Origin of the sequence: Duganella sp. Root1480D1, assembly GCF_001427305.1 — a bacterium.
GTDB lineage: Bacteria > Pseudomonadota > Gammaproteobacteria > Burkholderiales > Burkholderiaceae_D > Rugamonas.
In genome coordinates this window covers 56,514-171,471 of sequence record NZ_LMFZ01000023.1, presented here as the reverse complement: position 1 = coordinate 171,471, position 114,958 = coordinate 56,514, and the positions used below count along the sequence as shown (strand labels likewise).

The 114,958-nt window shown below is 61.1% G+C and carries 102 protein-coding genes, 2 tRNA genes and 2 riboswitches (2 of these 106 only partly in view); of the genes, 71 read left to right on the top strand and 33 right to left on the bottom strand.

Going from position 1 to position 114,958, the window contains the following annotated elements:
- Positions 1-402, top strand: partial view of a lipocalin-like domain-containing protein gene (locus ASD58_RS18890; RefSeq protein WP_057262761.1) — the 3' portion only. Its footprint begins 78 nt before the window's first position; the window shows 402 of its 480 coding nt (coding positions 79-480); the start codon falls outside the window, past its left edge; it ends in the stop codon at positions 400-402.
- Here the strand turns inward: ASD58_RS18890 and pepA are convergent.
- Both pepA and ASD58_RS18880 read right to left on the bottom strand, forming a co-directional pair.
- Positions 379-1,233 carry a flocculation-associated PEP-CTERM protein PepA gene (gene pepA, locus ASD58_RS18885; RefSeq protein ID WP_156401362.1) on the bottom strand — a complete coding sequence of 285 codons (855 nt, stop codon included), beginning with the start codon at positions 1,231-1,233 and terminating at the stop codon, positions 379-381. The two genes, ASD58_RS18890 and pepA, sit on opposite strands and share 24 nt — an antisense overlap.
- Before the next feature lie 118 nt (positions 1,234-1,351).
- Positions 1,352-2,260: a cation diffusion facilitator family transporter gene (locus ASD58_RS18880; protein WP_057262759.1), complete on the bottom strand. Its 909-nt coding sequence runs from the start codon at positions 2,258-2,260 to the stop codon at positions 1,352-1,354.
- 79 nt (positions 2,261-2,339) lie between these two features.
- On the opposite strand from ASD58_RS18880, the gene ASD58_RS18875 reads away from it, so the two are divergent.
- The 12 genes from ASD58_RS18875 to ASD58_RS18820 all read left to right on the top strand — a co-directional run bounded on the left by ASD58_RS18875 (position 2,340) and on the right by ASD58_RS18820 (position 12,915).
- Positions 2,340-2,416 (top strand) — tRNA-Val (locus ASD58_RS18875).
- A 34-nt stretch (positions 2,417-2,450) separates the two neighbouring features.
- Positions 2,451-2,527, top strand: a tRNA-Val gene (locus ASD58_RS18870).
- A gap of 181 nt (positions 2,528-2,708) precedes the next feature.
- A complete protein-coding gene (gene thrS, locus ASD58_RS18865; protein WP_057262758.1) occupies positions 2,709-4,616 on the top strand; it encodes a threonine--tRNA ligase in 1,908 nt (635 codons plus the stop codon).
- A gap of 36 nt (positions 4,617-4,652) precedes the next feature.
- Positions 4,653-5,192 (top strand): translation initiation factor IF-3, encoded by a 540-nt coding sequence (infC, locus tag ASD58_RS18860; RefSeq protein ID WP_082565524.1) that lies wholly within the window; start codon positions 4,653-4,655, stop codon positions 5,190-5,192.
- Between the two features lie 231 nt (positions 5,193-5,423).
- Positions 5,424-5,621 carry a 50S ribosomal protein L35 gene (gene rpmI, locus ASD58_RS18855; protein WP_057262756.1) on the top strand — a complete coding sequence of 66 codons (198 nt, stop codon included), beginning with the start codon at positions 5,424-5,426 and terminating at the stop codon, positions 5,619-5,621.
- A 28-nt stretch (positions 5,622-5,649) separates the two neighbouring features.
- The gene (rplT, locus tag ASD58_RS18850; RefSeq protein WP_028101213.1) at positions 5,650-6,009 is read left to right on the top strand and encodes a 50S ribosomal protein L20; all 360 of its coding nucleotides are present in this window, start codon (positions 5,650-5,652) and stop codon (positions 6,007-6,009) included.
- A gap of 99 nt (positions 6,010-6,108) precedes the next feature.
- Positions 6,109-7,125 carry a phenylalanine--tRNA ligase subunit alpha gene (gene pheS, locus ASD58_RS18845; RefSeq protein WP_028101214.1) on the top strand — a complete coding sequence of 339 codons (1,017 nt, stop codon included), beginning with the start codon at positions 6,109-6,111 and terminating at the stop codon, positions 7,123-7,125.
- 56 nt (positions 7,126-7,181) lie between these two features.
- Positions 7,182-9,608: a phenylalanine--tRNA ligase subunit beta gene (gene pheT / locus ASD58_RS18840; protein WP_057262755.1), complete on the top strand. Its 2,427-nt coding sequence runs from the start codon at positions 7,182-7,184 to the stop codon at positions 9,606-9,608.
- A gap of 137 nt (positions 9,609-9,745) precedes the next feature.
- Entirely contained in the window at positions 9,746-10,093 is a 348-nt protein-coding gene (locus ASD58_RS18835; protein ID WP_055925271.1) for an integration host factor subunit alpha, read from the top strand.
- Between the two features lie 17 nt (positions 10,094-10,110).
- Entirely contained in the window at positions 10,111-10,509 is a 399-nt protein-coding gene (locus ASD58_RS18830; RefSeq protein ID WP_057262754.1) for a MerR family transcriptional regulator, read from the top strand.
- A gap of 154 nt (positions 10,510-10,663) precedes the next feature.
- On the top strand, positions 10,664-11,296 hold the full coding sequence (locus tag ASD58_RS18825; RefSeq protein WP_028101218.1) for a response regulator transcription factor: 633 nt from the start codon (positions 10,664-10,666) through the stop codon (positions 11,294-11,296).
- A gap of 86 nt (positions 11,297-11,382) precedes the next feature.
- The gene (locus ASD58_RS18820; protein WP_057262753.1) at positions 11,383-12,915 is read left to right on the top strand and encodes a CHASE3 domain-containing protein; all 1,533 of its coding nucleotides are present in this window, start codon (positions 11,383-11,385) and stop codon (positions 12,913-12,915) included.
- Here the strand turns inward: ASD58_RS18820 and ASD58_RS18815 are convergent.
- A complete protein-coding gene (locus ASD58_RS18815; protein ID WP_057262752.1) occupies positions 12,818-13,627 on the bottom strand; it encodes a Crp/Fnr family transcriptional regulator in 810 nt (269 codons plus the stop codon). The genes ASD58_RS18820 and ASD58_RS18815 overlap by 98 nt on opposite strands.
- A gap of 368 nt (positions 13,628-13,995) precedes the next feature.
- Here ASD58_RS18815 and ASD58_RS18810 point away from each other — a divergent pair, with 368 nt between their 5' ends.
- The 10 genes from ASD58_RS18810 (at position 13,996) to ASD58_RS18765 (ending at position 25,230) form a co-directional block, all read left to right on the top strand.
- On the top strand, positions 13,996-14,667 hold the full coding sequence (locus ASD58_RS18810; protein WP_057262751.1) for a response regulator transcription factor: 672 nt from the start codon (positions 13,996-13,998) through the stop codon (positions 14,665-14,667).
- A gap of 5 nt (positions 14,668-14,672) precedes the next feature.
- The gene (locus ASD58_RS18805; protein ID WP_057262750.1) at positions 14,673-16,013 is read left to right on the top strand and encodes a sensor histidine kinase; all 1,341 of its coding nucleotides are present in this window, start codon (positions 14,673-14,675) and stop codon (positions 16,011-16,013) included.
- A 97-nt stretch (positions 16,014-16,110) separates the two neighbouring features.
- Positions 16,111-16,569 carry a type IV pilin protein gene (locus ASD58_RS18800; RefSeq protein ID WP_057262749.1) on the top strand — a complete coding sequence of 153 codons (459 nt, stop codon included), beginning with the start codon at positions 16,111-16,113 and terminating at the stop codon, positions 16,567-16,569.
- Complete coding sequence (locus tag ASD58_RS18795) at positions 16,563-17,159, top strand: GspH/FimT family pseudopilin (RefSeq protein ID WP_057262748.1); 597 nt, start codon at positions 16,563-16,565, stop codon at positions 17,157-17,159. Before ASD58_RS18800 ends, ASD58_RS18795 begins: the two co-directional genes overlap by 7 nt.
- An 11-nt stretch (positions 17,160-17,170) precedes the next feature.
- A complete protein-coding gene (locus tag ASD58_RS18790) occupies positions 17,171-17,560 on the top strand; it encodes a hypothetical protein (RefSeq protein WP_156401361.1) in 390 nt (129 codons plus the stop codon).
- Positions 17,561-17,576: 16 nt separating this feature from the next.
- A complete protein-coding gene (locus ASD58_RS18785) occupies positions 17,577-18,683 on the top strand; it encodes a PilW family protein (protein WP_057262746.1) in 1,107 nt (368 codons plus the stop codon).
- 4 nt (positions 18,684-18,687) lie between these two features.
- On the top strand, positions 18,688-19,323 hold the full coding sequence (locus ASD58_RS18780; protein ID WP_057262745.1) for a hypothetical protein: 636 nt from the start codon (positions 18,688-18,690) through the stop codon (positions 19,321-19,323).
- A 15-nt stretch (positions 19,324-19,338) separates the two neighbouring features.
- On the top strand, positions 19,339-22,971 hold the full coding sequence (locus ASD58_RS18775; RefSeq protein ID WP_057262744.1) for a pilus assembly protein: 3,633 nt from the start codon (positions 19,339-19,341) through the stop codon (positions 22,969-22,971).
- 10 nt (positions 22,972-22,981) lie between these two features.
- On the top strand, positions 22,982-23,542 hold the full coding sequence (locus ASD58_RS18770; protein ID WP_057262743.1) for a hypothetical protein: 561 nt from the start codon (positions 22,982-22,984) through the stop codon (positions 23,540-23,542).
- Between the two features lie 56 nt (positions 23,543-23,598).
- On the top strand, positions 23,599-25,230 hold the full coding sequence (locus tag ASD58_RS18765) for a peptide chain release factor 3 (RefSeq protein WP_057262742.1): 1,632 nt from the start codon (positions 23,599-23,601) through the stop codon (positions 25,228-25,230).
- 48 nt (positions 25,231-25,278) lie between these two features.
- Here ASD58_RS18765 and ASD58_RS18760 read toward each other — a convergent pair whose 3' ends face one another.
- From ASD58_RS18760 to ASD58_RS18745, 4 genes are all read right to left on the bottom strand, one after another.
- The gene (locus tag ASD58_RS18760) at positions 25,279-27,168 is read right to left on the bottom strand and encodes a bifunctional diguanylate cyclase/phosphodiesterase (RefSeq protein WP_057262741.1); all 1,890 of its coding nucleotides are present in this window, start codon (positions 27,166-27,168) and stop codon (positions 25,279-25,281) included.
- A complete protein-coding gene (locus ASD58_RS18755; protein ID WP_057262740.1) occupies positions 27,165-27,704 on the bottom strand; it encodes a YfiR family protein in 540 nt (179 codons plus the stop codon). Before ASD58_RS18755 ends, ASD58_RS18760 begins: the two co-directional genes overlap by 4 nt.
- Positions 27,704-29,668: a TonB-dependent siderophore receptor gene (locus ASD58_RS18750; protein ID WP_082565523.1), complete on the bottom strand. Its 1,965-nt coding sequence runs from the start codon at positions 29,666-29,668 to the stop codon at positions 27,704-27,706. The genes ASD58_RS18755 and ASD58_RS18750 overlap by 1 nt, the downstream gene beginning before the upstream one ends.
- A 97-nt stretch (positions 29,669-29,765) precedes the next feature.
- Positions 29,766-30,785: a GlxA family transcriptional regulator gene (locus ASD58_RS18745; RefSeq protein WP_057262739.1), complete on the bottom strand. Its 1,020-nt coding sequence runs from the start codon at positions 30,783-30,785 to the stop codon at positions 29,766-29,768.
- Between ASD58_RS18745 and ASD58_RS18740 the strand changes: the two genes are divergently transcribed.
- Complete coding sequence (locus ASD58_RS18740) at positions 30,786-31,724, top strand: fatty acid desaturase family protein (RefSeq protein WP_057262738.1); 939 nt, start codon at positions 30,786-30,788, stop codon at positions 31,722-31,724. It begins immediately after the preceding gene.
- Positions 31,725-31,781: 57 nt separating this feature from the next.
- On the opposite strand, the gene ASD58_RS18735 is transcribed toward ASD58_RS18740, so the two are convergent.
- Complete coding sequence (locus ASD58_RS18735; protein WP_057262737.1) at positions 31,782-32,228, bottom strand: hypothetical protein; 447 nt, start codon at positions 32,226-32,228, stop codon at positions 31,782-31,784.
- The gene (locus ASD58_RS18730) at positions 32,225-35,479 is read right to left on the bottom strand and encodes a winged helix-turn-helix domain-containing protein (protein WP_057262736.1); all 3,255 of its coding nucleotides are present in this window, start codon (positions 35,477-35,479) and stop codon (positions 32,225-32,227) included. Before ASD58_RS18730 ends, ASD58_RS18735 begins: the two co-directional genes overlap by 4 nt.
- A gap of 187 nt (positions 35,480-35,666) precedes the next feature.
- Here ASD58_RS18730 and ASD58_RS18725 point away from each other — a divergent pair, with 187 nt between their 5' ends.
- The gene (locus ASD58_RS18725) at positions 35,667-37,007 is read left to right on the top strand and encodes a hypothetical protein (protein ID WP_057262735.1); all 1,341 of its coding nucleotides are present in this window, start codon (positions 35,667-35,669) and stop codon (positions 37,005-37,007) included.
- Positions 37,008-37,010: 3 nt separating this feature from the next.
- A complete protein-coding gene (locus ASD58_RS18720) occupies positions 37,011-38,534 on the top strand; it encodes a hypothetical protein (protein ID WP_156401360.1) in 1,524 nt (507 codons plus the stop codon).
- Here the strand turns inward: ASD58_RS18720 and ASD58_RS18715 are convergent.
- The 4 genes from ASD58_RS18715 to gcvT all read right to left on the bottom strand — a co-directional run bounded on the left by ASD58_RS18715 (position 38,531) and on the right by gcvT (position 43,420).
- A complete protein-coding gene (locus ASD58_RS18715) occupies positions 38,531-38,860 on the bottom strand; it encodes a hypothetical protein (protein ID WP_057262733.1) in 330 nt (109 codons plus the stop codon). The genes ASD58_RS18720 and ASD58_RS18715 overlap by 4 nt on opposite strands.
- Positions 38,861-38,928: 68 nt before the next feature.
- Positions 38,929-41,808 carry an aminomethyl-transferring glycine dehydrogenase gene (gene gcvP, locus ASD58_RS18710; RefSeq protein WP_057262732.1) on the bottom strand — a complete coding sequence of 960 codons (2,880 nt, stop codon included), beginning with the start codon at positions 41,806-41,808 and terminating at the stop codon, positions 38,929-38,931.
- A gap of 65 nt (positions 41,809-41,873) precedes the next feature.
- The gene (gcvH, locus tag ASD58_RS18705) at positions 41,874-42,254 is read right to left on the bottom strand and encodes a glycine cleavage system protein GcvH (protein WP_057262731.1); all 381 of its coding nucleotides are present in this window, start codon (positions 42,252-42,254) and stop codon (positions 41,874-41,876) included.
- A 47-nt stretch (positions 42,255-42,301) separates the two neighbouring features.
- On the bottom strand, positions 42,302-43,420 hold the full coding sequence (gene gcvT, locus ASD58_RS18700; RefSeq protein WP_057262730.1) for a glycine cleavage system aminomethyltransferase GcvT: 1,119 nt from the start codon (positions 43,418-43,420) through the stop codon (positions 42,302-42,304).
- A 49-nt stretch (positions 43,421-43,469) separates the two neighbouring features.
- A riboswitch (glycine riboswitch) is annotated at positions 43,470-43,574 on the bottom strand.
- A 6-nt stretch (positions 43,575-43,580) separates the two neighbouring features.
- Positions 43,581-43,666, bottom strand: a riboswitch (glycine riboswitch).
- A 99-nt stretch (positions 43,667-43,765) separates the two neighbouring features.
- Here gcvT and ASD58_RS18695 point away from each other — a divergent pair.
- A complete protein-coding gene (locus ASD58_RS18695) occupies positions 43,766-44,326 on the top strand; it encodes an ATP-dependent Clp protease proteolytic subunit (RefSeq protein ID WP_057262729.1) in 561 nt (186 codons plus the stop codon).
- A 460-nt stretch (positions 44,327-44,786) separates the two neighbouring features.
- Positions 44,787-47,633: a DUF1631 family protein gene (locus tag ASD58_RS18690; RefSeq protein WP_057262728.1), complete on the top strand. Its 2,847-nt coding sequence runs from the start codon at positions 44,787-44,789 to the stop codon at positions 47,631-47,633.
- Here ASD58_RS18690 and ASD58_RS18685 read toward each other — a convergent pair.
- Positions 47,630-48,100: a low molecular weight protein-tyrosine-phosphatase gene (locus ASD58_RS18685; protein WP_057262727.1), complete on the bottom strand. Its 471-nt coding sequence runs from the start codon at positions 48,098-48,100 to the stop codon at positions 47,630-47,632. The genes ASD58_RS18690 and ASD58_RS18685 overlap by 4 nt on opposite strands.
- A gap of 79 nt (positions 48,101-48,179) precedes the next feature.
- Between ASD58_RS18685 and smc the strand changes: the two genes are divergently transcribed.
- The 6 genes from smc to ASD58_RS18655 all read left to right on the top strand — a co-directional run bounded on the left by smc (position 48,180) and on the right by ASD58_RS18655 (position 58,669).
- Positions 48,180-51,710 (top strand): chromosome segregation protein SMC, encoded by a 3,531-nt coding sequence (smc, locus tag ASD58_RS18680; protein WP_082565521.1) that lies wholly within the window; start codon positions 48,180-48,182, stop codon positions 51,708-51,710.
- A 14-nt stretch (positions 51,711-51,724) separates the two neighbouring features.
- Complete coding sequence (locus ASD58_RS18675) at positions 51,725-52,849, top strand: cell division protein ZipA C-terminal FtsZ-binding domain-containing protein (RefSeq protein WP_082565520.1); 1,125 nt, start codon at positions 51,725-51,727, stop codon at positions 52,847-52,849.
- An 8-nt stretch (positions 52,850-52,857) separates the two neighbouring features.
- Positions 52,858-55,221 carry an NAD-dependent DNA ligase LigA gene (gene ligA, locus ASD58_RS18670; protein ID WP_057262726.1) on the top strand — a complete coding sequence of 788 codons (2,364 nt, stop codon included), beginning with the start codon at positions 52,858-52,860 and terminating at the stop codon, positions 55,219-55,221.
- Positions 55,222-55,223: 2 nt separating this feature from the next.
- Positions 55,224-55,760, top strand: a complete 537-nt coding sequence (gene def, locus ASD58_RS18665) for a peptide deformylase (protein WP_057262725.1) — start codon at positions 55,224-55,226, stop codon at positions 55,758-55,760.
- A gap of 78 nt (positions 55,761-55,838) precedes the next feature.
- A complete protein-coding gene (locus ASD58_RS18660) occupies positions 55,839-57,824 on the top strand; it encodes an OPT family oligopeptide transporter (RefSeq protein ID WP_057262724.1) in 1,986 nt (661 codons plus the stop codon).
- Between the two features lie 23 nt (positions 57,825-57,847).
- A complete protein-coding gene (locus ASD58_RS18655) occupies positions 57,848-58,669 on the top strand; it encodes an aldo/keto reductase (RefSeq protein WP_057262723.1) in 822 nt (273 codons plus the stop codon).
- 102 nt (positions 58,670-58,771) lie between these two features.
- On the opposite strand, the gene ASD58_RS18650 is transcribed toward ASD58_RS18655, so the two are convergent.
- From ASD58_RS18650 to map, 4 genes are all read right to left on the bottom strand, one after another.
- Entirely contained in the window at positions 58,772-59,527 is a 756-nt protein-coding gene (locus tag ASD58_RS18650; protein WP_307177783.1) for a flagellar brake protein, read from the bottom strand.
- Between the two features lie 122 nt (positions 59,528-59,649).
- The gene (locus ASD58_RS18645) at positions 59,650-60,399 is read right to left on the bottom strand and encodes a pseudouridine synthase (RefSeq protein WP_200951627.1); all 750 of its coding nucleotides are present in this window, start codon (positions 60,397-60,399) and stop codon (positions 59,650-59,652) included.
- Positions 60,399-62,966, bottom strand: coding sequence for a [protein-PII] uridylyltransferase (locus tag ASD58_RS18640; protein ID WP_156401359.1), 2,568 nt, complete (start codon positions 62,964-62,966; stop codon positions 60,399-60,401). Before ASD58_RS18640 ends, ASD58_RS18645 begins: the two co-directional genes overlap by 1 nt.
- Positions 62,967-62,986: 20 nt before the next feature.
- Complete coding sequence (gene map / locus ASD58_RS18635) at positions 62,987-63,805, bottom strand: type I methionyl aminopeptidase (protein ID WP_057262721.1); 819 nt, start codon at positions 63,803-63,805, stop codon at positions 62,987-62,989.
- Positions 63,806-64,027: 222 nt separating this feature from the next.
- Here map and ASD58_RS18630 point away from each other — a divergent pair, with 222 nt between their 5' ends.
- Complete coding sequence (locus tag ASD58_RS18630; RefSeq protein WP_057262720.1) at positions 64,028-66,445, top strand: phosphocholine-specific phospholipase C; 2,418 nt, start codon at positions 64,028-64,030, stop codon at positions 66,443-66,445.
- A gap of 115 nt (positions 66,446-66,560) precedes the next feature.
- On the top strand, positions 66,561-68,453 hold the full coding sequence (locus ASD58_RS18625) for a M6 family metalloprotease domain-containing protein (protein WP_057262719.1): 1,893 nt from the start codon (positions 66,561-66,563) through the stop codon (positions 68,451-68,453).
- Between the two features lie 5 nt (positions 68,454-68,458).
- Here the strand turns inward: ASD58_RS18625 and ASD58_RS18620 are convergent, their stop codons facing one another.
- The 5 genes from ASD58_RS18620 to ASD58_RS18600 all read right to left on the bottom strand — a co-directional run bounded on the left by ASD58_RS18620 (position 68,459) and on the right by ASD58_RS18600 (position 71,853).
- The gene (locus tag ASD58_RS18620; RefSeq protein WP_057262718.1) at positions 68,459-69,190 is read right to left on the bottom strand and encodes a hypothetical protein; all 732 of its coding nucleotides are present in this window, start codon (positions 69,188-69,190) and stop codon (positions 68,459-68,461) included.
- 62 nt (positions 69,191-69,252) lie between these two features.
- Positions 69,253-69,453 (bottom strand): DUF4287 domain-containing protein, encoded by a 201-nt coding sequence (locus ASD58_RS18615; protein ID WP_057262717.1) that lies wholly within the window; start codon positions 69,451-69,453, stop codon positions 69,253-69,255.
- A gap of 10 nt (positions 69,454-69,463) precedes the next feature.
- Entirely contained in the window at positions 69,464-69,898 is a 435-nt protein-coding gene (locus ASD58_RS18610; RefSeq protein ID WP_057262716.1) for an SRPBCC family protein, read from the bottom strand.
- Between the two features lie 82 nt (positions 69,899-69,980).
- Positions 69,981-70,694 carry a hypothetical protein gene (locus ASD58_RS18605; protein WP_057262715.1) on the bottom strand — a complete coding sequence of 238 codons (714 nt, stop codon included), beginning with the start codon at positions 70,692-70,694 and terminating at the stop codon, positions 69,981-69,983.
- A 106-nt stretch (positions 70,695-70,800) separates the two neighbouring features.
- Positions 70,801-71,853 (bottom strand): DUF2235 domain-containing protein, encoded by a 1,053-nt coding sequence (locus tag ASD58_RS18600; RefSeq protein WP_057262714.1) that lies wholly within the window; start codon positions 71,851-71,853, stop codon positions 70,801-70,803.
- 268 nt (positions 71,854-72,121) lie between these two features.
- Between ASD58_RS18600 and rpsB the strand changes: the two genes are divergently transcribed.
- The 17 genes from rpsB (at position 72,122) to ASD58_RS18515 (ending at position 88,711) form a co-directional block, all read left to right on the top strand.
- The gene (gene rpsB, locus ASD58_RS18595) at positions 72,122-72,874 is read left to right on the top strand and encodes a 30S ribosomal protein S2 (RefSeq protein WP_057262713.1); all 753 of its coding nucleotides are present in this window, start codon (positions 72,122-72,124) and stop codon (positions 72,872-72,874) included.
- A gap of 145 nt (positions 72,875-73,019) precedes the next feature.
- A complete protein-coding gene (tsf, locus tag ASD58_RS18590; RefSeq protein ID WP_057262712.1) occupies positions 73,020-73,934 on the top strand; it encodes a translation elongation factor Ts in 915 nt (304 codons plus the stop codon).
- A gap of 164 nt (positions 73,935-74,098) precedes the next feature.
- Positions 74,099-74,815: a UMP kinase gene (gene pyrH, locus ASD58_RS18585; protein WP_057262711.1), complete on the top strand. Its 717-nt coding sequence runs from the start codon at positions 74,099-74,101 to the stop codon at positions 74,813-74,815.
- 33 nt (positions 74,816-74,848) lie between these two features.
- Complete coding sequence (gene frr / locus ASD58_RS18580; protein WP_057262710.1) at positions 74,849-75,409, top strand: ribosome recycling factor; 561 nt, start codon at positions 74,849-74,851, stop codon at positions 75,407-75,409.
- A 65-nt stretch (positions 75,410-75,474) separates the two neighbouring features.
- Entirely contained in the window at positions 75,475-76,224 is a 750-nt protein-coding gene (gene uppS / locus ASD58_RS18575) for a polyprenyl diphosphate synthase (protein WP_057262709.1), read from the top strand.
- Positions 76,225-76,239: 15 nt separating this feature from the next.
- The gene (locus ASD58_RS18570; RefSeq protein WP_057262708.1) at positions 76,240-77,076 is read left to right on the top strand and encodes a phosphatidate cytidylyltransferase; all 837 of its coding nucleotides are present in this window, start codon (positions 76,240-76,242) and stop codon (positions 77,074-77,076) included.
- Positions 77,077-77,084: 8 nt separating this feature from the next.
- Positions 77,085-78,257, top strand: coding sequence for a 1-deoxy-D-xylulose-5-phosphate reductoisomerase (gene ispC, locus ASD58_RS18565; protein ID WP_057262707.1), 1,173 nt, complete (start codon positions 77,085-77,087; stop codon positions 78,255-78,257).
- A 16-nt stretch (positions 78,258-78,273) separates the two neighbouring features.
- The gene (rseP, locus tag ASD58_RS18560; protein ID WP_057262706.1) at positions 78,274-79,641 is read left to right on the top strand and encodes an RIP metalloprotease RseP; all 1,368 of its coding nucleotides are present in this window, start codon (positions 78,274-78,276) and stop codon (positions 79,639-79,641) included.
- A 17-nt stretch (positions 79,642-79,658) separates the two neighbouring features.
- Positions 79,659-81,992, top strand: coding sequence for an outer membrane protein assembly factor BamA (gene bamA, locus ASD58_RS18555; RefSeq protein ID WP_057262705.1), 2,334 nt, complete (start codon positions 79,659-79,661; stop codon positions 81,990-81,992).
- 44 nt (positions 81,993-82,036) lie between these two features.
- Positions 82,037-82,549, top strand: coding sequence for an OmpH family outer membrane protein (locus tag ASD58_RS18550; protein ID WP_229210022.1), 513 nt, complete (start codon positions 82,037-82,039; stop codon positions 82,547-82,549).
- Between the two features lie 19 nt (positions 82,550-82,568).
- The gene (gene lpxD / locus ASD58_RS18545; RefSeq protein WP_057262704.1) at positions 82,569-83,624 is read left to right on the top strand and encodes a UDP-3-O-(3-hydroxymyristoyl)glucosamine N-acyltransferase; all 1,056 of its coding nucleotides are present in this window, start codon (positions 82,569-82,571) and stop codon (positions 83,622-83,624) included.
- On the top strand, positions 83,621-84,082 hold the full coding sequence (fabZ, locus tag ASD58_RS18540; protein ID WP_055924214.1) for a 3-hydroxyacyl-ACP dehydratase FabZ: 462 nt from the start codon (positions 83,621-83,623) through the stop codon (positions 84,080-84,082). The genes lpxD and fabZ overlap by 4 nt, the downstream gene beginning before the upstream one ends.
- A 4-nt stretch (positions 84,083-84,086) precedes the next feature.
- On the top strand, positions 84,087-84,878 hold the full coding sequence (gene lpxA, locus ASD58_RS18535; RefSeq protein WP_057262703.1) for an acyl-ACP--UDP-N-acetylglucosamine O-acyltransferase: 792 nt from the start codon (positions 84,087-84,089) through the stop codon (positions 84,876-84,878).
- Positions 84,862-86,016 carry a lipid-A-disaccharide synthase gene (gene lpxB / locus ASD58_RS18530; protein ID WP_057262702.1) on the top strand — a complete coding sequence of 385 codons (1,155 nt, stop codon included), beginning with the start codon at positions 84,862-84,864 and terminating at the stop codon, positions 86,014-86,016. Before lpxA ends, lpxB begins: the two co-directional genes overlap by 17 nt.
- 67 nt (positions 86,017-86,083) lie before the next feature.
- Positions 86,084-86,701, top strand: coding sequence for a ribonuclease HII (gene rnhB / locus ASD58_RS18525; RefSeq protein ID WP_057262701.1), 618 nt, complete (start codon positions 86,084-86,086; stop codon positions 86,699-86,701).
- The gene (locus ASD58_RS18520; RefSeq protein ID WP_057262700.1) at positions 86,698-87,483 is read left to right on the top strand and encodes an RNA methyltransferase; all 786 of its coding nucleotides are present in this window, start codon (positions 86,698-86,700) and stop codon (positions 87,481-87,483) included. The genes rnhB and ASD58_RS18520 overlap by 4 nt, the downstream gene beginning before the upstream one ends.
- 28 nt (positions 87,484-87,511) lie before the next feature.
- Positions 87,512-88,711 (top strand): EAL domain-containing protein, encoded by a 1,200-nt coding sequence (locus ASD58_RS18515; protein ID WP_057262699.1) that lies wholly within the window; start codon positions 87,512-87,514, stop codon positions 88,709-88,711.
- Between the two features lie 3 nt (positions 88,712-88,714).
- Here the strand turns inward: ASD58_RS18515 and ASD58_RS18510 are convergent, their stop codons facing one another.
- Positions 88,715-89,560 carry a pyruvate, water dikinase regulatory protein gene (locus ASD58_RS18510; RefSeq protein WP_057262698.1) on the bottom strand — a complete coding sequence of 282 codons (846 nt, stop codon included), beginning with the start codon at positions 89,558-89,560 and terminating at the stop codon, positions 88,715-88,717.
- Positions 89,561-89,713: 153 nt separating this feature from the next.
- Between ASD58_RS18510 and ppsA the strand changes: the two genes are divergently transcribed.
- The 7 genes from ppsA to ASD58_RS18475 all read left to right on the top strand — a co-directional run bounded on the left by ppsA (position 89,714) and on the right by ASD58_RS18475 (position 96,245).
- Complete coding sequence (gene ppsA, locus ASD58_RS18505; RefSeq protein WP_057262697.1) at positions 89,714-92,140, top strand: phosphoenolpyruvate synthase; 2,427 nt, start codon at positions 89,714-89,716, stop codon at positions 92,138-92,140.
- Between the two features lie 70 nt (positions 92,141-92,210).
- Positions 92,211-92,630: an NfeD family protein gene (locus ASD58_RS18500; RefSeq protein ID WP_057262696.1), complete on the top strand. Its 420-nt coding sequence runs from the start codon at positions 92,211-92,213 to the stop codon at positions 92,628-92,630.
- A 13-nt stretch (positions 92,631-92,643) separates the two neighbouring features.
- Positions 92,644-93,564, top strand: a complete 921-nt coding sequence (locus tag ASD58_RS18495) for an SPFH domain-containing protein (protein WP_057262695.1) — start codon at positions 92,644-92,646, stop codon at positions 93,562-93,564.
- 104 nt (positions 93,565-93,668) lie between these two features.
- Positions 93,669-94,091, top strand: coding sequence for a DUF4259 domain-containing protein (locus tag ASD58_RS18490; protein ID WP_057263026.1), 423 nt, complete (start codon positions 93,669-93,671; stop codon positions 94,089-94,091).
- On the top strand, positions 94,088-95,161 hold the full coding sequence (locus ASD58_RS18485; protein ID WP_057262694.1) for a hypothetical protein: 1,074 nt from the start codon (positions 94,088-94,090) through the stop codon (positions 95,159-95,161). Before ASD58_RS18490 ends, ASD58_RS18485 begins: the two co-directional genes overlap by 4 nt.
- A gap of 12 nt (positions 95,162-95,173) precedes the next feature.
- The gene (locus ASD58_RS18480) at positions 95,174-95,422 is read left to right on the top strand and encodes a DUF1272 domain-containing protein (protein WP_057262693.1); all 249 of its coding nucleotides are present in this window, start codon (positions 95,174-95,176) and stop codon (positions 95,420-95,422) included.
- Positions 95,400-96,245 (top strand): NAD-dependent protein deacetylase, encoded by an 846-nt coding sequence (locus ASD58_RS18475; protein WP_057262692.1) that lies wholly within the window; start codon positions 95,400-95,402, stop codon positions 96,243-96,245. The genes ASD58_RS18480 and ASD58_RS18475 overlap by 23 nt, the downstream gene beginning before the upstream one ends.
- Here the strand turns inward: ASD58_RS18475 and ASD58_RS18470 are convergent.
- The 3 genes from ASD58_RS18470 to smpB form a co-directional block, all read right to left on the bottom strand.
- Complete coding sequence (locus ASD58_RS18470; protein WP_057262691.1) at positions 96,226-96,768, bottom strand: FlgO family outer membrane protein; 543 nt, start codon at positions 96,766-96,768, stop codon at positions 96,226-96,228. The two genes, ASD58_RS18475 and ASD58_RS18470, sit on opposite strands and share 20 nt — an antisense overlap.
- A complete protein-coding gene (locus tag ASD58_RS18465) occupies positions 96,768-97,472 on the bottom strand; it encodes a hypothetical protein (protein WP_057262690.1) in 705 nt (234 codons plus the stop codon). Before ASD58_RS18465 ends, ASD58_RS18470 begins: the two co-directional genes overlap by 1 nt.
- A 75-nt stretch (positions 97,473-97,547) precedes the next feature.
- The gene (gene smpB, locus ASD58_RS18460; protein WP_057262689.1) at positions 97,548-97,997 is read right to left on the bottom strand and encodes an SsrA-binding protein SmpB; all 450 of its coding nucleotides are present in this window, start codon (positions 97,995-97,997) and stop codon (positions 97,548-97,550) included.
- Between the two features lie 67 nt (positions 97,998-98,064).
- On the opposite strand from smpB, the gene ASD58_RS18455 reads away from it, so the two are divergent.
- A complete protein-coding gene (locus ASD58_RS18455; protein ID WP_057262688.1) occupies positions 98,065-98,496 on the top strand; it encodes a type II toxin-antitoxin system RatA family toxin in 432 nt (143 codons plus the stop codon).
- A complete protein-coding gene (locus tag ASD58_RS18450; protein WP_057262687.1) occupies positions 98,489-98,770 on the top strand; it encodes an RnfH family protein in 282 nt (93 codons plus the stop codon). Before ASD58_RS18455 ends, ASD58_RS18450 begins: the two co-directional genes overlap by 8 nt.
- Before the next feature lie 10 nt (positions 98,771-98,780).
- Here the strand turns inward: ASD58_RS18450 and ASD58_RS18445 are convergent, their stop codons facing one another.
- The 4 genes from ASD58_RS18445 to ASD58_RS18430 form a co-directional block, all read right to left on the bottom strand.
- Positions 98,781-99,305 (bottom strand): DUF4124 domain-containing protein, encoded by a 525-nt coding sequence (locus ASD58_RS18445; protein ID WP_057262686.1) that lies wholly within the window; start codon positions 99,303-99,305, stop codon positions 98,781-98,783.
- Positions 99,306-99,399: 94 nt separating this feature from the next.
- Complete coding sequence (locus tag ASD58_RS18440) at positions 99,400-100,467, bottom strand: porin (protein ID WP_057262685.1); 1,068 nt, start codon at positions 100,465-100,467, stop codon at positions 99,400-99,402.
- Positions 100,468-100,500: 33 nt separating this feature from the next.
- Positions 100,501-101,814: an MFS transporter gene (locus ASD58_RS18435; protein WP_057262684.1), complete on the bottom strand. Its 1,314-nt coding sequence runs from the start codon at positions 101,812-101,814 to the stop codon at positions 100,501-100,503.
- Positions 101,815-101,845: 31 nt separating this feature from the next.
- On the bottom strand, positions 101,846-102,352 hold the full coding sequence (locus tag ASD58_RS18430) for a gluconokinase (RefSeq protein WP_229210021.1): 507 nt from the start codon (positions 102,350-102,352) through the stop codon (positions 101,846-101,848).
- 217 nt (positions 102,353-102,569) lie between these two features.
- Here ASD58_RS18430 and guaB point away from each other — a divergent pair, with 217 nt between their 5' ends.
- From guaB to ASD58_RS32830, 8 genes are all read left to right on the top strand, one after another.
- Positions 102,570-104,030 (top strand): IMP dehydrogenase, encoded by a 1,461-nt coding sequence (gene guaB, locus ASD58_RS18425; protein WP_057262683.1) that lies wholly within the window; start codon positions 102,570-102,572, stop codon positions 104,028-104,030.
- 54 nt (positions 104,031-104,084) lie between these two features.
- Complete coding sequence (guaA, locus tag ASD58_RS18420) at positions 104,085-105,686, top strand: glutamine-hydrolyzing GMP synthase (protein ID WP_057262682.1); 1,602 nt, start codon at positions 104,085-104,087, stop codon at positions 105,684-105,686.
- Positions 105,687-106,081: 395 nt separating this feature from the next.
- A complete protein-coding gene (locus tag ASD58_RS18415) occupies positions 106,082-107,275 on the top strand; it encodes a tyrosine-type recombinase/integrase (RefSeq protein WP_057262681.1) in 1,194 nt (397 codons plus the stop codon).
- Positions 107,272-108,849: an urease subunit alpha gene (ureC, locus tag ASD58_RS18410; protein ID WP_255357342.1), complete on the top strand. Its 1,578-nt coding sequence runs from the start codon at positions 107,272-107,274 to the stop codon at positions 108,847-108,849. Before ASD58_RS18415 ends, ureC begins: the two co-directional genes overlap by 4 nt.
- 9 nt (positions 108,850-108,858) lie before the next feature.
- Positions 108,859-109,350, top strand: coding sequence for an urease accessory protein UreE (gene ureE, locus ASD58_RS18405; protein ID WP_057263024.1), 492 nt, complete (start codon positions 108,859-108,861; stop codon positions 109,348-109,350).
- 2 nt (positions 109,351-109,352) lie between these two features.
- Positions 109,353-110,012: an urease accessory protein UreF gene (locus ASD58_RS18400; protein WP_057262680.1), complete on the top strand. Its 660-nt coding sequence runs from the start codon at positions 109,353-109,355 to the stop codon at positions 110,010-110,012.
- 10 nt (positions 110,013-110,022) lie between these two features.
- Entirely contained in the window at positions 110,023-110,658 is a 636-nt protein-coding gene (gene ureG / locus ASD58_RS18395) for an urease accessory protein UreG (RefSeq protein WP_057262679.1), read from the top strand.
- A gap of 1,072 nt (positions 110,659-111,730) precedes the next feature.
- Positions 111,731-112,048, top strand: a complete 318-nt coding sequence (locus ASD58_RS32830; RefSeq protein ID WP_082565517.1) for a GNAT family N-acetyltransferase — start codon at positions 111,731-111,733, stop codon at positions 112,046-112,048.
- 502 nt (positions 112,049-112,550) lie between these two features.
- On the opposite strand, the gene ASD58_RS18390 is transcribed toward ASD58_RS32830, so the two are convergent.
- Positions 112,551-113,435, bottom strand: coding sequence for a glutathione S-transferase family protein (locus tag ASD58_RS18390; protein ID WP_082565516.1), 885 nt, complete (start codon positions 113,433-113,435; stop codon positions 112,551-112,553).
- Positions 113,436-113,452: 17 nt separating this feature from the next.
- Between ASD58_RS18390 and ASD58_RS18385 the strand changes: the two genes are divergently transcribed.
- Positions 113,453-114,310, top strand: coding sequence for a helix-turn-helix domain-containing protein (locus ASD58_RS18385; protein ID WP_082565515.1), 858 nt, complete (start codon positions 113,453-113,455; stop codon positions 114,308-114,310).
- 224 nt (positions 114,311-114,534) lie between these two features.
- On the opposite strand, the gene ASD58_RS18380 is transcribed toward ASD58_RS18385, so the two are convergent.
- A protein-coding gene (locus ASD58_RS18380; protein ID WP_057262676.1) for a hypothetical protein crosses the window boundary here: on the bottom strand, positions 114,535-114,958 show its 3' portion. Its footprint extends 140 nt past the window's final position; only the last 424 of its 564 coding nucleotides appear in the window; the start codon falls outside the window, past its right edge; the stop codon is at positions 114,535-114,537.

Here is a 114,958-nt window from a genome sequence, read left to right as displayed (position 1 = left end):
CTGGCAGGCTCGTGGGAGCTGATCGGTGCCTATAGAGAACATCGCGATGGCAGTCGAAGTGACGATTACGGCGCAAAACCGCGCGGCATGCTGAATGTGGCAAGCGACGGGCGATATGCGTTGCAGATCTACCATGCCGAAAGGCCGCCTGTCGAAGGCGACTTTCACGCGGCCGGGGCGCAAGAGTACAAGCGACTATTGCTCGCCATGAGCGCCCATTTCGGCAGCATCTCCGTGGAGCAGGACAAGCTGGTGTTCCGCATCACCGCTGCCTCGAATCCCCAATGGGACGGATCGGTGCAGCGGCGCGGATACCAGTTACGGGGTGACGTCCTCGAATGGCGGGTGCCGCCACGACCTGATGGCGATGTGCCGATCTCAGTTTGGCGACGTTTGCCGTGACAAGCCTTTGCGCAATGTAAGGCGCGGCGACGCCCGCAAGGCCATCAGCCCGAGCCCGAACAAACATAAGGAGCCAGGTTCGGGAATTCCATTGAAATCCTGGATTCCGCTGATGGACGAAATAGCGACAATGCGTGCGTCGGCACAGTTGGCGGTATCGCACAAGATGCCCAGGCTGGTGTTATTGGATGCACTGAAGGCGGCAGAGTAGAACGGAACCGGGTCGATAAAGAATGCTTTGCCTTCGTCGGTGAGTGTCCAGCCGAAATTCAGGTTGACGAAGGCGCCACCCAGCTCGTTCAGGCCGCCAACGCCGCGCCGGACCGCATTGCTGGAGTGGGCCAGCTTGTATTGCTGGCCGAACGTATCGACCCAACCATCCGCTGCCAGGGTGGCGGCGTGATAGGTGTTGTCAGCGCCCGGATCCGCAAACATATCGAAATCGAAATTGGTGATCTGGCAGCCGACACCATGGCCAAGCAGGGAATTGCAATGGAATGTAGTCTGGAATGTGCCATACAGGCCATAGTCAAGGTTGGCTCGGCTTCTTCCTGCAGAGACTGGCATACCGTTGTCGGAAAAGCTGTCAAAGGTCACGTAGCCTTTCGAGACGTAAGTGGCGCCTGCGCCGGCAGCGAGCAAGGGATTGCCGGAATAGGTGATGCGGTGTGATGAAATGCCGTTGATTGCCGTGGCGCGGAACGTCTGGCCACCGTTGGTCAGGACGCCGCCATTCGAATTCGGATTGATCAGAAAGGCTGGTGAGGCATTGGCATTGGCGAGAGCCAGTGCCAGGGCCATGGCTGCCCCGAGTTTTGGAAGATTATGCATTGTGACCTCCGGGAATAATGATGAATTAGCCGTTCGGCTAATATCCTGATGAGCATCATTTGTGCCCGGAGTGTCCTGCCTGTTACGTCGGCGCGTGCGTCAATTGCGCCGACGTTTTTCAATTGAGCTGCGGTTCGGCTTGAAGCGTGATGTGATCGATTCCGTGCTTTGCCAGCAGCATGGCTTTGACGTTGTGCAGGATTTGCGGCCATTCCTGCAAGTCGCTGATTTCAAGGTGGCCGATCAAGGCCGGCTGGCCGGGCGACATTTCCCATACGTGCAGGTCGTGCACGGAAAGGACGCCCGGCACTTCGGCCAGGTCGGCGCCGATCTGGGCGTAGTCGGCGCTATCGGGCACGCCTTCCATCAAATGGTGGAAGGATTCGCGCAGCACGCCGATGGTCGACTTGAGGATCAGCAGCGACACCAGCAGCGAGAGGATCGGGTCGATCTGCATCCAGCCGGTTGCCATGATCACGCCGCCGGCGATCAGGGCCGCGACGGAGCCAAGCAGGTCGCCCAGAACGTGGACCAGTGCGGCGCGGGTGTTCATGCTTTCCTTGTCGCGCGACAGGCTCCACGCGACGAGCACGTTAACCGCTAGGCCGATGGCGGCAACCACCAGCACCGTGCCCCCTTGCACCGGCACTGGCGAAGCGAAGCGCTGTACTGCTTCAAACACAATCCATCCGACGACAACCAACATTGCCAGGCCGTTGACGAAAGCTGCCAGCGCCTCGGCTCGGCCAAAGCCAAAGGAGTAGCGTGCGGAAGGGCGCCGCTTGGCAATCAGTTGCGCCAGCAGTGCGAGGCCGAGTGCCGCGGCATCAGTCACCATATGGCCCGCATCGGAAATCAGGGCCAGCGAATTGGCCATGAAGCCGGCCACCACTTCGACTACGGCAAAGCCTAAAGTCAGTGCCAGTGCGGCTGCCAGCGCTGCCTGGCTGCGGTGTTCGTTGAAGTGGGCGTGTTGGGCGTCGCCGTCCAAATGGGCGTGGAGGTGCGTGGAATCGTGGTTTTGCATAGACCCTGAATATAGCAGCAATGTTTTCTTCGGAAAACACTTGTCACAGAGGGAAGTGCTCTCTATAATGCTGGCTCTCGGGCGGTTAGTTCAGCTGGTTAGAATACTTGGTCGACATCCAAGGGGTCGGGGATTCGAATTCCTCACCGCCCACCAGAACATTTTTATGTAGTACCATTGCAAAAGATACGGGCGGTTAGTTCAGCTGGTTAGAATACTTGGTCGACATCCAAGGGGTCGGGGATTCGAATTCCTCACCGCCCACCAGACATTTTGTAAGAGCGAGAAAGGCACACCGGTTATGACACCGCGAACTACCATCAAGGTTGGTGAGTGACGCTAGTCGATCGGCTTTCTTTTGCTTGTTCAATTGAAGAAAAACGCGGCTAGCCCGCGTTTTTTTTCGTCCATTTTTTCCAGTATTACCTTTTTCTTCCGGAGATCCATGATGGTTTCAGTCCGATTGCCCGACGGTTCCGTCCGTCAATTCGATGCCCCGCTGACCGTAGCTCAAGTTGCGTCCAATATCAGCACCAGCCTGGGCAAAGCCGCCCTGGCCGGCAAGGTTGATGGGAAGGTCGTCGATACTTCCTTCCTGATTGAGAAGGACTCCGACGTCGCTATCGTGACCGACAGGGATCCGGAAGGCCTGGACGTCATTCGCCACTCGACCGCCCACTTGCTGGCTTACGCGGTCAAGGAGCTGTTCCCTGATGCGCAAGTAACCATCGGCCCGGTGATCGAAAACGGCTTCTACTACGACTTCTCGTACAAGCGCCCGTTCACCCCGGACGACCTGGTGGCGATCGAGAAGAAGATGTCCGAACTGGCGAAGAAAGACGAGCAGGTAAGCCGCAAAGTACTGCCGCGCGATGAAGCCGTGGCTTACTTCAAGTCGATCAACGAGCACTACAAGGCCGAGATCATCGCTTCGATCCCGTCCAATGAAGACGTGTCGCTGTACACCGAAGGCAATTTCACCGACTTGTGCCGCGGCCCGCACGTGCCTTCGACCGGCAAGCTGAAGGTCTTCAAGCTGATGAAGCTGGCCGGTGCTTACTGGCGCGGCGACAGCAAGAATGAAATGCTGCAGCGTGTGTACGGCACCGCATGGACCAAGAAGGAAGACCAGGAACAGTATCTGTTCCAACTGGAGGAGGCGGAAAAGCGCGATCACCGCAAGCTGGGCAAGCAACTGGACTTCTTCCATTTCCAGGACGAGGCGCCTGGCCTGGTGTTCTGGCACCCGAAAGGCTGGACCATCTGGCAGCAAGTGGAGCAATACATGCGCCGCAAGTACCAGGAAAACGGCTACCAGGAAGTGAAGGCGCCGCAGATCCTGGACGCCTCGCTGTGGGGCAAGACCGGCCACTGGGAAAACTACCGCGAGAACATGTTCGTGACCGAGTCCGAAAACCGTTCCTACGCGCTGAAGCCAATGAACTGCCCGGGCCACGTACAGATCTTCAACAGCGATCTGCGTTCCTACCGCGACCTGCCGCTGCGCTACGGTGAGTTTGGCCAGTGCCACCGCAACGAGCCTTCCGGCGCGCTGCACGGCATCATGCGCGTGCGCGGCTTCACCCAGGATGATGGCCACATTTTCTGCACCAACGAGCAGATCGAACCGGAAGTGGTGGCATTCCACCAGCAGGCGATGGAAGTTTATAAAGATTTCCATTTCGAGAACATCGACGTCAAGCTGGCGCTGCGTCCTGACAACCGTATCGGCGACGACGAGGTATGGGATAAGGCCGAAGAGGCGCTGCGCTCCGGCCTGCGCGCTTGCGGCGTCACCTGGACCGAACTGCCGGGCGAGGGCGCTTTCTACGGTCCGAAGATCGAGTATCACCTGAAGGATTCGCTGGGCCGCCCATGGCAGGTCGGCACCATGCAGGTCGACTTCTTCATGCCGGGCCGCCTCGGTGCAGAATATGTCGCGGATGACAACACCCGCAAGACCCCGGTCATGCTGCACCGTGCAATCGTGGGTTCGCTGGAGCGCTTCATCGGCATCCTGATCGAGAACTACGCCGGCGCACTGCCGATGTGGCTTGCTCCTCAGCAAGTATCGATTCTGAACATCAGTGATGCGCAGGCGGATTACTGCAAAGCGCTTGAATCCAGGCTGCGCAAGCTGGGCTTCCGCGTTGCTGCTGATTTGCGCAACGAGAAGATTACGTATAAAATCCGCGAACATTCCGTCCAAAAAGTGCCTTTCATCCTCGTGGTGGGCGACAAAGAACGGGATGCCAATACCGTGGCCGTGCGTGCGCGGGGCAATGTCGATCTGGGCGTCATGTCGATCGAAGCCCTGGTGGAGCGACTTCAGAACGACGTCGATACCAAAGCCTAATGCGGGGAGCCCCGCAACCGGCCCACTAAATTAACATTGAAGGAAACTACAATAGCTACTGACAAGTCTGCCCATCGCATCAATGGCGAGATCACCCATCCCGAAATGCGTCTGTCGGGCGTGGACAACGAACCGCTGGGCATCGTAAGCCTGGCCGAAGCCTTCCGCCTGGCGGAAGAGGCCGATGTCGACCTGGTCGAGATCGCGCCGAACGCGAATCCACCTGTCTGCCGACTGATGGATTACGGCAAGTTCAAGTATTCGGAACAGAAGAAGGCGCACGAAGCCAAGTTGAAGCAGAAGGTGATCTCGGTGAAGGAAGTCAAATTCCGTCCGGGTACCGATGATGGCGACTACAACATCAAGCTGCGCAACCTGATCAAGTTCCTGGAAGAGGGTGATAAAACCAAGATCACCCTGCGTTTCCGCGGCCGTGAAATGGCCCACCAGGACATCGGCATGCGCATGCTGGAGCGTCTGAAAGCTGACCTGGAGGCCGTAGGCCAGGTCGAGCAGTTCCCGAAAATGGAAGGCCGCCAGATGATCATGATCCTGGCGCCGAAGAAGAAGAAGTAAAACCGGTGAACCGGTGTCTGACCCGCAGGGTCAGGCACCGTCATAACGAACGCCGCTGGCTTCCCTTGAGGCCCGCGGCGTTTGCTTTTTTGGTGTCAGACCCTGCGGGTCTGACACCGGTTTACCGGTTCAATGAAAACCTGTGCTATACTCCCGGGTTCCCGTGAGAGTAGGCACCAAAAGTGCAGTAAAGTGCTGCCACCTACAATCCGGCATATTTGGAGCATTCACATGCCAAAAATGAAAACCAAGAGCAGCGCGAAGAAGCGTTTCCGCGTTCGCCCAGGTGGTACCGTTAAATCCGGTATGGCTTTCAAGCGTCACATCCTGACCAAGAAGACCACCAAAAACAAGCGTCAACTGCGCGGCACCCGTAACATCAATGCGTCGGACGTGACCAGCGTTCTGCGTATGATGCCATCCGCTTAATCTCACACTCATTATTTAAGGAGCTACTATGCCTCGAGTAAAACGTGGGGTTACTGCACGTGCCCGTCATAAAAAAGTACTGAACCTGGCCAAGGGTTACCGCGGTCGTCGCAGCAAAGTATTCCGTATTGCCAAGCAAGCAGTGATGCGCGCTGGCCAGTACGCATACCGCGACCGTCGTAACAAGAAGCGCGTCTTCCGCGCCCTGTGGATCACCCGTATCAACGCGGCTGCCCGCGAACACGGCGTGACCTACAGCGTGTTCATGAACGGTCTGAAGAAGGCCGCTATTGAACTGGACCGTAAGGTCCTGGCTGATATGGCTGTGATGGACAAGCCTGCATTTGCAGCGATTGTCAACGTCGTCAAAGCCAAGATCGCTGCTTAATTGCCAGTGATGTGTGCCACCTTCGGGTGGCGCTCATAAGAAGCGGGACATGGCTTAGCTATGTCCCGTTTTTAATTTCCAAAACAGGAAAAAAGTCGGATGAACTCGCTCGAACAACTCGTCGTCTCCGCGCAGGCTGACTTCCTCGCCGCCGTAGACGCTGCAGCACTTGAAAACGCCAAAGCCAAGTACCTTGGCAAGACTGGCCAGATCACCGAAATGATGAAGGGCCTGGGCAAGCTGGACCCTGAAGAGAAAAAGGCGCAAGGCGCCCTGATCAACGCCGCCAAGGTGCAGATCGAGACCGCGCTGACCGCGCGCCGTGACGCGCTGGCGGAAGCGCAGCTGCAACTGCGCCTGAATGCTGAAGCGATCGACGTGTCGCTGCCAGGCCGTGGCCGTTCGAAAGGCGGCATCCATCCTGTGATGCGCACCTGGGAGCGCGTGGAAGAGATCTTCCGCTCGATCGGCTTCGACGTCGCTGCCGGCCCTGAGATTGAAACCGACTGGACCAACTTTACCGCACTGAATTCGCCAGAGAACCACCCGGCGCGTTCGATGCAGGATACCTTCTACGTTGAAGGCAACGACAGCACCGGCAAGCCGCTGCTGCTGCGTACCCACACCTCGCCGATGCAGGTGCGCTACGCCCGCAACAACAAGCCGCCGATCAAGGTGATTGCGCCGGGCCGCACTTACCGCGTCGACTCCGATGCGACCCACTCGCCGATGTTCCACCAGGTTGAAGGCCTGTGGATCGCGGAGGATATTTCCTTCGCTGACCTGAAAGGCGTGTACCTGAATTTCGTTAAGGCTTTCTTTGAGACGGACGACCTGCAAGTGCGTTTCCGTCCTTCGTATTTCCCGTTCACCGAACCGTCGGCGGAAATTGATATTGCGTTCGGCAGCGGTCCGCTGAAGGGGCGCTGGCTGGAGGTTTCCGGCTCGGGGCAGGTGCATCCTAACGTGGTGCGTAACTTCGGGCTGGACCCTGAAAAGTACATCGGCTTCGCGTTCGGCTCCGGCCTTGAGCGCCTGACCATGCTGCGCTATGGCGTTAATGACCTGCGCCTGTTCTATGAAGGCGATTTGCGCTTCCTGAAGCAGTTCAACTAAAACCGGTACCCCGGTGTCTGACCCGCAGGGTCAGACACCAGATAAGAAAGCTGACTATGCAATTCTCTGAAAACTGGCTGCGCACGATGGTCGATCCGAAGATGACTTCGGATGAACTGGCACACATGCTGACCATGTCCGGCCTCGAAGTGGAAGACATCGATCCAGTAGCGCCGCCATTCACCAACGTCGTGGTGGGCCATGTGCGTGAAACCGCCAAGCACCCGAATGCGGACCGCCTGAACGTCTGCCAGGTCGACGTGGGCACCGGCACGCTGCTGAACATCGTCTGCGGCGCGCCAAACGTGCGCCCAGGGCTGAAGGTCGCGTGTGCGATGGCCGGCGCCGTGCTGCCGCCAGGCGCCGATGGCAAGCCGTTCGAAATCAAGGTAGGCCAGCTGCGCGGCGTCGAGTCGCAAGGCATGCTGTGCTCCGCGCGCGAACTGAAGCTGTCTGAAGACCACGGCGGCCTGATCGAGCTGCCGGACGACGCGCCGATCGGCCAGAACATCCGCGACTACTTCGCGCTGAACGACCTGAAATTCACCATCAAGCTGACCCCGAACAAGGCGGACTGCCTGTCGGTGCTGGGCGTGGCGCGTGAAGTGGCGGCCCTGACCGGCTCGCAACTGAGCCTGCCGCAGAACCGCATCGTGCCGGTCTCGCTGGACGAGAAGCTGACGGTGAAAGTATCCGCACCAGACCTGTGCGGCCGTTTCGCCGGCCGCGTGATCCGCGGCCTGAACGCGAAAGCCGAAACCCCGGCCTGGATGAAGCAGCGCCTGGAACGCAGCGGCCAGCGTCCCGTGTCGGCGCTGGTGGATATTTCCAACTACGTGATGCTGGAAATGGGCCGTCCTTCGCACGTGTTCGACCTGGACAAGATCCACGGTTCGCTGGACGTCCGTTGGGGCAAGAAGGGCGAGCAGATCAAGCTCCTGAACGGCAACACCATCGAAGTCGATGAGTGGGTTGGCGTGATCGCCGACGACAAGGAACTGGAATCGCTGGCCGGCATCATGGGCGGCGACGCCACCGCCGTGTCGGACGACACCACCAATATCTACCTGGAGGCAGCATTCTGGTGGCCGAACGCCATCCAGGGCCGCGCCCGCAAGTATAACTTCTCGACTGACGCTGCGCACCGCTTTGAGCGCGGCGTGGACTTCGCTTCGATCCCGGAACACCTGGAGCGCATCACCGCGCTGCTGATGGAGATCTGCGGCACGCCTGACACCAAAGTCGGCGCCATCGACGACCAGATCGTCAACTTGCCACAGCGCGCGCCGGTCAAGATGCGCACCGCCCGGGCGGCAAAAGTCATTGGCGTTGCGCTCAACGACGAGATGGTGGCCGACATCTTCCAGCGCCTCGGCCTCGAGTTCACGCTGGCAGAAGGCGTATTCAGCGTCACCGCGCCGTCCTACCGCTTCGACATCGAAATCGAAGAAGACCTGATCGAAGAAGTGGCCCGCGTGTACGGTTTCGAAAACATCCCGACCCTGCCGCCGGTGGCTGCCGCCGAGATGCTGATCGCGCCGGAAAACACCCGCTCGATTTTCGCCGTGCGCCACCAGCTGGCCGACCTGGGCTTCCAGGAAGTGGTCAATATGAGTTTCGTGGAAGCGCAGTGGGAGCTGGACTTCAGCGGCAACGACAGCCCGATCAAGCTGCAGAACCCGATTGCGTCGCAGATGTCCGTCATGCGTTCGTCGCTGATCGGCAGCCTGGTGGCGAATGTGCGCTACAACCTGAACCGCAAGCAGCCGCGCGTGCGCCTGTTTGAAGTCGGCGCCATCTTCAAGCGCGACGCCTCGGTGCAGGATGGTCCGCTGACCGTGGCCGGCTACGACCAGCCGCAGCGCGTGGCCGCCATGGCCTACGGCCCGGTAGCCGACGAGCAGTGGGGCCAGAAAGCCCGCGACGTCGACTTCTTCGACGTCAAGGCCGACCTGGAAGCCCTGTTTGCACCGCGCCAACTGCGTTTTGCCAAGCTGTCGCACCCGGCCCTGCACCCGGGCCGCGCCGCTTCGGTGGAACTGGACGGCAAGGTGATCGGCTTCATCGGCGAACTGCACCCGCGCTGGCTGCAAAAGTACGACCTGCCGAAGGCGCCAGTGCTGTTCGAGGTCGATGCCGTTGCGTTGCAGCAACGCGACGTGCCAGAATATGAAGAGATTTCAAAGTTCCCCGGCACCACGCGCGACGTTGCGCTGGTAGTGAGGCAAGCCGTTCCCGTGCAGGACCTGCTCGACGCCTTCCATGGCGCCGTGACGGCCCATGCTCAAGGGCGCATTGTGCAAGCCATTGTTTTGTTTGATGAATATCGCGGCCAAGGCCTGGAAAGCGACGAAAAATCGCTTGCTTTCCGCTTTAGCTTGCAAGATACTCAAAACACCCTGCAGGATGACGTAGTGGACGAGTTGATGAAGACGCTGACTGCTCACGTCGTCCTGGCACACGGTGCAAAACTGCGGGCTTGATTTAACAATTCGGTATGACCAGCGAGTCCGGCACTGCCGGACTCATGTACTTTAAAAGGCAGGGCAGCAAAATTAACAACAACGACGTCGATTCCGCCGTACTTGAATCCGCATTGGACGCCGAGTTGCACAGCGCGATGCAGAACGCCAAGGTACGCCAGGAAGCTGAAAAAGATTTGCCTACGCTGACCAAGGCAGAACTGGCCGAACTTCTGTTCGAACAGGTGGGCCTGAACAAGCGCGAGGCCAAGGACATGGTCGAAACCTTCTTCGACGAGATCCGCAACGCGCTGGAACGCGGCGAAGCGGTGAAGCTGTCCGGCTTCGGCAACTTCCAGTTGCGCGACAAGCCGCAGCGCCCAGGCCGCAATCCGAAAACCGGCGAAGAAATCCCGATCACGGCGCGCCGTGTGGTGACTTTCCACGCCAGCCAAAAGCTGAAAGGCATGGTCGAAGACAGCGCCGGCACGGCGCGCGCATCCTGAACTGCGCAGGTGCGTGAATGACCGACCGACCTGGCAAGGCAGACCTGGTAGTGTTGCCGCCGATCCCGGCGAAACGCTATTTCACTATTGGCGAGGTCAGCGAACTATGCGGCGTCAAGCCGCATGTGCTGCGCTATTGGGAACAGGAATTCACCCAGCTGAAACCGGTCAAACGGCGCGGCAACCGCCGCTACTACCAGCATCATGAAGTGCTGCTGATCCGCCGCATCCGCGAGCTGCTGTACGAGCAGGGTTTCACCATCAGCGGTGCCCGCAACAAGCTCGATAGCCGCGCTGCCGATTCGGCGCAAGGCGAGTATGATGAAGCTCATGGCATGGCACACGAAGCGCCGCCGCTGGACCGGGAGATGCTGCGCAGCGAGCTGCAAAGCATCCTCGAGCTACTAAAGTTGTAAGCAGCTGTAGCAAGGGCGCTTAGGCGTCCTTTTTTTCGGTTAGACTCGGCTAAACTGTTAAACCATTGGTGCTACAATATTAACGTTATGATTTTGCTAGTGATACTGCAGACGCTGGCTCCGTTCCCAAGCTAGGAATTCAAGAGGGAAGACAATGATTCGCGTAGCCATCTGTGATGACCACCAGATTGTACGGGCGGGTTTCAAGCAAATCTTTTCGTCGTCGGACGAATTCAGCGTAGTCGCCGAAGGGAGTACCGGGCGCGAGGCGCTCGACATCGCACGCAAGGAAGTGTGCGATGTGCTGTTGCTTGACATCGCCATGCCGGACCAGAGCGGTATCGATACTCTGCGTACCATTCGCCAGGGCCAGCCGGACTTGCCGGTGCTGATCCTGTCCGGCTATCCAGCCCAGCAATATGCGCTCAACCTGTTCAAGATGGGCGCCAACGGATACCTGAACAAGGAGTGCGAGGCCGAGGAACTGATCAATGCCGTGCGCACCGTGCACCAGGGCCGCCGCTATGTCAGCTCGCAGGTGGGCGAGCTGCTGGCGCAAAGCTTCGACCGCGACCCGAATACGGCCCTGCATACGGAGCTGTCGGACCGCGAGTTCCAGGTGTTCCTGCGCCTGGCGCGCGGCGCCACCGTGTCCGACATCGGCACGGCACTTTCGCTGAGCATCAAGACCGTTAGTACGTATCGCACGCGCATTATGGAGAAGATGGGCTTGCAGTCGAATAGTGACTTGACGTACTACGCAATGAAGAACAACTTGCTCGATTAAGAGCGAAACGTCTGGTTACATTTTGCGGTGCCGCACAATTAGCTTTCCGTGCGGCAGCATCTTGCTGCGGGTCTATAATGGGGAAAATGTACTTCACCATCGAACCAGCCCCGCGGCACCGGCTGCCGCTCTACAAAACGCTCCTGTGCGTGACCTGCGCGCTGATCCTGATCGTCAACGGTTTCAGCCTATTCCATAACCTGCAATCGTTGAAGGGTGCCAATGAGCAATTGGCACTCAGCTCGCGCGTGGCCGAGCGCCTGCAGTACCTGAACGTGCTGGTGCTCGACGCCGACAGTAGCGCGCGCGGCTATTTCATTTCCGGCAAAGAGACTTACCTGGGCCCGACGCGTTCGGTGGTCACTGAGTCCGAGCACCAGTTCCGCGAGTTGGAGAAACTGCTCGCCAATAACCCGATTCAGTTGAAAAACCTGCAGCAATTGCAGGTGCTGGTGCGCAAGCGCGTGGCCATCCTGACCCAGGCCATTGAAGTCTACAAGCACGGCGGGCTGGACGATATCGTCAATATTGCCAAGGTCAGCGACGAGCGCAGCGGCATGGACGAAATCCGCCTGCAAGTGGTGATCATGGTGCGCGAGCAGGGCGAAGCCATGTCGGCGCGCGCCACCAGTTTCTACCAGGAATACCAGAAGGCAGTCGTGATGGGCGCCGGCATCAATGCCATCGCCATCGTGGTGCTGGTGATGTTCTACCAGCTGGTGCGACGCAGCTTTGTGCACCGGGCGGCGGTGGAGCATGCGCTGCAGCTCTCGAACGAGAGCCTGGAATCGATGGTGCAGCAGCGTACCGAGCAGCTGTCCGTGCTGTCGCGCCACCTGATTTCGATCAGCGAAGAAGAAAAAATGCGGCTGTCGCGTGAACTGCACGATGAGATGGGCGCCAACCTGACCTCGATCAGCATGGATATCGCGGCGGTCGCGCACCAGCTGCAGAAGACCAATCCGGAACTGGCTGCCCAGTTGCGCCGTGCGCGCGGCACCCTGGTCGATACGGTGGAGCTGAAGCGCCGCATCATCGAAGACTTGCGCCCAAGCCTGCTGGACAACCTGGGCCTGTGCGCCGCCATCGACAGCTATTGTGAAGATTTCACGCGCATGACGAATATCCCATGCGAGACAGAAATCGGCCCCGACATCGATGCCGTGTCCAAGGCCGGCGACAGCAGCCTGTCGATCGCCTTGTTCCGCATCGTGCAGGAATCGCTGACCAATATCCGCAAATACGCCAAGGCCGGCCACGTCAGCGTCTCGCTCAAACTGCAACGCGACGACATGCTGGTACTGCGCATTATCGACGACGGGATCGGGATTGCCGCTCCTACGCTGGCCAAGCCAATGTCGCATGGCTTGCTGGGGATGCGGGAGCGGGCTTTGTTGTTGGGCGGGATCTTGAACATCCGCCGTGGGCGGGGCGACCGGGGAACCTGTATCGAGGTTTATATTCCCCTGAGGGACCGGGGCAGGCGCCCGGCAGGCGCCGTGCCCCCGGCGATGCTGCAGCCTAGCAGCACGCTACATCAGCGAGCAGGCGATCATATTCAATCTTCGCCACCTTATAGCACTCGCCCGCATAACGTTCCAGACCTTCACGATCAATGACGGTGATGTTGCCGCGGCGGTAGGTGATCATGCCGTCTTCCTGCAGCTTGCCGGCGGCGGCGGTGATCGATTCGCGGCGCACGCCCAGCATGATCGAGATCATTTCCTGGGTCACCTTCAATTCATTGCTCGGGGAGCGGTCCAGGCGGTCCAGCAGCCAGCGGCACAGCTTCTGCTCGATCGAGCTGTGGCGGCCGCCGACGGCGTTCTGGGCCATCTGGGCGAACAGGGCTGCGTTGTAGCGCATCAGTAGCTGGGGCAGGGCGCCGCCCTGGTTGAAGGCATCGCGCAGGGCTTGCGCCTTCAGGCGGTAGCCATAACCGGCGCTTTGCACGACGGCAGTGCTCATGGCGCGCTCACCGGCAAACATCGACACGCCCACCACGCCTTCGTGGCCGACCACGGCAATCTCGGTGGTCGCGCCATCTTCCATCACATACAGCAGGGACAGGATGGCGGTGGTTGGGAAGTAGACGTATTCCAGCTTGCTGCCGAATTCAAACAATTCCTTGCCAAATGGCAGTTGCACCAGCTCCAGGTGCTCAAACAGGGACTCCAGTGCTTCACGAGGGAGGGCTGCCAGCAATTCATTTTGCTGGGCGCCGCTGTAGCTGACAACAGGCCGGGACGCAACTTTGAACTCCGTCGAACCAATAGGCATTGCTTGCGACAGCGAGTTCCTGGCAGAGACGCTAAGTTGAGTGTTGTTCATTTTATCCTCACAGAACTAAAGTACACGGTATTGCAGTCGGCATTCTTAGGGATGCTGCTTGCCGATCGCGTTGGTAATACTTTAATTTTCTATGTGAGAGATGAACATAAGACCTGTTACCTCCGTCATGTAGGCTGGCAACATGGCAGTTTGTCAGGCTAGTCCTACAACATTGTAATTTTGGCTGGCGCACGTTTAAAAATGGGGTACGTCCCCATTTTTTAAACGGAACTGTCCAAGAGCCGGCCGGCTCGGCGGCAGACTGGGCAGTGAGGCGGTTTTTTTGTGGCGCGATAATGATGCTAGGCAATTGTTGCCTCGTGATGAATCGGGGCATAATGCGCGGTAATCAACTTATTCCAAGCCCCATGCACGTAATCCTGGTAGAAGACGACGCAGTATTGGCCGATGGCGTGGTGCGGGTGCTGTCCGGCCATGGCATGAAAGTGGAGCTGCTGCAAAACGGCAGCGAAGCCGATGCCATGCTGCAGCGCCCCGGCCCGGTCGACGTGCTGGTGCTCGATATCGGCTTGCCGGGCCTGGACGGCTTTGAAGTGGTGCGCCGGCTGCGCGCGCGCGGCAGCCAGCTTCCGGTGCTGTTGTTGACCGCGCGCGATGCGGTGGAAGACCGCGTGCGCGGCCTGGAACTGGGCGCCGACGACTACCTGGTCAAGCCGTTTGCCACGCCGGAACTGGTGGCGCGCTTGCGCGCGCTGGCGCGGCGCCATGCGCCCAAGCCGAGCGTGCTGCAAATGGGCTCCCTGGTGCTGGACCTGGGGGCCAAGCGCGCCCGCGTGCGCGACGTGGTCATCGACTTGTCGGTGCGTGAATGGGCGGTGCTGGAGTACCTGCTGCAGCATAGTGCGCGCGTGGTCAGCAAGCAGCAGATCATCGATGCCATCCTGCCGTGGGGCGAGGATGTGACGCCGAACGCGGTGGAAGTCTATATTTCGCGCATCCGCCAGAAAACCGCCGACGCCGGCATCAGCATCCGGACCATTCGTGGCTTTGGTTATATGCTGGAACCGGCCAATGGGTAAGATCCTTGGATAGCATCCGCCTGCGCCTGCTCAAGTGGCTGATCGGCCCGGTTCTCCTGTTGAACCTGGCCGGAGTGGCGCTGAGTTATGCGCTGGCCTGGATCCCGGCCCAGATTGCCTTCGACCAGTCGCTGAGCGACGCCGCCGCCATGCTGGGCGCCCACGTCAGCGAACGTGAAGGTCGGCTGGTGCTTGATTTGCCACCGGCCGCCGAGCGCGCCTTGCGTGAAGACGAACTCGACAAGGTGTATTTTTCCGTGCGCGACAGCCAGGGCCGCCTGGTGGGCGGCGACGCGGTGTTGCCGGTGCAGCCGGCACGCGCCGGTGCTCCGGCCGTCGACAGCGTGTTGGAAAAGAACCCGGTGCGCCTGGTGGCGCTGCCGGTGCTGACCGGCCAGCAGCAGGGCATTGTGGTGGTGGCCAAGACCTTGCGCAAGCGCGGCCAGGCCCGCACCGCCATCGTGCGCGCCATGCTGCCGCTGGCGGCCGTGTTCACGCTGGCCTCGGTCGGGCTGGTTTGGTTGTCGGTGACGAATGGCTTGTCGCCGTTGCACCGGGTACGGGCCGGCATCCAGGCGCGCAGTGCCGAGGACCTGTCGCCGATCCCTGCGGGCGAGGTGCCGCTCGAAGTGAGGCCGATGGTGCAATCGTTCAACGGCTTGCTGGAGCGCGTGCGCGAAGGAGCCCAGGCGCAGCAAGACTTCCTGGCCAATGTGGCGCACCAGTTGCGTACCCCGCTGGCCGGCATGCGGACCCAGATCGAACTGCTGGCGGCGCAGGAATGCACGCCGGCCGCGGCATCGTCGCTGGCGATGATGCAGGCCTCGACCGAGCGCATGATCCGCCAGGTCAACCAGTTGCTGGCGCTGGCGCGCGCCGAGCCCGGCCCGCTGCGCAAGACGCGCATGGAGCGCATGGCGCTCGACCAGTTGCTGGAAGAATCGATCCAGCATTTCGTCGAGCAGGCGCTGCGCAAGGATATCGACCTGGGCTTCGACTTGCAGCCGACCATGGTGACCGGCGACCGTTTCCTGCTGCGCGACCTGGTCGACAACCTGGTCGACAATGCCATCCGTTACACGCCGCCCAATGGTTCGGTTACGGTAAGCTGCTTTCCGCACCTGGGCGGCGGCATGCTGACGGTGGAAGATTCCGGCCCCGGCATCCCGCCAGCCAAGCGGGAGGCCGTGTTCCAGCGCTTCCAGCGGCTGGATCAGAAGACCAACGGCAGCGGCATCGGCCTGGCCATCGTGCGCGATATCGCCACCGCCCATGGCGCCAGCGTCGCCATCGACACCCCCGCCAGCGGGCAGGGTGCACTATTTTCTGTGTATTTCCCCACCTAAAACTGCTGCTGTCAGGTATTTGTCAGGTTTTCCTCAGGGTAATGCAAGCTTGCTTGTCTAGACTTGCCATATCAATTACCAGCTTTGGAGCAAATATATGGACCAGCAAAAGGCCGTCGCAACCCGCCAGGCGGGCGTGACGCTGATTGAACTGATGGTGGCACTGGCAATTGTTGCCGTCCTTGCATCTGTGGCGATTCCTGCTTACAGCGATTACGTCAAGACTGGCCGCCTGCCGCAGGCCACCAACAACCTGGGCGCCATGCGCGCCAAGCTGGAGCAGTATTTCCAGGACAACCGTACCTACATCGGCGCCTGCGCCGCCGGCACCATCGCCGCGCTGCCGCCAGCGGATGACTTTACCTATACCTGCCCGACCCTGACAGCCACCACCTATACCGTCAAGGCGGAAGGCAAGGGACCCGCAGCCGGCTTCGTCTTCACTATTGATGAGTCGAACAACAAAAAGACCACGGGCCTGCCAAGCGGCTGGGGCACGGCATCGGAAGGTGCGCCGATTACCTGCTGGGTACGCAAAAGGGGCGGTTCATGCTAAGCCGCCGCCAGCAGGGCATGACCCTGATCGAGCTGTTGATCGGCATTGCCATCCTGGCCGGCTTGCTGGGCATGGGCGTGCCCGCCTTCAGCAGCTGGATCCAGGACACGCAAGTGCGCACGGCGGCCGAATCGATCCTGAACGGCTTGCAGACTGCGCGCGCTGAAGCGGTGCGGCGCAACACCGTGGTGCGCTTCACGCTGACCGATAAGGACGGCAAGGTGAGCTGGACTGTCGGTTGCCCGACCGTGACCGCGACTTGCCCTGCGAGCATCCAGACCCGCGAGGCCGCGGAATCCGGCACCATGGCCAAGGTAACCGTCAGTGCCGACGCGATTCCGGTGCCGGCGCCGCCCGGCTATTTCAGCGCGCTGATCAGCGCCGAGAGCGAACTGCCTGCCGAGGTCAACTTCGACGCGCTGGGCCGTGTGTTCACCCCGCCTGTCGGCGCTGTGTTCACGCGCGCCGACGTCACCAGCACGGCCAGCAGTACCGCGCGCCGTTATGTCGTCATGGTTGGCACCGGCGGCCAGATCCGCATGTGCGATCCGAAAATGGCGTACTCCACCGACCCGCGTGGCTGCAGCTAAGGAGAACAGCAATGAAAACTCAACGTACATTGCGCCAGCAGGGCGGCATCGTGCTGGTGGAAGCCCTGGTTGCGATCGTGATCTTTGCCTTCGGCGTGCTGGCCATCGTCGGCATGCAGTCGGCCTCGGTGCGCCAGGTGACTGACGCCAAGTACCGCATCGACGCCGCCAACCTGGTCAGCCAGTCGCTCGGTGAATTGTGGGCCGACCGCTCCAACATCCAGGCCCACGCCGTCAAGGACCGGCCGGTCGACACCCTGCCGAATGGCAAGCTCACCATCCAGGTGCCAGGGCCGTGGAGCGTTGCTGCCGGCGTCACCGTCACCGTCAAGGTGACCTGGCAACTGCCGGGCGAAAGCAAGGTTCACTCACAGACCAGCGTGCAGTTCATCGCCGGCTAGAAAAAGGAAGAATGCAATGCGCGATAAGCAAAACGGTTTCGGCCTGGTCGAGATCATGGTGGGCCTGGGCGTCGGCATGCTGGCCATGATGGTCGTGATGCAGGTGTTCAGCCAGATGGAAGGACAGAAGCGTACTGCCACCGGCGGCGCCGATGCCCAGAGCACTGGGGCGATTGCCCTGTCGCTGATCGAGCGCGATACCAAGATGGCTGGCTGGGGCATGGCCAACTCGATGTTCTCCGGTTGCAATACCACGTATTCCTATTGCGACGGCGATTTGAGCTGCGGCGGCAAGGAGGGCGCGATCGATGGCTTCTCGCTGGCCTCGGCCGTCATCACCGATGGCGGCGACAAGCCCGACAGCATCCTGGTGCAGTATTTTGCCAATCCGACCGAAGGTTCCTTCCGCTATCCGTCCAACACGGAACTGCGCAGCAATATGCCGCAGCCATCGTCCGAGCTGAACGTCGGCAATACCTCTGGCTGCCGCGAAGGCGACCTGGTGCTGGTGCAGCAAGCCGGCAAGTGCACGCTGATGCAAGCCACCCAGATCCAGGACCAGGCCTTGAAAATCCAGCACAACCCGGGCGCCAGCGGCCACTTCAACCCCCCGGCCAACTACCAGAACGCCAACAACTGGCCGGCCTACACCAAGCCTGCCCAGTTGTCCTGTTTCTCGGCCCCGCCGGCTGGCGCCTTGTACCAGCGCGGCTACAGCGTCAATGACCTGCACCAGCTGCTGCGTTCGGACAATTCGGCCAATCCGGCCATCGTCAATGAAGTGGTGGCGCCGGAAATCATCGATATGCAACTGGAGTACGGCGTGTCGCTGGCCGGCCAGCCATCGGTCAACTCCTGGCAGCCGGCGACCGGCAGCTGGGCCCACCCGACAGCCGCCGACTTCCTGCTGGTGAAGGCGGTGCGGGTGGCCCTGGTCGCGCGCAGCGTGCAGTACGAGAAGCCTGCGGCCAACCAGGAATGCGCGACCACCACCGATGCCATGGCGGGCAAGTGGTCGAGCTGGGCGAAGTTCAAGACCAGCAGCTACCCGGCCGACTGGAAGTGCTACCGCTACAAGGTATTCGAGACGATCGTGCCATTGCGCAATGTCATTTGGGGATAAGACCATGAATCACAGCAAACGAGCCGGCGCAGTCCGGCATGCATGGGAGCAGGGCGTGATCCTGCCCGTCACCCTGATCGTGCTGGTGGCGATGACGCTGGCAGGCATTGCGCTGCTGCGCTCTGTCGACACCTCGTCCGTCATTGCCGGCAACCTGGCCTTCAAGCAGAGCGCCACCGCCAGCGGCGACGCCGGCGTGGAAGCGGCAATCGCCTGGCTGATCCAGACGGCGCCGACCGGCTCGCTGGACCAGGATATGCCCGGCAGTGGCTACTACGCCACGCGCCAGGATGCACTCGACCTGACCGGCAACAAGCGCGTGCCGGAGGCAACCCCGGACGACGACCTGGACTGGAGCGACGCCGGTGCCGTGACCCGGCTGAAGGCGGATGCGGCCGGCAACGAAGTGGCCTATGTCATCCACCGCATGTGCGACGGCGCCGGCCCGCTGGATGCCCGCACCTGCTCCACCCAGCAAGTGTTCAAGAAGGGCCAGGACGAAGGGGCGCAGGGCGCAATGGAAGGCTACCGGCCACCGAGCTTCGATAGCTCGGCAACACGCGCTTTCTACCGAATTACGGCACGGGTGACCGGGCCGAGGAACACCACCAGCTACGTTCAGGCTGTGGTCTCAATCTAACGCAGGAGAATTCAGATGGACTGGACCAATGTCCCACAGCCGGGCCTGCGTGCCTTGCTGGCTTCGCTCGGGCTGAGCCTGGTGATGGCTGTGCAGCCGGCAGCCGCCGCTCCGACCGAACTGGCCGATATTCCGCTGGCCAACGCGTCGACCGCCCCGATTCTGCCCAACATCATGTTGGACCTCGACAATTCCGGCAGTATGGCGTGGAGCTATATGCCGGACTACGTGCGCTACACCTCGCTCGGCAATTTCGGCACCATGTGCCGCGGCCCGAACAGCAACAATACCCTGGTGGTGTGCGAACCGGGCGATGCGCCGTTCTTTGCCAGCGCCTTTAACGGGCTGTACTACAACCCGGCGATCCGCTACATGTGGCCGACCAAGGCCGACGGTACGCCGCTGCCCGACCATAAAGGCCGGACCTCGTATGTGGCGCCGTGGAGCAGCGTGCCCAGCGATGGCTACGGCGTGCAGGCGATCGACGACACCAGCGCCGAACAGCCGAGCGCAAATCCCTGCAAGGGCGTGGTATCGGGCGGTAACTGCCCGCGACTGTCGAAGACTGCGGTCGTCAACCTGGTGACTGGCTATCCTGAGCGCGTGTGGTGCAAGAGCTCCAACGACGTGCCGCCTAGCGCCAATTGCAAGTCGGCAGTGGTGAATGGCAATTATTCCTATCCGGACGGCACTTACAAGAACCTGTATTCGGTGGATGGCGCGCCGTATTACTACAACGTGAGCGTCGAGTGGTGCAAGACAGCGGACAACGCGCCAAACCAGAATTTCGGCAAGGCTGGCACCTGCCAGGCCAAGAAAACCAGCACCTATAAGTACGTGCGCTACTTCAACTGGTCGCGCGTCGACATCACGCCAACCACGACGTTCCCGGCAAAAGCACCTGGCCGCACCGATTGCGCCGGCACCAGCTGCACCTATGCCGAGGAGATGTCGAATTTTGCGAACTGGTTCGCCTGGTACCGTACCCGTACCCAGATGACCAAGAGCGCCATCGGGCAGGCTTTCAAGGACGTGCGCGGCACGCCGGTCTCCAGCGATCCGGATGACTCGGCCTACCTGCATGCGCGCATTGGCCTGACCACGATTAACAACCCGATCGCGCTCAACATCGACAACTTCGACGCGACCCAGAAAGGTTCGTTCTACACCGACTTGTACAGCTTCGATCCGCTGGGCGGCACCCCGCTGCGCAATTCGCTGGATTCGATCGGCAAGATGTACCAGGGCACCAGCGGCACCTACAACGATCCAGTGCAGTATTCCTGCCAAAAGAACTTCACCATCCTGGCAACCGATGGCTATTGGAACGACGGCTATAACGGGGTGGGCGACGCCGACGGCGCCAGTGGCGTGACCTTGCCGTCGCGCGATTCGCTGAAGACGTCCAACACCCTGGCCGACGTGGCGTATTACTACTACCACACCGACCTGCGCGCTTCGTGCTCGTCGAAAGACGTCTGTACCGATAACGTTGCGGCATCCGGTGCGAATCCGGACGTGGACGACGTGGCACAGCACCAGCACATGACTACGTTCACCATCGGCCTCGGCGTTGACGGCACGCTGACTTACGACCCGAACTACAAGACCAGTACTTCCGGCGACTACTTCAATATCAAGCAGGGCGTCACCAAGTGGCCGGCGCCAAGCAGCAATGCACCAGAGACCATCGACGACTTGTGGCACGCTGCCGTCAACGGCCGCGGCACCTACTTCAGCACCCGCGATCCGGCAGCGCTGGAAGGCGGCTTGCGCCGCGCACTGCGCAGCATCGACAGCGTGACCGGCAACGGTGCGGCGGCGGCAACCAGCGCGCTGCAACCTACCGCAGGCGATAACTTCATTTACGTGGCGACTTACCGCACCGTGAAGTGGGACGGCGATGTGAGCGGCTATACCATCAACCTGTCGACCGGCGAAGTGTCGAAGACGCCTTTGTGGCAGGCCGAGCCGCTGCTGCGCAACAAAATCGCTGCAACGGGCGATAGCGACACGCGTGTGATCTACACCGCCGACGGTACCAACCGCACCCTGTTCAGCACGGGCAAAGGCGGCCTGACCGCTACCCAGCTGGCGCTGTTCGATACCAATAAACTGAGCCAGGCAAGCACCTGGTCCAGCACCCAGAAGACTGCCGCTACCGCAGCCTCGCTGGTGAATTACCTGCGCGGCCAGGACCGCAATGAAGACCAGGAACGCGACCTGAAATACGGCGCCTACGAGCGCCTGTACCGCGATCGCGAAAAAGCACTGGGCGACATCGTCCATGCGCAGCCGATCTATGTGAAGGCGCCGCCGTTCAATTTCGACGACGACGGCTACCTCGACTTCAAGGCCAGGAATGCCGATCGCGAGCCAACGCTGTACGCCTCGTCCAACGATGGCATGCTGCACGCTTTCGAAGGCGAGACTGGCCAGGAGCGTTGGGCCTACGTGCCGCCAATGGTGCTGCCGAACATGTGGCGCCTGGCTGACGGCAACTACTCGAGCCAGCACCGCTACTACCTGGACGGTCCGCTGGCCATGAGTGATGCGAAGATCAACGGTAGCTGGAAGACCGTGCTGATCGGCGCCATGGGCAAGGGGGGGCGCGGCTACTTTGCACTGGACGTGACCGATCCTGCCGATCCGCGCCCGCTGTGGAACTACACGGCAGACGACAATCCGAAAATGGGCTACAGCTTCGGCACCGCCTTCATTACCAAGATGGCCGATGGCCGTTGGGTAGCAGTTCTGCCATCGGGCTACAACAACGTGCCGGAAGGTACCAAGTATGCCGGCGGCGATGGCGGTGGTTATGTGTTCATCCTCGACCTGGCCAGCGGCACGCTGCTGAAAACCATCGCCACCGGCGTTGGCTCGACCGCAAATCCAAGCGGCCTGGCGCGCATCAACGTTCGTTCGCCTGACTTCACCACCAATAACACCGCAGTCGGCGCCTATGGCGGCGACCTGACCGGCGTGATGTGGCGCTTCGACCTGGAGAAGGGTACGGCCAGCAAGCTGGTGAACTTCCCTGGCAAGCCGATCATGGTTGCTCCGGCCATCGGCCAGATCCAGGACAAGCTGGCGGTGTTCTTCGGCACCGGCCGTTACCTGGGCCAGGGCGACCTGGACGACGTGGATACCCAATCGATCTACGGCATCAAGGACGACGGCAGCACCACCGTGACCGACAACAGCCAACTGGTGAAGCAAACGGTGACCACCTCCGGCACCTCGCGCAATATCAGCAGCAATGCAGTCGAGTGGTCGAGCAAGATGGGCTGGTACCTGGACTTGCCGGATTCCGGCGAGCGCATCACGCTGTCGCCGCAACTGTTCCTGGGTACGCTGATTTATGCGTCCACGGTGCCTTCGGTGTCGGCTTGCCAGCCGGGCGGCTATAGCTGGCTGTACCAGCTCGATTACAGGACCGGCGGCAACGTGCAAGTGAATGTGCCTGGCGCCGTCAAGTATTCGTCGCCGATCGTCGGTAACAGCGTGGTCAAGCTGCCTAACGGTACCCCGATGATCTATCCGGTAGGTGCGTCGAACGGCATGGGCGTGCCGCAAGTGCTGCGTGTCGGCCCGGACGATCCTAACTCGGCCAAGATCCGCGTGCTGTGGCGCGAGATCTCGGACTGACAGGCCTGTCATGCAGAACCGTCTCCGGCCCTGGCTCGCGCTGCTGGTCTCCGGCCTGGTGCACGTGGGCCTGGCCCTGGTCCTGATTGGCCAGGCCAGCCGCGTGCCCAGCGATGGCGGCAGCGCGGCGCGGCCGGGGGCAGCCCTGACGGTGCGCCTGGTCAGTGCCGTGCGTCCGGCAGCAGCGCCCGGCAGTACATCGCTGGCCGCCAGCATTCCGGCCGTGGCGACTGCGGCACCAAGACAGGAGGCGGTGCAGCCGGAGCCGGAGCGTCATTATTTCGGCGCCGATGCGATGACCCAGCAACCGGAAGTGGCTGAGGGCCTGGTGGCCGGCAGGCTGCTGGTCGTGCCGGGCATCACCCCGCAAACCGTGGGGCTGCAAGTCTGGATCAGCGATGAAGGGGCGGTGGAACGTGTTGCCCTCGATTCGCCCATGTCGGAAGAAGAGGAGCAATTGCTGCTGGCCGCTTTCGCCAGCGTCAGGTTCCAGCCGGGACGGATCGGCCGCATTGCCGTGCGCGGCCACCTGGCGATGCAAGTGATGCTGGACGACACCCTCCGGATGTGAGGGGAGTGGTGGTAAAATAGCGGGTTTTCCGTCTGCGCCAACCGCTGGCTGCCATCATGTCTGACGATATCCAAATTCAAACTTCGAGCAAGACCCCCGCGCTGATCGCGCGCGAGGTGGCTCGCCGCCGTACTTTCGGCATTATTTCCCACCCGGATGCGGGTAAAACCACGCTGACCGAGAAGCTGCTGCTGTTCTCGGGCGCGATCCAGATGGCCGGTACCGTCAAGGCCCGCAAGAGCGGCCGCCACGCCACCTCCGACTGGATGGAAATCGAGAAGCAGCGCGGCATTTCCGTGGCTTCCTCGGTGATGCAGTTTGAATTCCGCGACCACATCATCAACCTGCTGGATACCCCTGGCCACCAGGACTTCTCGGAAGACACCTACCGCGTGCTGACCGCGGTCGACTCGGGCCTGATGGTGATCGACGCAGCCAAGGGCGTGGAAGCGCAGACCATCAAGCTGTTGGATGTCTGCCGCATGCGCAATACCCCGATCGTGACCTTCATGAACAAGCTGGACCGCGAGTGCCGCGATCCGCTGGAGCTGCTCGATGAAGTGGAATCGGTGCTGAAGATCCAGTGCGCACCGGTGACCTGGCCGATCGGCATGGGCAAGAATTTCCGCGGCGTGTACCACCTGATCAACGACGAGATCCTGCTGTTCCGCGCGGGCGAAGAAAGCGTGCAAAGCTTCGAAGTCATCAAAGGCATCGACAACCCGCGCCTGCAGGAGATGTTCCCGCTGGAGATGGACCAGTTGCGCATGGAAGTGGAACTGGTGCACGGCGCCTCGCATCCATTCAGCCTGGAAGACTTCCTGGCTGGTAAGCAGACGCCGGTATTCTTCGGCTCCGCGATCAACAACTTCGGCGTGCGCGAGATCCTGTCTGCACTGGTGGATTGGGCGCCTGCGCCTGAATCGCGCGATGCGTCGGTGCGCACCGTGCAGCCGACCGAGGAGAAGTTCTCCGGCTTCGTGTTCAAGATCCAGGCCAATATGGACCCGGCGCACCGCGACCGTATCGCCTTCCTGCGCGTTTGCTCGGGCCGTTTCGAGCGCGGCATGAAGGTCAAGCACCTGCGCCTGAACCGCGAGGTGAAGGTGTCTTCCGTGGTGACGTTCATGGCGTCTTCGCGCGAGCAGGTGGAAGAGGCTTACGCAGGCGACATCATCGGCCTGCCAAACCACGGCAATATGCAGATCGGCGATTCCTTCTCGGAAGGCGAGATGCTGCAGTTCACCGGCATTCCTTACTTCGCGCCGGACTTCTTCCGCCAGGTGCGCATCCGTAACCCGCTGAAGATCAAGCAGCTGCAGAAGGGCTTGCAGCAGTTGGGCGAAGAGGGCGCTGTGCAGGTGTTCAAGCCGGTGCAGGGTGGTGAAGTGGTACTGGGCGCAGTCGGCGTGCTGCAGTTCGAAGTCGTGGCTTCGCGCCTGATGAATGAATACGGCGTGGATGCGGTGTTCGAAAGCACTTCGATCAGCACTGCGCGCTGGGTCTCCAGCGACGACAAGAAGGCGCTGGCGGACTTCGAGGCGGCGCTGGGCCATAACGTGGCATACGATGCGGCGGGCAACCTGGCTTACCTGGCAACCTCCGGCGTCAACCTGCGCCTGACCCAGGAACGTTGGCCTAAGCTGACTTTCCACGCAACGCGCGAGCACGCGACCAAGCTGGATTAAGCCCGGCAACCCGGGTCAGACCCAAGCGTCCGACCCGGGTTTACCGGTCTAGGCAGCCCAAAGCCGCCGCTCCCGCAACAAAGCCTCCAGCTGTTCCGCCGGCATCGGCCGCGCAAAGTAATACCCCTGCATCACGTCACATCCCGCATCCGACAGGAACGCCACCTGTTCCTCTGTCTCCACGCCCTCGGCAACCACCGTCATATTCAGCGAATGCGCCATCGCAATGATCGCCTTCGCAATTGCCGCGCCATCGCCCGGCACCGCATTGACGAAGCTGCGGTCAATCTTGAGCTGGTCGATCGGGAAGCGTTTCAGGTAAGCCATTGAAGAATAGCCCGTCCCGAAATCGTCGATCGAAAGATGGATGCCGGCTGCCTGTATCTTGTGCAGCAAGGCGATATTGGCGTTCACGTTTTCCATCAACACCCCTTCGGTGATCTCCAGCTCCAGCAAGCGCGGCGGCAAGCCAGTCTCCATCAGCAAGGCCTGCACCTCGTACATAAGTTGCGCATCCTTGGTCTGGCATGCGGACACATTCACTGCCACGTGCTCAATATCCTCCATCAGGCCGGCCTTGCGCCAGGCCGCCGCCTGACGGATCGCCATTTGCAGCACCCAACGGCCAAGGGGGACAATTACGCCGCTTTCCTCCGCCACCGGGATGAACTCCGCCGGGCTCACCATGCCGCCCAAGGCTTCGCAATGCCAGCGCACCAGCACCTCCATGCCGCGCATGCGCCCGGTGCGCACATCGATCTGCGGCTGGTAATGCAAGGACAATTCATTGTTTTGCAGGGCTTTGCGCAAATTCGCTTCCAGCGCCAGGCGCTTGCTGGCGCGCTGCGCCATCTCCGCATGGAAGACCTCATAGGCGTTCTTGCCCTTGTTCTTGGCGTGGTACATCGCGATATCGGCGCAGCGCACCACAGCCGCCGCATCAGGCGCATCCTTTGGGTAGACACTGACGCCGATGCTGGCGCTGACGAAGAGCTGATGCGTCTGGACCATGAATGGATCGGCCAGCGCACGCAGGATCTTGCGGGCCACCTGATCCGGCTCCAATTCATCGTCGGCCGGTTCGACAATGACCACGAACTCATCGCCGCCGATACGGCAGATCACGTCGGTGGTGCGCAGCGACTGTCCCAGGCGCTCGGCAACCTGGCGCAACAGCATGTCGCCAATGTCATGACCCAGCGTGTCGTTGACGACCTTAAAATTATCGAGGTCCAGCAACAGCAGGCTGACACTGGTCTCCTGGCGGTCGGCGCGTTTCAGGGCATGGGCCAGCCTGTCGTTGAAGGCATTGCGATTTGGCAGGCATGTGACCGGATCGATATGCGCCAGCACGTGCAGGCTGTGCTCCGCCTGCGCCACGGCGGCACGCATGCGCCGCACCAGCAGCCAGGCCAGCGCGAAGGAACCCAGGGTCGCAAAGGCAGTGAAAGTGGCAAAGGCCAGCGAACGGCGGTAGAGCGGCAGCAAGGTGGCGCGGATCGAGACGCTGCCGATTAGCTTGTGGTCGACGGTGATCGGCTCCTGCACCTCGATATAATCCATGCCGTATTCGTGCAATGACTCGCCGGTCTCGCTGATCGCAAGCTCCGGCACAGGTGCCGCATTGCGGCGGAATTGGGCCAGCGGCGTGCTGCCCACGATAATGTTCGCGCTTTGCACACTGGGCGAAGCCGACAGGCCGCTGAGGATTTCTTCCGCTGCGCGAGCATCGCTGAAAAGCAGGGCGGCCGTGCTGTTGTTGCCAACGATGCGGGCCTGGACCTGTAAATCGCGCAGCAAAGTGCTGCGCAGGGCCATGAACTGGAACACCACCATCAGCATGCCGGCCAGGCACAGGGCTGCACCTGCAGCCAGCATGGTTGAACGGACTACCTTGCTGCCGATCGGCAGCAGCGCGGTTTTGGCGCGCGACTTCATTGCACACTCCTAGCCAGCCGCAAAAGCTTGGAACTCAGGGTCAGGCGCGCTTGGCGCACCGGCACCAGGTCCACGTCGAAGCCCACGCGGCGATTGTCGATACCAAAAGAAATCATGGCGCCGTTGGCGCCAATGATCCTGTCATCTGCGACCGTCAGCACACTGCTGGTCGCAAGGTCATGTTTGAGCAAGGCCCAGCGCTCGCGATCCTGCGCGTCCAGGACTAGCAGGTGGCAGGCCGCCAGTTGCGCTCCGGCCGGCGCGGCCGGCAGCGTGCGCACCGAAATCCGATGCCCGTTGACTTGCTTCTCCTGCAGCCCCGTCAAGGCTGTCAGCAGGCCATTGCCCTGGAACACGCACAGGCGCAGCGGCGCGCTGGCCGGCAGCGTGTCCGCAGGCCATTCCGTGAACAAGGCGAAGTTGAACAGGATAGCCGCCTTCAATTCCGACTCGTCCGCGCCCGCTGGAAGCTGGGCGCGCGCCTGCCCCGCGGCTATCAGCAGCAGTAGCAGGAGGGCGAGCAGGGGGCGCAACATCAGTAGGCCGCCTTCAGTCTGAAGTAGACGCGACGTCCATCCTGTTCAATCGATCGCTGCAGGTAGCCCAGCGAAACCGGATCGGCGTAGTGGCGGTCGAAAATGTTCTGCACGCCGAGCGATGCGTCGAGGTGGCGCGTCAGGCCGACGGAAAAGAGGTTCAGGTTGGCCAGCACAAAGCCGCCGGCTTCGCCGCCGCCAATCAGGCTGCGGGCGCTGACGTACTGTCCTTCGACACCTGCGTGCCAGACGCCGAAAAGGTGTCCGGCGGCATTCAGTTTTGCCAGCCAGCGCGGCGAATTGACTTCGCCTGCGGCACTGGTAACCCACTGCCGCGCAAGGCTGGCCCTCAGCTTTGCACCGTTGTTCCAGGAGCGCTCATATTCCATTTCCAGCCCGCGTGCACGGTTGCGGCCAACGTTGCGGAAGATCGGCAAGCCCAATTCTTCGTCGTCGACCTCGGTGATCAAGCCCGATGCTTCGTTTGCATAGCCGGTGAGCGTAAAACGCGCGTTCGGTCCAAGCTGGCGCACCAGCGACAGCTCGCGGCTGCGGATCTTTTCGCGGCCGAGGTCTGGATTGGCCAACTGGCCGCCTTGCCCGTCGATGCCGTAGAACAGCTCATAGTTGTTCGGTGCGCGGAAGGCGCTGCCATAGATGGCCTTGAGCGTCGTCTCGCGCGCCACCTCTGCGATCAGTGCCAGCCGTGGACTGAACACGCCGCCCGTGCTGGACTCTCGGTCATAACGCAATCCAGCGTTCAGCAGCAGTCCTTCCGACAGGGTGATTTCGTCTTGCGCGTAGACGCCAAGGCGCTTGCCGTAGGCCACATCGTCAAGGTAGACGACGCGCGGCTCAATATCGTAGTTCTGCAGCGTCAGTTTGCTGTTGTACTGGTACTCGGCACCCACGACCAGCTTGTGCGCCGGCGTCAATTGCAGGAACAGGCTGACATCCGCGCCCCACCAGCGCGCGCGGGTCTGGTCCAGGTTGATCGAGCCGAAAGGCTCATTGTTGACGAAGAGTCCTTCGTAATGGTAGTCGCCGTGGTACAAGCGGCCCGTCAGTTCGCCATGCATCGGCAATAGTTGGTTGCGGTAGCCTACCTCCGCCAGGCGCAGGCGATCCAGCGTCTGGCCGCCGGGGACGTTGAACGGTTGTCCATACGAAGCGGTCGCCATGCCCTTGGTGCGAGCGCCATCCAACAGTGTCAGCGACCAGGCGCCGATCTGTCCGCGCGCGTACAGGCGGGTAATGCGCTCCCAATCCAGTCCTTGCGCTGTGTCCTGGAATTCGGGGAAGTACAGGTCGCGACCATCGCTCAAAGTGCGGCTGGCTGATAGCAGCAGTTCAGCATCGCCGTCGCGCCAGCCATAAGTGGTGCTGCCGTTGCGTGTGCCAGCCTGGCCCGCCTCCAGTGTGCCGCGCGTTCCCTCGAGATCCGAGGCGCGGCGCGTGATGACGTTAATGACGCCGAAGAATGCATTGGCGCCATAGATCGACGATCCCGGTCCCGGAACGAATTCGATGCGGTCCACCAGGTCCAGGTCGAGCGGGAATTCGCCCCCTAGCTGCGCCTGGTCGAACACCGGATCGTTGATGCGCGTGCCGTCGATCTGCAGCAGGAAGCGCGTATTCAAGTCGCCTGAGCGCAGGAAGCCGCGCGCGCCAAGATAGCTGTAGCTGCGGTCGTTGCTGGTGTACAGGCCGCGAATGCTGCGCAAGGCATCAGCCAGCGTGCGCCATCCGTAGGCACGGATATCGGCCGAGGTAAGGACGGTTACATTCGAAGGAGCTTGTGTCGCCTTTTGGTTAAAACGGGAGGCGCTATACACCTCCATCGACATCAATTGCTCAAGCGGCAAAGTGGTCAAGTCGGCATCTTGCGCGCAAGCGTTCGCCGCCGCGAGCAGCAAGACTGCCAGCGGCCTGTAGTGAAGGCCTTGCAGTGCTGTGGTTCTCATCCCGATGGTTTGTTTTTATCGTGTCTTCACATGGTGGCATTGCCCTGCGGGAATGTACAGCCCGGCAGGGCCGGCCAGCACCGTTAAACAACAACTGTTAGCTGTCGATCAATGCGCGCCAGGCACTTGGCGCCTGGCCTGCCACCTGCTTGAATGCGCGCCGGAATACGGCCTCGTCGCTGAAACCGGTTTCAATGGCAATACGCCGCAAACTCACGTTCGGTTTTGCCAACATGCGTTTGGCCTGCTCGATGCGGCATTGCAGAATGTACTGCACCGGCGTGACGCCGAGCGCCGCGCTGAAACGCCGCGCCAGGTTGCGCTGGCTCATGGCAATGTGCCGCGCGACGTCGTCAGGCGTGATGCCGGCGCAGCTATGTTGTTCGATATAGCGTTGCGCGGCTTGAATGCGCACGTCGAGGTGTTCGTGACGGCCGTTTGCGACGCCCACGTCAGCCAACTGGCGCGCCGAATTTGCGTAGCGGGCGAATTTGAGCGCCGCCTTCTCGCCGTGGAATCGGCTCACCAGATGGGCGCAGGCATCGATGGTCGGTGTGATGCTGGCCGCTGTAATCAACCTGCCATCGACCACGAGTGGCGACTGCGGCGAAAGGCGCACTGCCGGCCGCGTTGCCGCGATGGCGCGCCGATCGGCCAGGTTGCAGGTGGCGTCGCGACCATCTAGCAGGCCGGTTTCCGCCAGTATCCGCACGCCGCTCGCCGAGGCGAGGATGCAGCCGCCGGCATCGTAATGCCTGACGACCCAGCGCAACAGGGCAGGGCTGGCCGGCACGTCGCCGTAGAAAGATGGCAGCACCAGTAAGTCGGCCTGGCGCGAGGTACGCAGGCTGCGTTCCGGTAGCAGCGCGGGGCCTGTAAAGGAGCGCACAGGCTGCAGGGTTGGCCCCACCAAGGCCACATCGAACATTGCCGCGGCGTGCAAGTCAGGCTCGCGAGCGTTCAAGGTGCCGGCGACCGCCAGCAATTCGCGGATCAGCATGACCCCGCCCGCCCAGCAGTTATGGTCGATATAAATGCTGGTCGGGATGGCGGAAAAAGTATGCTGCATGGCGAATAATGTATCACGCCGCTTGGCGTGCGGCGATAGGATGATCATATGAATATCCTCACCTACATCGACAAGCAAGAGCTCCGTGCCTTTACGACCGCAGATAATTGGCGCGCGGCTGGCGTGGTGATCGCAAACGTTTTGATGGTCGCGGCAGGTTTTGCATTGCCCGCGCTCTGGCATCACCCAGTGGCGTGGATTCTCGCCAGCGTGTTGCTGGCCGGCCGCGCTCTAGGCTTCGCGATTTTGACCCATGATGCCGCGCACCAGAATTTCTTCACCTCGCGCAGCGTAAACCAGTGGATGGGGAAGTGGGTCTTCGGTGCCTTGCCCAACGTGCCTTACGCCGCATACCGTCGCGGCCATCTCGACCATCACCGCGCGGCAGGAACCGGCGCTGATCCGGACCTGGTTTTCGTCACCGGCTATCCGGCGACCCGCGCAAGCCTTTTGCGCAAACTGCTGCGCGACATCTCTGGCTTGAATGGCGTGAAAGGGATCATCTACCAGTTCCAGCCGACTGATCGTGGCGCCTTGTATCCGGTATTCGTCATGCACGGGCTGATCTTCGCCGTTCTGTGGGTGCTGGGCGTGCCTGAAGTTTACGCCTGCTGGTGGCTGGGGCAGTTGTTCGTCTTCCCGCTGCTACTGCGCCTGCGTGTGATGGGCGAGCATGGCGGCGTTTCGGACCACATGGACCGCGACCCGCGCCGCAACACCGCCACCACTTTGGCCGGTCCGCTCGCACGCTTGCTGGTCGCTCCCAACTTCGTCAATTACCATGTTGAGCACCACCTGGCCGCAACTGTTCCCGGTTACAAGCTGCCAGCGCTGCATAAGCTGCTCCGTGAGCGTGGTTTCTTCGAAGGTAGCGCATGTCTGGCCACGCCGTATTGGGCGGTGATCCGTCGCTGCACAGCCACAAATGGAAACGCCGCGATGCGCCGTACTAACGGCGCCCGCGGTGCGTTGGACCGTATGCGGTGAGATCTGTTTGCTGACGGAGGTGGCTCTATCGATTTCCTCTCTCTCGCTGACGAGCTATTAACCTGGTGGATTATTCACTGGATCACTGTCAATCGCCATGGCAAGCATAGGCTCAAAGCCTGGAGGATTGTTAACTACCTCAGGGTAATCGACAGCGTTGTCGCCCGACTTCTTTACCTGAAGGTTTTCATTGTGCTTATTGCGATAGCTGAAGGTTAAATTAAAAGTCTGGCTTGCGGTATTGAGATCGCTCAGCGTCACTGATTTGCCGTTTTTGCTGATTGAAGGCGTGCTGAGTTGATCCTGCGCTTCTGGTGAAATCGAAACTGAACGGATAACAATGTCGTCAGGAGTTGGTGTAACGAGTTTAAAGTGGAGGATGGTGTCGAGATCATTAACGTCAATGATCTTCGGATCGTAGGTTGCCTGATAGACGTCGCCATTCTTTTGGACCGTCACTTTTACATGGATAACAGGACTTTCATTCTGCGTTGACTTACTCATAGCTTTCCTTTCGTTAGAGGGTGGTTGGAGATGTATTGGGTGAATCTGGCCTCGTGGAAGCCCATATCCTGCAGTCTTGCAATTTTTGCTTTTACGGTAGTGACTGTGCCTTGGCATAACTCAGCACGTACTTGGAATGACAACAACGAGAAGTTGTTCTCTACGTTTGGAGCATTGGCTAAAAGTTCCGAAACCCTTCTACAGTAGGGAAGAGCGGCGGCATCACTTTCAACTTTCCTTGCCAAATCCGCTCGGGCGAGCAGCCCTTCAGTAAGAAAAGCCAATAAGATGCTGTCGCGCTGCGCCTTTTCGTAAAGTGATTCCAGTTTCGTTTGCACCGTCTCAGCGTTCTGCAAAGCCTCTTTGTCTCGCCCTAGCAATTGCAAGATGTAGGTGCGACCGAGTTGAAATTTAACTGTTTGATATGCAAGGAAGGTGTTCTTGGAATCCTTTTCCGAAAGATCCCTCATTTTTTCGAGAACCGTTAGCAAGCGCTGATGCATTACGCTGGCATTCTCGTTGGACAGTTGTGCCTCGACTAGACGGCCTTGTGCTTGGAGCAGCCACGATGCCCACAGCTTATTGGATGGGTCCTTGTCGACGAGCGACGCAAGAATTCGCTCAGCATCCTGCAGCACGCGTGTGGCGGCAACTCTATCCCCGAACGCAGTATGTAGCAAAGCCTGCCGCATCAATGACACGGCGAGCAGGCTAGCCCAATTTGCATTATCGAGATACACGGAGCGCAACAATGCTTCTTCGTCACGGTAGAGGTCCATTGCGGCTTTTGGTGTTCCCAGCTTAAGGAGGCTTTCGGCTCGCCAGGACGTGGTTCCCGCCAGTTCAGCAATTACTTTTTTATCTCCTGGTCTCTTTTGGAGTGCGCGCTTTTTTAGGTCCAAAGACTGATTAAATTCGTCTGCAGCTGCGCTGTAATCGGAACGAGCCATTGCTAACGAACCCAATGCGGCCCTTGCGTAGGACACCTCAAGCCAACCCTCGATCGGATCATTCAAGGTTTTTTCTAACAGTAGACCGTATTTCAAGTAAGCTTTGAAATATCTTTCAGCCTTCTCAGGTTCATTATTAGTCGAATGCATCTGTCCTATGGCAGATGAGATCTTGGCAGCCTCTCTGAGGAAATCCTCATTATTGACAAAGGATGGCGGAGCACCGGCAACTAGATCGGTACCGGTAGCAAGCGCTTTGAATGCCTCGGCAACTCGGCCTCGTTTGGAGTTCACCTCTCCGATGATTCGAAGAGCTTTGATTCGATTAACGAGTGAACTAGTGCTGTTGTCTGATGATTCAACTCTCTCAAGATAGCCTAGTGCCCTTGTGCCGACGTCGTCGAGCAAGTCCAGCCGTCCGATTGGTCGAAGTTTCTCAACGAAGTCTCCAAGCATGAACGTCATTAGGCCTTCAGCTTCGCCGCGGGTGCGCTCTGATTCTTGGCGGGCAGATTGGGCTCGAAATGCGAAAACTGCAGTAAGTAGGGCTAATAAACCAATTAGGACGGTTACAGCAAGTTTGATGCGTTCCGATAGACGAGCTCGATGCATTGATGTCCGCACGAACTCTTTGTCTAACGGAGCAAGCGAAAAGTCCTGAAGAGTCAACAGGTCAGCCGCTTGACTAACTTGGCTTCCATGTGGGAGCAATAGATCCTTGCTCTTTCTAGCCTCAAACCAGCGCGATGCTTGAGCGCTGATGCGGGTCCGGAGTTGAAGAGCGTTTCGGTGGTGCCCAATCCACTCTGCAACCCGAGGCCATTGGCGCAATAAAGCTTCATGTGCGACGCCAAAACTCGGAACATCCCCTGCCAGTTCGCTGACAAAGAGGCGCGCTTCGACCATCACCCGGACGAGCTCGCGCTCGTCTGCATTTCGGAGCATGCTTAACGGACTTCTACGCGAAGTCACTGCACTTTGATCTTCGCCAACGTTTACCAATAGCGAGAGCACATGGGGAAGCGCTGCAATTTCAGGTGGGCTAAGAGATGACACCACTTCTTCCGCACGGACACCAACTGCGCCCTCGATGCCACCCAATTGCCGATAAACCTCGAATTTAAGCGTGCCCGCTTCGTCGCGCTGTCGATAAAGTTCGTTTAACGTGTATTGAAGTAAGGGGAGCATGTCCGAATTCCCGCGCGCGGCATCACATAGCACGTCGTCAAGGCTCGCTCCAGTCAACTCGTGTTTTTCAAAACCCAATCCGGCGGCCAAAGCCGGTTGGCGAACGATCTGGGCAATGTCGGCACCATCGGGTGGTAGCACGTCGAAGTGACCGCCGCGTATTTTCAATGCTAGTAAAACTGGCTGTGCCATCACTTCCGGATAGAAGTCGTTACGGCACGCCATCAGCATGAGCAGGCAATTCGACTTCGCCAGGATATCGATTACTTCTACAAAGTGGTCGGCTTCGCCCGGTTGTGCACGGAAGACTGCCTCGAGCCGGTCCACGAATACACCTACCGAAGCACGTGGGCAGGCGCGTTCGCGCAGTTCGGCGGCTACGGATTCTGGATCGGACGCCAACCGCTGGCCCAGGCTGTCGGCACTGGCGCCCGGGAATAACGGTTCGCTGTTGATCTCGGCATCGATCAGGGCGCCGGCCAAGGCCTGGAACAGGGTGCCGCTACCGAGGTCGGCGCAGTCAAGGTAGACCGTGCTGGACAGCCCTACCGGCTCGTCCGAGCGAATGGCACCTGCCATTAATTGAGGCAACAGGCCGGCGCGGACCAGAGAAGTCTTGCCGGAGCCGGAGGGTCCGAGCACCAGGGCCATGGGGCAGCCATGGGCGGCCTGGGTCAGCACCAGCTCACGCAGCTGGGCGGTGGCTTGCACGCGGCCAAAGAAGATGGCGGCGTGATTTTCCTGGAATGCCTCCAGGCCTCGGAACGGGGAGCCGCCTTCCCAAGTGGTCGCGGGCGGGGCGGCCAAAGTGATGACCGGGGCAATCGCGCGGTAACCGCGTTTGCGGATCGTCTCGATATAGCGAGGTTCGGTGCTCGAATCGCCGAAGGCACGGCGCAATTGGGTGATCGCTTTGTGGACCGGGTTATCGCCCAGTTCGTTGCTTCCCCAGCAAGCTTGCAGGATCTCTTCCGCTGGAATTACCGCCCCGGGATGGCGGCAAAGATAGCGCAGCACCGCCATTACGCGCGGCTCCAGCTGCGTCTTCGCATCCCCATTGCTGACGAGATTGGCTTCTGGACTGACTAACCAGTCGCCGAATTGGAACTCCATGGCTTGCCTAACCTTTTTTATTCTGTCTCTTATAAATCAATGACTTAGAAACCTTCCGGAGCATTTCTTCCGGTCCGGAAGGTTTCCTTCCGGCCTTCGGAAGATTTCCGGAAGGCGAGGGAAGGCTTTTTTTCTTACATTGCAGTCATTGCCAAACGGCCAAATCTTAACATTCTTAAAAGCAAAAATGGTCACAACTAAAGCGGTATTTTTTGAAATCGGCTCCAACACCACGACTTCGGTGCAACAGCTTTCCGCGAGCTGGTTCACCTCCGGAAAGTTGCTCGAGAGCACGATTGACGCCATGCGCGCCGCCGGAGAGTTTCCTAATGACATCCGTTACGGGAGCATGGAAGTCGGCAGCCTGGCCCTCGGTGGGGAAGGCGAGGATCGGGCTGAGCTGCGTCCGGTTGAGATTCGTTATGACTCCTCGGCACCGAATACTGCACATCTGACACTGACCCTTGCATCCGGAAATTTGCGCTTTTACAACGCCTACGGCCGGCGTGAGATCCTGCGCCAGGCGGTTGCCGGCTGGCGCCTCGAGTTCACCACCGCTGTTAACGAATATGGCGGCCTGGTCCTGCAAGGCGCCTTGTGCGACGTCGATAAGTCGCACTTGCCGTGCGACAACGGCCCTCTGAAAGAGTTCTTTATCACGGCGGTCGGCAACTGGCTGCGCAGCCTGTCACCGGCGGTGCTCAACAAAACGGCAATGCGCCGTGCAGTGATCGGTCGCGAAAGCTTCCTGCGCCAGTACATCTACCCGATGGTGGTGGAGAAGCTGCAGCGCCGTCTGGATTCGCTGCCTGACTACGTGACGTCGCGCGAAGGCGTGGCACAAGTGAATCCCCAGGCCTGCCAGAACGAGAAATCGGGTGTCGAGGCGAATATGAGCAACGGCGAGCGCGCCCGCTTCGTCCGCAACAGCAACGGCTGGACCTATCGCGACCACGTGCTGTTGAACTGGCAGGAAGCCAACCGTACCTTGCATGACCGCGAGTCGGAGCAGGACCTGCAATGCATGGTGACCATGGGCCGCCAGGCCGGCCCGGACGGTGTGCCACGGCCGACGCTTGATATCAGCAGTGTGCTGGGCCGCTACGAGTGGGACAGCGTGAAGCAGGAGCTGCCGCTGTCGCGCCAGCGCAGCTATATGGGCAAGGCCTGGGCGCGCGCCACGCTGCAATGGTCGCTGCGCCTGCAATGGCAAGCCGAAAACGGCCGGGTGGGCGTGGCCGCGCTGGCACGCAAGGGCGCGCCAGCCACCGATGCCGGAACCACGGGCATTTACGTGGTGTCCGACGCGCTGCCGCATCTGCTGAATGTACAGCGCATCAATCTGTGGTGGGAGGGCAATGCTGCCAGCCTGGCATCGGTTCAACAGGATATTGCCGGTTTCCTGGCAACGGCTACCGGCGACATGTTCGCTGCCGTTGCCGAGGGACTGGCCCCAGGACGCAAGCTGGGGTGCCGCGACTTGCGTATCAACGAGTCTGGTGACATAGAAATTGAATTGGGGGAGTAAAGCATGTCTGTGCTAATGACATCTGTGCCGGTGGTGCAGGTACGGAAGTGGGGCGGCGCCAGTGCATCGGGCGCCTTGAGTTTTGCTGCTGCGCGTATTGCGCGCATTGTGCTGCAACGCGAGCCGATGGCGAGCGAAGCACTGTCGTGGACCACTCTATATAGCTGCCAGGGGGAGGCTGTACGCGGCCGCGCCGAGCTGGCGCTGCATTTGCTGGCGCGTCCGGAACTGGCGGAGCTGGATGTGAAAGAACGCCTGCTACGCGCCTATAACGCGGTGTTCGACCGTTATGACCCGTCGCAGCCGGCGGACATGGCTTACTGGCGTAGCCAGGTGACTGCCGGCCGCGACCTGCCTGCACTGGTGCGCCAGGAACTGGTGCCATTGTATGAATCCGGCTATCGTTCAAGTCCTTGCGCGGCGCCGGCGCTGGCGCGCTCGCCGCTGTTCGTGGTGCGCGACGCTGCTGGCTTGCCGCTGGTGTTTACCGTTGGCGCCAATCGTTCCCTCTATATGTTCCGGCGCACGCCTTTCGGGCGCTGGTCGCAGACGGATTTGAGCGGCATGCTGCCTTTGAACCAGCCCGGCAAGGTGCAGGCGCTCGATGTACAGCAGGCGCCGGACGGCACGATTGCGCTGGCGCTGGCAGTCGCCCCCTGGGCTAGCGGTGGCGGGCCGACTTTGCACGTGGCAGTCGGCATTCCGAACCATCTTGACGAGGCAGCCTGGGTCGAGACCATGCGTGGCATGGCGCCGCGCCATGTGCCGGACGTGCAGGATAACGTCACCCGGCTCTCGTTCGGCTTGTTGCAGTCGGGCGCGGTTCCGATGGTGCTGGTGACAGCGGCCAATACCTGGTATTTCAATGCGGCGATGGAAGGACCATTGACGGCGTGGGAAGAGCAGCACGGTGCGGATTCATTGGCAACGGCAATTGGCAGCTACCGCGTTCCGGGCGCCTGGCGCTTGAGCGATACGCCGTGTGGCCGCACGCTGCGCTTCAATAGTTTTGCGCGTGCTGCGGCCTGGGGCATCGCCATCGATTACCAAGGGCTGCCGCGTCGGGCGACCAACCTGCACCTGGCGCCATCGAATGTTCCGAATGTGCCGGACGTGTTTGTGGCAGGCGAAAGCATCGTGGTATATCGTGGCGGGCAGTCGGTCCCACAGCCGGTCGCCAATATCGGCGGGGCTTGCGTGGTGTGGAGCGAAGCCAGCACTGCCGGGGAGTACCTGGCTTACGGCGACGGTGCCGGCGGCCTCTGGCTGGTGTGCCGCAAGCAGGGCGGTCATTGGGGCATGCCGGTGCCGATTGCCACCACGCTGGTGATGGCAGCCTTGATGGCTGCGCCGAACCATGGCGGCGTGCACGCAATCGGCGTGACGCCCGGCGGTGCGCTGGCCTGGCTGCGTTTTAACGCCGATGGTGCCCAGGTGGGGGCGGAAGAAATCACCCAGGCTGCAGTCTGGGATGACGAGGCGCAGGAAGTGCAACGTGCTGCACGGGTGGTGCGCAGCGTCGCTTAAGCCTGGTCGCGTGTCAGCAGCGCGTCGACGATGCTGGCGATCCAGCACGCGAACAGAATCCAGCCTGCCGCGGAAGCGCCGGGCATGATGCTGGCTTTGGTCAGGCGCTGCGCGATCAGGATCGGGTCGGGCGGCAGGGCGCCGCTCAGGGCTTCGTCCATCAGGACGGAGGTCGCCTTCCAGAGGCCGTACATCAGCCAGATGAACACCGACAATGCCGGCACCATGAACACCAGGCCGCGAGTGCGACGTTTGAGTACAAGCATTTGGCCAAGGCCGGGGAAGCCAAGTCCGGAAAACAGGGCTGCTTTGCTAGATAGCTTCATTCAGGTTCCATTAAAAAAACGCCGGCACCTTACGGTACCGGCGTTTGTCGTTTCAGGCAAGCGTTCGCTTATGCGTAGTCGCTGACTGGAATGCAGGCGCAGAACAGGTTGCGGTCGCCGTACACGTTGTCGGCGCGGCCGACTGGCGGCCAGTACTTCTGTTTGCGCAGCGATGGCACTGGGTAGGCTGCCTCTTCGCGGCTGTACTTGCGCTCCCACTTGTCGGCCAGCAGCACTTCAGCAGTGTGCGGGGCAAACTTCAGCGGGTTGTCCAGCTTGTCGAATTCGCCCGACTCCACTTTGGCGATTTCGGCGCGGATGGCGATCATGGCGTCGATGAAGCGGTCCAGTTCAACCTTGGACTCGGATTCGGTCGGCTCGATCATCAGCGTGCCTGGAACAGGGAAGCTCATGGTCGGTGCGTGGAAGCCGAAGTCCATCAGGCGCTTGGCTACGTCTTCGTTGCTGATGCCGGTGGCGTCGGTCAGGGGACGCAGGTCCAGGATGCACTCGTGTGCTACCAGGCCGTCGTGGCCCGAGTACAGGACCGGGAAGTGCGGCGCCAGGCGGCGTGCCACGTAGTTGGCGTTCAGGATCGCGGTTTCGGTTGCCGCGGTCAGGCCTTCGCCGCCCATCATGGCGATGTACATCCAGGAGATAGGCAGGATCGAGGCGGAGCCGAACGGGGCGGCCGAGATCGAGCCGATGCCGTCTTCGCCGCGCACGTAGCCGTTGGAGCGCTGGTTCGGCAGGAACTTGGCCAGGTGTGCGCCAACGCCGATCGGGCCGACGCCTGGGCCGCCACCGCCGTGCGGGATGCAGAAGGTCTTGTGCAGGTTCAAGTGCGATACGTCGCCGCCGAACGAGCCTGGGCCAGCCACGCCAACCAGTGCGTTCATGTTGGCGCCGTCCACATACACCTGGCCGCCGTGGCCGTGGATGATTTCGCACAGTTCGGTGATGCCGTCTTCGAACACGCCGTGGGTCGATGGGTAGGTCACCATCACGCAGGCCAGGTTCTTGGAGTGCTGTTCGGCCTTGGCTTTCAGGTCGGCCAGGTCAACGTTGCCTTTGTCGTCGCAGGCAGTCACCACAACCTGCATGCCCACCATGGCGGCGGATGCCGGGTTGGTTCCGTGTGCCGACGATGGGATCAGGCAGATGTTGCGGTGGCCCTCGCCGCGCGACTCGTGGTACTTCTTGATCACCAGCAGGCCGGCGTATTCGCCTTGCGAACCGGCGTTAGGTTGCAGGGAAACGGCTGCGTAGCCGGTTACTGCGCACAGCATTTCTTCCAATTGGGCGATCATTTCGCGGTAGCCGACGGTCTGGTCGTTAGGCGCGAACGGGTGGATCGACGAGAACTCCGGCCAGGTCACCGGGATCATTTCGCTGGTGGCGTTCAGCTTCATGGTGCAGGAGCCCAGCGGGATCATGGTGCGGTCCAGCGCCAGGTCCTTGTCGGCCAGGGAGCGCAGGTAGCGCAGCATTTCAGTTTCGCTGTGGTAGCGGTTGAAGGTTGGGTGCTCCAGGTATGCGGAGGTACGTACCAGCGCTTCCGGGAAGCTGGCGCCGACGGATGCTTCAACTGCGTCGAAGTCAGGGGCAGCCTTGCCGCCGCTGAATACGTTCCACAGCGCTGCCAGGGTGTCGCGGTCGCAGGTTTCGTCCAGCGACACGCCAACGTGCTTGGCGTCGATCTTGCGCAGGTTGATGCCGGCGGCAACAGCGGCTGCGTGCAGGGCGTCGGCCTTGTCGGTGGCGACGGTCAGGGTGTCGAAGAAGGACTCGTTGACCGAATAGCCCAGGGACTTCAGGTTGGCAGCCAGGATGCCGGTGTAGCGGTGGGTGCGCTCAGCGATCTGCTTCAGGCCTTTAGGACCGTGGTATACGGCGTACATGGATGCCATGACTGCCAGCAGCACCTGTGCGGTACAGATGTTGGAGGTCGCTTTTTCGCGGCGGATGTGCTGTTCGCGGGTCTGCAGGGCCAGGCGGTAAGCCTTGTTGCCGTTCTGGTCGATGGTCACGCCGACCAGGCGGCCAGGCATGGAGCGCTTGTATTCGTCGCGGGTAGCCATGTAGCCGGCGTGCGGGCCGCCAAAGCCCAGCGGTACGCCGAAGCGCTGCGAGTTACCGACAACAACGTCGGCACCCCATTCGCCTGGAGGGGTCAGCATGGTCAGGGCCAGCAGGTCGGCGGCAACGATCACCATGGCGCCGCTGGACTTCACGGTTTCAACGGCGGCGCGGTAGTCGCGCACAACGCCGTTCACGCCCGGGTATTGCAGCAGCACGCCGAAAGCGTCGGTCACGCCGGCCAGTTCGGACGGGTCGAAAGTCTTGACGGTGATGCCCAGCGGCTCGGCGCGGGTCTGCACCACTTCCAGGGTCTGCGGCAGCACGTCGTTGGCAACATAGAAGGTGTTCGACTTGGACTTGCCGACGCGCTGGATCAGGGTCATGGCTTCGGCAGCGGCGGTGCCTTCGTCCAGCATGGACGAGTTGGCGATGGCCATGCCGGTCAGGTCGATCAGCACTTGCTGGAAGTTCAGGATCGCTTCCAGGCGGCCCTGGGAGATCTCTGGCTGGTACGGGGTGTAAGCGGTGTACCAGGCTGGATTTTCGAAGATGTTACGCAGTACCACGCCCGGGGTGTGGGCATTGTAGTAGCCCTGGCCGATCAGCGATTTCAGTACCTTGTTCTTGGACGCGATGCCTTTCAGCTTGGCCAGTGCTTCGTTCTCCGGCAGCGGCTGGAAGAATTGGCCCAGGGGCAGGGCGCTCTTGTTGCGGATGCCTGGAGGGACGATGGCGTCGATCAGGGCGGCGCGGCTTGCGTAGCCGAGCACGTCCAGCATTTGCTGCTGTTCTGCGGCTTCCGGGCCGATGTGGCGGGCGATGAAGGCATCGCGGGCTTCAAGTTGGGTCAGGCTGGTGCGGGTCATGGTGGGAAATCTCTTGGCCAGAATGTGAAAAGGGCCGGCATGCAGCCGGCCCGGTAAAGCGGTACTTAGTGCGCGACGTTGCCGTAAGCGGTGGCGTCCAGCAGGCCGTTGATGGCGTTGGCGTCGCTTGGCTTGATCTTGAACAGCCAGTTCGCGTAAGCGTCGGCGTTGATCGATTCAGGTGCGCCGACCACGGCGTCGTTCACGGCAACCACTTCGCCCGAAACCGGCGCGTAGATGTCGGAAGCGGCTTTCACCGATTCCACCACGGCAGCGTCGTCGCCGGCGGTGAAGGATGCGCCGACTTTTGGCAGCTCGACGAACACGATGTCGCCCAGGGCGTCTTGCGCGAATTCGGTGATGCCGACGGTCACGGTGCCGTCTGCTTCAGCGCGTACCCACTCGTGGGACTCGGTGTACTTCAGGTCTGCTGGAATGTTGCTCATGTTGGCTCCAAGGCTAAGGTTATTGTTTGTTTCTGCTGAATTCTGGCTCAAGCAACCAGGATTTTACCGTTACGGACGAAAGGCAGCTTCACGACGGTGGCGGCCAGCTTCTTGTCGCGGATCTCGACGTGCACGGTGTCGCCCACGTTCACGCCCATCGGCACGCGCGCCAGCGCGATGGCCTGCTGCATGGTCGGGGAGAAGGTGCCGGAAGTGATTTCGCCTGCTTCGCCGTTGGCGGCGATGACTTTCTGGTGGGCGCGCAGCACGCCGCCTTTTTCACGCAGGATCAGGCCGACGAATTGTGCGTTCTGGCCTTTGGCTTGCAGGGCTGCCTTGCCGATGAAGTCGCGCTCGGAGACCAGGTCGATGGTCCACGCCAGGCCGGCGTCCAGCGGGTTCACGGTTTCGTCCATGTCCTGGCCGTACAGGTTCATGCCGGCTTCCAGGCGCAGAGTGTCGCGCGCGCCCAGGCCAGCTGGTTTAACGCCGGCGGCGTTCAGGGCGTTCCACAGGTTTTCCGCCTGTTCGGCTGCCACGCCGATTTCGAAACCGTCTTCACCGGTGTAGCCGGTGCGGGCCACCATGGCTTCGCCGAAGGCGGTGCCTGGTACCAGGGCCACGTTGAATGGCTTCATTTCGGCGGTAGCTTCCTTGGCTTGCGGGATCACTTCCCATACCTTGGCGCGGGCGTTCGGGCCTTGCACGGCGATCAGGGCCATGGCGTTGGCGCCGTCACGGCGCTGGGTGATGGTCAGGCCGGCGTTGGTGGCTGCGTTCTGCTTTTCCATCCAGGCGACGTCTTTTTCCGCGGTACCGGCGTTGACCACCAGGCGGAACCACTCTTCGTTGATGAAGTAGATGATCAGGTCGTCGATGACGGTGCCTTCCGGGGTCAGCATGCAGGAGTACAGGGCCTTGCCCGATACTTGCAGCTTGTCGACGTTGTTGGCGACCAGGCCGCGCAGGAAGGAACGTACATTGGCACCCTTGATGTCGACGACGCACATATGGGCCACGTCGAACATGCCGACGTCGGTGCGCACAGCGTGGTGTTCTTCGATCTGGGAGCCGTAGTTGACCGGCATGTCCCAACCGCCGAAATCGACCATGCGGGCGCCGAGTGCACGATGAGCGTTGTTGAGTGGGGTTGCTTTGAGCGTCATTGATACCTCAGGGCAGAGAATAGGGGTTAATAAACGTAAACATGAATACGCCTACCCCTCTGTCCTTGGTACCTGAGAGATAACGGGAAGGTATTCCCGCACGCCCCTTCGGTGGGCCCTGCGCCTTGGCGGGCCGCTCTCCAGAGTTTTAGCCCTTGCGGGCCCTTGTTCGGTCCTTTTGCCTGAGAGTTTCTGGGTAATGCCCCTTCGGCGCCAGCGTGCGCTGGTCTCTCCCGATCAAGACTTGAGACTATATGATAGGAGGGCAATAAAGTCAATCTTGACGCCCCTTTGGCGCGGCCTGCGCTAGAATGGCCGGACATCCATTTGCATAGTGGAGCGACCATGAGCGAAGAAAAGCAAAAGCGCGAAACGGAGGCCTGGTTCACCCTGTCCGGCGACGTGAACAGCGATATGGTGCATCGTATGTTTGACGCGGTGGCGGACATGACGGAAGACGGCATCGAAACTGCCCACATCCTGATCCAGTCCAACGGCGGCTACGTCAGCGACGGGCTGTGCCTGCACAATTACCTGCGCAACTTGCCAATCAAGATCATCACCTATAACGGCGGTGCCGTGGCATCGATTGCGGTGATCCTGTTCCTGTCCGGCGAGGAGCGCTATGCCAGCGAGACGGCACGCTTCATGGTGCACAAATCGCATGCCAGTGCGCCGCATGGCGCGCGGCCGGATGCCTTGCGCATCATTGTCGAAGGTTTGCAGGCCGACGATGCCCGTACCGAATCGATCCTGCGCAAGCACGTGCAGCTGACCGACGAGCATTGGAATATCCACGCCTATTCCGACCTGCACCTGACCGCCCCGGATGCCGCCAAAGTGGGTCTGGTCAATGCGGTGGCCGACTTCAAGCCGCCCAAGGGCAAGCGTGTAACGAACATCTGATGCGCCAATCCTGAAACGACAAGGGCCTGGAAGCGCACTTCCAGGCCCTTCATGCGCCGCCGGTCATTTAGCGATTGCCGCTACGGCTGGCTGGGGTCTTTTTGTCGGTCTTGCTCTGACGGCCGGTATCGGACTGCTGGCTGGCAGGTTGCGCGCCCGAACGTGAGCCCTGGTCGGCACTTTGGTGCGTGCCCGAACTCGAACTTTGCTTACTGGATTTTTGCCTGGATTTCATGACAGTTCCTTTCTGAAGGATCGGAACTTCATCATGCTTTGTGCAATAGTAAAGGTGAATCGGAATGCAACGGCCAGGCTTGTAGGACTTGTCCTGCACTATCGTGGTGCAATCTCAACAATTTCTCCACATCCCCCTAAATATTTCGACATTCTCTTCGTTTACCTATTGCCACTTGGCAATAATCTGCGACAATGTGAATAACCACCAAAGCCAGGCCAGACCATGCTTCCAGAAAACCCAACATCTTCGGCGCCCAAAAAAGCGGTCACGCCGCGGCATGCCTTGCTGGAAAACCTGATCAGCCTGGTCAACAAGCACATCAGCGAACAGTTCAACGAGCTGTCGATCAAATGGGCCGGCAGCCTGGTCGATGCGGATGAGGCGGTCGACGTCAAGACCTTGCAAGCGCGCTTGCGCGCCGGTAATCGCCTGCGTACCGATCATTACGCCTTCCTCGGCATTCTCGCCAAGCAACTCGAAAACGACCTGCGGCTGGAAATCGCGCAACTGGCACCTGGCCAGAAGGCGCCGGTGCGCAAGATGGCTGATTCGCTTTCCCTGGTCTCCATGGAAGAAATGGATACCAAGGTGACCTTGGGCAGCTTCAGCAAGGCCTTCGAGGTGAAGTACGCCGATGGGCTGGCCACGCTCAATGTGCGGCTGGCCTTCCTGCTGGACCGCGACATCCTCCGTATCAACCAGAATCCTTTTCGGCCGGAGGTGTTCCTTGGCGCCTTCCAGCAGGCCTGGATCGATTTCATCAAGGACGAAGAGGCGAATGAGCTGATCAAGCCGTTCCTGCGTCCGGAGGAATTCTTCCAGCTCGACACAATGCTGGAGGAATTGAGCTCGGCGCTTGAGCGCAAGGGCGTGGGCCCTGGCTCGGTCGAAAAACACAAGGCGCGCCGAGCCGATTCGCACGATGCCTCGCAAGCCCCTTCGCGCAAGAAAAACCAGCAGGCAGCGCTGGCCGAGCAATTGCGCCAGTTCTTCTCGGGTGCGGGCGACGCGCCTGGCGGTGGCGGTGCAGCGCCGACCGGCTTTGAACAATTAGGCGACCTTGACTTGTCGCTGCCGACTTTGAGCGTGACGCCGGGCCTGTATGGCGTTCCTGCGCATACCACCGATGCAATGTCCGCTGCTGCTCCGGCAGGCGCGGTGCCGGCGATGGGCACGGCGCCAGTTGCGGCGCCTGGCCAGGCAATGCCGGCACCGGGGTTTGCAGTGGGTGCTGCGCCGGGCATGGTGATGCCGGCAGGCGTCGGGATGGTGCCCGGTGCGGTTGCCGGCGGCGCTGCGCCGATGGGCGGGATGGTTATTCCGGCGGGCGGTGTGGTCTCTGGTGGCGGTATGCCATTGATGCCTGGTGCAGGTGTCGGCGTGCCGGGCGGCATGCCGATGGCCGGCGGCACCGCGATGGCGGGCATGCCGTTGGGAAGCGGTGGCGCCATGGCGGGCGGCGGCGTCCCGGGTGGAATGTTGAGTGGAGTGGCGGTGCCGGGCGTGCAGGGTGGCGTGGCGGTGCCGGCTGGCGGCTGGGTGCAAGGGCCGGCGCAGGGCTTCCACGGCGGCGCCAATAATGAAGCTGCCCAGCGCGCATCGCTGATCAACGCCAAAGAACCATTGATGAATTTCCTGGCGCAGTTGCAGCGCGGCGTGCCATCGGGCCCCATGTTTGCCAGCGCCGACAGCGGCGCGATGGCGGCACCAGGCATGGGAATTGACCTCGCCCCCGGTTTCTCGGGCGGTCCTGTGCAGGCCGGCGGCGGCGCGATGCCGGCTCCGGGCTTTGTTGCGGGCGGCGCGCCGATGGGCAATGTTTTCCTCCTGCCGCAAATTAAGGAGCAAGCGCCTGCTGGCAGCCTGACCCGCGCGGACGAAGGCACCATCGACTTGTTGTCGGCCGTGTTCGACACAGTGTTCCGTGATACGAGCATTTCGCCGGAAATCCGCAACCTGATCCGCTTCCTGCAGATTCCGGTGCTGAAGGCTGCGCTGGTCGACAAGAATTTCTTCTTCCAGGAAGCGCACCCTGCGCGCCGCATGATCGACCTGCTGTCGCGCATGGGCTGGGAGCAGCACAAGGATCCGGATGATCCGCTGTATAAAGCCATGCAGCGCAGCGTGGAAATGGTCAGCAAGGATCACGAGGAAGAGCTGACCGTCTTCACCGAAGCGGTGAATGAGCTGGAAGCGTCCATCAAGGCGGAGGAGGCCGCAGCGGCAGCCGCCATGGCGGAGCCGATCGCCCAGGCGCTCAAGCAGGAAAAGATCTCGGTGGCGGCCAAGTCGGCCAAGGATGCGGTGGCCCTGCGCATCGGTACCGGCGAAGTGGTGGCGATCGTTGAAGCCTTCCTCGAGAACAAGTGGGTGTCGGTGCTGACCATCGCCTACAGCGTTGAGGGTGAAAAGCCGGGAGCTGTCAACAACGCCACCCAGACCATGGATGACCTGATCTGGAGCGTGCGTCCGAAGATTACCCAGGACGAGCGCAAGAAACTGATTTCCAAGCTGCCTACCTTGCTGTCCACGCTGAACAAGTGGCTGGACGTGATCAAGTGGCAGGATGCCGATCGCCTGCAGTTCTTTGCCGAACTGGCCGAGTGCCACGCTTCTATCGTGCGCGCGCCAATTGAAATGTCGCCTGAGCGCCAGGTCGAACTGGCGATGGAAGTGGCGAAGAAAGATGCCGAGCGCCGCATGCAGTTGCAGGCGGTAGCCGAAGTGAAGGCGGAAGAAGCGCCGCCGCCGGACGATGATGCCGCAATCGAGGTGGACAGCCTGGCGCGCGGCATGTGGCTCGAATTCGACCAGGAGGATGGCAGTCAGCGCAAGGTCAAGCTGGCCTGGATCAGCCCCCTCAAGACGCTGTACATCTTCTCCACCACGGGGCGCCAGGAAGCGTTCTCGATCACCGGTGAAGCAATGGTAGAACAGTTCCGCAAGGGGACTGTGCGCCTGATCCGCACCGAGGGTGTGGTGGCGGCCGCGCTGTCGGTGGCCATGGGCGGCGTCGCCGCCGTCAACGACGATCACCACGACCTGCCGGCCAACGGCACTTCCGCTTAAGTCTTGCGCAGGGCGGCCAGCAGGCCGTCCGACGCGTCCTCGATGTAGTCCAATACCGTGTCGAAGCCGTTCGCACCGCCGTAATAGGGGTCGGGCACCACGTCCGAGCCGGAGCGTGACGCAAATTCCATGAACAGCCTGAGCTTGTGGCGGTATGGCGCAGGGCAGGCGCGCTGCAGCATTTCCAGGTTGTCGTGGTCCATGGCCAGCACGTAATCGAAGCGCTCAAAGTCTTCGGCGGCCACCTTGCGGGCGCGCTGGGTGCTCAGGTCGTAGCCGCGGGCGGCGGCATGGCTGGCCGAGCGCGGGTCTGGCGGGTTGCCAATATGGTATGCGTGGGTGCCTGCCGAATCGATGTGCAAATCGAGTCCGGCAGCCTGGGCGCGAGCCCGGAATACACCCTCCGCGGTCGGCGAGCGACAAATGTTACCCATGCATACAAACAGGATGGCGGTTCTGGTCTTCATTTTGTTCTTGCTATACAGGGAAAATGGTATGATTAGCCACTTTTTTAACACGTCCCAGCGGGCGAAGTACAGATAAAACGTGCGTCTATCTTCCATTAAATTGTCGGGATTTAAGTCGTTCGTCGATCCCACCAATTTCCAGGTACCCGGGCAGCTGGTCGGCGTGGTTGGTCCTAACGGTTGCGGCAAGTCCAATATTATCGACGCTGTGCGCTGGGTGCTGGGCGAATCGAAGGCATCCGAGCTGCGCGGCGAGTCGATGCAGGACGTGATTTTCAACGGTTCCACCCATCGCAAGCCAGCCGGCCGCGCTTCCGTGGAGCTGGTGTTCGACAACAACGAGGGCAAGGCGTCCGGCCAATGGGGCCAGTACGCCGAAATCGCGGTCAAGCGCACGCTGACGCGCGACGGCACCTCCACCTACTACATCAACGGCCAGCCGGTGCGCCGGCGCGATATCCAGGACATCTTCCTGGGTACCGGCCTGGGTCCGCGCGCTTACGCGATCATTGGCCAGGGCATGATCTCGCGCATCATCGAGTCGCGCCCTGAAGAGCTGCGCGTGTTCCTGGAAGAGGCGGCGGGCGTTTCGAAGTACAAGGAACGCCGCCGCGAAACGGAAAACCGCCTGCACGACACGCGCGAAAACCTGCTGCGCGTGGACGACATCCTGCGCGAGCTGAATAACAACCTGGAAAAGCTGGAAGGCCAGGCCGCGGTGGCGACCAAGTTCCACCAGCTCCAGTCCGACCAGGAAGAAAAACAGAAGCTGCTTTGGCTGCTGCGCAAAAACGAGGCGCAGGCCGAGCAGGCGAAGTACTTCCGCGAGATGGAGCAGGCGCAGAACGACCTGGAAGAGCAGACCGCGAAGCTGCGCAATGTGGAACTGACGCTGGAGCAGATGCGCCAGGCGCACTTCGCCGTGGGCGACCGCCTGCACCAGGCGCAGGGCCACCTGTACCAGACCAATGCCGAAATTGGCAGCCTGGAAGCGCAGATCAAGTTCGTGATCGAGTCGCGCAGCCGCCTGCAACAGCAGCTTGCCACCCTGACCGCGCAGCGCGACCAGTGGGCGCAACAGGCCGAGGAATACGGCGGCCAGGTCGCGGAAGCGGAAATCAACTTGGAAGAGCTGTCGGCGCGCGTGGAAGAGGCGCGCATGCTGGCCGAACAGAAGGGCGAACTGCTGCCGGTGCTGGAGCAGGAGTGGCGCGAAGCACAGACCAAAAGCACCGAGTCGCGTGCCCGCATCATGCAGGCGCAGCAGCAACTGGAGCTGGAATCGGCGCACCAGCGCAATGCTTCCAACATCCTGGCTGGTCTGGCAACGCGCAAGGAACGCTTGCAGCAGGAGAAGGGCGGGTTGGCGATGCCGGATTCCTCGCACCTGTCCAACCTGAAGATGCAGCTGGAAGAAAAGCAGCAGTCGCTGGAAGAGCAGAACATGATGCTCGAGGAAGCGCTGGAGCAGCAGCCTAAGCTCGAGGAAGAGCGCCAGGCTGCGCAGGCTGCCGTGCAGTCCGAGTCCGCCGCGACCCACCAGCTGGAAGCGCGCCTGAACGCGCTGCGCCAGCTCCAGGAGCGTGTGCAGACCGAGGGCAAGATCACGCCATGGCTGCAAAAGCATGAACTGAACGAGCTGCCGCGCCTGTGGCAGAAGCTGGATATCGAACAGGGCTGGGAAACCGCCCTGGAAGCCGTGCTGCGCGAACGTACTTCCGCGCTGCAGGTCTCCAATATCGAATGGGCCAAGCATTTCTTCAACGACGCGCCGCCGGCCAAGCTGGCCTTGTTTGCCCCTGCCGTTGCGGGCGCCGCGCCTGCCGCCCCTGGCGACGCGAGCCTGCGTCCATTCATCGACCTGCTGAAGCTGAACGACCCGGGCTTGCGTGGCGTGTTGCAGGACTGGCTGCACAACGTCTTCCTGGCGGACGACAACGCGAGCGCATTCGCTGCGCGCGCCACGCTGCCGGCAGGCGGCTGCTTCGTCACGAAACAAGGCCACATCATCACCCAGTCGTCGGTGCGCTTCTACGCTGCCGATGACGAGCAGGCCGGCATGCTGGGCCGCCAGCACGAAATCGAGAACATCACCAAGCAGCTGCGTGCCCAATCGATGCTGGCCGAAGAAGCTCGCAGCCGCGCCGTGCGCGCCGATGCCGCGCTTGGTAACCACAGCCGGTTGCTGACCGAGCTGCGCGCCAAGGTGCAAAGCCTGACTGCCAGCGTGCACACCCTGCAGCTCGAAGTGGTCAAGCTGTCCGAAATCGAGGCCCGCTTCAACCAGCGCAGCAACCAGATCGAGAGCGACCTGGCAGAAATCTCAGCGCAGGAAGAGGAACAGATGCAGGTCAAGCTCGAATCTGAAGAGAAGTTCGAGCAGCTCGATATGGAGTTGGGCAACCTGCAAGGCGAGCACGAAGATGGCCAGACCGCCTTCATGGCCAAAGAGCAGCGCCTGGCCGACGCCCGCGAAGCGCTGCGGGAACTGGAACGCAAGGCGCAGGAAGCCGAATTCGCCGAAAAATCGGGGCGCAATCGCATCGATGAACTGCGCCGCAGCATTGCCACGGCCACCGCGCAAGTTGCCCAGGTAACGGAGAGCCTGCAAGCCGGCAAGCTGGAACTGGAGGGGCTGGAGGCCGGCAGCGCCAACGAAGGCTTGCAGGACTTGCTGGACCGCCGCACGCAGCAGGAACGCGCGCTGGCCGACGCCCGCCATGAGCTCGACCAGATTACGCAGCAACTGCGCCAGTTTGAAGACTCGCGCATGCAGTCCGAGCGCAGCCTGCAGCCGCAGCGCGACAAGATCACCGAGATGCAGCTGAAGGAACAGGCCGCGCGCCTGAACCAGGAGCAGTTCGCACAGCAACTGGCCGAAGTGCAGGCCGACGAAACCCTTCTGGCCGAAAAGCTGCACCCGGACATGAAGGCATCCTACCTGCAGGGCGAAGTGACGCGCCTGACCAACGCCATCACCGCGCTGGGCGCCGTCAACCTGGCCGCGCTGGACGAACTGGCTACGGCGTCGGAACGCAAGAACTTCCTGGATGCGCAAAACCGCGACCTGAACGAAGCGATTGCGACCCTGGAAGATGCGATCACCAAGATCGACAAGGAAACGCGCGACCTGCTGCAGGATACCTTCGATCGCGTCAACCAGAGCTTCTCGGAGCTGTTCCCGATCCTGTTCGGCGGCGGTCAGGCGAAGCTGATCATGACCGGCGAGGAAATCCTCGACTCCGGCGTGCAGGTCATGGCGCAACCGCCAGGCAAGAAGAACGCCACCATCCACCTGCTGTCCGGCGGCGAAAAAGCGCTGACCGCTACGGCCCTGGTGTTCTCGATGTTCCGTTTGAATCCCGCGCCATTCTGCCTGCTGGACGAGGTGGACGCGCCGTTGGACGACGCCAATACCGAGCGCTTCTGCCGCATGGTCAAGCGCATGTCCGACCAGACCCAATTCCTCTTCATTTCGCACAACAAGATTGCGATGGAGATGGCCAATCAACTGATCGGTGTGACGATGCAGGAACAAGGCGTGTCGCGCATCGTGGCGGTGGACATGGAATCCGCCGCATCATTTGCTACAGAGGCTCAAGCCGCATGATTACAGATTTTCAAATGAGTTTGATTGCCGCCGGCGGCGTATTCGTCGTTGGCGTCATTAGCTACAACAAGTGGCAGGAGTACAAGCTGAAAAAACGCGTCGAGCGGGCTTTTGACGGCCAGCACGACGATGTCCTGATGCGCACCGACGACAGCGTGCGCGCTGAACCGCGCTTCCATCTCGACGACGTGCCGATGCCGGACGCAGGCTCAGGCGCCTACGGCGTGCCGGAACACGTCGGCGGCCACGTCGGCAACGTTGCCGCGCCAAGCATTGCGCCGGACAGCGACGAGCCGACGCTGCCGGTACGCGCTGCCGATGCCGACGTACCCGCCGAAGAACTGGCGACCTGCCTGGTCGACCCGTTGATCGATTGCCTGCTGCCGCTGGAGCTGGAAGCGCCTGCGCGCGGCGAAAAACTGCTGCCGGCGCTGCAGAAACTGCGTTTTGTCGGCAACAAGCCAATCCACTTCATCGGCCTGGCCGTGAGCGGCGATTGGGAACCGGTGCGTCATGGCGTGGTCTACACCAAGCTGCAGGGCGGCGTGCAGCTGGCCAGCCGCAGCACCGCACTGAACGAACTGGAATACTCCGAACTGGTGACGCGCCTGCGCAGCGTGTCCGATGAAATCGGCGCCGAGCCGCAGATCCCGGACATGATCGAGGTGATGCAGGATGCGAAGAACCTGCACCGTTTCGTGGCCAACCACGACGCACAACTGGGCGTGAACCTGGCTTCCAACGGCGCGCCCTGGAATATCGCGACCCTGCTGGGCGCCCTGGAAAAACTCGGCTTCGACGTGCGCCCGGACGGCCGCTATGCGATGCCGGACGGCGAGGGCGGTTACCTGTTCTCCCTGTCGACCAACGTCACGCTGGCCGAAGAAACCACCTCGCGCCTGACGCTGTTGCTGGACGTGCCATGCGTTGCGCCGGCGCGCGACGGCTTCGGCTCGATGATCGGCTGTGCCAAGAACCTGATGGCGCGCCTCGACGCGACCATCGTCGACGACGCCAACCAGCCGCTGGCCGATGAAACGCTGGCCAGCATCGCCGGCCAGGTAAGGGAGTTCTACGACGACATGGCGGCATCGGACATTCCGGCCGGTTCCACCCGCGCACTGCGCTTGTTCAGCTGACCAGAAACATGAGCAACACCCAACAAGCAACACCTGCCGAACGTGCAGCCTGGCTGAACGCGGAGCTGAACCGCCACCTGCACGCTTATCACGTGCTGGATGCGCCGACCATCCCGGATGCCGAATACGACAAGCTGTTCGTCGAGCTGCAATCCATCGAGGCGGCGCACCCCGAATTGCAGGCACCGGACTCGCCGACCTTGCGCGTCGGCGCGCCTCCGCTGGGGGAATTCGCTGCCGTAACGCATGCGGTACCGATGCTGTCGCTGAATAATGGTTTCAACGAAGAGGATATCGAGAACTTCGATCGCCGCGTGCGCGAAGGGCTCGACGCGGTGCAACTGGTCGAATACGCGACCGAGGCCAAGTTTGACGGCCTGGCCATCAACCTGCGCTACGAAGACGGCGTCTTCGTGCAGGCGGCAACGCGCGGCGATGGCTACACCGGCGAGGACGTTACCGCCAATATCCGCACCATCAAGGGCATTCCGCTGCGCCTGAACAGCGATGCGCCGCCGCCCGTTCTGGAAGTGCGCGGTGAAGTGCTGATGTTCAAGGCCGATTTCGCCGCCCTGAACGCGCGCCAGCGCGAATTGGGCCAGAAAGAATTCGTCAATCCGCGCAATGCCGCCGCCGGCGCGCTGCGCCAGCTCGACTCGCGCATTACTGCCCAGCGCAAGCTGAGTTTCTACGCTTACGGCATCGGCGAACTGACCGGCGCCGAACTGCCGGCCACGCATAGTGCGCTGCTGGACTGGTATGCCGAACTTGGCCTGCCGGTGTGCGCCGAACGCGAAGTGGTGCGCGGCAAGGACGGCTTGCTGGGCTACTACCAGCGCATCGGCAAGGCGCGCCCATCGCTGCCATACGAGATCGACGGCGTGGTGTACAAGACCAACCGTTTCGAGGACCAGCGTGCGCTGGGCTTCGTCTCGCGTGCTCCACGCTTCGCGCTGGCGCACAAGTTCCCGGCTGAAGAAGCGCTGACCACGGTGCAGGCGATTGAGGTGCAGGTTGGCCGTACTGGCGCGATCACGCCAGTGGCGCGCCTGGCACCGGTCTTTGTCGGCGGCGTGACCGTTACCAACGCCACGCTGCATAACGAGGATGAAGTGCGCCGCAAGGACGTGCGCGTTGGCGATACGGTCATCGTGCGCCGTGCGGGCGATGTGATCCCGGAAGTGCTGTCGGTGGTGCTGGAGAAGCGCCCGTCGCCGGAACCGCTGATGTGGGCGCTGCCGACCGAATGCCCGGTGTGCGGCTCGCATGTCGTGCGTGAAGCCGATGAAGCCGTGGCGCGCTGCTCCGGCGGCCTGTTCTGCTCCGCCCAGCGCAAGGAAGCAATCCGCCATTTCTGCGGCCGCCGCATGATGGATATCGAAGGCCTGGGCGACCGCTACATTGACAACCTGGTTGAATGCAACCTGGTGCATGGCGTGGCCGACCTGTACCGCCTGGCGCTGGAAGACCTGCTGAAAATGAAGCGCCTGGCCGACGAGCGTGACGGCAGCACGCCGGAAACTGTCGCCCAGGGCAAAGTCCCGACCAAGTGGGCCGAAAACCTGCTGGACGCCATTGCAGCCAGCAAGAATCCGCCGCTGGAACGCCTGCTGTTCGCGCTGGGCATTCGCCATGTCGGCGAATCGACCGCGAAAACCCTGGCCGACTGGCTGGGCAAGCTGGAATTGATCCGCAAGGCGCCGGTGGCCGTGTTGCGCGTGCTGCCCGATATCGGCGGCACGGTGGCCGAATCGATTGCCGATTTCTTCGCGGAAGAACGCAACCAGCAGGCGCTTGACGCCTTGCTGGCGGCAGGCGTGGCGCCGAAAGGCGAACATGCGCCCAAAGCCGCCCTGCGCGAAAAGCTGGAGCCGGTCGGGCTACTGGCCGCCATCGGCATTCCAAAACTGACCGAGCCGCGCGCGCGCCAGCTCGCCGAACAGGTCGAGCAAGTCAAGCCGGGTGCCACGCTTCTGGCACTGGCCCACCTGCCGGTCTTTAACGTGTTCGGCCTGCCGGCCAGCGTGGCCGAAGCGCTGGAAGCGTGGATGGCGGAACAGGCCAACCGCGACACGCTGGTAGCCCTGCACGAACTGCGCGAAGAGCTGCTGGCGCAACTGCCGGAAGTGGCGGAAGCGGAAGGCACCATGACGGGCAAGACCTTCGTCCTCACCGGCACGCTGCCGACCATGAGCCGCGACCAGGCGCAAGCGCTGATCGAGGCCGCCGGCGGCAAGGTGTCCGGTTCGGTGTCGAAGAAAACTTCTTACGTCGTCGCCGGCGCCGATGCCGGCAGCAAGCTGGCCAAGGCCGAGGAGCTGGGCGTGACGATCCTTGATGAAGCGGGCTTGCTCGCGTTGCTGGGAGGTTGAGCATGGCCGTGCGTGAAATCCTGAAGATGGGCGATCCCCGCCTGCTGCGCCTGGCCGAGCCGGTGCGCGAGTTCAATACCAAGGAGCTGCATGCCCTGATCGTCGACATGTTCGATACCATGCATGCGGCCAACGGCGCCGGCCTGGCCGCGCCGCAGATCGGGGTCAACCTGCAACTGGTGATCTACGGTTTCAAGTCCAACGCGCGTTATCCCGATGCGCCGCAAGTGCCGGAAACGGTGCTGATCAACCCCGTGCTGACGCCGATCGGCGACGCGATGGAAGAGGGCTTCGAGGGCTGCCTGTCGGTGCCCGGCCTGCGCGGCAGCGTGCCGCGCTACACCCGCCTGCGTTATGAAGGCTACGACCAGTTCGGCGAGCGCATCGTGCGCGATGCGGACGGCTTCCACGCCCGCGTGGTGCAGCATGAGGTGGACCACCTGCTGGGAATCCTGTATCCAGCACGGATCCGCGACTTCTCCAAGTTCGGGTTTACCTCGGTGTTGTTCCCCGACCTCGATCCCGGCGACGACGACTGAATTTTATTTGGCGGCGCCGCGAATCTGGCGTAAGATCCCGGCCACTTTGCATCCTTATCAACACAACGGATTACCCAGATGAGCAACCAGTCGCAGAATAACCCGCTCGAATTCAGTGTCCGCGGCATCGCCCTCGGCATCCTCATTACACTGGTCTTCACTGCAGCGCAGGTTTACCTGGGCCTGAAAGTCGGCCTGACCTTCGCCACCTCGATTCCTGCCGCCGTGATTTCCATGGCCCTGCTCAGCGCGTTCAAGGATGCGACGATCCAGGAAAACAATATCGTGCAGACCATCGCTTCGGCGGCGGGCACGCTGGCCTCGGTGATTTTCGTGCTGCCTGGCCTGTTGATGATCGGCTGGTGGTCCAAGATTCCTTTCTGGCCAACCTTTGGTGCCTGCGCTATTGGCGGGGTGCTGGGCGTGATGTACACCATGCCGCTGCGCCGTGCACTGGTGTCGCAGTCCGACCTGCCATATCCTGAAGGCGTTGCCGCCGCGGAAGTGCTGAAAGTCGGTACCCAGTCCCGCGCCGGTGCACAAGAGGGCAAGGCCGGCCTGTGGGCCGTGATCTGGGGCTCGGTGGCATCGGCCATCTTCGCCTTCCTCGGCGCGGCCAAGCTGGTCGCCGCTGAAGTGGCGCATTTCGTCAAATTCGGCAACGGCGCCACCGGCCTGGGGGCATCGAGCTCGCTGGCCCTGGTTGGCGCGGGCCACCTGATGGGTATCGCGGTCGGCATGGCGATGCTGGTCGGCCTGGTGATCGCCTGGGGCATCCTGGTGCCTTTGCTGACCATCGCCAACCCGGCCGCCCCCGGCGTTTCGATCGCAGACCACGCGCTTGGCATCTGGAGCAGCCAGGTGCGCATGATGGGCGCCGGCACCATTGGCGCTGCCGCTATCGTGACTCTGGCAACCCTGGCCAAACCAGTCATGGGCGGCCTGAAATCGGCGATGGAATCGGCGCGCCGTGCCAAGGCTGGCGGCGGCGACGTGCCGCGCGAAGACAAGGACCTGCCGATCTTCATCGTCGGCCTGGTGACCCTGCTGTCGATGGTGCCTGCCGGCTGGTTGCTGTCGTCCTTCCTGTCGGGCGGCCCGCTGTCGTCGATCTCGACCCCGCTGATCGTGGTTGGCGTCGGCTACATCCTGATTGCCGGCATGCTGGCGGCAGCGGTATGCGGCTACATGGCTGGGCTGATCGGTTCTTCCAATTCGCCGGTTTCCGGTCTGGCCATCCTGTCCATCCTCGGCGCCGCGACTTCGGTAGGCTGGGTGGGCCGCGAAATCATGGGCCCGGACACCGCACAGGCGCTGATCGCCTTCGCGCTGTTCGTCACCACCGTGGTGCTGGCGGTTGCCGTGATCGGCAACGACAACCTGCAGGACCTGAAGACCGGCCAACTGGTCGGCGCAACCCCCTGGAAGCAGCAGGTTGGCTTGATCATCGGTGTGTTCGCCGGCTCCTGCGTGGTGCCTCCAGTGCTGGAACTGCTGAACCATGCGAACGGCTTTGCCGGCGCGCCGAATGCGAACGCCATTTCCGACCAGCCGCTGGCCGCGCCGCAAGCGACCCTGATTTCCACGCTGGCCAAAGGCGTGATCGGCGGCGACCTGAAATGGGACCTGATCGGCTATGGCGCCCTGATCGGCCTGGCGCTGGTGGCACTCGACTTCATCCTGAAAAAATCGAGCAACCGTAAATACAGCTGCGCGCCGCTGGGCGTGGGCCTGGCGATCTACCTGCCATCGGCAGTGACGTCTCCCGTGGTAGTGGGCGCGATTGGCGGCTACTTCTTTGAGAAAGCCATGCGCGGCAAAAAGCACGGCGAAGCCGCCTCGCGCCTCGGCGTGCTGGTGATGTCCGGCTTCATCGTGGGCGAAAGCCTGTTCAACGTTGCCCTGGCCGGCTTGATCGTGCTGACCAACAAAGGCGAACCTCTGGCGATTGCCAACAGCATGAGCGAAGCGACCACCATGTTGATCGCGCTGGCCGTTGCGGCTGCCGTAGTGATTGGACTGTACCGCTGGTCTGCCAAGTCGGCCAGCGCCATTGAGGCTTGACGCAACACTTTCGGAGTGTGGCCATGACGCTATCGAGAATCGGGCAGGGAACCTGGAACATGGGCGAGCGCGCTGCCGACAAGGCAGCCGAAGTGCGCGCCCTGCAACTGGGGCTGGACCTTGGCATGACGGTGATCGATACGGCGGAAATGTATGCCGATGGCGGGGCTGAAAAGGTGGTTGGCGAAGCGATTGCCGGCCGCCGCAGCGAGGCTTACCTGGTCAGTAAAGTGCTGCCGCAGAATGCTTCGCGCAAGGGCGTGGTGGCAGCCTGCGAGAAAAGCCTCAAGCGCATGAACGTCGATCACATCGACCTGTACCTGCTGCACTGGCAAGGCAGCGTGCCGTTTGCCGAAACGCTGGAAGGCCTGATCGCATTGAAGCAGGCCGGCAAGATCCATGAATTCGGCGTCAGCAATTTTGACCTGTCCGAGATGAAGCGCGCGACCGCGCTGGCAGGCGGTGAAGCCATTGAAGCCAACCAGGTGCTGTACAACCTGCGTCGGCGCGGCGTTGAATGGGATTTGCTGCCCTGGTGCCAGGAACACGGGGTGCTGCTGATGGCGTATTCGCCGCTCGAATCCAACCGTAAGGAGCAGGAGCGCTTGCTGTCCGAGCCGGCACTGCTGGCGGTCGCGGCACGCCACCAGTCCACGCCTGCGCAAATCGCATTGGCGTGGTTGTTGCGGCAGGACGGCGTGATGCCGATTCCAAAGGCGACCAGCGAGGCGCACGTGCGTGCCAACGCAGCGGCGATGAACTTGCGCCTGGATCAGGAAGACCTGGCCCAACTGGACAAGGCCTTCGCTGCGCCGACACGCGCCACGCCCCTCGAAGTACTGTGATTCAGTAGCGATAGCTTGCAAACAACGCGGCAGTGGGCGCCGTATTGCGGCGCGTGGATGCTGCCGGCAGCATGGGTCTATGCGTGACGGTGCGGATTGCGCTTAGCGCTGTCCGCGGCCGGTGCTGATGCGTTCGAGGATGCGATGCAGTTCGTCCTGCATCATGGGCGACAGGTTCTGGAACTGGCAGCCGATCTGTACCTGCTCTCCGAGCAGGAAGGAACGGAAATGGCGCGACAGGCGGATTTCGAGGTCGCAGATCAGTACCGAGCCCGGTCCCATGTCCAGCCGCACGCGCTGCAGCTTGCGGCCCACGTGCAAGCCCACAGCGTCGCGCGGCGAGCAGCGCATGCCGACGCCGCCAACGGCGAAGTCGTAAAGCTGCAATTCATACGGCTTGCCATTCAGGACAAACGAAGCGGTGTGGTAGGTGCCAAGCGGGGTTTCCAGGCGCGGCGCGGAACGCCGGTTCAGCACCTGGCAGCGTTCAGGAAATTGCGCCGGGATCAGCGTCGGCTGTTCTGGCAGGGCATTCCAGTGGGGATCGTCCAGCTTGAACTGGAACTTGGCGCCGCGCAGCCATGCCACAAAGGTGCATTCGCCGGGCGGCAGGGTCGAACCTTCATTGAGCTGGATGACAAAATGCGGCAGTTCGGGATCGACCGACAGCAAGCGGGCCATCACAGCTTCGGCGTTGTCCCGGTGGTAGATGGAAATCGCGTCGCCGGCATCGGCCAGCGCCGCCAGTGCGTCGCCGATGTCATCGGGGTCCACGATATCGTGTGGATGCGACCCCGCAGCAATTGGATCCACCGCGTCTTGTGGACGGGGCGGCCCCTTGCGGAAGTCGTTTGGCATTGGATCGTTCACAGCTCAGGTTCTCGTTTTTTAGGAGAAGACGCCAGTACTTTACCGCGTTCTGCCGCCTGGCGCTTGCTAAACGGCAATGGATGCTGCTTTTCTGTTGCGTTGATGCCGACTCAGAAGCGCTCGTCCGGGCTCAGGTAGCGCCATTGTCCTTCTGGCAAGTTTCCTAGTTTGACACGACCAATCCGCACGCGCTTCAAGCCTACCACGCGCAAGCCGACCATCTCGCACATGCGGCGGATCTGGCGTTTCTTGCCTTCGCGCAGGGTAAAGCTGAGCTGTTCGTCGTTCTGCCAACGGACTTTGGCCGGCAGCAGCGGTTTGCCGTCCATCCACAGGCCGTGGTTCAGACGCTGCAAATCGCTGTCCGGCAGGCGGCCAGGTTTGGTGTACTCAACGCGGACCAGGTATTCCTTGTCAACGTTGGTGTTTTCGCCAATCAGCTGCTTGGCCACGCGGCCATCCTGGGTCAGCACCAGCAGGCCGACCGAGTCGATGTCGAGGCGGCCGGCCGGCACCAGGCTGCGTAGCTGGTTGCGGTCGAAGCGTTCCGGCGAGCGGTCTTCGGCCCAGCGGTTCTCCGGCTTGATCAGGACCACGGCGGGCTGGTAGCCATCTTCGGCCTGGCCGGATACATAGCCGACCGGCTTGTTGATCAGGATCGTGACGCGGCGCGCCTGTTCGGCAGCGGCCTGGCGCTCCACGGTGACTTTCTGGCTTGGGTAGACCTTGGTGCCCAGTTCGGACACGACCTGGCCATCCACGCGCACCCAGCCCTTGGCGATCCATTCATCGGCCTCACGGCGGGAACACAGGCCCAGTTCGGACATGCGCTTGGAAAGGCGTAACAATTCTTCGGACATCAGATTTTCAGTACTTCGAGTAAGTCGGTTTCCAGCTGGAGCTGGGTACGGGCATTGGCCAGGGCAGGGCCGTCGACAATGAACACGTCTTCCACGCGTTCGCCGAGGGTCATGATCTTGGCCGTATGCAGGTTGATCTTGTATTTGGTCAGCACATTGGCGATCGAGTACAGCAGGCCGGTGCGGTCGTTGGCCGCCACCGACAGCAGGTAGTACTGGCCACGTTCATCGGGCCGCAGGTCGACGGTCGGCTGGATCGGGAAAGTGCGCGACAGGCGCGACAGGCGGCCCTTGCTCGGCGCCGTCAGCGGCCCTTGCGTGACCAGCAGCTCGCACAGCTCATGCTCGATCAGGTTGATGATGTCGCGGTAGCTCTTGGCGAAATTCTGTTCGGTGACCAGGAAGGTGTCGAGCGCATAGCCGTGTTTCGTGGTGTGGATCTTGGCATCGAGGATGCTGAAGTTCTTGCGGTCGAAGTAGGAGCAGATGCGCGCGAACAGGTCGGGCTGGTCCTTGATGTAGACGGCCACCTGCAAGCCTTCGCCGATCGGTGCCAGGCGGGCTTTCACCACCGGCTGGTCGCTGTCCAGGCGGTCCCACAGTGCGCGCGTCTGCCAGGCGATATCGCTGGCGTCGTGGCGCAGGAAGTAGGCCAGGTCGAGCTGCTTCCACAGCGGTTCGTGCGCATCGGGCGGCAGGCCGTACAGGCGCAGGGTGGCCAGCGCTTCCTGCTGGCGGTTCTTCAGCTCGCGGTCGGCGGAATGCGGCTCGCCGCCCAGCACGCGCAGCGTCATCTTGTACAGGTCTTCCAGCAGCTTGCCTTTCCAGGCATTCCAGACTTTCGGGCTGGTACCGCGGATGTCAGCCACCGTCAGCAGGTAAAGCGCGGTCAGGTGGCGTTCGTCGCCGGCTGTTTTCGCAAACGCCTGGATCACGTCCGGATCGGACATGTCCTGCTTCTGCGCCACGTGCGACATAGTCAGGTGCTGTTCGACCAGGAAGGACACCAGTTCCGTGTCTTCCTCGTTCATGCCGTGCTCCTGGCAGAACTGCTGCACGTCGGCCACGCCCAGTTTGGAGTGGTCGCCGCCGCGGCCCTTGGCGATGTCGTGGAACAGCGCTGCCACGTACAACAGCCACGGCTGCGGGAAGTTCGCCATCAACTGCGAGCAGAACGGATATTCGTGCGCGTGCTCGGTCATGGTGAAGCGGCGCATGTTCCTCAGCACCATCATGATGTGCTGGTCCACCGTGTAGACGTGGAACAGGTCGTGCTGCATCTGGCCCGTAATCTTGCGGAAGCTTGGCAGGTAGCGGCCCAGGATCGACAGCTCGTTCATCCGGCGCATATTGTGGATGATGCCTTGCGGCGCCTGCAGGATGCGCAGGAAGTAAGCCTTGTTGACCGGGTCGGCGCGGAAGTCGGCATCGATCTTGAAACGTTCGTGCCACAGCGCGCGCATGGTGCGGGCCGTCATGCCTTTCAGGGCAGGGCGCTCGCACAGCAGCACGAAGATTTCCATGATGGCCGACGGCGTTTTTTCAAACGTATCGTCGTCGTTCATGTCGATCATGCCGTTTACTTCGTTGAAGCGCTCGTTGATGCGCACCGTTTCCTCGTCATGCGGGAACAGGTAGGACTCGATATTCTGCAGCAGGATGGTGTTGAGCTGCACCACGGTCTTGGCGGCCCAGTAGTAGCGCTGCATCAGGTATTCGCTGGCGCGGCGCATGTGGACGCCCGTGCCGGTGGCCTTCAGGCCCAGGGTTTCGGCGACGGCAGTCTGCACGTCGAACACCAGCCGGTCTTCGCGGCGTCCAGCCACCAGGTGCAGGCGCACGCGGATATCCTTGAAGGCGCGTTCCTTTTCCATCAGCTGGCGCGCTTCGGTCTGGGTGATCAGGCCGCGCACGGCCAGGGTGCGCCAGGAGTTGGCCAGGCCGGCTGCCTTGGCCATCCACAGGATCACGTGCAGGTCGCGCAGGCCGCCCGGGCTTTCCTTCACGTTCGGCTCAAGGCTGAACGGCGTGTCTTCGTACTTGGCATGGCGCTGGCGCATCTCGATGGTCTTGGCCTCGAAGAAGGCGCGCGGGTCCATGGCCTTGTTGTAGGCGTCCTGCAGTTGCGCGAACAGCACCATGTTGCCGGTGATGATGCGCGCTTCGAGCAGGCTGGTTTGCACCGTGATGTCGGCCTTCGATTCGGCCAGGCATTCGTCGATGGTTCGGATGCTGTGGCCGACGTCCAGGCCCAGGTCCCACAGCAGCTGGACGAATTCTTCCAGCTTGCCGCGCGTGGCATCGTCCGGCGCCTGGTGCAGCAGGATCAGGACGTCGACGTCGGAATAGGGGAAAAGCTCGCCGCGGCCGTAGCCGCCAACTGCCACCAGCGCCGCTTGCGGCGGCAGGCGGTTAGATGCCCAAGCTTGCGTCAGGACGTCGTCGACACTGCTGCGCAGGTTGCGCAACAGCTTCTCCGGCATGCCATCTTCATGGAAGTTGGCAATGATGCGCTGGCGGTCGGTCTTGAGCCGGGCCTTGAGCTGTTCCCGGAGGTCCTTCTTCATCGCGGCGTGGGGCATTCGATTCAGGCTGCGGCTTTTTCGGTGACAAATGCAGGCGGCGGCGGGCTGCCGGCGGACAGGGTGAATACTTCGTAGCCGGTTTCAGTGACAACCAGCGTGTGCTCCCATTGCGCCGACAGGCTGCGATCCTTGGTCTTGATGGTCCAGCCATCGGGCATTTCCTTGATTTCGCGGCGGCCGGCGTTGATCATCGGCTCGATGGTGAACACCATGCCCGCTTCCAGCACAGGGCCGGTGCCCGGCTTGCCGTAGTGGAGGATCTGCGGTTCTTCATGGAACACCTTGCCGATGCCATGGCCGCAGAATTCGCGCACCACGCTGTAGCCGTTTTTCTCGGCGTGCATCTGGATCGCGTGGCCGATATCGCCCAGGGTCGCGCCAGGCTTCACCTGCTCAATGCCCAGCCACATGCACTCGAAGGTCACGTCCGACAGGCGCTTGGCCAGGATCGACGGTTTGCCGATGAAGAACATGCGGCTGTTGTCGCCGTGGTAGCCATCCTTGGTGATGACGGTGATATCGAGGTTGACCACGTCGCCGTCCTTCAGCACCTTGTCGCCCGGGATGCCGTGGCAGATCACGTCGTTGACGGAGGTGCAGATCGCTTTAGGGTAGGGCGTGTAGCCCGGCGGGCAGTAATTCAGCGGCGCCGGAACGGTGCCCTGCACATTGGTCATGTACTCGTGGCACAGGCGGTCCAGTTCACCGGTGGTGACGCCGGCCTTGACGAAGGGGGTGATGTAGTCGAGCACTTCGGAGCCAAGACGGCCGGCCTCGCGCATGCCTGCGATGTCCTCGGGAGTTTTGATATTGATAGTCATGGGATATTGCTGTTCTGTACAGGGTACGCCACTCTGGGGCGTTATCAGCAAGATTATAAACGACAGCCTGGGCGCGCGCCCGGCGGCGGCCCTATGCCGATTTGCACCGGGCGGTGGCGGGAATCGATCAAAGGCGTGGCGCACGGATCACAGTTGACATGGAATTGTCACAATTGCACCGTAGCATCGCCAGACCCTAAACCAGAGCAATGAGGAGATTCGATGTCCACCAGCCGCCGCAAATTCCTTGGCATGGCCTCCGCCGGCGCCGCCAGCACCTTTTTCCCCGACCTGATCAGGCAGGCATTGGCGGTTCCCGCCTACAGCGCCACCGGCACCTTGGCCGACGTGCAGCACGTGGTCATCTTCATGCAGGAAAACCGCTCCTTCGACCATTATTTCGGCACCCTGGCCGGCGTGCGCGGTTTCAACGACCCGCGCGCCATCACGCTGCCAGGCGGGAAGGCGGTCTGGTACCAGCCCAACGGCACCGGCGGCTATGTGCTGCCGTTCCATTTCGACGCCAGGAATACCAGCGCGCTGTCGCTGGGCACCAACCATAGCTGGAAAGGCTCGCAAACCACCTGGCAGGGCTGGGACGCCTGGGTCAAGCAGAAAACGGCACAGAGCATGGGCTACTTCGACCGTGGCGACCTGCCGTTCTACTACGCGCTGGCCGACGCCTTCACTATCTGCGACGACTACCATTGCTCGATCTTCGGCGCGACCGACCCGAATCGCATGTATTCGCTGACCGGCAGCAACCAGAACTGGTTGGGCGCAATGGGCAGCTTGTACAACATCGACTCCGCCGGCTACTACAACAACGATCCGAAGTACGACAACATCACACCGAGCGTGACGGCCAGCGCGCCGAACTGGCGCACCTATGCCGAAGTGCTGGAAGCGAACAGCGTGAGCTGGAAGGTCTACCAGGAATGGGATAACTACGGCGATAACTACCTGGCTTATTTCCGCAATTTCCGCGTCAATGCCGACGGCACGCGCCTGTCGGAAAGCAGCCCGCTATACCAGAAAGGCCGCGTGATCGCGCCCGGCTCCACGGAAACCAATGCGCGCGGCACCAAGGGCGACTGGCTGGTGAATTCCTTTGCCGACGACGTGCGCAACAACCGCTTGCCGCAAGTGTCGTGGATCGTCGCGCCGAACGATTACACCGAGCATTCGCCAAACTCGCCGAACGCCGGCGAGAATCTCACGGCGCGCCTGCTGGCGGCGCTGGTGGCCAATCCGGATGTCTGGTCGAAGACTGTTTTCCTGCTTACTTACGATGAAAACGACGGCTTCTTCGACCACATCCCATCGCATATGGCGCCGCTGAATACCGGCATGGGCCGCAGTACGCTGGCCGACAATGGCCAGTACGAGAACTACAACGGCGTGCCGGTCGGCCTGGGCCCGCGCGTGCCGATGCTGGTGATTTCGCCATGGAGCAAGGGCGGGCGCGTTTGCTCGCAACTGTTCGACCATACCTCCAAGCTGCGCTTCCTGGAGGAGTGGCTGGTGGCTGGACTCGGCAAGCAGCGCGGCAGCATCGCCTGCGAGAATATCTCACCGTGGCGCCGTGCCGTATGCGGCGATTTGACCTCCGCCTTCGATTTCAAGACGCCGAATGCGAACTGGCCGTCAACCGTGCCCAAGTCGACCACCTATCAACTGGTGTCGGGCAAGCCTTACCCGCAGCCGCCGGCCGTGCAAACCCTGCCGGCACAAGAGGGCGGCAGCCCGCGCTATTCCTGCGCCTTGCCTTACGCCTTTGCCGCCACCGCACGCGTGGCTTCGTCGAAACAGGTGGAACTGTCCATGTTCAACCTGGGAGCGGCCGGCAGCGCGTTCATCGTCTATTCCCAGGCCCGCAGCGACGGCCCCTGGTACTACACGGTCGAAGCCGGCAAGAAAATCGAGCGTGAAGTCTGGAATTGGAGCACGCCGAATTATCACCTGAACGTGCTTGGCCCGAATGGCTTCCAGCGCGAATTCGCCGGCGTGCTGGCGCTGGCCACGGCAACTGGCGGTGCCCGTCCTGAGGTGTGGCTGAATGCGAACCCGTCGGCGATGACGGTCGACGTCGTGCTCTCGAACCTGGAAGGCGGGCGCGCGGCCACTTTCCGCGTTGGTGATAAGGCTTACGGCCGCGCTTCGACCAGCCATACGGTGGCCGCCGGCCAGCAGGCGACGGTGAGCGTGCCGGTCGCCTCCAGCTACGGCTGGTATGACCTGGCCGTTACCTGTGATTTTGACGCGCAATACCTGCGCCGCATGGCGGGCCGCGTTGAAAATGGCCTGGCAAGCCGCACCGACCCCGTGCTGGGCCGCACCGCGACCGGCCCGCAAGCCACTTTGACGGCCAGCGCCGGCACCGTCGTGCGCGGAACGCCGATCAGTTTTGCCTACTCGGTGCCGGCGGCGCAGGTGAACAGCAAGAATTGGATCGGAATTTACCGGGTTGGCGTAACGCCCGGTTCTACCGCATCGCTGTCCTGGCAGTACGTCACATCTGGCAGTGGTACGGCGACGTTTGCCACGACTGGCCTGGCGGCTGGCAGTTATGCCGCGTGGCTGCTTTATAACGACGGCTATAGCTCCCTGGTCAGCCCCGTGGCGTTCTCGGTGACCTGATGAATGTGTGCGATTGTGCCGATTTCCGCACTTCGCACTTATAAATTCATCAAGACTTGCACAATCGTGCGTGATTTACTTTCCTTTCTTTACAACAAGAAACGGAGAGACCGAAATGCGATTGAAAGTTGCAACTGCAGCAGCGATGTTGTTGGCCAGCCTGTTTGCGCAGGCTGGTATTCCCTACAAGGACAGCGTGTATGAGTTCAAGCAGCCGGGTGGCGAAAAGCTGCGCGTGCACCTGGACGGTAACGATTACTACGCCGAACAGCGCACCGACGATGGTTCGCTGCTTGTCTATGACGCCGCCAAGAAGGGCTTTTGCTATGCCACCGTGAACGCCGCCGGGGACGACCTGGTGTCGACCGGCGTGCTGGCCACCAACGCCAAGGTGCGCAGCCTGGGTGGAACCGCCAAGAAGCAGGAAGGCCTGACCCCGGAAGCCCGTGCCCGCAAGGCCAAGGAGAAGTTCGAGAAGGTGAATAACCGCTCGCTGGAAAGCGCTCGCAAATCCGCCAGTATTGCGGCCAGCGCGCCGCAGTCCCTGGCGGCCCCGGTGACGGGGCAAGTGAAGGGCCTGACCGTGATCATCGACTTCCCGGATGTGCCGGGTACGATCACCCAGGCGCAGGTCAATTCCTTCCTGAACGACATGCCTTATACCGGCTTTGGCAACGCGCAATCGGTGCGCGGGTATTGGCAGTCCGTCTCCGGCGGCAAGCTGGATTACACCAACACCACAACGGTGTACTACCGCGCCAAGTACAACAAGGCCTATTACGCCGACAGCAGCCTGGATTCCGGCGTGCGTTCGCAAGAGCTGATCGCGGAGGCACTGAACTGGCTGGAATTCAAGCAGGGCTTCAATTTCGCCTCCTTGAGCGTGGATGCCAACAAGCGCATTCGTGGCCTGAACTTCTTCTATTCCGGCGGCTCGGATAGTGCGTGGTCGAAGGGCCTGTGGCCGCATATGGGCTGGTTGAACAAGCAGTTCTGCGCGGACGGTGTCTGCACCGGCTACTACCAGATCACCAATATGGGCAACAGCCTGGCGATCGGCACCTTCTCGCACGAGACGGGCCACCTGGTGATGGGCTGGCCGGACCTGTATGACTATGACGGCAGTTCGGAGGGCTCGGCAGCCAGCTATTGCATCATGGGCTTCGGCAGCATTGGCGCGCAAAGCCAATATCGTCCGGTACCGCCAAATGGCTTCTTCCGCTACCAGGTCGGCTGGGATACGGTCACCGAGCTGAACCCGGCTTTGAATGCCAGCGCACCGAAAGGTCGCCTGAGCCATACCTCCGGTTCGCATAACCTGTATCGTTGGACCAACCCGGCCAAGACCGACGAAGCGTTCTACGTGGAAGCGATCTACAAGTCCGACCAGAACCTGTACCAGCTCGGCTCCGGCCTGGCAGTGTGGCACATCGACCCGGCGGGCAACAACTCCGACGAGTGGCATCCTTACGTGCAGATGGAGCACGCCGACGGCCGCCGCGATCCGGAGTACAACGTGAACCGCGGCGATGCGACCGACCTGTATGACGGCGCAATCTACAAGGCCTTCTACGATACGGTGCCGAACAACTACGCCAGCCGCGGCACCAACTCGCGCTGGTGGAATGGCGCCGGTTCCAACTTCGGCCTGGCCAACATCAGCGCCGCCGCGCAGACGATTTCCTTTGATGTCGTAAAAGGCGACGGTACGGCCGGCGGCGAGACCTACACCGGCTACCTGTCCGGCACCAATGCCTCCGCCATCCACCCATCGCCATATTTCTACTATAACGGCGGCACGATCAAGGCCAATCTGTCCGGCCCATCGAATGCCGACTTTGAGTTGAAGCTGGAGAAGTGGAATGGCAGTGCGTGGGTCCAGGTGGCTTCGTCGACCAGCCCGACGTCGACCGAGGCAATCAGCTATAGCGCCGCGGTAGCGTACTACCGGATCACCGTGTACTCGTACAGCGGCTCCGGCAACTACACCCTGACCGTCACGAAGTAAGTCGCCTATGGCGAGGGTGCCTGCTGGCCGCCAGCTTTCTGCATGGCGGCCAGTCGGGCATCAACTGCGGTCAGCAGCGCTTCGGTACGCTGGCGCTGCGCCGCCACATCCCGCTCGGCCGTCGTAAGATAGCGAGCTGAATCGAACGCGGCGTGATAATTCTGAACCAATGCTGCGTAGACCGCCCCCACGCCCAGAACGGTGCTGAGGGAAGCCCCCACGACGATTTTTTTCAAGCTGGCGATCGAGGCCTCAATTCGATCAAATCTGGCCTCCGTAGCCCTTTGTCGCTCTTTGGATACCGCCACAAAGTCATCCATGCGTTGCCCAAAGGCTATTGTCCAGATGTTTTCGCGCTCCACAATGGCTGCCTCGCGTTCAGCGGCCCGCTCTGCAATTTCGCTCATGCGCTGCTCGAAGGCTTTTGCACTGAGGGCTTCGCGCTCCCGTGCAGCGGCGGCGCGTTCATCGGCCCGTATTGCAAGTTCGCGCATGTGCTGTTCGAGCGCTTTCGCCCGAATGGCTTCACGCTCACGCGCCGCAACTTCGCGCTCGCGCGCTGCAGCTTCGCGCTCGTCAGCCCGCGCTGTGTATGCTTCAATCGTGGAGCGGAACTCCGCGAGTTTTGCGTCCGAGCGCCCCTCAGCAATGACGAGGGTGGAGTCAACATACTGTTTGGTTGCTGGATCCATGATTTCATCTTCGGCGGGTAGGGGAGTGATGTCAACCAGGCTCATGAGGTCACCTCGTGGCGTTTCCCCATTGTGGCGACGCTCACCACCCACCGCTTAGACGCGGATCAAGCTTTGCTGTCCTCCGCCTTGAAATGGGCAACGAGGGCGTTGGCGTGGCCATGGCCCATGCCGTGGCCGGTCTTCAGCGCCGCCACCATGTCCATGTGCTTCAATCCTTTCATGCCTTTGAGCAGCTTGAGCCAATGGTCGATAGGCTTGCCGTACTTCGCTTCAATGGAAGGGAAATAAGAGGAGGGCGATCCCATGGCCGCCTCCTTACTGTTCAACCAGCAAAGCCAGCAAGGCCAGCGACTGCTGCCAGCCCAGGTAGCACTGTTCGGCAGGAATCACGGCTGGCACGCCTTCCTGGGTGATGTCGACTTCCGTGCCGCAGGAGACCGCGCGCAAGCTGATCGTGGTCTGCATCTGCCCCGGCAGGTTCGGGTCGTCGAACACCGCGCTGTAGCGTATTTTCTCGCCCGGATGCAACTCCAGGTATTCGCCGCCAAAGGAATGGGTGAAGCCGGTGCCGATGTCGATGAACGACATGCGGTACTTGCCGCCCACCCGGGCATCCATTTCGTGGACTTCGCCCAGGTAGCCATTCGGCGGCAGCCATTTGTTGAAGGCCGCAGCAGTGGTCCATGCCTTGTAAATTCGGTCCGGGGAAGCGCGCAGTACGCGGTGCAATTTGATGGTGTTCGTAGCCATTTCGATTCCTTTCGTAAGAGGTGTTTGCAATCCTACGACGAATTGGAACTGAAGAAATCGACAAGCGACTCAAATAGGGATTCTATTTTTCCAGGGATGCACTGGTTGGATCCAAACGGCCTTTCGCGACAATCTCTGCTGCCAGGCCGCTGCTCTGAGCCCCATTATTGGCAGCTTTGGCAAGGAAGGGGAGCAGGTCGGCCGCATTTGCCCGCAGCGCTTCCGGCGATGCTTCGCGCAATACCACCAGGGCGTTGATGGTGCCATTATGGTCGGCCAACTGTTTTTCGGCGTGGTCGATGACCTGGGGAACCAGTTTGGGGTCATTGTTCCATTGGCGAACCAGTTCGGTGGTTGCCTTGACCCGTGCAGTCTTCTCCTGGGCGTAGATTTGCGTAAGCAGCGCTTGGCGCGAACGTTCGAGATCGCTCAAGGCGGCGGTTGCTTTGTCGCGTTGTTCCTGGTTGCCGCTCGCTTGGACAGTTTCAAGCACTGCGGTGGCACGTAGGCTTTCGGCGAGGTGGGTAACCAGGTCTTTATCGGCGAAGGCCAGCATGGTGAGTAAGGCGGCGTCGCGGGTTTCCTGCTTCTGCAGATAAGGAATGAACTTTTCAATGGTTTGTGCTGTGGCAAGCTTGCTTTGTAGGTAGGCGACGCCAACTTGCAATACCGAAACAACGATCGCCACCGTCGAAACGATCGCAGTCAACCGCGACGATTTATTGCGCTCGAATTCGAGTCGCTCACGCTCGAGTCGCGCCCTGTCAGCTGAGATGGTGTCAGGTTGCGCGCTCATTTGAGTAGCCCAGACAGGTTGGCCGGCACGTATTTTCCGGCCTTCGGGCCAGGATTGCGATTGACGCTGTCCAGGGTCATGCGCTGATGAACTGAGTCGTGGATCATCAGGCCTGGCGTCTCTGCAAAGTTACGGAGTGTCGAGTTGCCGCGCCCCAGTTTCCACATCGTTCCCGCCATGGTTCATGCGAGGCCGCTCTGAAATCAGGTGTCAATTTGAAGGCAGGATTATCGAGAAAGAAGAGGCCGATTCTTTGCTCTAGCTCGCGCATTGTCCAATTCAGCGCGCCATCCGCCAGTCCGCATTCGGCATAACCTCCACCTACGTCGGAATGAGCACCTGGGAACAGCATCTGGGTTACATTGGACGTTTGGGCCCAGAACGAAGGGATGAATGCATCACGCTGCTCGTCGACTGCAATTGCATGCAGGCCATGCAGAACCTTGTCGGATAGTTCGTTCGAGACGAATTTGAAAGCGTCCGACTTCGGTCCCAGGAAGCTGGGCACGCCCATCGCGCCGACGGTATCCCAGACGGCGACGGCGGCGATTGATGGCACAGTCGTGAAGTCGCTGTCGGTGAGGTGATTCTTTGAGAGGTAGGCTGGCAAGTCGGAAATGACTTCTGTAAAACTGGCCAACAGGCCGTGCGTGCTCGTGGGAACGACCTTGGAGCGGTAGCGGAACCAGGCTTGCGCGCCTTTGCGATAGGCTTGTTCCTTGTCCGTGGTGTGTTCTTTGTTCAGTACCCCCTGGTCGGCGATCAGCCCGGCCAGTGCACGGGCGGTGTAGGCGCCCCGACTGAAGCCGGCGATCACGATCTGGTCGCCTTTCTCGTAGTTGCGGGAAATGAAGGTATATCCGCGGACAATTCTCGAAATGACGCCGGTGCCGAATGCTCCGCCGATCACCTGCCTGATCTTATTGCGCGAATCGCCGACGCCATGGATGTATTTCGCGACCTGGAGCAACTTGCCGTTGCTATCGTGATAACTTGATTCCTGCTCCTTGGCCAAGCCCGTTGACATCGGATCATGTACGCCTTGCAAGTTGCCAAACAGCTTGAAGACATTGGTGGGATCCCAGACCCCATCATCGTTGTCATCCTGGTCAGGTGCATTCCAGGTCCCGTCTGCGCAGAACACGATGAACTTGCTCATGGCGCCACCCCTGTGCGGTGTTGTGCAGGAATGATCCTATTCTGCGCCGGAAAATTCGCGAAAATCTCCCCAAAAATCACACTCGGGGCCGCGTCCCGCCACTCGGAATACTTGCCGCACGGGGCGAAGCAATAGTACAATCTATGGTTGCCTGACCTAGCGTCTTGCAATAGCAGCAAATTTTCTTATTTTATAAACCCGAATCCCCCCAACAAGGGTGCCCGCAAGGGTCACTGGGAGGATTCCAGACCCAACCCTGGAGTAAATAATGTCTGTAACGATGCGTGAAATGCTGGAAGCCGGCGTCCACTTCGGTCACCAAACCCGTTTCTGGAACCCAAAGATGGCTCCGTTCATCTTCGGCCACCGCAACAAGATTCACATCATCAACCTGGAAAAGACCCTGGCCATGTACCAGGACGCGATGAAAACCATCCGTCAAATCTCCGCTTCCCGTGGCACCATCATGATGGTTGGCACCAAGCGCCAGGCTCGCGACATCATCGCTGCTGAAGCTCAGCGCGCCGGTGTTCCGTTTGTTGACCAGCGTTGGCTGGGCGGCATGCTGACCAACTTCAAGACCATCAAGACCTCGATCAAGCGCCTGAAAGACATGGAAGCCGCTATTGAAGACGGTTCCGTCGAGAAGCTGTCGAAGAAAGAAGCGCTGCTGTTCCGTCGCGAACTGGACAAGCTGCAGAAATCCATCGGCGGTATCAAGGATATGGGCGGTGTTCCTGACGCAATCTTCGTGGTTGACGTTGGTTACCACAAAGGCGCGATCACCGAAGCCGCTAAGCTGGGCATCCCAGTGATCGGCGTGGTCGATACCAACCACTCCCCAGAAGGCGTGACCCACGTTATCCCTGGTAACGACGATTCCTCCAAAGCGATCACCCTGTACGCCCGCGGCGTGGCAGACGCGATCCTGGAAGGCCGCGCTAACGCCACCACCGAAGTCCTGGAATCGATCAAGACTGCGGCTGGCGACGAGTTCGTGGAAGTTAACGAGCAGGCTTAATTGCCTGGCTGCCGCAAGGCAGCTTCAGCTTGAGAAAGGGGTGGCCCACCAGCTCCCCCTTTTTTTTAAACAGAATCCCCCGGAAGAGCTGGCTGCCTTTGGCGCCGCCCCGGACTGAATCCCAAACCGAATACAGGAGAAACACATGGCAGCAATTACTGCAGCAATGGTAGGCGAACTGCGCGCAAAAACCGACGCGCCAATGATGGAATGCAAAAAAGCGCTGACCGAAGCCGGCGGCGACATGGACAAAGCGGAAGAGCTGCTGCGCGTTAAGTTGGGCGGCAAGGCTGCCAAAGCTTCCGCACGCATCACCGCTGAAGGCGTGGTTGCTTCCCACATCGCTGGCAACATCGGCGCCCTGGTTGAAGTGAACTCCGAGACCGACTTCGTTGCCAAGAACGACGACTTCCTGGCCCTGGCTGCCCTGGCTGCCAAGCTGGCCGCTGAAAACAACCCGGCCGACGTTGCTGCCCTGCTGGCCCTGCCAGCTGGCAACGGCCAGACCCTGGACGAAGTGCGCGCTGCCCTGGTGGGCAAAATCGGCGAAAACATGTCGATCCGTCGCTTCCAGCGTTTCGAAACCACCGGCAAGCTGGCGTCCTACCTGCACGGCACCAAGATCGGCGTTATCGTCGAGTTCGACGGCGCCGACGAGCAAGTTGGTAAAGACGTGGCCATGCACATCGCCGCAATGAAACCGGTTGCCCTGTCGTCCGAGCAAGTTCCTGCCGACCTGATCGCTAAAGAGCGTTCGGTGGCCCAGGCCAAGTCCGACGAAGACGCAGCTGCTGCTACCGCCGCTGGCAAGCCAGCCCAGCCAGCAGACATCGTTGCCAAGCGTATCGATGGCGCCGTTGCCAAGTACCTGAAAGAAGTGTCCCTGATGAACCAGGCTTTCGTGAAGAACGACAAGCAGTCCATCGAGCAGATGCTGAAAGCTGCCAACACCACCGTCAAGGGCTTCACCATGTACGTGGTTGGCGAAGGCATTGAGAAGAAAGTTGACGATTTCGCGGCGGAAGTCGCAGCCCAGATGGCTGCCTCCAAAGGCGCTTAATCAAGAGAACGGGCCGAAAGGCCCGTTTTTTTAAGCCTGCTGCAAAGGGTTGTTAAGCCTTTTTTAAGGCTTTCAATCATGAATCAAACGGTGGACAATGGCATTTCCGTTATCATTGCCGCCGAAGCCACACCGAACAAAACATTTAAAAGGAGCCCCAGCTCATGTCAAAACCAGCCTTCAAGCGCGTCCTCCTGAAATTATCCGGCGAAGCCCTGATGGGCGATGACCCGTATGGCATCAACCGCGGCACCATCGAACGCATGGTGGCAGACGTCGCCGAGGTAGCAAAGCTGGGCGTTGAACTGGCGGTCGTGATTGGCGGCGGCAACATCTTCCGTGGCGTGGCGCCTGGCGCCCAGGGCATGGACCGTGCTACCGCCGACTACATGGGCATGCTGGCCACCGTGATGAACGCGCTGGCCCTGGCAGACGCCATGAAGCACGTGGGCGTGACCGCGCGCGTGATGTCGGCGATCGGCATCGAGCAGGTGGTCGAGCCTTACGTGCGCCCGAAAGCGCTGCAGTACCTGGAGGAAGGCAAGGTCGTGATCTTCGCGGCCGGCACCGGCAACCCGTTCTTCACCACCGACACCGCAGCGGCTCTGCGCGGCTCGGAAGTAAGTGCGGAGATCGTGCTGAAGGCCACCAAGGTCGACGGCATCTACACCGCCGATCCGAAGAAGGATCCGAACGCCACCATGTACCGCAAGATCAGCTTCGATGAAGCGATCGCCAAGCACCTGCAAGTCATGGACGCCACCGCGTTTGCGCTGTGCCGCGACCAGAAACTGCCGATCAAAGTATTCTCCATTACCAAGCCGGGCGCGTTGATGAACGTGATTATGGGCGAGGAAGAGGGTACACTGGTTCACGTTTAAAATATTTCAAGTAATTGCAACAGGAGAGCAGCAATGTCTATCGCTGACATTAAAAAGAATACTCAAGACCGCATGGTCAAATCGCTGGAAACCCTGAAGGCCGACCTGGCCAAAGTGCGTACCGGCCGCGCCCACGTGGGCATCCTGGACCATGTGATGGTGGACTACTATGGCAACCCGACCCCGCTGAACCAGGTTGCGAACCTGACCCTGGTCGACGCCCGCACCATCGGCGTAGCCCCGTTCGAAAAGAAAATGGGCGCCGTCATTGAAAAAGCGATCCGTGATTCGGACCTGGGCCTGAACCCAGCCTCGCAGGGCGACATGATCCGTGTGCCGACCCCGCCGCTGAATGAAGAGCGCCGCAAGGAAATGGTCAAGCTGTGCAAGGGCGAAGGCGAAGACGCCAAAGTCGCCGTGCGCAACATCCGCCGCGATGCCAACGAAGGCTTGAAGAAGCTGGTGAAGGACAAGGCCATTTCGGAAGACGAAGAACGCCGCGCAGCCGATGAAGTGCAGAAGCTGACCGACAAGTTCATCGCCGACATCGACAAGACCGTCGCCGAAAAAGAGAAAGAAGTCCTGACCGTCTAAGGTCCCGAAACCGGGGAGGATGGGGGCATTGCCCCTGCCTCCCCGGATTTTTAGTTTACACACCTATGAAATATTCGAGTTCGACAACCGCAGTTCCTGATGCGCCGAACGTGCCGCGGCACCTGGCGATCATCATGGACGGCAACGGGCGCTGGGCAACCAAGCGCTTCCTGCCGCGCGTGGCGGGCCACGTCAAAGGCGTGGAGGCGGTACGCACCGTGGTGGAAGCCTGCGCCGAGCGCGGCATCGAGTACCTGACCGTCTTCGCCTTCAGCTCGGAGAACTGGCGCCGGCCGGAGGAGGAAGTCTCGCTGCTGATGAGACTCTTCGTTACCGCCCTGGAGCGCGAGGTGTCGAAGATGCATGCGAACAACATTCGCCTGAAGGTGGTGGGGGACCTGTCGCGCTTCGACCAGAAGCTGCAGGACATGATCGCCAATGCCGAGCGCAAGACCGCCAACAACACCCGCATGACCGTCACCGTGTGCGCCAACTATGGCGGACGCTGGGATATCATGCAGGCAATCGGCAAGATGGTGGCCGAGCATCCGGGCACGACCGATTTCTCGGAAGAGCAATTGGCGCCGTACCTGTCGATGGCTTATGCCCCGGAGCCGGACCTGTTCATCCGCACCGGCGGTGAAGAGCGCATCTCCAATTTCCTGCTGTGGCAGCTGGCCTATACGGAATTGCACTTCACCGACACTTACTGGCCCGACTTCAATGCCGAACGCCTGGATGAGGCGATTGCCTCCTACCAGGGCCGCGAACGCCGCTTTGGCCGCACTGGCGACCAGCTGGCAAAGAAAAGCTAATAAGAGCTAATAACAATGCTGAAAACCCGCGTGATTACCGCCGTCCTGCTGCTGGCGGTACTGTTGCCCGTCCTGTTCTCCGGCTACCAGCCAGCGGTGAACGTGGTGGTGGCCGTGTTCTTTGCCGCCGCCGTGTGGGAAGCCTTCCGCCTGTTCAAGAACCGCGCCGCGATTGTCGTGGCGGCGGCCTGGACGGCAGCCTTTGTCTACACCTTCTTCTTCAACGACGGCCTCGGCCAGGCCAGCTTCTGGCTGGCGATTGGCGCCGCCATCTGGCTGATCCGCTTTGCGCCGGCCCTGAAACTGGGCCTGCCGCCGGCTGAAGGCATGGGCAATACCATGCTGAGCATGGTGTATGCGGTGACCCTGGTGGCCTGCTTCGTCGCCATCCTGCTGCTGTTCGCGCGCGGTCCGGTCTACCTGCTGTCGGTGATGGCGGTAGTGTGGGCGGCCGATATTTTTGCCTATTTCTCCGGCAAGGCGTTCGGCAAGCACAAGCTGGCGCCGACCATCTCGCCGGGCAAATCCTGGGAAGGCGCGGTAGGTGGCCTGCTTGCGGTGCTGCTGCTGGCCGGCGTTACCGTGCTGCTGGCGCCATCAGTGCCGCTGTTGCAGGATACCTTCGCGGTGCGCCTGGCCGGCCGCATGGGGTGGGGCATCATGCTGGCAGTGCTGGTGCTGATCGTCGCAGCCTCCATCGTCGGCGACCTGTTTGAATCCATGCTCAAGCGCCGCTCCGGCATGAAGGACAGCAGCAACCTGCTGCCCGGCCACGGCGGCGTGCTTGACCGTATCGACGCGCTGGTGCCGGTGCTGCCGATTGCTGCGTTGATCACCCCCAGGCTGTTCTAAGGAATTTCATGCAACGCATTACCATTCTCGGCGCCACCGGTTCGATCGGCGTCTCCACGCTGGACGTCATCGCGCGCCATCCGGACCGTTATTCCGTCTATGCGCTGACCGCCCATAGCCGCGTTGACGAACTGGCCGCCCAGTGCATCCAGTTTCGCCCGGTCCGCGCCGTGGTGGGCAGCGCTGCCGCCGCCGGCCAATTGGGCGCCTTGCTGCGCGCCGCCGGCTGCCGCACCGAAGTGGAGTGGGGCGAAGCTGCGTTGTGCGCCGTTTCCGCCGCCGCCGAAACCGATGCCGTGATGGCCGCCATTGTCGGCGCCGCCGGCCTGGCGCCAACCCTGGCTGCCGCCCGCGCCGGCAAGAAGGTCATGCTGGCCAATAAGGAAGCGCTGGTCATGTCCGGCCAGTTGTTCATGGATGCCGTGGCCGAAAGCGGCGCCGTGCTGCTGCCGATCGATTCCGAACACAATGCGATCTTCCAGTGCCTGCCGCAGGGCTTTGGCCGGGTGCCGGCTGCCGCTGGCGTCACCAAGATCCTGCTGACGGCTTCCGGTGGCCCGTTCCTGAAGCGCGATGTCGCTACGCTGGAAAACGTGACTCCGGATGAAGCCTGCAAGCACCCGAAGTGGGTCATGGGCCGCAAGATTTCGGTCGATTCCGCAACCATGATGAACAAGGGCCTGGAGGTGATCGAGGCCCATTGGCTGTTCGGTGCCCCGGCCGAGCAGATTGAAGTGGTGATCCACCCGCAGTCGGTGATCCACTCGATGGTGTCCTACAACGACGGCTCCGTGCTGGCGGAGCTGGGCAACCCGGACATGCGCACCCCGATCGCCCATGCCCTGGCTTACCCCGAGCGCGTCGCCTCCGGCGTGGCGCAGCTGGACCTGACCCAGGTTGGGACCCTGCAATTCGAAAAGCCTGATTTCAACCGCTTCCCCTGCCTGGCGCTGGCTTTCGATGCCCTGCGGGCAGGCGGCACGGCGCCGGCCTTGCTGAATGCGGCCAACGAGGTGGCGGTACAAGCCTTCCTCGACCAGCGCATCGGCTTCCGCCGCATTGACCGGGTGATCGCCCAGGTCATGGAAGAATTGCCGCACGGCGCGGCCAGCAGCATCGAGGCGGTGATGGCGCAGGACGCGCTGGCACGGACGGCAGCAGAACGGATAATCGCCGGATAATCGGCCCCCCCGAACCATGGACGACGCTTTCCGCACCATCCTCGCCACGATTGTCTGCCTTGGCTCCCTGATCATCATCCACGAGCTTGGGCACTACCTGGTGGCCCGCTGGTGCGGCGTCAAGGTGCTGCGCTTTTCGGTCGGCATGGGCCGCATCGTCTGGATGCGCAGGTTCGGCAAAGACCAGACCGAATGGGCCATTTCCGCCATTCCGCTGGGCGGCTACGTCAAGATGCTGGACGCGCGGGAACAGGATGTATCCGACTTGCCGGCCGAAGACCTGGCCCGCGAATTCACCCGCCAGAACGTCTGGAAGCGCATTGCCATCGTGGCTGCCGGCCCGTTGGCCAACTTCCTGCTTGCTATCGCCCTGTACGCGGGCCTGTACATGTCCGGCGTGCGCGAGCCGGCTGCCCGCATCGCCGAGCCGGCGCAGGCGACGGCCGCCGCTGCCGCCGGCCTGCACCGGGGCGACCTGGTCAAGTCGGTCAATGGCGAACCGGTGCAAGGCTGGTCCGAGCTGCGTTGGGCCATCATCCAGTCGGCCATCCACAAGGAGGGCATGGCGCTGGTCATCGAACGCCCGGGCTACGGTAAGCTGCGTGTTGCGCTGCCGGCCGAAGCTGCCGGCCAGGTCAAGCTCGAGGACGACGTGCCGGCCGTGATCGGCCTGGAGCTGATGCGCCCGCCGCCAGTCATCGGCATTATGGAGCAGGGCGGTGCCGCCCAGCGCGCCGGCATGCTGCAGGGCGACGTGGTGGTGGCTGTGGATGGCCAGCAGATCGAAGACGACCGCGCCTTCGTGGCCGAAGTGCTGCGCTCCCCGGGCCGCAAGCTGGTGGTGACCGTGCTGCGCGACGGCCGCCAGCAGCGGCTGGAACTGACTCCCGACGCGGTGGAAGACAAGCAGGCAAACAGCAAAGGTCTTGTAACAGTCGGTAAGATCAAGGCCGCGCTGGTAGGTCCGGTTGATACGATAGTGGTGCATTACGGCCCGCTGGATGCGGTGGCCAAGGCGACGCGCCAGGTAAAAGAAATCTGCACCATGACGGTTCGCATCCTGGGCCGCATGATTACCCTCGAGCTGTCGCCAAAGCATATTACCGGCGTCCTGACCATTGCCCAATATGCCGGGGAGACTGCGAAAATGGGCGCCGAGCCATTCATTGCCTTCGTCGCCTTTATCAGCGTGAGCCTTGGACTGATGAATTTGCTGCCAATTCCTGTTCTGGATGGGGGGCATTTGCTGTATTATTCGCTGGAAGTTTTGACCGGGCGCCCCGTTTCCGAGCGCTTTGGCGAAATGGCGCAGCGTATTGGACTGGGATTGCTGGTGTCATTAATGGCGCTGGCGATATTTAATGACCTGGTCCGGCTGCTTTAATTTTTTTCGATTTGCCGATGAAATTACACACTGATCGTATCGCTCCCCAATTCCGCCGCACCCTGGTAGGCGCTGCCGTCCTGGCCATCTGCTCCGGCAGCGCAATCGCCGCCGAGTCGTTCGTCGTCAAGGACATCCGTGTCGAAGGCATCCAGCGTACCGAGGCCGGTACCGTGTTCAGCTACCTGCCAGTGCGCGTGGGCGAAACCTTCAGTGACGACAAATCCGTAGCCACCATCAAGGCCCTGTATGCGACCGGCATCTTCAAGGATGTGAAGCTGGAGCGCGACGGCAATGTGCTGGTGGTGATCGTGGAAGAACGCCCGGCCATCGCCAAGGTGGACTTCAAGGGTACCCACGAATTCGAGAAAGACATGCTGGTCAAGGCGCTGAAGGATATCGGCGTCGGCGAAGCCAAGACCTTCGACAAGGCATCGGTTGACCGCGCCGAGCAGGAATTGAAGCGCCAGTACCTGTCGCGCGGCCTGTACGGCGTGAAAATCACCACCACCGTGACGCCGATGGAGCGTAACCGCGTCAGCATCGACTTCGAAGTCGATGAAGGCGACGTGGCGCGCATCAAGCAGATCAATATCGTCGGCAACAAGGCTTTCAGCGACAAGGAGCTGAAAGAGCAGATCGCCCTGAATACCGGCGGCTGGTTCAGCTGGTACACCAAGTCCGACCAGTATTCCAAGACCAAGCTGAATGGCGATATCGAGACCCTGAAGTCCTGGTACCTGGACCACGGTTATATCGAGATGAACGTCGATTCCACCCAGGTCTCGATCACCCCGGACAAGAAGGACATCTACATCACCATCAATATCACTGAAGGTGAAAAGTACACTGTCTCCGACATCAAGTTCGAAGGCGAAATGTTCGGCCGTGAAGACGAGCTGCGCCAGCTGGTGCTGCTGCAGAAGGGCAAGCTGTACTCGGGCAAGCTGCTGACGTCCACCAACAAGCTGATCACCGACCGCCTGGGCACCTTCGGTTTCGCCTTCGCCAACGTGAACGCCAACCCTGAAATCGACCAGGCCAAGCGCGAAGTCGCGTTCACCTTCTTCATCGATCCGGGCAAGCGCGCCTATGTGCGCCACATTAACATCTCGGGCAATACCACCACCCGCGACGAAGTGATCCGCCGCGAGTTCCGCCAGTTCGAATCGAGCTGGTACGACGCCTCCAAGATCAAGCAATCGCGCGACCGCGTCGACCGCACCGGCTACTTCAAGGATGTGACCGTCGATACGCCGGAAGCGCAGGGCACCTCCGACCAGGTCGACATCAACCTGTCCGTGGTCGAGCGCCCGACCGGCAACTTCCAGATCGGCGGCGCCTTCTCGCAGGCCGAGAAGTTCACCTTCAACGCGGCGATCCAGCAGGCCAACTTTGCCGGCTCGGGCAATACCGTCGGCCTGGAACTGAATACCTCGAAGTACAGCCGTACCATCGCCTTCTCGCATACCAACCCGTACTTCACGCCGGACGGCATTTCGCGCAGCTATGAGCTTTACCTGCGTACCTTCCGCCCGCCTGCAGTCAACACCGGCCTGTACACCATCAAGCAGACCGGCGGCCGCGTGAGCTTTGGCGTGCCGTTCTCCGAACAGGACACCATCTTCTTCGGTATCGGCCTGGAAAAGTCGAACGTGGAAACCGACGATTCGTCGCCGACCTACTTCAAGCAGTACGTGCGCGACCTGGGCGGCCCGTCGACCGGTGTCGGTTCGGTCAACGCCTACTCGGTGCCGCTGACCGCAGCCTGGGCGCGCGACAGCCGCGACTCCGCCATGACCCCGACCCTGGGTTATATGCAGCGCATTAACCTGGAACTGGACGCGATCGGCGAATCGAAGTACTGGCGCGCGGTGTACGAGACCCAGTGGTACAAGCCTGTGACCAACAAGATCACCCTGGCGCTGAAGGGCGAGGTCGACTACGGCCGTGGCTTCGGCGGCAAGAACTATCCGGTCTTCAAGAACTTCTACGCCGGCGGCATCGGCTCGGTGCGTGGCTACCAAAGCTCCTCGCTGGGCGCGGTCGACCCGCGTTATGGCGATTCGCTGGGCGGCGCTTCGCGCCTGATCGGTAACGCCGAACTGCAGATGCCGTTCCCCGGCCAGGGCCAGGACCGTTCGCTGCGCTGGTTTGGCTTCCTCGACGGTGGCCAGGTCTACGCGGAACGCCAGAAGATGCGCCTGTCCGAGCTGCGCTTCTCGGCCGGCCTGGGCTTGAGCTGGATTTCCCCGGTGGGCCCGCTGAAGTTGAGTTATGCTTTGCCTCTGAACGACAAACTGGGTGACCGCCTGGAACGCTTCCAGTTCCAGATGGGTACTGGTTTCTGATGCATTTAGTGCACCAAAGCAACTTATTTGGACGGAGAATCGAGTTGAAGACTGCAACCGCTACCCTGGGCAAAATCGCTGCCGTACTGGCGCTGGGCATGATGGCCACGGCACCGGCGCTGGCGCAGTCCTCCCGGATTGCCTGGCTGAGCGCCGAGCGCATCTACAACGAATCGAAGCTAGCCAAGTCGGCCGACAACAAGCTGCGCGAGGAATTCTCCAGCCGCGAAAAGGCGTTGCAGGAACTGGCCATGCGCTCCAAGGCGGCCGCCGACAAATGGGAAAAGGAAGGCGCCGCCAAGCCGGAGCCTGAGCGCAGCAAACTGCAGCGCGAAGCCTACGAGGCGGACCTGAACTTCCAGCGCCGCCAGCGCGAATTCCGCGAAGACCTGAACCAACGCACCAACGAGGAGCGTGCTGCGATCGCCGAAAAGGCGACGAAGATCATCAAGCAGCTTGCAAACACCGAAGGCTATGACATCGTCCTGCAGGACGCAGTGTGGGCCAGCCCGCGCATCGACATCACCAACAAGGTGCTGGAAGCGCTGGACAAATAACAGATAGATTGGATTACAGATGGGCCTTCGACTAGGAGAACTGGTCGAGCGCCTGGGCGGTCAACTGGTGGGGGACCCGGAACTTTATGTTGCCGGGATCGCGCCGTTGACCGATGCAGGCGCTTCGCATATCAGCTTCCTCAGTAACAGCAAATTCCGCTCGCAGGCGGGGCAAAGCCAGGCGGCAGCCCTGATTGTCAGCGCCAATGACGATGCCACCGTGGCCGAAACCTATAAGGGCGCCCGCATCGTCGTCAAGAATCCCTATGTGTACTTTGCCCGTGCCGCGCAGGTCTTTGAAGCGCAGACGGCTTACGTGCGCCCGGCCGGCGTGCACCCGACGGCCTACGTCGATCCCGCGGCCAGCGTAGACGCGACCGCCCATATCGGCCCCAAAGTGGTGGTTGAAGCGGGTGCCGTGATCGGCGCCGGCGTGGTGCTGGATGCCGGCTGCTACATCGGCCGCGACGCGCAGGTGGGCGAGGGCACGCACTTCTTTGCCAACGTGACGTTCCATTCGAAGTGCGTGATCGGCAAGCGCGGCATCATCCATTCGGGCGCCGTGATCGGCACCGACGGCTTTGGCTTTGCCAATGACGGCGGTGTCTACGTGCGCATCCCGCAGGTGGGCCGGGTACTAATCGGCGACGATGTCGACATTGGCGCCAATACCACCTTGGACCGCGGCGCGCTGGCGGACACCATTATTGAAGACGGCGTGAAGCTGGACAACCAGATCCAGATCGGCCACAACTGCCATATCGGCGCGCACACGGCCATGGCCGGCTGCGTCGGCGTGGCAGGCAGCGCAAAAATCGGCAAGTACTGCACCTTCGGCGGCGCGGCAATGATCCTGGGCCATTTGACGATCGCGGACCACGTCCATATTTCGTCGGGCAGCCTGGTATCGCGCTCGATCGCCGAACCAGGCCAATACACGGGCTTTTACCCGTTGGCCAAGAACAGCGACTGGGAGAAGTCGGCTGCGATTGTCCGGAACCTGCCGACGATGCGCGATAAAATGCGCGCGCTGGAAAAAACCATTAAAACTAAAACCGAAGACGAAGAATCATGACGACTACCGAAAACAAAACGATGGACATCTGCGAGATCAAGGCTTACCTGCCGCACCGCTACCCGCTGCTGCTGGTTGATCGCGTGATCTCTTATGAAGAGAACAAGTCCATCACCGCCATCAAGAACGTGACCGTGAACGAAGAGTTCTTCAACGGCCACTTCCCGCACAAGCCGGTGATGCCGGGCGTGCTGATGATCGAAGCGATGGCGCAGACCGCAGCCCTGCTGTCGTTCAAGTCCATGGGCATCAAGCCGGACGAGAATTCGGTGGTGTACTTCGTCGGCATCGACAACGCGCGCTTCAAGCGCCCGGTAGGTCCTGGCGACCAACTGAAGATGGACGTGGAAATCCTGCGCAACGCGCGCGGCATCTGGAAATACAAGGCGGTCGGCTCGGTCGACGGCCAGGTGGCACTGGAAGCTGAGCTGATGTGCACCATCCGCTCCGTGGAGTAACAGCATGGCGACCATCCACCCAAGCGCGATCGTCGACCCGAAAGCCGAACTGGCTGCCGGCGTCGAGATCGGTCCATACACGATCATTGGTCCGAACGTGGTGATTGGCGAGAACACCGTGGTGGGCCCGCATGTCGTGATCGAGGGCCATACCACGATCGGCAAGAACAACAAGTTCTTCCAGTTCTCGTCCATCGGCGCCGCGCCGCAGGACAAGAAGTGGAACGGCGAACCGACCCGGCTGGAAATTGGCGACGACAACACCATCCGCGAATTCTGCACCTTCAACCTCGGTACGGTGCAGGACAAGGGCGTGACCAGGCTGGGTAACAACAACTGGATCTCGGCCTACGTCCACCTGGCGCATGACTGCGTGGTCGGCAACAACACCATCTTCTCCAACAACGCCCAGATGGCGGGCCACGTGGAGATCGGCGACTGGGTGATCATGTCGGGCTTTGCCAACGTGCACCAGTTCTGCAAGATTGGCGCCCACGCCTTCGTCGGCATGAGCACCAGCCTGACCCAGGACGTGCCGCCTTTCGTACTGTTGAACGGCAATCCGGCCGCCGCCCATGGCGTCAACATCGAAGGCCTGAAACGCCGCGGCTTCACCCGCGAGCAGATCAACGCCATCCGCAACGCCTACAAGCTGCTGTACCGTTCCGGCCTGACGCTGGATGAAGCCAAGGCAGCCATGATCGCCGCCGAAGCCGAACTGCCGGAGGCGGACGCGGTCCCTGCGCGCGCGATGCGCGAATTCCTCGATACGACCACCCGTGGCATCGTCCGCTGACGTATCGATTGCAGTCGTTGCCGGCGAACCGTCCGGCGACCTGCTGGCAGGCCGTCTGTTAGGCGGCCTGCGCCCGCACCTGCCCGAAGCGCGCTTCCACGGCATTGGCGGCCCGGCCATGATGGAACATGGCTTCGAGTCGCAATGGCCGATCGAGAAGATGACCGTGCGCGGGCTGTTCGAGATCATTCCCCGCTACCGCGAGCTGAAAGGCATCCAGAACACACTGCGCGACCAGTTGCTGGCCGAACGGCCGGCCTGCTTTATCGGCGCCGATTACCCGGGCTTCAACCTGGGGCTGGAAGCGCAGTTGCGTGACGCCGGCATCCCGACCGTGCATTACATCGGACCGCAGATCTGGGCCTGGCGCGGCGGGCGCATCAAGAAAATCATCAAGTCGGTGTCGCATATGCTGGTGATCTTCCCGTTCGAGGAAGAGATCTACAAGAAAGCCGGCGTGCCCGTGACCTACGTCGGCCACCCGCTGGCCGAGGTGATTCCGCTGCAGCCCGACGAAGCGGCCGCACGCCGCCAGCTCGGCCTGGCGGAAGACGCCAACGTGGTCTGCGTCATGCCGGGCAGCCGCATGGCGGAACTGAAATACAATACGGCCGCCTTCATCGGCGCCTGCAGGCTGCTGCTGCAGCGCGACCACACGCTGAAATTCGTGGTGCCGATGGCCGGCGAAAAGCAGCGCAAGTACTTCCTCGAGCTGATCGCAGAAGCTGGACTGCAGGACGTGGAACTGATGCTGCTCGATGGCCAGTCGCACACCGCCATCTGCGCCGCCGACGCCGTGCTGGTGGCTTCCGGCACCGCATCGCTGGAAGTGGCACTGTACAAAAAGCCGATGGTGATCGCCTACAAGATGATGGCCGCATCCTGGCATATCATGAAGCATATGGGCTACCAGCCCTGGATCGGCTTGCCGAACATCCTGGCGCGCGAATTCCTGGTGCCGGAAATGCTGCAGAACTCAGCCACTGCCGAGACGCTGGCCGACGCCATGTGGCAACAACTGAGTGACGTGCCGCATCGCCTGCGACTGGTGCAGCGCTTCACCGACATGCATTACAGCCTGCTGCGCAACAGCGCCGAAGAAGGCGCCGCAGCAGTCCTTAAGGTGATCAACAGATAAGCCCGTGTCACACCTGGGGTGTGACCCCATGGTGTGACACGAACTGGACAGTAGAAAGAATTGAGCAATGGTCCAACAATCCGGTCTTTTCGATGACCTTCCTTACTCGCTCGACGAGATCATTTGCGGCGTCGATGAGGCGGGGCGCGGTCCTTTGGCCGGGCCGGTGTTTGCTGCGGCCGTGATCCTGGACCGCAACCGCCCGATTGCCGGCCTGCGTGATTCCAAGAAGCTCAACGAAGCGCGCCGCGACGAGCTGGCGCCATTGATCCGTGAGCACGCGATCGCCTGGGCCGTGGCCAAGGCTTCGGAGGAAGAAATCGACCGCCTGAACATCTTGCAGGCCAGCCTGCTGGCGATGAAACGCGCCGTGTATGCCCTGCAAACCATACCCACCCTGGCCCTCATCGACGGCAACAAGTGCCCGGTGATGCGCATCCAGAGCATCGCCATTGTGGAAGGCGACGACAAGATCGAGTCCATTTCCGCCGCCTCGATCCTGGCCAAGACCGCGCGCGACGCGGCCCTGGTCAAACTGCACAAGAAGTACCCGCAATACGGCTTCGACCAGCACAAAGGCTATGGCACTGCACTGCACCTGGAGCGCTTGCGCGAGCATGGCGCATCGCCGGTGCACCGGCGCAGCTTTGCTCCGGTGCGTGAAGTCCTGGAGCGCGACCTGTGAAGCACATTACTTCGCGCGACAACGCGCAATACAAGGAGCTGTCCAAGCTGGCCACCAACTCGCAAGCGCGCCGCAAGGCCGGCCGCAGCCTGCTGGATGGCGTGCACCTGTGCGAAACCTGGATCGAGTTGCGCGGCCACCCCGAGCAAGCCATTGTGGCTGAAGGCGCGCTGCAGAACCCTGAAGTCGCCGCCATCATCGCCCGCCTGGAAGCGGAGCATGCCCACGTGCTGTGCCTGACCGACCAGCTTTACCATGCGGTCAGCCAGGTGGAGCACGGTGTCGGCCTGATGTTCCTGATCGCGACCCCGCAGAAGGACGTGCCGCAGGCGCTGGCCGTGAACGCCGTCCTGCTGGACAACGTGCAGGACCCGGGCAATGTCGGCTCCATCCTGCGCAGCGCCGCCGCGGCAGGCGTGAAGGAAGTGTATTGCGCCCCCGGCACAGCTTTCTGCTGGTCGCCGAAAGTACTGCGCGCTGCCATGGGCGCGCACTTTGTGCTGGATATTTACGAGAACGTCGACCTGGAGCAACTGGTGCAGGGCGCCCAGATCGCCACCCTGGCGACCAGCGGCTACGCGGCCGAACAGCTTTACCAGCTTGACCTGAAACGCCCGGTCGCCTGGATCTTCGGCCACGAAGGGCAGGGCGTGTCCGACGCGCTTTTAAGCAACGCTACCCATCGCGTCATCGTGCCGCACCTGGGGAAAGTCGAATCGCTGAATGTCGCCGCGTGCGCGGCAGTATGCTTTTTCGAACAAGTAAGGCAAAATCTGACTTAATAAAACTAACCATGCTGGAATGGGCGTTATGGAAATTGCAAACTTGCACTTCCTGGTCGCCGAGGGCGAACCCGTCCAGCGTGAGCTATTGGTCGGCATGCTGCGCCACCTGGGCGCGCAGCACGTCACCCCGGCATCCGACGGCCTGGGCGCGCTGCGCTTGCTGGAAATCGGCCTGATCCCACCCGCCAACATCGCCGTGATGGACCTGGCGCTGCCGGGTATGGACGGCCTGGAGGTCATCCGGCGCCTGGCTGAAATCGACTGCCGGGCCGGCATCATTATCCTGGCCTCCGAAAGCGCGGACGTGCTGTTCTCGGTCGAAACCATGGCTGAAGCTTACGGGCTTGACATCCTGGGCAGTTCGATCAAGGCCATCACCTCGGCCAGGCTGCAGGAGCTGATTGCCAACTACCGGGAACCTTCCGGCGAGCCGGATCCCGGCCCGCAGCATCCTGAATTCACCTTTGCCGAAGTGGAGGGCGGACTGCAGGGGCGCCAATTCGATCCCTTTGCCCAGCCCGAGATCGAGCTGGAGACCGGGGCTGTGGTGGGGCTGGAAATGTTCGCCCGTTGGCGCCACCCCGAGTATGGCGTGCTTGGCCCGTCGGCATTTGTGCCGGTGCTGGAAAGCGTGCGGCGCATCGATTTTCTCGACTGGAGCATGATCGAGAAGTCGGTCGCGGCCTGCCGCAGCCTGCATGACAAGGGCATTCCGATTTCGTTTTCGGTGAATGTGGATCCGGGCACGCTGGCGCATCCGCAATTCATCGCCCGGATCACGGCCTGCCTGGAACGCTACCGCATCCTGTCCGATTACGTTACGTTCGAGATCACGGAAGCCTCGGTGCTGACCACCAACCCCCATTTCCTGGAGCGCCTGCTGCGCCTGCGGATGATGGGATTCGGGCTGGCGATCGATGACTACGGCACCGGGCGCTCCAACCTGCAACTGCTGGCCGCCATTCCGTTCTCGGAACTGAAGATCGATCCCAGTTTCGTGGACGGCGCTTCGCGCAAGCGTCCCATTGGTACCGTATTGAAGTCCTGCCTTGGGCTGGCCCGCAGCCTGTCGCGCCACGCTTGTGCGGTCGGTGTCGAAACCAGGGCGGACTGGGACTTCCTGCAAAGCCTGGGCTGCGACTACGCCCAGGGCTTCTATATTGCCAACCCGATGCCGGTAGTTGATATTCCCGGCTGGCTCCACGACTGGAAAAGCTTCTTCTGACGGTCAGTAAACCGAGCGATTCGGCTTGATTTCCTGCAGGATGGTGGTCGAAATCTCTTCGATCGACTTGGTCGTGGACGACAGCCAGCGGATGCCTTCGCGGCGCATCATGGCCTCCGCCTCGTTGACCTCATAGCGGCAGTTTTCCAGCGAAGCGTATTTGGAACCGGCGCGGCGCTCGTTACGGATCTCGGACAGGCGCTGCGGCTCGATGCTCAGGCCGAAAATCTTCGATTTATAGGCATACAGCGCCGACGGCAGCTTGCCGCGCTCGAAATCGTCCGGAATCAACGGGTAATTGGCCGCTTTGACGCCGTATTGCATGGCCAGGTACAGCGAAGTAGGGGTTTTGCCCGAGCGCGACACGCCAACCAGGATGACGTCCGCCGACGACAGGTTCTTGTTGGACTGACCATCATCGTGCGCCAGCGAGAAGTTGATCGCCTCGATGCGGTTCTTGTATTCCTCGCTGTCCACCACATTGTGGGAACGGCCGATGGTGTGGGTCGACTTGACGCCCAATTCCTGTTCCAGCGGCGCCACGAAGGTCTGTATCAAGTCCATATGCATGGCATTGGCGCGCTGGATGACTTCCGACAGCTCTGCCTTCACCAGGGTCGAAAACACGATCGGCTTGGCGCCATCCTCGGCTCCGACTTCGTTAATTTTGCGCACTGCATCATAAGCCTTGTCGCAGGTATCGATGAAGGGCAGGCGGATCTGGCGGAAGCGCAGGTCGAACTGCGTCAGCACCGAATGGCCGAAGGTTTCGGCGGTGATGCCAGTGCCGTCAGAGACAAAAAAGACGGTGCGGCTGGACGCCGGCAATAAACGTTGATCTTGTGGCATCAAAAGTGCTTTTCCAATGGATGAATCGTCAATTTGCTGCGCAGGCTGTAAAATGCTTGCCAACGGTAAGATTGTGCTGCACGGCGCCAAGAATGACAAGAACGATGCCAAGCATGCCTGCGTAAAGATTTTTATCATCAAAAAGGTGTCTTTATGACTAACGCAGCATTGAAGGAGCAATCCGACGGGGTGTACGTTGCCTCGTTCGAGAATTTGCGCATGACGGATGTCGAATCCGTCGGCGGCAAGAACGCGTCGCTGGGCGAGATGATCTCCCAGCTGGCTGGCGCCGGCGTGCGTGTGCCTGGCGGCTTCGCTACCACCGCCCAGGCCTTCCGCGACTTCCTGTCGCACAGCGTTGACGGTGGCCCATCGCTGGCCCAGCGCATCGCTGACCGCCTTGAACACCTGAATGTCGACGACGTCCGCGCCCTGGCAGCATCGGGCGCCGAAATCCGCCAATGGATCGTCGACACCCCGTTCCAGCCACGCCTGGAAGCCGAAATCCGCACCTTCTACGACAAACTGGTCGCAGACTCCAGCACCGAAGTGTCATTCGCAGTGCGCTCCTCCGCCACCGCGGAAGACCTGCCTGACGCATCCTTCGCAGGCCAGCAGGAGTCCTTCCTGAACGTGGTCGGCATCGACAACGTGCTGGAAGCCATGAAGCACGTGTTCGCATCCCTGTACAACGACCGCGCCATCTCCTACCGCGTGCACAAGGGCTTCACCCACGCAGAAGTGGCGCTGTCGGCCGGCGTGCAGCGCATGGTGCGTTCGGACACGGGCGCATCGGGCGTGATGTTTACCATCGATACCGAATCTGGCTTCAAGGATGTGGTCTTCATCACCTCCAGCTATGGCCTGGGCGAAACCGTGGTGCAGGGCGCCGTGAACCCGGACGAATTCTACGTTCACAAGCCAATGCTGGAGCAGGGCAAGTCCGCCGTGATCCGCCGCAATATCGGCTCCAAGCTGATCAAGATGGAATTCACCAACGAAGCCAAGGCTGGCCGTTCCGTGAAGACCGTCGACGTGCCGATCGAAATGCGCAACCGCTACTCGCTGGTGGACGCGGAAATCGTTGAACTGGCCAAGTACGCCATGATCATCGAAAAGCACTACGGTCGTCCGATGGACATCGAGTGGGGTAAAGATGGCCGCGACGGCAAGCTGTACATCCTGCAGGCCCGTCCTGAAACCGTCAAATCGCAGCAGAAAGCCACCGACTCGCAGCAGCGCTTCAAGCTGAAGTCGAGCGGCACCGTGCTGACCTCCGGCCGTGCAATCGGCCAGAAGATTGGCGCCGGCCCCGTGCGCGTCATCCGCGATCCAAGCGAAATGGAGCGCGTGCAGCCGGGCGACGTGCTGGTAGCCGACATGACCGACCCGAACTGGGAACCGGTGATGAAGCGCGCGTCCGCCATTGTCACCAACCGCGGCGGCCGTACCTGCCACGCAGCGATCATCGCGCGTGAACTGGGTGTGCCGGCAGTGGTGGGTTGCGGCGACGCGACCGACGTGCTGAAAGACGGCACTTTCGTGACCGTTTCCTGCGCCGAAGGCGACGAAGGCAAGATCTACGACGGCCTGCTGGAAACCGAAATTTCCGAAGTGTCGCGCGGCGAACTGCCACCGATCAAGACCAAGATCATGCTGAACGTGGGTAACCCGCAGCTGGCTTTCGACTTCCAGTCCGTGCCGAACAACGGCGTGGGCCTGGCCCGCCTCGAGTTCATCATCAATAACAATATTGGTGTGCACCCGAAAGCGATCCTGGAATACCCGAACATCGACGCCGACCTGAAGAAGGCAGTGGAATCGGTCGCTCGCGGCCACGCTTCGCCGAAGCAGTTCTACATCGACAAGCTGGCCGAGGGCATCGCAACCATCGCTGCGGCCTTCTGGCCGAAGAAAGTGATTGTGCGCCTGTCCGACTTCAAGTCGAACGAGTACAAGAAGCTGATCGGCGGTTCGCGCTACGAGCCGGACGAAGAAAACCCGATGCTGGGCTTCCGCGGCGCCGCGCGCTACCTGTCCGAAGACTTCGCCGCCGCATTCGAAATGGAATGCGTCGCGATGAAGCGCGTGCGCGAAGAAATGGGCCTGACCAACGTCGAAATCATGGTGCCATTCGTGCGTACCCTGGGCCAGGCCGAAAAAGTGGTCGGGCTGCTGGCCAAGAACGGCCTGAAACGCGGCGAGAACGGCCTGCGCGTGATCATGATGTGCGAAGTGCCTTCCAACGCCGTGCTGGCGGAGCAGTTCCTGCAGCACTTCGACGGCTTCTCGATCGGTTCCAACGACCTGACCCAGCTGACCCTGGGCCTGGACCGCGACTCCGGCATGGAGCTGCTGGCAGCCGACTTCGACGAACGCGATCCTGCCGTGCGGGCGCTGCTGGGCATGGCCATTTCGGCCTGTATCAAACTGAACAAGTACATCGGCATCTGCGGCCAGGGTCCTTCCGACCACCCGGAACTGGCCGTGTGGCTGATGCAGCAAGGTATCGAGACCATGTCCCTGAATCCGGACTCGGTCATCGACACTTGGCAGAAGCTGGCAGAAATGCAACAATAAACCGCCGATAAGCGGCTTGAACCCCCGTGGCCTTATCGGCGACGGGGGTTTTTTACTTTTGGAGGTTGTGATGGCGGATTGGATGTTGTGGGCGATCAGTGCAGGCGTGCTGGTCATCCTCGAACTGTTTAGCGGCACCTTCTACCTGCTGATGATCGCCATCGGCATGGGTGCCGGCGCACTGACTTCGCTGGCGCGCGTCGATATGCCGGGACAGATGCTGGTGGCGGCCATCGTAGCGGCAATTGCGACCGTGCTGCTGCGCCGCAGCCGCTTTGGCAAGACTGCGCAGCCACCGGCGTCGGCCAACCCGGACGTCAACCTGGACATCGGCCAGACCGTCAACGTGCCGGCCTGGCAGGGCGGCGCCGCGCGCGTGATGTACCGCGGCGCCATGTGGGACGTAGAACTGGCGCCCGGCGAGATGGCGGCACCAGGCGTATTCAGGATCCGCGAAATTCGCGGCAGCCGGCTGATCGTCGGCGCATAACAAGGAGAAGTGAATGGAAATCAGTTTTGGCACAGTCACGCTGGTCGTCTTTATCGTCGCGCTGGTGTTCGTATTCAAGACCATCAACGTGGTGCCGCAGCAGCACGCGTGGGTGGTGGAACGGCTTGGCAAATACCATGCTACGCTCGGCCCGGGCCTGAATATCGTGGTGCCCTTCATTGACCGCATCGCCTACAAGCACGTGCTGAAGGAAATCCCGCTGGACGTGCCTTCGCAGGTTTGCATCACCAAGGACAATACGCAGTTGCAGGTGGACGGCATCCTGTACTTCCAGGTGACGGACGCGATGCGCGCCTCTTACGGCTCGTCCAACTACATCGCCGCGATCACGCAATTGGCGCAGACCACGCTGCGTTCCGTGATTGGCCGCATGGAGCTGGACAAGACATTCGAAGAGCGCGACCACATCAACTCCACGGTGGTGAATGCGATTGACGAATCGGCCGCCAACTGGGGCGTGAAAGTGCTGCGCTACGAAATCAAGGACCTGACGCCGCCGCAGGAAATCCTGCACGCGATGCAGGCCCAGATCACGGCCGAACGCGGCAAGCGCGCCCTGATTGCCGCCTCCGAAGGACGCAAGCAGGAGCAGATCAATATCGCCACTGGCGAACGGGAAGCGGCGATTGCCCGTTCCGAAGGCGACAAGCAGGCCGCCATCAACCGCGCGCAAGGCGAAGCAGCGGCAATCCTGGCGATTGCCGAAGCGACTTCCGGCGCGCTGAAGCAAGTCGGCCTGGCGATCCAGCAGCCCGGCGGCGAGTCCGCAATGAACCTGAAAGTGGCGGAGCAATACGTCAGCGCCTTCGGCCAGCTGGCCAAGACCAACAACAGCCTGATCGTTCCCGCCAACGTCGGCGAAATGAGCAGCCTGATCGCCACCGCCCTGCAAGTCGTCAAGACCCAGAAATAACTGTGGCCGAGCCCGTGTCACACCTTGGGGTCAGACCCCAAGGTGTGACACGGGCTGGGCCGTAATTGCGTACAATGCGGCCTTATATCGAACAGGAGGCGCATGTGGGAACCTGGGCTGTTGGACCGTATGGCAATGACTTCGCGCAGGATTGGGCGGAGGATTTGCAGGAATCGAGGGACCTTTACTTTATCGAGGACACGTTGAATAACGTGTTGCAGGCGGAGACCACCGAGTATTTGGAGGCGCCGTTTGGTGCCGAGGCGCTGGCTGCGGTGGAAACCTGGTCGCGCCTGCAGGGCAAGGGCGGGGCGAAGGACGATGATTCCGGGCGCGTCGATGAGTGGGTGGCCGAGGTGCAGGCAAAGCTAAGCAAGCCGCGCGCCGATATCGCGGACAAGGCCCAGCGCGTGCTGGCCCTGGTACTGTCCGATGCTTCCGAGTTGCGCGAACTGTGGGAAGACAGCGAGCATTACGAGGACTGGCGCGCCACGGTCACCGACTTGCAGCGCAGGTTGTCGGCATGAAGCGCGTTCTCGCCGCCGCCCTGGCATCCGCTGCATTCGCCGCCTATGCGGGCGATGCGGCGACCGATGCGGCCCTCTCTGCCCGCATCGCCCAGATCCGCGCCATGCCTGCAGCCGCCAACGCCGCTGCAGCAGGCGCCCAGCGCCGCGAGCTGGATGCAGCGTGGCGCTTCTTTGGCGATTACCGCGATGACGCTATCCCGCTGCTGCGCCGCGAGCTGGCCGCCGAGCTGCGTTCCGCACGCCCCAGCCAGCAATTGCTGCTGGACGCTGCCTGCTTCCTGGTAGCTTATGGCGCCGAAGCCGACAGGCCGCTCGCCGCGCAAGCCGCGCTGGCCATCAATCCTGAGGCGGCACTCGACGGTCCCCAGCTTTTCCGTTTGATGCACTCCGCTGCGGCCGGCCAGGATGCGCGCCTGCTGCCGCTGATCGACCGCGCCTTCCTGCGCAAGGCCGTGACCGTTCCATTGCCGCAGCAGGGCTCGGTGATCGATGAAACGGGCGTGCGCGCCTTGCTGTATGGCCGCTTTGGCGCGGCAGGTGAGCGCCACCTTGCGACGTTGCTGCGCGATCCGGCGCTGGTCAAACCGGTGCTGGATGCGCTGCAACTGGTTGGCTCGCCGGCCAGCGTGCACGCTGTCGAACCGCTGCTGCAAAGTGCCGACATGGAGGTCTTCACGCGCGCCGTGAATTTCCTGGTGCGTGCCGGCGGCCCGCAAGGCCGCCAAGCGCTGTTGGCGATCAAGCCGCAAGGCATGTCGAAAGAGGCGGCGCAGTTCTTTGCCCCGATGCGCCAGCAACTCGCCCAGCAACCAGTGCCGGAGGCCGGGAAGGGCGCTTTGGCGGATGCTGAAGTGCGCCGCCTGCTCGACACGCTGGAGACAAACGGTGGCCGCTATGAGGGCATTGATCCCGTGGCAATCGTGCAATCGCGCCTGCCGAAGAACGAATTGCTCGAGCGCCTGGCCCGTATCCGCGAGCGCAGCTTTGCGCGCGCCACGAATGAGGCGTTGACCGATATCGATACGACCAGTGCTTTGCTGAACGCAATCAGCTATCGAAATCAATAAAGGACTCCTGACATGCTGCAAATGCGACCCAACTGCGAATGCTGTAACAAGGACTTGCCGCCCGGCGCACAGGACGCCTTGATCTGCTCATTCGAGTGCACCTTTTGCGCCGACTGCGTGAACGTTAAGCTGCACGGCAGATGCCCGAACTGCGGCGGCGATTTCGCCCCGCGTCCAACCCGTGCTGCAGCGAAGCTGGAAAAGTACCCGGCGTCGACCGAACGCGTGTTCAAGCCAAATGGATGCGCTGCAGCCGATTGAGGCCGGACTGGCGCGCTTCCTGACGCGCCACAGCCGTGTGCTGGTGTTGACCGGTGCGGGGATCAGCACTGCTTCCGGCATTCCCGGCTACCGGGACAAGGATGGCGTGCGGCGTGGCCGCACGCCGATCCAGGGTCCCGAATTTCGCCGTAACGAAGCGACCAGGCGTCGTTACTGGGCGCGCAGCATGGTGGGTTGGGCGACGGTTTCGCGTGCCGAGCCGAATGCCGGCCACCGCGCGCTCGCCGAACTGGAGGCGGCCGGCCATGTGCATAGTGTGATTACGCAGAACGTGGATGGCCTGCACCAGCGCGCCGGCAGCAAACGCCTGATTGAATTGCACGGCAACCTGCACCATGTGATTTGCCTTGAGTGCCAGGCCCGCTACTCGCGCGCCAGCCTGCAGCCGCAGCTCGAGCGCGACAATCCTGGCCTGGCGAACCTCCTCGCGCAGCCGCTGCCAGATGGCGATGCGGCTGTCGAACCGGATGCGCTGCAGGACTTCCATGCGCCAGCCTGCACTGCCTGCGGCGGTGTGCTGATGCCGGACGTGGTTTTCTTCGGCGATAACGTGCCGCCTGCGCGCACTGCGCATGCGCTGGCCGAAATGGAGGCTGCCGACGCGCTGCTGGTGGTCGGCTCTTCGCTGATGGTGTTTTCCGGTTACCGCTTCTGCCGCATGGCTGCCGCAGCCGGCAAGCCGATTGCAGCCATCAACGCGGGAAAGACCCGCGCCGATGACCTGCTTGCACTGAAACTGGAACTGCCTGCGCAGGAGGTCCTGCCACGGCTGGTGGACTTGCTCAGCGTCCCAGCAACATAGAACGCACCACGCTGTCCTTGGCCAATACGTAGTCGGTTGCTGCCATCACCTGGTTGGTTTGCGGCTGCACCACCTTGATGTTGACGAAAACCGCGTCGTTGGTCTCGCCGTAGGAGCCAACCACGACTGCCTGGGCATTGTGGTTGTGCGCTACTTCACCCACTTCGCGCGTCAGCATCATTTCGCCTTGCTGGCGCTTCATGTAGACGGAGGTGCGCAGCTTCATCTCGAGCATGCGCAGTCCGCCTTGGGCAAGGCGGGTCGACACCTGTTCGGATACCAGGCGGCCCAACGTGGAACTCTGGTCGAGCGCGTCGATGTTGACCACGGTTGCCATGATCAAGGGCTTGTCGCCGGCCAGGCGGCCATTGAGCTGGGACAGCAGGACGTCGGCCGCCTTGTAGTTGGCGCCGACGAACTGGTTTTGCGAAGTGGAGGCGTAGTCGTTTTCCGGCGGCTTGTCGGAGAACCAGGCGCAGCCTGCCAGTGAAAGCGGAAGAAGCAGGGCGGCGACAGCACGCATCAACGATCTCCTTTTACCTGGAAGGTCTGGCTCAGCTGCGGTTGGGCTCCGTCATGGATGCCGTACAGGCTGCGATCGGCGTCGGCCACGTAGTAGGTATTCGATGCGCGCGCAATGTAGCGGTTTTCATCGGTGACGGATGCTGTAATGATAATCTCGGTACGAGGCGTTGGTCCAGACGCGAATTCGCTGTCGTACCAATGGTAGGCATCGATGCCGGCGCCAATGCCGACGGCGCCGGCAAATCGGCCGACTTTGCCGACCGGGTCGCCAATTCGCTCGGCCAGCACCCATACGCCAGTAGCAATGGCGGTTGCCAAGCCTACCGGCGCGTTCTTTTTCCGGTCGGGAGCGAAGGTGATGGCCTGGATGTCGAGACTGATCTGCAGGGCGCCGGCTGGCGTGCGCGACACTACATAACCGTCCCTGACCAGCGCGGAAAGGAGCTGGTTGTTGATAGCCTGTTGAAATGCACTGGGATTGGCCGGGCTCTCAACATAAAGAGGGCGTGGCGAGGACTTCTTCAGCTCGGCCATTACCTGCTGTTCGAAATGGCCGGCGATTGCGGTCCAATGCGCTGCGGCCTGGAGCTTTTCCTGCTTTGTCGTAGGGAAGTTGGTGGCGAGCGGCGCAGGCGAATACGGGGTCTGACAGCCGCCGAGGGCCGTAGCTGCTAACAGCGCAATTGCGATTTTCCAGGCCATCTCATTTCCAGGCAAGTTGATGATACACAAGTGTAGCACCCACGTTGCTACTTGGAAATGTTTGTGGCCTTTCGATTATCGCCGGTGTTGCTTCATGACTTGCGCCACTTCGCGGCTGGCGTCGCGGTCTTTCTCGGAGGCGCGCTTGTCGTGCTGCTTCTTGCCCTTGGCCAGGCCGATCTCGCATTTGATGCGGCCGCCTTTGAAGTGCAGGTTCAGCGGCACCAGGGTGTAGCCGGCGCGTTCGACCTTGCCGACCAACTTGTCGATCTCGGCGCGGTGCAGCAGCAACTTGCGCGTGCGCACGGCTTGCGGGTGGATATGGGTGGAAGCGGTAGGCAGGGCGCTGATGTGCGCGCCAAACAGGTACAGTTCGTTATCGCGGATGGTAACGTAAGCTTCCTTGATCTGAACGCGCCCATCGCGGATCGCCTTGACTTCCCAGCCTTCGAGCGCGATCCCGGCTTCATACTTGTCTTCAATGAAGTAGTCGTGGAAGGCTTTGCGATTATCGGCAATGGACATGGGTAAAAATGCGTGGGTCGGTTAAACTACGGGTTCTTTGGACAACATCATAGCAAACGGTTACTCAATGGCAGTAGTGCACAAGTCGGTATTCCTGGGATACAGCGCCGAGCAAATGTTTGATTTAGTGGCAAAGGTCGAGGATTATCCCAAATTTTTGCCCTGGTGTGGCGGAGTTGATGTCCGCGAACGGGGTGAGAACCATGTTGTGGCCAGTGTTGGGATCAATTTCCATGGTGTTAAGCAGCATTTCACCACGTCCAACTCGAATACCCCGTTCAGTGAAATCCGTATGAAGCTGGTCGATGGCCCGTTCAAGACCCTCGATGGTACCTGGACTTTCAAGGCCTTGCGCGAAGATGCCTGCAAGGTCGAACTTGACCTGCACTACGAGTTTTCCAGCAAGCTGCTGGAACAGGTGATCGGCTCCGTGTTCGGCATGATTGCCAACAGCATGGTCGATTCTTTCTGCAAACGGGCCGAGACCGTGTATGGCTGAACGACTCAAAATTACGGTGTGTTATGCGCCGGCTTCGCAGCCTTTGCTGTATGCGTTGGAAGTAGACGAGGGCACCACCATCGGCCAGGCCATCGAGATCAGCGGCATCCTGCAGGAGGCGCCCGAGATCAACCTGGTGACGATGCCGGTTGGAATTTACGGGAAGAAGAAAACGCTGGATACCGTGGTGCGCGCGCGCGACCGGATTGAAATCTACCGGCCGCTGATCGCTGACCCGAAAGACGCCCGGCGGCGCCGGGCGAAGAAGGCTTGAAGGCCTTCGATTAGTTGCACACGCTGTTGACGGACTCGCGCTGTTCCTTGATCTTCTGCGCGCGGGTATCGTCGGACATGAAGTTGCGCTCGCCGTTCGGGCCCATTTCTGAAACGCGCATGCCGCTTTCCAGCATGCCGATGTTGTTCTTGGCTTCCGCGCAGTACTTCTTCTTCTCGGCTTCGCGCTTGGCGTCGGCCTCCGCCTTGGCCGTCTTTTCAGAGTTCTCTTGCTGGCGTTTCTTGTAGTCCGCGTTGCGTTCTGCCAACGAAGGCTTGGCGGGTGCGGCTTTGTCTTCGCCTGCTGGTGATTCGTCGCCGTTGGCTGGCGTTGCCGCCATTTCCTTGCGCAGTTCGGCAGCGGCGGCGCCACGTGGCGCTTTCAGGATGCGGTTAGCCGGCGTTCCTGGTGGCGGAGGCTGGTCGGAAAGCTGTTTCACGCCTTTATCGTTCACCCACAACCACTGCGCTTGAGCGAGGGAAGTGCAGGCAATCAGCGCCGTTGCCAGCGCCAGGCGGGTAATACGTTGATTCATAGGGGGATTTCCTTGGGTGAGAGTGTACATTTCACCCCGAAATCCCCCTGTTGTCAAATTTATTTCCCAAAAGAATCGTCGAGTTGACTGCGCATTAGAAGCGATGGCGCAGGCCGACCGTGAGCTGGCGGTCGCCCAGGCCTGGTTCTTCGCTATTTCCCTCGGTATAGCCTGCGCCATTGTGGTTGCGGATGCGAGCATAGGAGGTATAGACGTCAGTGCGCTTTGAGAGCGCATACATATAGGCCAGCGCGTACTGCTGCGCATCCTGGTTCAGCACGCCACGGTCATCTTTGCGGATGACGCTTGCCACCACTGTGTGCGGTCCAAACGGCACCGATACGCCAAGCAGCAGGTCGCGGCTGTCGGTCGACGGCGTTGGCGCGATGCCGCCGAATGGTGCGCCAGCGCTGTTGTAGGGTGCGCTGTTCAGGCCCTTGTCGACACCAAGGCCGAACCAGAGCTTGGCCACTTCGAAGTCGTAGTTTGCGCCAAGCAGGAAGTTGCGGCCGCTATTGGTGTTCTTTAGCGTGGCAGTGTCGTTATTGCGATTGTGATAGGCGAGCCGGATGTTCAACGGCCCTTTGGCGTAGCCCACCGAACCACCCAGGGAGCGGCTGGCGCTGCTGTCTCCCGCCACTTCTCCTGCCGCCACCATGAAGTCGGCACTGAAGCCGTTCACGTCAGCCGTGCGGAACAGCACCGAGTTACTGGCGCGGAAACCGGTCGATGGCATCAGGTTGTTGGAGCGCGCGATGCCGTTGCGCAGCGGGTCGACCACCGTGTTGAGGGTGGTGAACAGCGGCGTATCCTGCAGGCCGATGGAGACCGAGCCGAGCCTGGCGCTGCGCAAGCCGACAATGCTGGTGCGGCCGAACAAGGTGTTGTTCTGGGTTGAGTTGCCCACGTCGCCGTGGATGCCGCCCTCAATCACGAAGAAGGCCGACATGCCGCCGCCCAGGTCTTCGCTGCCTTTGAAGCCCCAGCGGCTCTGGGTCGCCATGCCGCTGGTGACGCGGGTGGAAGTGCCGGCCACGCCGCCCCGGTCCTGCAAAATGCCAAGGTCCATCACGCCGTAAAAGGCGACATTGCTCTGTGCCAGTGCGGCGCTGCTGCAAGCGGTAAGGGCGAGCGCCACCACCGCAGTAATGCGTTTGTTCATTTTGTCTCCGGTGTTAAATAAGGTGGGGCGTACTTAGGCAGGGACAGTGCTGCCGCGCGGGGAAGGATCGGGCAGCGGTTCGATTTTGCCGAGCACGAAGACAAAGGACACAATGCCAACCAGCAGGATTACGCCCGCCACCATGAAGGCGTTGGCAAACGAGTTGGTGGCGCCGACGATCATGCCGGTGACGATAGGTGCGGCTGCGCCCATGAGGTTATTGGCAAAGTTCATAATGCCGCCCACGGTGCCGGCACCGCCTTTGGGTGCGATCAGCGATGGCAGCGACCAGCCAACCGGTGCCGCGGAAGCCAGGCCGCCCAGTGCGATCGAGATCCAGAAGATGGCCCATGCCGGATCGGTAGTCTGGGTGGCGCCGAAAACCGCCAGGCCAAACAGCATGCCGATCACCAGTACGCTCTTGCGTACCACGGATTCGTTCTTTCCCTTGGCGATCAGGTGGTCGATCAGCCAGCCGCCAACGATCAGGTCGGTCACGGTAGCCACGGCCCATGGGATGGCGGCAAAACCAGCGGACTTGATGATACTCATGTGCATGGTCTGTACCAGGTACCCGGGCAGCCAGGTGAGGAACAGGTAGAAGGTATAGCCATAAGCAGCGAAGCCGATAGTCAGGCCCCAGACTTTGGATTTGGTGAGCAGGTAGCCCAGCATATTCACGGCGCCGCCTTCGGCCGGGCCTTCCGGCGCGGCGCCGCCACGCTGGATGTAATCAAGTTCGGCCTTGCTCAATTTGGAGTCTGCGCTTGGATCGCGGTAGAACAGCAGGAAAGCGAAGAAGTAGCTGAAGCTCAGCACTGCTGTCAGGCCAAAGCCCCAGCGCCAGCCAAACGCCACCACGGTGACGGCAACCAGCGGCACGCCGATCACATTGGAGAACTTGGCGGCTGCATCGAAGATGGCGGTGGCCATGCCGCGTTCATTGCGCGGGAACCAGTAGCCGGTGGCTTTGGAGCTGACCGGGAATGCCGGTGCCTCGGCGATGCCGAGCAAAACGCGGGCCGCGAAGATGCCGGCAAAGCCGCTGGAGAAAGCCGTAATGGTGGAAGCCAGCCCCCACAGGAAAGCGCCCCAGCGCCCAACGCGGGTTGGCCCAAAGCGGTCCAGTACCATGCCGACCGGGATTTGCAGCAGCGAGTAGGACCAGGCGAAGGCGCTGAACAACAGGCCCATGTCGACTGGGGTCAGGTTGAACGCTTCCTGGATTTGCGGCGCCGCGACCGACAGGCCGATGCGGTCGATATAGTTGATCAGGACGCCGATGCCGAGCAGGGCGCCTATGCCCCAGCGGCGTTTTGCGACCTTGGTGGTGATGACTGATTTCATGCTGTCTCCAGTTTTGATTTTAGGCTTGCTGTTACAGGGTTTGCAGGATCGTGTTGACCAGTTGTTGTGGCGACTGGGTCAGGTCGAGACGCACGCCGGCTTCGTCGGCTTGCAGCGGTTCCAGGTCGCGCAGCTGGCTATCCAGCAGCGAGGCCGGCATGTAATGGCCCGGACGCGTGCGCATGCGCTGTTCGAGGACCTCACGCTCGCCGTGCAGGTGGGCGAAGCGCAATTCCGGGTCGCCGCTGCGCAGCAAGTTGCGGTAGCGGCGCTTGAGCGAGGAGCAGGACAGCACCAGTCCTTCGCCGCGTTCGCGCGCGGCGCTGATTTCGTCGCGCAGTGCTTGCAGCCAACCGGCGCGGTCGCCGTCATTCAACGGAATGCCGGCCGACATCTTGGTGACGTTCTCTGCTGGGTGAAAGCTGTCGCCCTCGAGGAAGGGCACGCCCAGTTCGGCCGCCAGGCGCGCGCCGATCTCGCTTTTTCCCGCCCCGCTGACGCCCATGACGACCCAGCGCATTTTCATCTTGTTTTCCATATATCTCCTAATAACTGATAGCGCTATCAGTGATCGCAAGTTTAGACTAGTGCAAGAATTTGTAAAGAAGTTTGGATTGTGCGGCGCAGCAAGTGTTGCGCGCATGATAGCGCTAGCATTGCTGCTCAGGCAGGACGTCCCGGGAGGCAATGAAGGATTGCCGAGACGAAAGCGAATGTTTCCTGTATAATCTGCTTTTGCGCCTATAGGAAATACTATGCGTCTGCTCCAAAAAGCACTCACTTTCGATGACGTGCTCCTCGTCCCCGCGTATTCCAACATTCTGCCTGCGGATACGTCCCTCAAGACTCGCCTGACCCGTAACATCTCCCTGAATATTCCCCTGCTGTCCGCGGCAATGGATACCGTTACCGAAAGCCGTTTGGCGATCGCGATGGCACAGGAAGGCGGCATCGGCATCATTCACAAGAACCTGAAGCCGAAAGACCAGGCCCGTGAAGTGTCGAAGGTCAAGCGTTTCGAGGCTGGCGTGCTGCGCGACCCAATCACCATCCCGCCGGACATGAAGATCCGCGACGTGATCAAGTTGACCGAGCAATATGGTATTTCCGGCTTCCCTGTAGTGCAGGGCAAAGAAGTGGTCGGCATCATCACCAACCGTGACCTGCGCTTTGAAAAAGAACTGGACGCGGAAGTGCGCGCGAAGATGACGCCACGCGAAAAGCTGGTGACCGTCAACGAAGAAGCCAACACGGAAGAAGCCAAGCGCCTGATGAACAAGCACCGCCTGGAGCGCGTGCTGGTGGTGAACGACGCGTTTGAGCTGCGCGGCCTGATCACCGTCAAGGACATCCAGAAATCCACCGAACACCCGAACGCATCGAAAGACCAGCACGGCAAGCTGCTGGTGGGCGCGGCAGTCGGCGTCGGCGCGAAAGACGAAGAACGCATCGACCTGCTGGTAGCTGCAGGCGTGGACGTGCTGGTGGTCGACACCGCCCACGGCCACTCCCAGGGCATCCTGGACCGCGTGAAGTACATCAAAACCAAGTACCCGCACGTTGACGTCATCGGCGGCAACATCGCCACCGCAGCTGCTGCTAAAGCGCTGGTTGAATACGGCGCGGACGCGGTCAAGGTCGGCATCGGCCCAGGCTCCATCTGCACCACCCGTATCGTTGCAGGCGTGGGCGTACCGCAGATCACCGCGATCTCCAACGTGGCCGAAGCACTGAAGGGCACTGGCGTTCCGTGTATCGCCGACGGCGGCATCCGCTTCTCGGGCGATATTTCGAAAGCACTGGCAGCCGGCGCATCGACCGTGATGATGGGCTCCATGTTCGCCGGTACCGAAGAAGCACCGGGCGAAGTGATCCTGTACCAGGGCCGTTCGTACAAGTCCTATCGCGGCATGGGCTCCCTGGGCGCGATGGCAGATGGTTCGGCTGACCGCTACTTCCAGGACGCCAGCGCCAAACAGGACAAGTTCGTCCCGGAAGGCATTGAAGGCCGCGTGGCCTACAAGGGCTCCGTGCTGGCGATCCTGTTCCAGCTGGTGGGCGGCGTGCGCCAATCCATGGGCTATTGCGGCTGCGCCACTATCGACGAACTGAAAGAGAAAGCAGAATTCGTCGAGATCACGTCTGCCGGCATGCGTGAATCGCACGTGCACGACGTCCAGATCACCAAAGAAGCGCCGAACTACCGCTCCGAATAAGTACCTCCGCAAAGCGGCGACCACTGGTCGCCGCAATTTTTTTTTGCCCCCGCTATGCACTCAAAAATCCTCATCCTTGATTTTGGTTCCCAGGTTACCCAGCTGATCGCACGCCGCGTGCGCGACGCGGGTGTGTTCTCCGAGGTGTACCCATACGACGTTAGCGAAGAGTTCATTCGCAACTACGGCGCATCGGGCGTCATCCTGTCCGGCTCCCACAACTCCACGCTGGAAGGCGATTCCCCACGCGCACCGCAAGCTGTGTTTGAGATCGGCGTGCCAGTACTGGGCATCTGCTACGGCATGCAGACCATGGCTGCGCAACTGGGCGGCAAAGTGGAAAACGGCCTGGTACGCGAATTCGGCTACGCTGAAGTACGCGCCCGCAACCACACCGCGCTGCTGAACGGCATCAACGACTTCGTTACCGACGAAGGCCATGGCATGCTGAAGGTCTGGATGAGCCACGGCGACAAGGTCCTGGAAATGCCGGCCGGCTTCAAGCTGATGGCGTCCACCGATTCCTGCCCGATCGCCGGCATGGCCGACGAAGAGCGCAAGTTCTACGCCGTGCAGTGGCACCCGGAAGTGACCCACACCGTGCAGGGCAAGGCCATGCTGGGCCGCTTCGTGCACGAGATCTGCGGCTGCAAGGCGGACTGGAATATGCCGGACTACATCTCCGAAGCCGTGGAGAAGATCCGCGCCCAGGTTGGCACCGATGAAGTGATCCTGGGCCTGTCCGGCGGCGTCGATTCTTCCGTGGCCGCAGCCCTGATCCACCGCGCCATCGGCGACCAGCTGACCTGCGTCTTCGTCGACCACGGCCTGCTGCGCCTGAACGAAGGCAAGATGGTGATGGACATGTTCTCCAAGAACCTGGGCGTGAAAGTGATCCAGGTCGATGCGACCGAACAGTTCATGGGCCACTTGGCCGGCGTCACCGATCCAGAGCAGAAGCGCAAGATCATCGGCCGCGAATTCGTCGAAGTGTTCCAGGCTGAATCGGGCAAGCTGGTCAACGCCAAGTGGCTGGCACAAGGCACCATTTACCCTGACGTGATCGAATCCGCAGGCAAGGGCAAGAAAGGCCAGACCATCAAGTCGCACCACAACGTGGGCGGCCTGCCGGAAACCATGAAGCTGCAGCTGCTCGAGCCGCTGCGCGAACTGTTCAAGGACGAAGTGCGCAAGCTGGGTGTGGCCCTGGGGCTGCCTCACGAGATGGTGTATCGCCATCCATTCCCTGGCCCAGGCCTGGGCGTGCGTATCCTGGGCGAAGTGAAGAAGGAATACGCCGACCTGCTGCGCCGTGCCGACGCCATCTTCATCGAAGAACTGCGCAACACGCCATACGAAGGTGCAGTCATGGCTGGCGAAGACGCACCACAGAACTGGTACGACGCAACCTCGCAAGCCTTCGCTGTGTTCCTGCCGGTGAAATCGGTGGGCGTGATGGGCGATGGCCGCACCTACGACTACGTCGTAGCCCTGCGCGCCGTGCAGACCCAGGACTTCATGACCGCGCACTGGGCGCACCTGCCGCACTCGCTGCTGGGCAAGGTCTCCAACCGCATCATCAATGAGGTGCGTGGCCTGAACCGCGTAGTGTACGACATCAGCGGCAAACCACCTGCGACCATCGAGTGGGAGTGATTCCCGGTCTGGCTGCACCCCGCAGCACTCGGCACTAAACCAAGACTAAGCCCCTGATTTTTCAGGGGCTTTTTCTTTTTCTGGTGGCGAAGTCTGGCAACGATCGGCACGGGCAAGCGCGCCGGATCGTTGGCACTGGTGATGGTATTGCGCGAGCGGTGATTGCGCATCGTCCCGATACCATCATCACGGTTTTACGCGGTTGATGGTATCGAAATCGGGTAAGTGATTGATGTAAAAGGAAAAAACAGCCGATACCATCAACTTTTTTGCTGATGGTATCGGAAGGCGATTTTGGCGTAGTTTTGCGAGAAAAGCGCACGTTTTTAGTGCCGCTAACTTGTTGATTTATTGAGGGAAAGAGGCAGCATGATGGTATCGGGAAGGAGGCGTAAATGCTGACAGACACAAAACTGCGTAGTTTGAAGGCGGGGCCGCGTGCCTACAAGGTGGTGGATCGGGATGGTCTGTACGCCATGGTGCTGGCTTCCGGCGTGGTGTCATTCCGGTTTAACTACCGCATCAACGGGCGGCAGGAGACGCTGGTCTTGGGCTGCTATGGGCCTGATGGACTGACTTTGGCGGAGGCGCGCGAGAAGCTGATTGCGGCAAGGAAGCTGGTGGCGGCCGGCATGTCGCCGACGCAGCATAAGCGGCGACAGAAGCAGCGCAGGGAGGGGGAGGAGACTTTCGGCGAGTGGGCCGAACGATGGCTCGAAAAATATCGCATGGCAGAATCGACGCGCGATATGCGGCGCTCCGTCTACGAGCGCGACCTCGCGCGTCCTTTCGGCAAACTGCTGCTCCACGAGATTACGCATGAGGAGTTGCGCGCGTTATGCGACAAGATCGTGGCGCGCGGCGCGCCGGCCACTGCGGTGCACGCGCGGGAGATCGTGATGCTGGTGTTTCGTTATGCCGGCCAGCGTGGCCATGAACACCCTAATCCAGCCGACAAGGTGCCGCCATGCGCGATTGCTACGTTTCAGCCGCGCGACAGGGCGTTGAGCAGCACAGAGATTCCATGGCTCTATGAATTCCTGGACCGGGTGCAAAGTGCGCCGACGCTGCGCCTGGCAGTCAAACTCCTGCTGCTGACGATGGTGCGCAAATCCGAGCTGACGGATGCCACCTGGGACGAGGTCAACTTCACTAGCGGTGTCTGGACTATCCCGGCGCAGCGGATGAAGCGGCGCAACCCGCATAACGTTTATCTGTCGCGGCAAGCGATCGACATGTTCGTCGCGCTGCGCACATGTGCCGCTGGCTCGAAATATGTGCTGCCGTCGCGCTATGACGCCGACCTGCCGATCTCGAATGCTACGCTGAACCAGGTGACCACGTCGGTGTCGCGTGTGGCACGTGAGGCGGGCAGGCCATTAGCCGACTTCTCGCCACATGACCTGCGTCGCACCGCTTCGACCTTGCTGCACGAAGCAGGCTACAACACGGACTGGATCGAGAAGTGCCTGGCGCACGAGCAGAAGGGCGTGCGCGCGGTCTACAACAAGGCCGAGTACTCGGAGCAGCGAAGGGCCATGATGCAGGACTGGGCGGACATGATCGACAAGTGGGTCAAGTCTTCCTGAGCGCTGGCGCTGGTTGTGCCACCGCGGCTGCCTGCTGTTGCGCGATCCAGCTACCGCACCGGGATGTGATGGACACCGTCATCACAAACGCCGTGATCTTGGACCACTGGGGCATTGTGAAGGCCGATATTGGACTCAAAGACGGTCGCATTGCCGGCATCGGGAAGGCGGGAAATCCGGATATCCAGCCTGGGGTGACCATGGCCATTGGTGGTGCAACGGAGATTATTGCTGGCGAAGGCTTGATCGTCACGGCGGGCGGGGTGGATACGCACATCCACTTCATCTGCCCGCAACAGATCGAAGAAGCGCTGGCTTCGGGGGTGACCACGATGATCGGCGGCGGAACCGGGCCCGCAGTTGGCACGGCTGCGACGACTTGCACGCCTGGCCCCTGGCACATCCACGCCATGCTGGCGGCGGCCGATGCGTTTCCCATGAACCTGGGCTTCCTTGGCAAGGGTAACGTGAGCTTGCCGCGCCCGCTGGAGGAACAGGTGGAGGCTGGCGCGATCGGCCTCAAGCTGCACGAGGACTGGGGCAGCACGCCGGCGGCGATCGATAGCTGCTTGTCCGTGGCAGATCGCATGGACGTGCAGGTCGCGATTCACACGGACACGCTCAACGAAGGTGGCTTCCTGGAAGCGACGCTGGCCGCATTCAAGGATCGCACCATCCATACCTTCCATACGGAAGGGGCCGGTGGCGGCCATGCGCCGGACATCATTGCGGCGGTTGGGCAATCCAACGTGCTGCCATCGTCGACCAATCCCACTCGTCCGTTCACTGTCAATACGCTGGACGAGCACCTGGACATGCTGATGGTATGCCACCATCTGGATGCTGCCATCGCCGAGGACGTCGCGTTTGCCGAATCGCGTATCCGTCGGGAGACCATCGCGGCCGAAGATATCCTGCACGACTTGGGTGCGATCTCGATGATGTCGTCCGACTCGCAGGCCATGGGGCGTGTGGGCGAAGTCATCATGCGCACCTGGCAAACTGCCCATAAGATGAAGGTGCAGCGAGGTTCGCTGCCAGGCGACAGCGCGCGCAGCGACAATGCCCGTGCCAAGCGCTATGTGGCCAAATACACGATCAATCCTGCCATTGCACATGGCATATCGCATGTCGTGGGTTCCGTGGAAGTAGGCAAGCTGGCCGACCTGGTGCTATGGCGCCCGGCCTTCTTCGGCGTCAAGCCGTCCATGGTGCTGAAGGGCGGCATGATCGCCTGCGCCCAGATGGGGGATCCGAATGCTTCCATTCCTACGCCACAGCCGGTCTACATGCGGCCGATGTTTGGCGCCTTCGGTGGTGGCTTGAAGAAGTCATTGACCTTTGTCTCGCGCGCAGCCTTTGAATCGGGTATTGGAGAACGCCTGGGCCTTGCCAAACAGGTGGTGCCGATCAGTGCCACACGCCAGCTCCGCAAGGCCGACATGATCCACAACAGCGCGACGCCGCACATGGAAGTCGATCCGGAAACGTACGAAGTGCGCGCCGACGGCGCATTGTTGGTTTGTGAAGCTGCCGTCGTCCTACCGATGGCGCAGCGCTATTTCCTGTTTTGAGTGATGACCATGTTGACCTTGCACACCAAATTGGCCGCGTCTGGACGCGTGGATGGTGAATTAGTGCTGAGCTATGACCAGCGCGAGAGGTGCCGCCAGCGCGCACGCCTCGATTCCGGAGAGGAAGTCGCCTTATTTACCGCACGCGGCACGGTACTGCGTGAAGGTGATCTGCTGACAGGCGAAACGGGTTTTGTCGCGCGCGTGCGCGCAGCCATGGAGCCCGTCTATGTCGTACGCGCCGAAGATGCAGAAGGCCTGCTGCGCTGCGCCTTCCACCTTGGAAATCGCCATTGCCAGGTTGAGGTGGGTGATGGCTTCCTACGCATCCGCATTGATCCCGTACTGCGCGACATGCTCACCGGCCTTGGGGCTGTGGTGACGGAAGAAGTGGCGGCCTTTGAACCAGAGTCGGGGGCATATGCAGGCGGACATGCGCACAGCCATCCGCTGGCGCCGGTACCGCTGCGACAGAAGATCCACCGCCCCGACGGAGCGTGACAATGAATGCCAAGGCGCTGCTGCACTTGTTGCAGTTCGCCAGCCCGGCACTGCCCATCGGCGCGTACAGCTATTCGCAAGGACTGGAAACGGCGCTGGAACAGGGGAGTGTGCACGACAGCGACAGTGCTCATGCCTGGATAAGAGACCAGTTGCACGAGGTATTGGCTCGGTGGGATGCGCCCGTATTCTGGCGCCTGCTACGTGCACATGCGGCAGGCGACGAGGCCTCGGTATCGTGCTGGGCCGAGCGTTATCTTGCCTCACGCGATACGGCGGAACTGCGTGCGGAATCGGTTCAGATGGGCTATTCCTTGGGGCGTCTGCTGGCTGAACTGGAAATTGCGCCGCTTGTCGCTGGCGAAGAAGGCTATCCTGCCGCGCTCGCGAGAGCAGTGCATTGGCTCGGTATCCCGCAGGAGGAAGCGCTGCTGGCCATGCTATTCAGCTGGGCAGAGAATCAGATACTGGTTTGCGTCAAGTCCATTCCGCTGGGTCAAGTGGCTGGCCAGCGACTTCTATTGAAGCTGCAGCCGGAAATTGCATTGGCGGCCAGTACCGCCCAGGCGTTGGGCGATGCTGATTTGTCCAACTGGGCACCCGGATTATCGTTACTGTCCATGCGGCACGAAGTGCAGCACGGCAGGATTTACCGTTCATAAAGGAGTATCGATGGCATCCAATCCTCTACGTGTCGGCATCGGAGGCCCAGTCGGATCAGGTAAGACAGCCTTGTGCGAGATGCTGTGTAAGGCCATGCGCGACGATTACGACATGGCGGTCATCACCAATGACATTTATACGCGCGAAGATATGGAGATTCTGCTTCGCGCCAATGCACTGCCTCCGGAGCGCTTAATGGGCGTAGAGACGGGTGGTTGCCCTCATACGGCAATCCGCGAAGACGCCTCCATCAATCTGGAGGCGATTGCACGCATGCAGGCCGACTTTCCGGATCTGGACTTGATCCTGGTGGAATCTGGCGGCGACAATCTGGCGGCGACCTTCAGTCCCGAGTTGTCGGACCTGACGCTGTATGTGATCGACGTAGCGGGAGGCGAGAAGATTCCGCGCAAGGGCGGACCTGGCATCACCCGCTCGGATCTCCTGATCATCAATAAGACGGATTTGGCGCCTCATGTCGGCGCTGATCTGGATGTGATGGCGCGGGACGCTGCCCGCCAGCGCGGAGATCGACCTTTCGTATTCACCAATTTGCGCAATGGTGCAGGCGTACTGCAAGTGGTTGAATTCATCCGCGAACAGGGACTCTTGAGCGTGCCTCGAACTTCTGTGGTGCGAGCCTGAAATCAGTAGGGGGTTTTGGATTAGCGCTTGGCCATGCACGGCAAACGCATTGGATCAACGCGTTCACCCAATGTTGTTGTCGGTGATGGTGTCCGGTAAGACGGACATGCTAAGAAAGCCTGTCATATGACGCTCCGTATTAAAGCATTCCTTAATTTGCGCACAGGTAAACAAGTGATTTTTTAAACTGCGCGGCACGAGCGAGTGTCATGCGATGTTTCTCACATGCATCTGGAATGATTAAATTTTGTCTTGGGAAATTTAATATTTCTGTTATGTGTAGTAGTTAACAACACTCGTGTTGGTGTGAGCGTAAGGTTTAACTATGAACAGGCGAACCGATTACATCACTGCAGAGAAAGTACTATTGGCTCTACGCATCCGGGCCGAGTTTGGCCTGGATGTGGCGGTTCGTTATGCGAACGATATCCAGCTACCTGCAAAACTTGCCGCCGATGTCTTCGCCAGACGGAAAGACGAGGTGCGCGCAGAGGTCCCTTGGGTCGACGTCACGTGCGGTCGAAGAAAGGCGGATCGTCGAAGCAAATAGTTGCAGCTCAAACTTATCAAGATCGTCCATCACTCGGACTTCATCGCCTCCGCGCCATCCTGGTCTACCTGCACCCAGAATAGGTGCACGATGGCGAGGTCGGGCAACGTAGGGCGCAGATAGCAGGACACGCGCAGCCAAGGAGTTGGAACCCGGGAACGTCATCCTCAAGCGAAAGTACATTGGAAGAGGGCGAATTCGGAGAGGCGGTTATGGCGCCCGCCATGCAAGAACATATTCCAATGCCAGTGAGTGTGCTTCGATGATGGCTGCTCGAGCATTGTGGAAAGCGGGTGTGTGTAGAGTCTCGATCGCGGGAAGTTCCCGCCCCGAGGGGGCACTGATCCAAACCAAATGCGCCTGAAATCCACCGAGCACTGCTTCAACGAATACCCTGTAAGTATATCCATCGAGGGTATGGATCTCGTCAGCCGGTGTAGGAAGGCATTGGCTCTGCATTGGACCTCCATCGTCGAGAGATGGCTGCGATAACTTTCATCTTAGTATGTTTTCGGTCGCGAATTGGCAGATACTCGCAAATGGTGCCGGCACTACGCCGTAGTGACTGTTTTCGTCGTCGATGAGAACGCACGCAGGAGCGGCATGGGGCACGTACTAATGGCCCAGGTCGAGAATGCGGCAAGGGCACGCGGCTGCACGCATACCGACCTATCGAGCAGCATGCGGCGGCCTGTCGTGCATATGTTTTACTCTACGGCTTCCAAGAGGTGCCGAAGCGCTTCGTCATTGAGTGCAAGCCGAGCGCCCGCGAGGCGAACGAGTAGATGTTGCCGCCAATATCGACGTCGTCTGAAAGTACTGATGTGCGATCGCTGGTGACTCGTGGGGAAGATTCTAAACTTTTGATGTCCTTCTACCTTTTTGGGGAGGCATTCGAATGTTCGCCCGTGCTGTCGCTCACGATAGTTTCTCGAGGGTTATAGGGTAGTAGCCTGGAATGCCGGCACCGTTGGTTCCAGTCAGCAAAAGCCTGCCCGCCATCGGCGGGCAGGAAAGGTGCGGCAACGGAGGAACTGAAACAAGTGCCGCACGCTGGGTAGGGGTTTAACCTTCGTAGCACTAATCATACTCCCCCTGAAATTGCCAAAGCTCATCTGAGGTCATCATATGCTGTACCGTCTGCGCCAGGGCCATGAAGGGCTTGTAAACGCAAGACCTGGCCAGTAGTCTTCGCCAGGCAGGAAGACGAGGTGCGCGCGGACGCCCCTTGGGCCGACGTCACATGCGGACGACGACGGGCGGATCGTCGCAACAACTAATTGCGGTGCAAATTCATTGAGATCGTCGATTGCCGGACTGCTGCTTTTCAGACTCTAGGAGGTTAGCCAGTTCGTCGGTCGAGGGGAATTCTTGATGCAAATTCCGGACAACTGAGCATGCGAACATTTTCTTCAATCTCATCGCCGTGCACCTCACTCCAGTAAGCCTTGTTCATACGTCCACAAAAGTCGACCAGGTTTGCGTGTCGCTCAACCGCCCGTTTCAACGGCGTTGCGTGGGGAAAGCCCAGTAAGTTGGCCAGTGTTCCGTAAGCGGACGCATCAGCCACGCCTGGCCTATCTCCGTGAAAATAGGGACGCTCGCCCAATAGCGTCGACAGGGCCGCCAAGTCCGCCTGCCCGATGGCGGCGATGCGCACAGGATCGTGCCTGGCAATGCCTTGTCCTTGAAGGCTCGCCAGCATCTTTCGACGAATAGTCATTGCCAACAATTGCCGCAGGACTGGGGGTAAATATCCAAATATCGCCTCCCGCGTCGTCGGCCAGTATTCCGCTTGCTGCCAGCGTTCCCACACTGCGACGAAATAGAGACTTTCCTCCAGCGTACGAAGGATCAGGTGCGTCCGCGCGCGCTCTTCCGCTGTCGCACCGTGGGCGAGATCAATGTGGAACTCTTTGGCCATGGTGCTGATGATGAAATTGCTGTCGGCCACCGTGCTGCCATCCGCTCGGAGTAGGTAGGGTACTTTGCCGGTGTCGGAACGCGGTGGTTTGGTGAGGGCGATCGGTGTGTAAGGAATCTTTTCCATACGCAGCCAGGTTTCCAGTTTCAGGCAAAACGGACTGCTGCTAGGTAAGCCCCATGCCGGGCGCATGCCAACAACTTGAATAGGTTCCACTGTGTGCTCCAAAGTTTGGTCGGTCGTTTCAACGGGTGGCGTCAGTGTGCGTTGGCGTCGAGGCAGCGTCTTGAATTTTTGCGACATGGGCTACAATTGCCAGTATGGCAAATGGACCAATGGCAAAACTGATCGCGCCGCGCCTTTCGCTGGCGTCGTGCATACGCGCGCACATGGTCCGTAGTACGCTGGACTGTCCGCTGCTGGAGTCGGAGCAGCGTGTCAACCGCTATCCGGCCACGCCGTTTTGCAGCATTTACTTCCAGCTGGCAGGCGACAGCCTGATGATCGATCCACCTCCGCCTGAAGGACGCGGCGTGCTGGAGGCGGGCATGGCCCTGATCACTGGCCCGCGGCCACAGCCGATGGCCACCCGCAACTCGGGCCCGACGCATTTTTTGATGGTGATGTTTTTCCCGGACGCGTTCCATCGGCTAACGGGCCTGGATATGGGCGCGTTAACTGACAATATGCTGGCGCTGCCAGAAGCGCTCGGCCCTGAATGGCAGGCGATGGCGCAAGCCGTACACGCCGCACCGGACGATCATACGCGTGTCGCCGTCGTGGAAGATTTCCTGGACATGCGCTGGCGCGCCGCCCGCAAGGCTGGCGGCCTTACCGACGGCCTGCTCGGCGACTGGGTGCGGCGTCTGGCCGTACAGGCGGCCGCCGTTGGGTTCGGGCGCAGTGCGCGCATGGCCGAACGGCGTGTGCGCGAATGGGCGGGCCAGCCTTTGCGCTCGCTGCGCCGCATGCAGCGTGCAGAACAGGCGTTTGTGCAGGCGCGCGACGATGCCCAGGCGGGCAGGCTGTCGCTCGGGGAGGTGGCACATCGTGGCGGCTATTCCGACCAGGCGCACCTGAGCAGGGAGGCCCGTGATCTCTCCGGCATCAGCCCCAGTGCGTTGCTGCGCGAACGGCTACAGCATGAGAGTTACTGGGTTTACCGGATCTGGAGCTGACATTGATTGAACGGTCAAAGCAGAAACGCCACCCGAAGGTGGCGTTTTCACTTTGTATTCCTGGTAGACCGGGGCGCAATCGTTCCACCGACCCAAGGATTTTCAGGTCGAGCGCCAAGCCAACGCTGAAATGCAAAAAAAATGCGATCTGCATTTGCTCGTGAACTTTGCATGCACGCAGTCCGTCACGTTCGCAGAGCAAGGCCCGGACGGCACGCGAGGTATTAACGTGGCCACACTTCCAAGCATTGGCGCAGATAGCGTCTGAGCATGGCATGTGCCGAGCGCACTGAGATCACGGTGTATTCTGGGCCAGGGAACTGACCGTTCGCACCTCCCCACCTGGTTTGCAGCAACGCGTACCCCTGCTTATCGACGGCCACCACGCTCAGATGGAAGCCGATCGGGGAAGCATCGGCAAGCCGACGCAGCTCCTGGGGAACGACCAACTCTGCGGGAATAGCCGTCTCATACTGTTGAAGTCTTTCTGGAAAACAGTCGAGCAACAAGGTTTGGCGTTTCAGTTCGAACACCGACTCGCCATCCCATTGCCATGCCTGTAGCTCAGTCTCGTCGTCGATGATGTGAATGGCATTCCAATGCCCAAGTACGGCGTGCTGTGGAATATTGTCGTGCTGAGACCAATTG

Bases quoted from the DNA above. Each gene is read 5' to 3' on its own strand.
- ASD58_RS18825 (WP_028101218.1), top strand. From the start codon at position 10,664: ATGATTCGCGTAGCCATCTGTGATGACCACCAGATTGTACGGGCGGGT.
- ASD58_RS18475 (WP_057262692.1), top strand. From the start codon at position 95,400: ATGGATGCGCTGCAGCCGATTGAGGCCGGACTGGCGCGCTTCCTGACG.
- ASD58_RS18785 (WP_057262746.1), top strand. From the start codon at position 17,577: ATGCGCGATAAGCAAAACGGTTTCGGCCTGGTCGAGATCATGGTGGGC.
- rseP (WP_057262706.1), top strand. From the start codon at position 78,274: ATGGACGACGCTTTCCGCACCATCCTCGCCACGATTGTCTGCCTTGGC.
- ASD58_RS18830 (WP_057262754.1), top strand. From the start codon at position 10,111: ATGACCGACCGACCTGGCAAGGCAGACCTGGTAGTGTTGCCGCCGATC.
- ASD58_RS18510 (WP_057262698.1), bottom strand. From the start codon at position 89,560: ATGCCACAAGATCAACGTTTATTGCCGGCGTCCAGCCGCACCGTCTTT.
- ASD58_RS18760 (WP_057262741.1), bottom strand. From the start codon at position 27,168: ATGAAGTCGCGCGCCAAAACCGCGCTGCTGCCGATCGGCAGCAAGGTA.
- ASD58_RS18715 (WP_057262733.1), bottom strand. From the start codon at position 38,860: ATGAAGCTATCTAGCAAAGCAGCCCTGTTTTCCGGACTTGGCTTCCCC.
- ASD58_RS18740 (WP_057262738.1), top strand. From the start codon at position 30,786: ATGAATATCCTCACCTACATCGACAAGCAAGAGCTCCGTGCCTTTACG.
- pheS (WP_028101214.1), top strand. From the start codon at position 6,109: ATGAACTCGCTCGAACAACTCGTCGTCTCCGCGCAGGCTGACTTCCTC.
- ASD58_RS18430 (WP_229210021.1), bottom strand. From the start codon at position 102,352: ATGGAAAACAAGATGAAAATGCGCTGGGTCGTCATGGGCGTCAGCGGG.
- ASD58_RS18470 (WP_057262691.1), bottom strand. From the start codon at position 96,768: ATGCGTGCTGTCGCCGCCCTGCTTCTTCCGCTTTCACTGGCAGGCTGC.
- ASD58_RS18655 (WP_057262723.1), top strand. From the start codon at position 57,848: ATGACGCTATCGAGAATCGGGCAGGGAACCTGGAACATGGGCGAGCGC.
- ASD58_RS18415 (WP_057262681.1), top strand. From the start codon at position 106,082: ATGCTGACAGACACAAAACTGCGTAGTTTGAAGGCGGGGCCGCGTGCC.
- ASD58_RS18625 (WP_057262719.1), top strand. From the start codon at position 66,561: ATGCGATTGAAAGTTGCAACTGCAGCAGCGATGTTGTTGGCCAGCCTG.
- ASD58_RS18450 (WP_057262687.1), top strand. From the start codon at position 98,489: ATGGCTGAACGACTCAAAATTACGGTGTGTTATGCGCCGGCTTCGCAG.
- ASD58_RS18695 (WP_057262729.1), top strand. From the start codon at position 43,766: ATGAGCGAAGAAAAGCAAAAGCGCGAAACGGAGGCCTGGTTCACCCTG.
- def (WP_057262725.1), top strand. From the start codon at position 55,224: ATGGCCGTGCGTGAAATCCTGAAGATGGGCGATCCCCGCCTGCTGCGC.
- fabZ (WP_055924214.1), top strand. From the start codon at position 83,621: ATGACGACTACCGAAAACAAAACGATGGACATCTGCGAGATCAAGGCT.
- smpB (WP_057262689.1), bottom strand. From the start codon at position 97,997: ATGTCCATTGCCGATAATCGCAAAGCCTTCCACGACTACTTCATTGAA.
- ASD58_RS18690 (WP_057262728.1), top strand. From the start codon at position 44,787: ATGCTTCCAGAAAACCCAACATCTTCGGCGCCCAAAAAAGCGGTCACG.
- ASD58_RS18515 (WP_057262699.1), top strand. From the start codon at position 87,512: ATGGAAATTGCAAACTTGCACTTCCTGGTCGCCGAGGGCGAACCCGTC.
- ASD58_RS18485 (WP_057262694.1), top strand. From the start codon at position 94,088: ATGAAGCGCGTTCTCGCCGCCGCCCTGGCATCCGCTGCATTCGCCGCC.
- ASD58_RS18800 (WP_057262749.1), top strand. From the start codon at position 16,111: ATGGACCAGCAAAAGGCCGTCGCAACCCGCCAGGCGGGCGTGACGCTG.
- ASD58_RS18750 (WP_082565523.1), bottom strand. From the start codon at position 29,668: ATGAGAACCACAGCACTGCAAGGCCTTCACTACAGGCCGCTGGCAGTC.
- ASD58_RS18480 (WP_057262693.1), top strand. From the start codon at position 95,174: ATGCTGCAAATGCGACCCAACTGCGAATGCTGTAACAAGGACTTGCCG.
- ASD58_RS18790 (WP_156401361.1), top strand. From the start codon at position 17,171: ATGAAAACTCAACGTACATTGCGCCAGCAGGGCGGCATCGTGCTGGTG.
- ASD58_RS18685 (WP_057262727.1), bottom strand. From the start codon at position 48,100: ATGAAGACCAGAACCGCCATCCTGTTTGTATGCATGGGTAACATTTGT.
- ASD58_RS18500 (WP_057262696.1), top strand. From the start codon at position 92,211: ATGGCGGATTGGATGTTGTGGGCGATCAGTGCAGGCGTGCTGGTCATC.
- ispC (WP_057262707.1), top strand. From the start codon at position 77,085: ATGCAACGCATTACCATTCTCGGCGCCACCGGTTCGATCGGCGTCTCC.
- ureG (WP_057262679.1), top strand. From the start codon at position 110,023: ATGGCATCCAATCCTCTACGTGTCGGCATCGGAGGCCCAGTCGGATCA.
- ASD58_RS18810 (WP_057262751.1), top strand. From the start codon at position 13,996: ATGCACGTAATCCTGGTAGAAGACGACGCAGTATTGGCCGATGGCGTG.
- ligA (WP_057262726.1), top strand. From the start codon at position 52,858: ATGAGCAACACCCAACAAGCAACACCTGCCGAACGTGCAGCCTGGCTG.
- lpxA (WP_057262703.1), top strand. From the start codon at position 84,087: ATGGCGACCATCCACCCAAGCGCGATCGTCGACCCGAAAGCCGAACTG.
- ASD58_RS18385 (WP_082565515.1), top strand. From the start codon at position 113,453: ATGGCAAATGGACCAATGGCAAAACTGATCGCGCCGCGCCTTTCGCTG.
- ASD58_RS18600 (WP_057262714.1), bottom strand. From the start codon at position 71,853: ATGAGCAAGTTCATCGTGTTCTGCGCAGACGGGACCTGGAATGCACCT.
- ASD58_RS18770 (WP_057262743.1), top strand. From the start codon at position 22,982: ATGCAGAACCGTCTCCGGCCCTGGCTCGCGCTGCTGGTCTCCGGCCTG.
- guaB (WP_057262683.1), top strand. From the start codon at position 102,570: ATGCGTCTGCTCCAAAAAGCACTCACTTTCGATGACGTGCTCCTCGTC.
- ASD58_RS18645 (WP_200951627.1), bottom strand. From the start codon at position 60,399: ATGTCCGAAGAATTGTTACGCCTTTCCAAGCGCATGTCCGAACTGGGC.
- pyrH (WP_057262711.1), top strand. From the start codon at position 74,099: ATGTCAAAACCAGCCTTCAAGCGCGTCCTCCTGAAATTATCCGGCGAA.
- ASD58_RS18390 (WP_082565516.1), bottom strand. From the start codon at position 113,435: ATGTCGCAAAAATTCAAGACGCTGCCTCGACGCCAACGCACACTGACG.
- uppS (WP_057262709.1), top strand. From the start codon at position 75,475: ATGAAATATTCGAGTTCGACAACCGCAGTTCCTGATGCGCCGAACGTG.
- ASD58_RS18815 (WP_057262752.1), bottom strand. From the start codon at position 13,627: ATGAACAACACTCAACTTAGCGTCTCTGCCAGGAACTCGCTGTCGCAA.
- map (WP_057262721.1), bottom strand. From the start codon at position 63,805: ATGACTATCAATATCAAAACTCCCGAGGACATCGCAGGCATGCGCGAG.
- frr (WP_057262710.1), top strand. From the start codon at position 74,849: ATGTCTATCGCTGACATTAAAAAGAATACTCAAGACCGCATGGTCAAA.
- ASD58_RS18605 (WP_057262715.1), bottom strand. From the start codon at position 70,694: ATGAGCGCGCAACCTGACACCATCTCAGCTGACAGGGCGCGACTCGAG.
- ASD58_RS18660 (WP_057262724.1), top strand. From the start codon at position 55,839: ATGAGCAACCAGTCGCAGAATAACCCGCTCGAATTCAGTGTCCGCGGC.
- ureE (WP_057263024.1), top strand. From the start codon at position 108,859: ATGTTGACCTTGCACACCAAATTGGCCGCGTCTGGACGCGTGGATGGT.
- rplT (WP_028101213.1), top strand. From the start codon at position 5,650: ATGCCTCGAGTAAAACGTGGGGTTACTGCACGTGCCCGTCATAAAAAA.
- ASD58_RS18400 (WP_057262680.1), top strand. From the start codon at position 109,353: ATGAATGCCAAGGCGCTGCTGCACTTGTTGCAGTTCGCCAGCCCGGCA.
- pheT (WP_057262755.1), top strand. From the start codon at position 7,182: ATGCAATTCTCTGAAAACTGGCTGCGCACGATGGTCGATCCGAAGATG.
- ASD58_RS18765 (WP_057262742.1), top strand. From the start codon at position 23,599: ATGTCTGACGATATCCAAATTCAAACTTCGAGCAAGACCCCCGCGCTG.
- ASD58_RS18780 (WP_057262745.1), top strand. From the start codon at position 18,688: ATGAATCACAGCAAACGAGCCGGCGCAGTCCGGCATGCATGGGAGCAG.
- gcvP (WP_057262732.1), bottom strand. From the start codon at position 41,808: ATGACCCGCACCAGCCTGACCCAACTTGAAGCCCGCGATGCCTTCATC.
- bamA (WP_057262705.1), top strand. From the start codon at position 79,659: ATGAAATTACACACTGATCGTATCGCTCCCCAATTCCGCCGCACCCTG.
- ASD58_RS18880 (WP_057262759.1), bottom strand. From the start codon at position 2,260: ATGCAAAACCACGATTCCACGCACCTCCACGCCCATTTGGACGGCGAC.
- rnhB (WP_057262701.1), top strand. From the start codon at position 86,084: ATGGTCCAACAATCCGGTCTTTTCGATGACCTTCCTTACTCGCTCGAC.
- ASD58_RS18640 (WP_156401359.1), bottom strand. From the start codon at position 62,966: ATGAAGAAGGACCTCCGGGAACAGCTCAAGGCCCGGCTCAAGACCGAC.
- ASD58_RS18730 (WP_057262736.1), bottom strand. From the start codon at position 35,479: ATGGAGTTCCAATTCGGCGACTGGTTAGTCAGTCCAGAAGCCAATCTC.
- ASD58_RS18735 (WP_057262737.1), bottom strand. From the start codon at position 32,228: ATGAGTAAGTCAACGCAGAATGAAAGTCCTGTTATCCATGTAAAAGTG.
- ASD58_RS18835 (WP_055925271.1), top strand. From the start codon at position 9,746: ATGCAGAACGCCAAGGTACGCCAGGAAGCTGAAAAAGATTTGCCTACG.
- ASD58_RS18495 (WP_057262695.1), top strand. From the start codon at position 92,644: ATGGAAATCAGTTTTGGCACAGTCACGCTGGTCGTCTTTATCGTCGCG.
- ASD58_RS18620 (WP_057262718.1), bottom strand. From the start codon at position 69,190: ATGAGCCTGGTTGACATCACTCCCCTACCCGCCGAAGATGAAATCATG.
- ASD58_RS18775 (WP_057262744.1), top strand. From the start codon at position 19,339: ATGGACTGGACCAATGTCCCACAGCCGGGCCTGCGTGCCTTGCTGGCT.
- lpxD (WP_057262704.1), top strand. From the start codon at position 82,569: ATGGGCCTTCGACTAGGAGAACTGGTCGAGCGCCTGGGCGGTCAACTG.
- gcvH (WP_057262731.1), bottom strand. From the start codon at position 42,254: ATGAGCAACATTCCAGCAGACCTGAAGTACACCGAGTCCCACGAGTGG.
- ASD58_RS18745 (WP_057262739.1), bottom strand. From the start codon at position 30,785: ATGATCATCCTATCGCCGCACGCCAAGCGGCGTGATACATTATTCGCC.
- ASD58_RS18570 (WP_057262708.1), top strand. From the start codon at position 76,240: ATGCTGAAAACCCGCGTGATTACCGCCGTCCTGCTGCTGGCGGTACTG.
- ASD58_RS18610 (WP_057262716.1), bottom strand. From the start codon at position 69,898: ATGGCTACGAACACCATCAAATTGCACCGCGTACTGCGCGCTTCCCCG.
- rpmI (WP_057262756.1), top strand. From the start codon at position 5,424: ATGCCAAAAATGAAAACCAAGAGCAGCGCGAAGAAGCGTTTCCGCGTT.
- ASD58_RS18630 (WP_057262720.1), top strand. From the start codon at position 64,028: ATGTCCACCAGCCGCCGCAAATTCCTTGGCATGGCCTCCGCCGGCGCC.
- ASD58_RS18725 (WP_057262735.1), top strand. From the start codon at position 35,667: ATGGTCACAACTAAAGCGGTATTTTTTGAAATCGGCTCCAACACCACG.
- ppsA (WP_057262697.1), top strand. From the start codon at position 89,714: ATGACTAACGCAGCATTGAAGGAGCAATCCGACGGGGTGTACGTTGCC.
- ASD58_RS18795 (WP_057262748.1), top strand. From the start codon at position 16,563: ATGCTAAGCCGCCGCCAGCAGGGCATGACCCTGATCGAGCTGTTGATC.
- ASD58_RS18445 (WP_057262686.1), bottom strand. From the start codon at position 99,305: ATGAATCAACGTATTACCCGCCTGGCGCTGGCAACGGCGCTGATTGCC.
- ASD58_RS18820 (WP_057262753.1), top strand. From the start codon at position 11,383: ATGTACTTCACCATCGAACCAGCCCCGCGGCACCGGCTGCCGCTCTAC.
- gcvT (WP_057262730.1), bottom strand. From the start codon at position 43,420: ATGACGCTCAAAGCAACCCCACTCAACAACGCTCATCGTGCACTCGGC.
- ASD58_RS18465 (WP_057262690.1), bottom strand. From the start codon at position 97,472: ATGGCCTGGAAAATCGCAATTGCGCTGTTAGCAGCTACGGCCCTCGGC.
- guaA (WP_057262682.1), top strand. From the start codon at position 104,085: ATGCACTCAAAAATCCTCATCCTTGATTTTGGTTCCCAGGTTACCCAG.
- ASD58_RS18650 (WP_307177783.1), bottom strand. From the start codon at position 59,527: ATGCCAAACGACTTCCGCAAGGGGCCGCCCCGTCCACAAGACGCGGTG.
- tsf (WP_057262712.1), top strand. From the start codon at position 73,020: ATGGCAGCAATTACTGCAGCAATGGTAGGCGAACTGCGCGCAAAAACC.
- ASD58_RS18615 (WP_057262717.1), bottom strand. From the start codon at position 69,453: ATGGGATCGCCCTCCTCTTATTTCCCTTCCATTGAAGCGAAGTACGGC.
- ASD58_RS18435 (WP_057262684.1), bottom strand. From the start codon at position 101,814: ATGAAATCAGTCATCACCACCAAGGTCGCAAAACGCCGCTGGGGCATA.
- rpsB (WP_057262713.1), top strand. From the start codon at position 72,122: ATGTCTGTAACGATGCGTGAAATGCTGGAAGCCGGCGTCCACTTCGGT.
- thrS (WP_057262758.1), top strand. From the start codon at position 2,709: ATGGTTTCAGTCCGATTGCCCGACGGTTCCGTCCGTCAATTCGATGCC.
- ASD58_RS18755 (WP_057262740.1), bottom strand. From the start codon at position 27,704: ATGTTGCGCCCCCTGCTCGCCCTCCTGCTACTGCTGCTGATAGCCGCG.
- pepA (WP_156401362.1), bottom strand. From the start codon at position 1,233: ATGCATAATCTTCCAAAACTCGGGGCAGCCATGGCCCTGGCACTGGCT.
- ASD58_RS18720 (WP_156401360.1), top strand. From the start codon at position 37,011: ATGTCTGTGCTAATGACATCTGTGCCGGTGGTGCAGGTACGGAAGTGG.
- ASD58_RS18455 (WP_057262688.1), top strand. From the start codon at position 98,065: ATGGCAGTAGTGCACAAGTCGGTATTCCTGGGATACAGCGCCGAGCAA.
- ASD58_RS18675 (WP_082565520.1), top strand. From the start codon at position 51,725: ATGAGTTTGATTGCCGCCGGCGGCGTATTCGTCGTTGGCGTCATTAGC.
- ASD58_RS18440 (WP_057262685.1), bottom strand. From the start codon at position 100,467: ATGAACAAACGCATTACTGCGGTGGTGGCGCTCGCCCTTACCGCTTGC.